The organism is Maribacter sp. 2-571 (genome assembly GCF_050589625.1).
In the GTDB taxonomy this organism is placed as follows: Bacteria; Bacteroidota; Bacteroidia; order Flavobacteriales; family Flavobacteriaceae; genus Pelagihabitans.
In genome coordinates this window covers 115,344-209,073 of record NZ_JBNGOP010000006.1, presented here as the reverse complement: position 1 = coordinate 209,073, position 93,730 = coordinate 115,344, and the positions used below count along the sequence as shown (strand labels likewise).

Sequence of the window (93,730 nt, the reverse complement as noted above, 5' to 3'; positions counted from 1 at the left end):
AATCAAAGAACGGCCGTAACTTGTATATTTTTAAGGTCTTTACAAAGATTACTATTACATTAACCGGACACTATTGACTCACTACTCACTACTCACTACTCACCACCCTACGAACTCATTTCGGTAAAATACTGATAGAAATAGGGAATCGTTTCAATACCTTTTAGGTAGTTCCAAATGCCAAAATGTTCATTGGGGGAATGTATGGCATCACTGTCGAGCCCAAAGCCCATTAAAATGGTCTTGCTTTTTAACTCCTGTTCAAAAAGGGAGACGATGGGTATGCTACCACCGCCACGTTGCGGAACGGGTTTTTTACCAAAAGTGGTCTCATAAGCTTTTTCTGCGGCTTGATATCCTATGGTGTCGATAGGCGTAACATATCCTTGACCACCATGGTGCCGGGTTACGGTTACCTTCACTCCCTTGGGCGCTATCTTTTCAAAGTGGGTCTTAAACAATTCCGTAATGGTTTCCCAGTCTTGATCGGGCACCAAACGCATCGAAATTTTGGCATAGGCCTTACTGGCAATTACCGTTTTTGCCCCTTCACCGGTATACCCGCCCCAAATGCCGTTTACATCCAAGGTCGGTCGAATGGCATTGCGTTCATTAGTGGTATAGCCCGCCTCTCCATATACCGCGTCGATGTCGAGGGCTTTTTTGTAAGCTTCCAGGTCAAAAGGTGCTGCTGCCATCGCCTCCCGTTCCGTTTGGGAAAGTTCGGCCACCCGATCGTAAAATCCGGGAATGGTAATACGGTTGTTTTCATCGTGCAGCGAAGCGATCATTTTACTGAGAATATTGATCGGGTTCGCTACGGCACCTCCATACAGTCCGGAATGCAGATCGCGATTGGGTCCGGTCACTTCGACCTCCACATAGCTTAATCCCCTAAGTCCGGTAGTTACCGAAGGAATATCGTTCGCGATCATTCCGGTGTCCGAGATCAATATGATATCGTTGGCCAATTTTTCCTGGTTGTTCTTCACGAACCCCGCTAGGTTTTTACTGCCGACCTCTTCTTCCCCTTCGATCATAAACTTGACGTTACAGGGCAATTGTCCCGTCGAGATCATATAGGCTACCGCCTTCACGTGCATGTACATTTGGCCTTTGTCGTCACAGGCGCCGCGCGCAAAAATAGCGCCGTCGGGGTGTAGCTCGGTGGTTTTGATTACCGGTTCAAAAGGAGGGGAGCTCCATAGGTCGATAGGGTCGGGCGGTTGCACATCATAATGCCCGTATACCAGTATGGTAGGTAGGGTAGGGTCGATTGTTTTTTCTGCATAAATAATAGGAAACCCTGCTGTTTCACAAATTTCCACCAGGTCGCATCCTGCCGTTTCCAAGCTTTTTTTAATGGCATCGGCCATATGGAAGACGTCTTGCGAAAATGCGGGATCGGCACTTACCGATGGTATTTTCAATATCTCGATCAACTCCTGTATCATCCTTTCCCGATGTTCCGAAATGTACGTTTTTACGTCCTGCATAATCGCTAATGGTGTTATTGTTATGTTCAATATATCTTAAAATGGAATACCGGTTTCCGTTGTCCCTTGGCAACGACGTTCACCTGCCACCAAAACCGTGGTCCAGCCTACTGGTTTTCCAGAATAAATATAGATAAACCAGCAATAAACGAACGGTGAATATCGGTTTAATGTGACTTTTTTATACTAATGGTGTCCAAACAAGTACGGTCGCAAGATAAAAGAGGTTTGTACAACCGATGAAGGGCTTGCGATGGTTAAAGCAAAAATTGAAATTCTTCCCCGAATCTTCTTTTTTGGAACTTACCGATATTGCTGTGAAGTCCTTAGCAATGCTTTGGTTATCAAAATTGAAATAACATTAAATAATCATAATTCTGACTTTTAGTTGAATACGAGCATGGCACGTCAACGATTTCAAGTGATGTTGCCCGGATTTAAAAAAGCAATATCACATACCTTGTTTACCAGAGGTTTGGCAGAGGTGCTACAATGTTTTGAACCGGATTTAAACATACAGCAGTAAGCATACCAAACAAGATTAACCATAAATACCAAACAATTGACAAATACGACCAGTATTGAAACAAAGGAAGGACCGTTACACCATACGCGATCTGCTATTGCGGTGTTGAACAGCAGTTACGTACTTATTGATGCTTCCGATAGTTTATGCCGTTTGATCGGTGTAGAAGCGGAAGCGCTTAGGGGAGTTAATTGGTTTCGAATATTTCCCGGCCTATCCAAAGATTGGAAAATCAAATTAGATCACACCTTACATGGCGTTAAGGACATAGTAATCACCGATCCCATTACCGGGGCAAATGGAGAGATGAAAAATTATGTTTGGCAGCTTAACCCTTGGAACGATGTTTCGGGGAAACAGTATGGCATTGCGATTACGATAGCTCCGGAGTAGCGGAGCAGCGCACATTCATGTGTGTAATCGGTTAGCGAATGCAGCATCATTTGTGATAACTGCTAAGTCGAAAAATAGTTGTGCCGTTTTTGATAATACGGCCTTTATGGGGTTGACCTACTTTTTAACTTTTTTCCCTCGAAATGGTGTCACGGTTCCCCCGCCGTGCATCTTTTGAAAGGGTTTCCATAACCTGCCACTGGCAAATTAAAAATTTTGGTATCCTGTTTTGTCGGGGATTCAATTTTGACTTATATTTGCGGTCCGTTTTGGACGGAACCTGCAGGCGTGGTGGAATTGGTAGACACGCTAGACTTAGGATCTAGTGCCGCAAGGTGTGAGAGTTCGAGTCTCTCCGCCTGTACAACAAGGAAAACCCTGACCGGAACGTCAGGGTTTTTTATTGCTGGGTAACACATAGGTAACACATTTTACAATTTTTTATTATTAATTTTAATCTGACCCTTTTTTCAGCTATTCAGCCCTAAACTAAATAGTAAACAAGAGAAATATACTGCCAACAGAAATATATTGGTGTTATAACTGGTGGTAAATAAACTCCTTTCGATACACCCGACATTTCGTAATTCAGGTTTTCCAGACGGATTAAAACAGTTTAAAAAAAGGTTGTTCTATGGAATTTCCTATAAGTCCTCAAAATCTATTTTAACTCTTTTCACACTTTCCTTAGGTACTTCGGGCAATAATATATCATAAAAATCCTTGAAAACTTTTGAGTTTAGGCTATCCTCAACAATCCAAGTTTTTAAAGTTGCGATAAATTGTTCCTTTCCGATAATGTTAATCAGGTAGTTCATCGCTACGACCCCTTTACCACCCTCAAGATACTCCTGTCCATCGGCATAGATGAGCGGTGGCTCTATGTTCGATTCCTTATTTTTTTCTTTGGCATAGTATTCTTGTTTCTTCTTTAGAAGTTTGTCCACCGCTTCTTTGCCCAATTGTTCTTCCACAACAAACAATCCAAGGGCTTCCGGTAAAGCTATGGTAAGCATTTGTGCACCTTGTACATTTGAAATTTTGATGTTTTCGGTTATCCAATGCCCAATAATTTGGGATATTGCCAAGTGATACACGAACGCTTTGTCTTCTAAAGCTGCTGTATCTGCATACCAACCTTCCTTTTCAGAAATAGCTATCGTATTCGGATAGGAATAGAAACGGTCGTTGTAATAATTGATCTCTGCGATACGCAAGTCGTTATACGGATAGTTGCCAAGATTGTTATTTACAAACTTCAACGCATCCGTTGCCGCTTTTTTGTACAATTTGATATTGAATTGATGTTTGGGACTTGAGAGTATGCCCACCGTTGTGTTATCCGTATCGAACGTTGTTTCCAAGTAATCGGCCGAAGCGATATGCCAGTCGAACAAATAAGAAGGCGCAATACGATAACTTCTAAATACGCGATTGTTCTCGGTCCATTCTTTTTTCAATGTTCCGGGGGCCAACGGTATTTGTCCTTTGGCCGTACTTATCGTTATCGTTCCCGATACCGCCAATGCGTTATCGTCAAAGTAGTTTTCTCGTAACGCCCGGGCATCCGTTGTAGATGCCATTCGGGAGTCGATTTTAGGCAGTTGTTGCTCAACTCGTTTCCGGTTTTTTTGTAGTTGTTTATTTTCGTCGTAACCGATACTCGGTATAAAATCATAAATTCTTCCGAAAGATCCGTTATAGGTCAGATCTGTTTGTGGTTCATCGCCCGATTGTGTGAATCCTTGATACCTTTTTTCCGCCGAAAGGGAAACCACCAACGTATCGTTCGGCGACAAAGGGGGTTGAATACGATATCCCCACAAACGATGCGTATTATCCTCAAAAACGACTTTCACCTTTTTATTGTTCAACAGGATATTCTGAAGGTGTACACTTTCCAATTGATTTAAAAACAAAGTATCAATGACCGAAGTACTGGTGTTTACCATCGAAATTCGGGCCGAATAACGGGCTTTTCGTTCCATGGGAAACAAATCGAACGTGGCATCCAGATTAAAAATCTTTGGTTGAGGTCCGTTTTTCAGGTATCCGTACCGTTTTTCATAGTCCGCACGTTCCGTTTCTTCAATTTCGCCCGGGGTAAAGTTGTTTTTACCAATAGTATTGTCGGCCACAAAAGACTGCATCACGAAGAACCCTCCCAGCAACAGCAGCGCAATAATTTTCCCCGGCCAGGATAACTGCTCATTGCGCAGGGATAACTTTTTGTACCATTTTTTGGGCACACCTCTATCCCAAAACAGAATTCCAAGGAAAACAAATGCGGCGGATAATAATGCCCACATTAAAAAGTACCATTTTGCAGCAGTGATCCAAATGCCATACCCGCTCATTTCGGAATAATCCTCTAAACCGGGGACGGCCCCAAAAGCGAACCGGGTCTGTTCGGCGAGGCCCAGTTCAAAAGCCAGAATGGTACCGAATAAAATGCCTACGCCGAGAATATGCGTTAAAAACCGATTGCCCGTAAGCCCTGCAATAAAAAAGACCAGGGATATCTGGCATACGTAGGTCAACCAGCCCCAATTATACCCTAAAAGGTCATAGGCATAAAGCCAAAGATCAAGATTGTTGGCCCCTCCTTTTAAGACCTGTATGACAATACCGATAACAACAAAACTGAACGCCATTACAAAAGCGACCCCTATCATTGCAATATAGCGGGACAATAAAGTGACCCATACCGGTACCGGCAGTGTGTCCGTTATCTGATGGATATTTACGGTACGGTCCTTAAAAAAAAGCTCTCCTGCCCATACCATTAACAAAATCATGATAAACACCCCGAAAGTAAGCCTGAACAGGGTCATCGTTGAAGTGAGCGGTTGTGTTGCGCCGATGTAATAACTAAAGTTCCATATCAAATTCTGAAGGGTTATCATTAGTAATACCACGCCCAGCACCACCCTAAAGGATACCGGCCTAACGATATTCTTAAATTCCAAACGGGCCAAAGACCAGAGCTTTTTTAAGAATACGATACCACCAAAAGCCAATGATGGTGTTGTACTCCCTAATTTTTGGGTAACCGTTAAATTTGGTGAAGCAGGGTTATTTTGTTTTTTCGATTTTGTACTCGTTTTAACAAAACGCTTGAAACTAAAAGAAAGATATCCAATTAAAAAAGTAATAAGCGTAATGGAAAACCAAAGAATCCTGTTGTACAGCAAACTCCCTCGTAGTTTTAAAAAGCCAAAGTTTTTGTCGTCTACCGAAATGGAATTGGCCATAGCATCTACACCTACGTAACCAAAGGGGTCACCGATAGCCAGCGCGTTGGTAATTCCACTGGTTTCCGCTGCCGTTTGCATGAGCAAAAAAGCGATGACCGTAACCAGTGTAACAAGATAACCCAAAGCCATTTTTTGGGTAAGGGCCACTACCGTAAAAATTAAGGTGGTCAGCAGCAGTAGGTTCGGCATCGTCAAGAAAAAGAATCCGTCCAATAATTGCCAAAAGGGTGTTGGCGCAAAACAATGTGGATCACCGATACCGGAGTAGGGTACCAGAAGCATCCCGGCCAGGTATCCCAAAGCAATTATGATGTTATAAAAATACGCCGAGAGGAAGCGACCGAGGAAGAACTGCTTTTCGTTCACGGGCAATGTATATATCCAGTGTGCGGTATGGTACTGTTTGTCCTTGTATAGCGCCGTACCCGTAATGATGGCGATAATTATGATCATTAAAATACCGCCACCGGCCAGGTTTTTAAAAAATACCGTGGTCGCGTTCATCAATAGACCATCATTGGTGTAGTATTCAAAATTTCCCTTGGTATACCATATTCCTTGAAAGACCAGAATTAGAAAATACAATAAGGTCGTCCATTGGAAAACACGTTTTTTTAGCTCAAAACCTACAATTTTCCAAATCATACCATAGCATTTTTTTGATGGAACAACAGGTTAAAATAGGCATCTTCAAGCGTAGGTTGTTTTGCGTAAAATTCCGCGTCCGGTGCCGTATCCGCTACCACGGTAATCAACATTTTGCCCAAATGAAACCGATTTGAAATAACGGCATACGACTGCCTGTGTTTTTCAAAAGCCGCTTTTTCAATTTGTTTTTCCCATACGTTACCGGCAAGCGACCGTTGGATCTCATGTGGTTTTCCGGTGAGCAATACTTCCCCTTCTCCTATAATGGCCATATCGTTACAGAGTGTGCTTACGTCCTCCACAATATGCGTGGAAAGTAGTACCACGGCGTCCTCACCAAGTTCGGAAAGTAGGTTGTAAAAGCGATTGCGTTCCATAGGGTCAAGGCCGGCCGTCGGCTCATCTACAATGATCAGTTGCGGGCTGGCAAGCAAGGCCTGTGCAATTCCAAAGCGTTGTTTCATCCCTCCCGAATAACTGTCCAGGCGTTTTTTACGTACGTCGTACAAGTTCACTTTTTGTAATAGGGCCGCCACACGTTCCCTCCGCTCGGCTCTTTTTGTAATGCCCCGCATATCGGCAATGTGCAGGAGTAGTTCTTCCGCCGTAACGTTGGGATATACCCCAAACTCTTGCGGCAGATAGCCCAGTACTTTTCGTAGTTCCTGAGGCTGCTTTAGAACATCAATGTCATTAAAATGGATACTTCCGCTATCGGCATCTTGCAATGTGGCGATGGTACGCATCAACGTGGACTTGCCGGCACCGTTTTGACCCAGTAGTCCGAACATTCCTTTGTGAATGGTCAAATTGATATCCTTGGAGGCCCGTACCCCGTTGGCATACGTTTTAGAAAGATTGGAAATTTCGAGTTTCATGGATGTATGGTGTATTAAAACCAGCCTTTTTCTGGTGTGAGTATGATACTTTTGAGAAGGTTGCGGTGTTGCAAAAGCAAAAACAGCACCATTAAGAAAAACAATGCATCAAATGCAATGAAGAGGTTATATTTTGAAAAGAAAACATGTGTCATCAATAAACACAGTAGTAAGGGAACCAACATAATACTCCCCAAAAGATAGGTGCGTTTAAAAACAAGTAGTAGTCCGCAAAGCAATTGAAAAAACCCTACAAAATATAAGTAGCCCGATGCTTCGAGCAATTCATAAAATATAAAAAAGGCTTCTGCCGCTTGGGGAGCATCGGCCCTAAAAACGGAAGGATCATAGGGCAGAAACAACTTTTCTATGCCTGCCCAAACGAATATTAGGGCCAATACGTATCTTATGATATAGATAGCAATGTTCATTCTTAGAATTTTACAGTAATCGCTGCTCCATAGGTTTGTGGTAGTCCAAAAGAGGCCGCATTGAAACCGCCTACACCATAGCCATAACTGAAATAGGCCTCATCGGTGAGGTTTTTGCCCCAAACAAAAAAGTCGAGGTTTTTGGAAGTCAGCCCTAGGCGTCCGTTTAAAAGTTCGTAAGCTTCCTGGAGCAAGTCGTTCGGCACATCAAAAAAACTGTCCGACTGGTATACATAATCCAGACTGGTTTCCAGGTTTATTTTTTTAGAGATCGGAGCGATGTAGCTCGCCGTGAAGTTCCCGTTAAAGTTAGGCGATACCGGTAGTTCTTTTCCCGATAGGTCGATCGGTTGCCCCGTATTAAAGTCCAAAGGGCGGTAATCTAGAACTTCAGTGTTCAAATAACCTAGGTTCAGGCCAAAGCTTAAACTTTTAGTGGCGGCCCATTGGCTTTCCAATTCGATACCGTAGCTACGGGATTCCCCAATATTGTCGGTCCCAAAATCAAAAGTCTCTAAATTCAGGATGGTGAATACCTGTTGGTTATCGTAATTGATAAAGAATCCGGTAAGGTTGAGCTTTAAACGGTTATCGAACAAGTTGGTTTTGACCCCTGCCTCATAATTCAGTGTCGTTTCCGGGTCAAATGCCGCCTGTGTACGATCAAGAACAAAAGTGTTGATACCGCCGGGGCGAAAGCCTTTTGCCGCATTGGCGAACAAGAATACGTTTTCGGTGGCCTGATAGCTTACGGCGATTTTAGGGGAAAACGCGTTAAAGTCCGCGGTTTCCGAAAATTGGTCGGTAGGAAAGACAGGTATTGAAAAGGAACGGCTCACATCGGCGTCCACCGTTTCATGGTCATACCGCAGTCCTGCGGTCAGGGCCAACTTTTCCGTGAGGTCATACGTTGCCTGCCCGAAGACCGCGATTCCTTTCCGTATGGATATGGAACGGTCAAAGCGGTTATAGGGTACGATACCGGCAAAATCCGGAAAAACCAAGGAAAGGTCGGCACCAAAGTTCAGATCATCGTTCTGAACGTTTTCGTTTCTAAATAAAAAGACTCCGGCCGTCCAGTCCAATTTTCTATCACCTATAGAACCCAGGCGCAGTTCTTGGGTTAAATTTTCCAGGTCAAGATCACCTTCTACGGACTGGATATCCAGCGGACTATAATCGAACTCGTCGGTACGGTTTTGTTCGGTGTTTTGGTATGCGGTGACGGAAGTCAGGGCAAAATTGTCAAAATTATATTTTAAGGTCAAAGCGGTGTTTTGGGTCAAGGCCTGCCTAAGAACATCTTCATTAAAATTGACCTGATAGAGGCTGTTCCCCAATATATCCTGCAGGGTATTGTCCGGGGTCGGCAATACAAAGGCATATGCATTTGATTCCCTGCGCTGTAAACTGTATGATAGGCCCATGGAAAGTCTATCGTTCGCATAATACTTTAGTCTAAAATTGGCGTCGACGGACTTACGGTCCTGTAGATCTTTGTCGTTAAAGGAATTGGCAACAAAACCCTCCCTTTCGGATATATTGGTATTTGCCCTGAAAAATAGTTTGTCCTTTACCACCGGCATATTAAAAGCAAGATCTAGATCGACCGCATCCAAATTACCATAGCCCAAGGTGGCGTAACCGTTTATGTCGTTCGTTGGTCGCTTGGAAGTGATTTTTATGACCCCTGCCAAGGCGTTTCGCCCGTACAAAGTACCTTGTGGCCCACGCAAAACCTCAATTTGGTCCACATCGGCCAATTGTAAGGGAAAGGCAAACGTGCTGAAATAAGGTACATCATCGATATAGAGCCCAATAACGGGGTTCGAATCAATGGTAGAAATACCCCTGCTCGCCGCTAAGGTAAAAGCACCTGTCGCACCATCGTCATACAGCCGAAAATTGGGTGCGATGCTATTCATCTCCCCAATTTCGTTGATCTGTAGCTGTTGTATTTCTTTGGAGGTTACGGCAGAAACGGAAGCGGCGGTTTTTTGAATGTTCTCCGACCTTCGGTTGGCCGTAATGATCACTTCCTGCAATTGCCCCGTAGCCTGCTCCAATACGAAATCGAATACCGTATCGCCTTCAATATTAACCTGCTTCGTAATCGTTTGATAGCCCAGGTAAGAGGCTTGGATATAAAATAGCCCTTCCCGTACATTTTCGATGGCATAGTTGCCATCCATATCACTATTGCCCCCCTTGGTAGCGTTCAGCAAAAGAACATTGGCCCCGAAAATAGGTGCACCGGTTTCATCGGTTATCGTTCCTGAAAGGGATTGTGCCAAAAGCGGACTTACTATCGATGGCAGTAGAAGCCAGAATAGGATATAAAAAATGTTTTTTGATCGCATTGTTTTTTTATTTATTGTAGCTATTAGTTTGTTGCATACCATAATCCGGTAAAGGGGTTAGGGTAGGGTCCCGTTTAAAGCAAACAGGGGGTATTTGAAAAGTTATAGAATACCTCGCGAATTCTAAATAGAGGTCAAACAGCGTTGAATGACCGATGCCGATGTTTTTCTGGAGTAAGGGCGAAAATGTTAGTTTAAAACTGAAGCTGCCTGAAAACATTCCTATACTACCCCACCATTATTTTAAAAAATGTTTGGGGGCGGCTTGTTGAAAAAGAAGTCGGTTTGGAGTGTTTGTAGTGGTGGAGTATGGTAATTTTTGATTTCACGTGCACTCCGATGTATGTAAAATGAGGGCTGTACAGAAAAATCTGTAATCGCCGTTCCCAAAAAGAGTAGGGTAATCTTGTTTTCTTCGCCGATAAGGGAACATTGTTCACATGGGTTGGAATCATCGTTCGAGGCTATGTGGGAAACCTCATGTATATTGAAGACCCGAACCAACAGAAATGTTGCCAGAAAAAAAACGGAGATGCTAAGTTTCCCTAAGTTGTTCATTTTGACAACGGCAGATAAAATTGGTAATTATTATTTGGATTAATTATAAATAACTAAATTTATAAGCGTAAAAGTACTACCCGACCCATGAACCGCACCTACGTGAAGCGGAATAAAAACAACGCGAAACGGAATTATGCGAACTACTATTTATCAAAAGGATTTCAACGAAATTTTGATGGAGGCGGAGTACCCGGACTGGTTTAAGGATGATTCCGAGCCACTATTTGAAAGGACTTTTTCGGCCTCTCTATTTTTCGGAAAAGGAGTCTACAAGGAAATTTATTTCGAAGGGGTCCATATCGGTTACGGTAATCTTGAACTTGCCAAGAATACATTGTTCCATTTTGAAACGGAATTTGAGACAGTGGAAATGCACTTTGCGTTGAACGGCATCACTTCAACGGATGCGTCCGAACTTTCGGGTACGGTGGATTTTGTATCCGGGGAGCACAATATATTCTATTCGAAAGGGACCACCGGAATCTCAAAATGGTCCTCGAAGTTGCCACTTCGGATTTTTGAAATCAATTTATCCCCGGCCTTTTTCGAAAAATATATTCCCAGTGGGAGCAAACGCTTTCTCGATTTTAAAAAAGCCATAACCGACCGCAGATCGGCCATCCTTTCATCCACCTATAATTTTCCCATCACTTTGGAAATGGGACAATTGATCAATGACATTATACAGTGCCAACGAAAAGGCTTGTTCAAACGAATTTTTCTTGAATCCAAGATAATCGCCCTGCTGCTGACACAACTTGAACAGATGTATTCTTACGATGTAAAAAACGCTCCGGTAAACTTGAAGAAGAAGGACATCGAAAAAATATATGCGGTAAAGGAGATTTTGGAAAAAGATTATAAAAAAACGACTACGCTGGTGAACCTGGCCAAAGAAGTGGGCACGAACGAGTTTACCCTCAAAAGGGGTTTTAAAGAACTGTTCGGGACATCGGTATACCACTATTGGAAATGTTTACGGCTCGAAACGGCCAAAACAATGTTGATCGAACACCAAATGACCATCAAGGAAGTAGCTAACGAAATCGGTTATAAAAATCCGCAGCATTTTACGGCGGCCTTTAAAAAGGAATTTGGAACGTTGCCAAGTTCGATAAGAAATTAGTTTTTCGGACTAGCAAGTTCCAATAGCTTTTCATTGTTGTAAAGGATATTATACCATTTTTGCTTTGAAATTACCCAAATAAAAAGCCGCCATTTTTTGCTTGGACGAAAAAGAAAAATCAAGCATAGCAGTAGCTACGGTTGTTTTTTATTTTGAAGTATTAGCGGAAAAGGGCAATTTTTAATGGGTAATTTCAAGGTAGAAATGGTATTAATTGCGGCCCGCTTTGGAAAAATGTTCTTTATGGTGTTAAGATTTATCCCTAAAAGCACAACAACTTAGTGGTGGTCCGGTTTCCATGCGCGCTTCTTGGACGTAGGTGGCTAGTGTTTTGGTCGCATTGAAACGGTCGGTATAGGCCCTTTCCTTGTTATAAAGATCCGTTCGTTTTCATGCTCAGGCCTTCAGTTGATGCTTTGGTCCGCTCTTTTTTCAAAACTTTTTCCCGTGACACTATTGGGACCAAGCTAATTGCCGTAATGCCGGTAAAGAACCAAAACAGATCGGTCGAAGCAACTTCCCATAACCCTTTGGAAAGCGCTATCCAAACCCAATCACCGGTTACGATACCGTTCACTACCGGTATCAAAAGCGAGAACGCCCCTCCTATGCCCAGGTAGTTACGGTTCAATTTTCTAAAATTGTTCCAGAACAGCCCTGTCAAGAGTAATAGGGACCACCCCAAAAAGAAAATGGTGTTTACTTGAAATGCACGCCCTACGGCATCCATAGGAATCAATTTATTGGCCAAAAAGATAAGCGCCGTAGCGGGAAAAAGGCCCAAACAGATGGCGAGATAGATTTTTGTGGTCCTATGGTGAAAGCGTTTTTGCCGCTCCGTATATTGCGCAGTGTCCCGGGCTTTTTGCCATATCAGAATACCGCTTACGATTATAACACATGTGATCATGGCGAGGATGAAGTATACGATTTTCATCAACATTCCGCCAAAAGTGGCATAGTGCAATTTGATCAACAGGTTGTATACCGTTTGACTATAGGTCTTTTTATTGGGCGCTATCTGTGTTTCTATTTTTCCCGTTTTCATGCGGTACACAAAAAGCCCGTCACCAACGATACCTTCCCCATCATCAATATAGAAGGTGGCCGTGGCATCTTCCCTACCGTAGTTTTGCATAACAACATTTTTCACCTCAAAATCAGTATATTTTGCTTCAAGGTCTGTAAGGAGCGTATTTAGCGATCGATTCTCCGAAAGGGCTGCATCCGGATCGACGGTAATGCCCCTTTCCGGGCGGATACTTTTAAAAATGGCCGTACTATCCCCATCAAAAAGGATAAGGGCACTGGGCGCCAAAAGAAGCGTCAACAACCCAAAAAGCGCACCGGTTATGGCATATACCACTTGGAACGGTAGACCGATAACCCCTAGAACGGTATGGGCATTGGTCCATATCTGCTTCCATTTTCCCTTGGTGGTGAAGGCATAGAATTTGTTGATAATGTTTTTCCAATGGATCAGAACCCCGGTTATGATGGCGAAAAGGAAAAACAACGAAACCAAACCGGAGAGCCATATGCCCAGTCCTGGAATTTGATCAAAGAAGTGTAAATGATATAGGGTGTCGCCAACGGTGGTCAAGGGCGCTTCCGATTTTATTACCTCCAAGTTTTCGGAGTTGACAAGTGCATGAAATCGCCCTGTGGTACTATCGGTCTCTTTAAGGCTTCCATACACCTGAACAAAGGGCACATGGCGATCGGGAAAGACATAGGTAAGCTGCCCTTCTTCCTTGAAATTTGGATACGCTTTGGCAATGGCTTCGTGTACCCGATCATAATCGACCGTTTTCGGGACCGTAAATCGCGCACCGGGGTTTTCCCATTGGTACATTTCATCTTTGAACAGGGCGAAGGCACCGGCATAAAATATAATGAACAATGCAAAACTGATAACGATCCCCGCTACCGTATGTGTGTGGAACATAATGTTATGGGCACGCTTGCCCAGCGGTCTCAGTTTCATGGTCTATGCTTTAAAAAGTATGATAATGATCGTACAGACCACGATAATAAGAAACATCCCGCCCCATGCTTTCCATCCGTTTTTGGAGAGAAAGGCGAGAATCATTAGTGCTACCCATAGAAAAAAGGAACTATAGGCGGTGGTAAGGATCAAGGCCGACTTGTTTTCCAAAACGACCCCAATGGCATTGTGGATCGCAATCGTAGCAAGGTATCCCCCCAGAATACCGGCGGAAACTTTTAGCCATCGTTGACCGGTACTCGATAGGTATTTTGTGTTGGCGGGCATAAGATCAGAAAAGTAATGTGTTCAAAACGTCACCCAAGGCGATTGCAATGAACAGATAAATGAAATTTTTATGGACCGACAACGCGATAACGAGCGCACTGAAAATCAAAAACAGTATCGTGGCGAACATGATCGGGCCGGTGGCATAACCGTTGACCATACCGAACCGTACCAGGGACAAAAGCAGCAACACGGCCCCCAGGGTCGTACATGCTTTTTTATGCGCCCTGATGAAGCGCTTTGCCAAGGGTAAGCTATCCGGAAAATACTTGGATGCACCATAGCATAAAAAACTTCCGAAAAGTGCCAAGGTAATCCCCATGTTTTATAAAAGATCGATCCAGGATTCAAATATAGAAAAATATTATCATTATTTAGATTAATTAAAAATAGTTATTTAGATTTGGTCCAAATAATAACAAACGTGTCCCATATCAAATTTACCTTCCTTTTATTTTCATTGGGAACGGCCCTTAATGGTTTTTCACAACTGACGCTTTCCGGAACCATAAGCGATGAAAACGGAAATACCGTACCGTTTGCCAACGTGCTTGTTGACGATTCCGAAAAATATGCCATTTCGGACGATAACGGATTTTTTAGTATCACGGGCTTGGAGAATAGGAGCTATCGGATACGTTTTAGTTCCATTGGTTTCAAAACCTTGGTACGGACGATCGATGGAAGCTCCAATTCCGCGCTGGTCCTCTCCGTGGTGATGACCACCCAAACGGAGTCCTTGGACGAAGTGATCGTGCAGGGCAAATCGGAGCTGTCCATCATATCGGCCCAACCCTTGGCGGTCAGTGCGATAGATGCCAAACTCTTCCAAAATGCCAATATCGATGCCGTGAACCTTTTGGATAGGGCCAACGGCGTGCGGGTAAGGCAGTCGGGAGGTTTGGGCAGTGACGTGAATATTTCCATACAGGGAGCTCAGGGAAACGCCATCAGACGTTATTTTGATGGCTTGCCGATCCAATATTTGGCCGCTGGGCTCGACATTAACAACCTTCCCGTAAACCAAATAGAGCGCATCGATATTTACCGCGGGGTAACCCCTTTGGAGGTCGGCACCGATGCCTTGGGAGGCGGTATCAACATCGTTCCAAAACAGATTCAGGGCGATTATGTCGATGTCAGCTATCAGTTCGGCTCTTTCAATACCCACCGGCCCTCGGTGAATTTGTTCCATACCAACACCAAAGACTTCTTTTTTTCCAGTAATTTCTTTTTGAATTATTCCGATAATAATTATAAGATAAATGCACAAAACTTTAATGAGGAAGAGCGGCGTGCCACTGAAATTATAGAAGCGGAACGGCGGCATAGTCTTTTTAGGTCTACCTATGTTGATTTTGCGCTGGGCGTACGCAACAAACCCTGGGCCAAAGAACTAAAGATCAGTTTTGTGAACGACCGTTCCTTTAGGGAAATCAATACCGGTATCGTTTTTAACCCTGTTCGACCGATAGCTGCCGTAACACAGGAAAACGAGGGCATTACCACCCGTTTGGACTACAGCGTTGCGCTTTCGGATAAGCTTTTGCTCAAGACAAAGACCAACATTGGGCGCTACATCCAAAGTGCGCTCGATTCTACCCGTGTAATTTTTGACTGGTCGGGCAACCGACTCGAGAGTGTGGACGGTAACGGGGCCGAACTGTTGAGCGGTCCCGCCGATATTACCATCGATAGGGACGTTTTTTTACAGCGTACCACCTTAAAATATAACATTACCGATGCGCACAAGATTACGGTGAGCAATCTGTTTATCGATCAGCAAAGGGAAGGTCGTAACGTATTTGTCGATCTGAACGACGACCCCTTGCGCTTTCCCGCCCAACTACAACAAAATTACAGCGGAATACAATGGGACGGTATGTGGTTCAACACCCTGCTCGAAACAGTGCTTACCTATAAAAATTACAACTACAAGGCAGATGCCACCAGTTTGGAAAACGTTATAGACGGTGCTTTTGAACGCCAACAACTGAACAACAATTACCATGGGGCGAATGTGGCGGTGAAATACAACATCGATACCAATCTCTTTCTTCGGGGTTCCTATGAGTATGCCTATCGCCTACCCGAGGAAATAGAACTGTTCGGTAACCAAAGTACGATCGGTAGCAATGTAGCGCTAGAACCGGAACAGAGCGATAACTACAATATCGGCGGCCTTTACAAGGCCAAATTGTTCAATACGGTTCCCGTAGCACTAGAGGTAAACGGTTTTTACCGCTATCAGCAAGATCGCATCCTACTTTTGGCCTCCGGTTTTGATTTGGCCAGGCATTTTAACGAAGAGGAAGTAGAGATTAAGGGAGTGGATGGATATCTTGCCGTTCGCCCTTTGAAAAACCTGAAGGCCAATTTGGCGGCAACCTATCAGGATGTGCGCATACAAAGCGCATTGGAAGCTTCCGAGGCAGATGTTATCGGTACCCGGGTGCCCAACATCCCTTCTTTCTTCATGAGTTTCGATGCACATTATACCATTGAAGGGCCCCTTGGCGAAAGGGATCTTTTGCGTTTTTCCTATTACTATGATTACATAACGGAATTCTCCTCCATTAGGGAGGCCAATGCGCTTCGGAACATTGCCAATTTTGTTCCTGACCAACATATCAACTCCCTTGAAGCTACCTATACTACAACTTCGGGCAAGTGGAACGTATCGGCGCGCATCAACAACATTTTCGATGACGACGTTTTCGATAACTTTCGGGTACAACGGCCCGGCAGAAACGTTAATGTTAAACTAAGATATACCATACAATGAGAGCCGGCATACCACATATTGCTTTACGATCCGGGGCGCTATTTTGGTCGATGATGGCACTGCTTTTTTTAGGGTGCGCCACCGATGATCCCATACCGATAAATACGGCCATGGATGATGGTCCCTCTACTCCCACGAATCCCGATCCGGCCGCTGTCGACTATATGCTTTTTACACGAAGTCCATCCTCGGCGAACGGTTTTGTAACGGGCTTCGATCAGTTTCCGGAAGGTGACCTGGATATTCCCTCAATGCCACAAACACTGGCGTTCCCCGCAATTTCGGGAGGGGTCTCCTTTCAAAATTATGTGGTGAACCAACAAAAGCTTTTTGGCGGTGCCGGCTACCAGCGCCTTACTTTAAATGAAAATAAGGTACCGCAGGACGGGGCGATCATCGAAACCCTGGGCGGTGGTTCCGCAGTTGCCTTTTTAAATGACAACAAGGGATACTATGTAGACTTTAACGAGCGGAACATTCAGGTTTTTGACCCGGTCACCTTTATACGCAAAGGCGAGATATCCCTTTCCGAGGCATTCCAGATCCCGGAGAACGCGAGCAACTATTACGGTTCGCTATATGTGGTCGGGGAAAAATTGTATGCATGCCTTTACACCGGTAGGTCGTTCCCGCCCTTTGTATATCAAAGTCCTGTTGGTAGTGTGGTCGCGGTCATCGACACCGATACGGATACTTATATTAAAGATATTTTTGCGGCCGGAACCAAGTTCCCCGGTCAGCCTTTTTTACGATATGACGCCCCGATTATCGATGAGACCGGCACGCTGTACCTTCCCACCCAGGGAGGGCTGGGGCTGGACCTCTCGACCGGGGAAAATACGCCCGCAAAAATTCTGAAAATTCCTGCCGGTGCGGATGATTTTGATCCGGAATATGGGTTCATGCCACAAATGTTGATCCCCGAGTCCAACGCAACGATCATCGTTAATGCGGGATTTTTATACGCAGGTAACGGTATCGCGTACACCAATATCCTAATGGAAGATCCGGAGACCCCGGTCGATCTGGTAAACAAGGCGTTGATGCGTTGGGCCAAGATCGATCTGGTGAACCGGACCGCTGTTTTGGTGGCCGGTGTACCCGCCAATGCAGGTCTTACATCGGGCATGGCCTACAACTATAACGGAAAGGTACAGCTAGTGGTGTACAATCCCGAAGAGGCCATCAGTGCCGTTTACGAGACCGATATTGAGCGTGAGGACGCAACGGAAAAATTTAAGGTTACCGCCGGTGGTATTATTTATGGCCTCTATGAAATAATGGAAAACAATTAAATACGAACATTAAAAGTAATAATGATGAAAAAAATGAAGTTTTGGTTACCTATGAGCGTTTTGGTGCTGTTGGTGGTTTTAACAAACTGTTCTTCCGATGATGGGGGACCGGCAGAGCCCCCGGTAACACAGCAACCAGATCCCGAACCCGAACCTGATGAAAAACCGGATGGTAGTGCGGATGAAGACTCCGACGGCATTACCAATGGCGATGAAGATCTTAACGGTGACGATGATTTTGAAAACGATGATACCGATGGGGACGGCACCCCGGATTATAAGGATAACGATGATGATGGCGACGGTATCCCTACGGCGGACGAGGGACCGGGTACCGATACCGATGGCGATGCCATATTGGATTATTTGGACAACGATGATGACGGGGACGGTGTGCCCACGGCCACCGAAGGAGCTACCGAAGATACCGACGGTGATGCCGTACTTGACTACCTGGACAATGACGATGACGGCGATGGTGTAATTTCCTTGAACGAGGATTTGGATGCCGATGCCGACCCCACCAATGACGATACCGATGGCGATGGCACCCCCAACTATTTGGATGCCGATGACGACGGGGACGGTATCGCAACGCTTGACGAGGATACCGATGGCGATGGCGATGTAACCAATGACGATAGCGATGGTGACGGGGTTCCCGATTATTTGGACGGTGCCGAAGATGTTCTGAGCATTGCCAATCTTGGATTTGAAGATTTTGGCACCCAGGAAGTAGCCGTGTACCGTATTGCCGACGGAGCGTTCAATGGTACCACTTGCAGCATCGATAATGATGAAAAGACCTTCAATAGAAACATAACCAGTTTAAACAGGCCTTTGGGCTTTAGTACTACGGACGATTATTTTGAACAAGATGCGTTCTATGTGACCCAGGCTACCGGAGCCGATGTCAATTCTGGGGATTCCGCGGTCAAGCTAATTTCCGATTCGGGCTTTTTTGCCCCCGTAGCCGGTGTGGTAGGGCTGTTCGAACCGGAGGACTTTTTTCAGGACTTTTCACCGGTTGCCTACCCTTTCACCAAAGTACCTACCGCCATTACCGGTTTCTACAAGCACGTTAGTGGTGATCCGGTATCCTTCCCCGAAGGTAGCTGTACTTCGCAGGGCCAGCTCAGCGAAGAAACGGAATTCAGTGGAGGCTTTAGGGTGTATGCCGTAATGACGAACGATGCAGGTACGATCATTGCCACCGTGGACACCGTTTTTGAGGATGTGGCCGACTATACCGCATTTTCCGCTCCCGTTACCGTTTTGGTGGCCGATGAGGTTCCTACGAACATCATTTTCGTAATGTCCTCTTCGCCTGAATTTGTAGCGCCAAACCCGATACCGATTGCCGGATCGGTCACCTTTATAGATGATGTGTCCTTTACCTTTGATTGAAGCATTTGTAGTACGAAAAATAGCAAAGCCTCCCGGGTTACGGGAGGCTTTTATACTCGGCCAGAACAAGGGAATATGACGAATAACGCTATGTTGATTTAGGAAGGGTTGCCCTGGATACTATGATGTATTATGGCGCGATACGCGGCGGTACCCTTGGTCCGTTTCGTATTCCTTCAAGATGGTAAACTGTTTTTTGCAACAACTTGATAGTTTTTCGTAAACCCGATCAAAAGAGTTGAAAATTGGTTAAAAATAACGTGGACAATGGAGCTATTATATAAAAATGAGTACGGGGCCTCTTATAAGGTCGATTTTGGTACTAACCCGGAATGCGAGGTGCAATTGGTAATCGATACGGTAGGGCTTTTTATGTCAAAGGAAGAATTGGACCATTTGTTGACCGTAGTCAAAAATTCACATGAGCCCTGTGACTGTGGTAATTGTAAAGGGCCTTGTGAAAAAATTTGGTGTACCGGTCCACTGGTAGACATCTGCCTTAAGGTAAGCGACGCAATACTGGACAAAATGGAAGATTTGATTGCGGGCACTCAATTTATGCTCAATATCGATGCTACCTTGGAAGCGTATCGTTTAAAATAATGTTCCCATTCCGCAAGAACGCATGTTCAGGGGCTTATTTGGCCTTTTGTTGCATTTCGATATTGTCTTCCGTAGAATTCGAATCCGATTTTCGGGTACCATAAAAATACAGGGAATGGCTGTCAACGGTAATGTTGAATATTTCTTCAATGGTCTTTTTGATCGTTTCCACCCGCGGATCGCAGAATTCCATAATCTCTCCGGAATCCGTTAAAACGATATGGTCGTGTTTGCTTTGAAAAAACGATTTTTCATATTGGGCCACCTTACTGCCGAACTGGTGCTTTCGTACCAGATGGCACTCCATTAATAGCTCCATGGTATTGTAAAGTGTAGCGCGGCTAACCCTATAGTTTTTATTTTTCATTTGAACATACAGGGAATCGATATCCAAATGTTCGTCCGTATTATAAATTTCTTCTAAAATGGCATATCGTTCCGGTGTTTTCCGGTGTCCCTTTTCTTCAAGAAATGCGGTGAATACTCCTTTGGTAATATTGAAACTACTTTCACAGGCCATAACTGTTCCTTCTTTATTAAATGTACAAATTTGTTTTTGGTTCGGCCCTTTTTAAGGGGTATTGTTTGTTTTGGGCGCTATTCTCCGGTGCTGGCATCGAAGTGGTCCATTTGATATTTTTTGGGTGTTCCCTTACATGGTAAGGATAAACTTTTTTCCATATTTTTTCTTCCTATCGGTAGTATGCCGTTCCAAAAAATGGTTCCGTTGGGCAATTGGTCGTGCTATCCGTACCGGTCGATACATTTATTCTTGCAAGATCAAGAGCTGCTTTAGGCGGCAAATCCCTAATTTAAACAGCTCTGATAATCGATTTCGATCAAGGGAATAGTACTTTCGGGCTTTCGGGTACGCTGAAAGATAAGATCCTTTAACGAAAGCAATTCCCTTCGATTAAAAATCAGGGCCAAGTTCTGTTGCATGGACTGTATGGGAATCTTACGTTTGAACATGACCCTATTGCAGCATGTTTCCCATTGTTCGATATCGATCGTTGTTACAAAACGTTGAAATGCCCGCATTTCTGCTTTTGTAAACTCAAGATAGATGTTGTTGAATATCAGATGATAGATGTTGCAGGCTTCGCAATATAAAAGCGCACCATCATTATTTTTTGAAAGGGTACTTAGTTCATGGCACATAAAGGGCTGTTTAATAGGGTTAGGTTTTGTGTACTTGGGGTGCTCATACCAACGGACGCCGGTGTGGCTATTTGGATTTACGTTTGAAACTGTCGGGGTGTAAGACCAAATTGTTTTTTAAAGGCCGAACTAAAATGCCGTTGGTTCTTATAGCCCAATTTGTCGGAGACTTCACCGATGGATACCGTTTTTTGCAACAACAACTTTTTCGCCATATTCATTTTTAAAGTGTTCCAATACGCGAAAACGGGGGTTCCGTAAAGCCTTTTGAACCCTTTTTTTATGGCATAGTCGTTGGTGCCCGCTATTTTCGAAAGGTCGGCAAGGGTCATGGTTTTATGAAGGTTCTGTTCCATAAAGGCCTTTACACGGGCTATTTTTTTGATGCTTTCCGGTTTTAGCGTTGGTATGGGTGTTTTTTCCAAGGCGACGATCTGCTTTAATTGCAATGCCAGTAATTCCAAAATTTTAGATTCAATATACAAGGGTTTGAACACCTTGGATGCGTCCGCGTTGATGATTTGATCGATGGCGAATTGCATATAGGGTGAAAGTGGCATGCCTTCGGAACATAACTGACAAGACTTTCCGGCCTTGATGTTTTTTTCGAAACGAACGGTATTTTGGCTCTTGTCCCCTAGCGTCAGATATTCCAAGAACAGCTGCGGTACCATATGGATCTGTAACACCGAAACCCGGCCATTGGTCGGGAACCAATCGGTCTCGGCGTTACTTTTTTTGGAGTAGATTACGTTATAGCTGTTGGCAATAAGGTGAACAGGGCTGGCAAGGGTACTTTTCATTTGTAAACAGGCCCCCTCCATACAGCAAATGAGTTCCACTGTTTCTTGGCCGCTTTGGGTATGGGTTTTGGCCTTTTTTCCGAGGCGCATATCGTTATGGCCAAGGTAAAACCCGTTTACATAGATCTCGCGATAGCTCCCCTGTACATTATCGAATAAAACAGCGGAGTTCGTATCCCTAAAACGGTTCGAAGTCGTGATGTCGTTTCCGAAATATTGACGGTCTAGCGTTAAATTCTTACGTACGGTATCCATAAATCCTTCTTTGTGCAAGGGACCGGTATTTTTATCCCTATCGCGGATATTTTACTCCGTTTTGCGGAAAATAGTAAACGAATTCCCCGCTATTTTTGCACTTCTTTATATTTGGTCTAAATAAAAACTAATGTACAAAAACGTTTTTTTATTAGCACTGCCTTTTTTCATAGGTTTCTCGATTTTTGGGCAAACCGCTATCTCCGGTACGGTAGTCGACGAAGCGGGCAATCCTCTTTTGGGTGCGACCGTATTGCTCCAAAATTCCGTCATAGGAGCCGTAACCGGTACGGATGGTAGCTTCAAAATCTCCAGAGCGCCCATTGGGGACCATCTGTTGGAGTGTACCTCTTTGGGGTATACAAAAGAAGTGGTTCCCATTACCGTTCAAGAAGGCAATGAAGTACGGCTATCCATCCGGCTGTTGCGATCGGCGGAAGAGTTGGATGAAATGGTGGTCGTGGGAACCTCCAAGGCCGAACAACTAAAGGAGCAGGGTTTCTCGGTAGCGGTGCTGGAAACGGCCACTGTTAAGAACACAAACTTGGACATTAACCAGTTGCTAAAAACCGTTTCCGGGGTAAACATCCGTGAGTCCGGAGGTCTGGGATCCGGTTTTGATCTTTCCCTGAACGGTCTCTCGGGCAACCAGATCCGCTATTTTATCGATGGTGTGCCCATGGAGCGTTTCGGTTCTTCGCTGACGTTGAATAATTTTCCCCCAAACTTGGTGGAGCGGATAGAGGTTTTTAAAGGTGTGGTACCAACAACGCTCGGTGCCGATGCCTTGGGAGGCGCAATCAACATTACCACCGCTTATCGCGGCAAGTCCTTTCTCGATGTTTCCTATGCCTACGGGTCTTTCAATACGCACATCGCCTCGGTAAATGGCCAATATGCCGATAAAGGGAAAGGGCATTTTTTTAAGGTATCCTCCTTTTACAACCATTCCGATAATGATTATTTGATGCGCGATGTACCGGTATTCGACCTGGAATTGGGCAATAACCTCGGTACCATCGACATTGATCGCTTTCACGACGATTATTCTTCTGCCATGGTGACCCTGGAGGCAGGGGTTTTTGATAAGAAATGGGCCGATGGGGCTTCAATAATGCTGACCGGTGCCCTAAACCGTAAAAATTATCAGCATCCCGACAACAACATCCTTAGGGTGTTTGGCGGTTTCCGTACCGAGGGAGAAAGTTATTTGGGACGGATCAACTACCACAAGACCTTCCATAAGTTGCATATAAAGGCATATGCCCTTTTGGGAAAGGTTCGGGAAAGCGTCATCGACACCAGCGCTTTCAAATACAATTGGGCGGGCGATTTTATAAAAAGGGACGATGACGATCCCAAAGGCGAGCTGTTGGAACGGCGCTCGTTTTTAAAACTGGACGACATCGTAGCAAATTCCCAACTCACCATAGGCTATCGCTTCAACGATTATGGTTCCCTTGGGCTAACGCTGAACCAAAACCGGTTAAAACGGACCGGGGATGATATTGTAGACCCCTTAAATAGGGTGTTCGAGGTACCGAACACCATAAACAAAAATGTTGTCGGGCTTTCATATACCTATAAAAATATAGCAAAGGGGATCGAGATCACCCCGTTTCTAAAAGGGTACCGCTTCAAGGGAAGCATTATCTCCGAGGGCATTGACGGAACGTTTACCAACAGTGCCCCGCGCTTTGGGGATCTTGGATATGGTGCCGCAATTGCCTACGCAAGGTCCCCTAAATTGTCATTTAAGACCTCGTATGAACTGGCCTATCGCATTCCGGAAGCATTCGAAATTTTAGGCGATGGTATCTATATCACGCCCAACCCTGGATTGGGCCCCGAACAGAGCGATAATTTCAATTTTGGTATCCGTTACGATACGGAAAACAATAACATTGGGCTTGATGCGGAGACAAATCTCTTTTATCGAAATTCCAAAAATTTCATCCGCTTCAATCCATTGGGCCCCTTTGGCGAATTCGAAAACCTGAACAACGTCAGGTCCATTGGTGCGGAAGCGGCCCTCCTTCTACGTTACAGGCGTTTTTTACGGCTAAGCACGAACCTTACCTATCAGGAAATTACCGACCAAACCGCTTTTGATGAAGGATTGCCCAATATCAATTTTAACAGTAAAGTACCCAATATTCCTTACTTGTTCGGCAATGCACAGTTGGGAATCGTCCCTTTTAAACCGAACGAGAAGAATGAGCTATCCCTTTTTTGGAACCTACGTTTCGTTCAGGAGTTTTTTCTGATATGGGAAAATTTGGGCGATCCAAATCAAAAAAATGTAATTCCAAAGCAGTTTATCCAAGATTTTCGGGTGCAATATACCATGGAAGAGGGGAAATATAACCTGGCGTTGGCCGTCAATAATGTATTCGACCAATTGGCTTTCGACAACTTTAGTATCCAGCGTCCCGGAAGATCCTTCAATATCAAACTAAGTTATTTTATCAATTAATTTTTTTAACCATTAAATCGAGTATTATGAAAATGAAAATCCCTTTTAGCTTCGGCTTGGCCAGACCTTTGTCGGTACTAATGGCCTGTACGTTACTTTTAGGAAGTTGTTCTAACGACGACAACGCTCCAATGAACCCGGTGTCGCAACCCGATTCTCAGCCACAGCCTGATCCCGATCCGGTGAGTTCGGGAATCACCTTTGCCTTAAAAACTACCGGGGGCGACGAAACCGAGTTTATTATCAATGAACCCAGTCTGGAAACGGGAATGCTCTCCGCCGACGGAAAAGGGATCGAACAGACAGGATGGCGTTTTTACTATCCGGTCGGAAAAACCCTTTTTGCCTCCGGTTATAGCGATGACAACCAATGTGCGGGCTATACGGCCGACGAAAAAGGTGAGATCGTGAAAAAAGGGGAATTCATTTTTGAGAACTCCCTTGAAATGTTCGGGGCCGATGAAGCCGCAGAAACCCTTTTGGCCATGGAGATCCCACGGGTCGGCTTCGCCAACAGAAGACTTCATTTTGTGGATGCCAATACGGTAAACGTGTCCAAAATAGTAGGCACCAGGATTTTTGAGGACCAAAAAGATTCTATTGTTGCATGGCCTACCGCGTTACAGGTGAACGGGGATAAACTGTTCGTGCCCTTTCATAAACTGGACGCCAAAGGCTTTTTTTTTACCGTTAGTCCCGACAGTGCCTTTGTTGCCGTTTATGATTACCCCAATGTCGGTACCGAGCCGATAAAGATCATTTCGGACGCCAGAACAAGTAACATCGGAGTGAACGGCGCTACCACGGGTATGGTCAAAACGGACGGTGGCGATATGTATTCTTTTTCCTGTGGGGCGACCATGGCCGGCTTTGCCCCGGCTTCCACCAAACCATCGGGCATTTTAAAAATCAAGGCCGGGGAAACCGATTTCGATACGGATTACTTTTTTGATATTGAGGCGGCCACCAATGGCGGTAAGCTGTTTTGGTTCGATTATGTAGGGGGCAATAAAGCGATAGCCCGTATTTTAACCGACGACTCCGGTCCGGCCTGGTCGGCATATGGTCGTGATCTGTTCACACAAAAATTGGTCATTATCGATTTGGAAAACCAAACGATTACCGATGTCGCCAACGTACCCTTACATGCCAAAAGGTATTCCTCCCCGATACTTGTTGACGAAGGAAAGGTTTATGTCAGCATAGAAACCGCTACGGCGGCAGATGTATATGTCGTAAATGTCGAAAATGCCACTGCCGCGAAAGGAGCGGGGATTGTCGGTAAAACGGTAAAGGGCTTTTTTAAACTCTAGCACTATGGAATAAGGGCGGAAGTAACCATTTCCGCCCTTTTATCAAAAAACGGATTTTGGGTAAGAACAGAACGTTTCGAAAGGTGATTTTTAAAATACATCGGTACTTGGGCCTGCTAAGTGGGCTCATAGTCTTTATGGTGGCCGTAACGGGATGCGGATGGGTCTTTAAGGAAGAAATTGAGGGTTTATATGATGATTATAGTACGGTATCGCCCCAAGCGGCTCCAATGATAACACCGACAAATGCCCGAAAATTTGCCAAGGCGGTGTTTCCCGAAAAAAGTGTCCACGGAACGCTTTATCAGGAAGATGAAAAGGCCATTGAAGTTATTTTTTATGAGGCGGAACCGGAATTTTACCAAAGTGTTTACCTAGACCCTTACTCCGGGAAAGTACTGCATGTAAAAGATCACCTATCCGGTTTTTTTGCATTTATGCTAGAAGGGCATATGTACCTTTGGTTGCCGAGAGCGATAGGAGGGAAAGTAGTATCCATAGCGGTTTTTTTGTTCCTCTTCGTCCTGCTTTCCGGATTGGTGTTATGGTGGCCAAAAAAACGCAAATATGCCAAACAGCGATTAACGTTCAAATGGAAAGCTACAACTACATGGAGGCGTAAAAATGTGGACCTACACAGGATATTGGGATTCTACGGAGCAGCGCTGGCGTTCGTACTGGCGTTTACCGGATCGGTAATGGCCTTCAATTGGTTTTACTATGCGGTATATAAAACTGCAGGTGGAGAAAAGGCTCCCCAATTTATTATTCCCGAAAACAGTTCGTTTATAGGTACTGTGGAACGGGACACACTACCGATAGACCGACTGATTCCTTTATTGAAAACGGAAACGACCCATGCAAAAAGTTATGAAATTCACTATCCCCATAACGATTCTTCTAGTATTTATGTGGAAGTGGCTCGTTCAAAGGGTCTTTATTACGATTCGGACTATCGGTTTTTTGATCAACATACACTGGAAGAAATTGAAACCCCAAGTATTTACGGAAAATATAAGGATGCACATTTTGCCGATAAGCTGATACGCATGAACTATGACATTCATGTGGGCGCCATTGGAGGATTGGCGGGAAAAATACTGGCTTTTTTGGCAAGCGCACTCATTGCCAGTTTACCGCTGACCGGGTTTTTGAGCTGGTGGGGCAGACGGAAGCGGTCCGGGGCGACAACAAAAAAAATACCGGTACGGGAAGGTACCGGTATTTAATTGGTTCTTAAGTGTCGATGGCAAGCCGTTATTCGGGGCCGCTCTTAAAAATATGGAGCAACGACTTCCACTTTTTTATTAGCTTTTCAAAATAAAAATATTTATGCACTAACGTTTTGTGGTGCCCAAACGGCGCACATCATATGCGGGGCAGCTTTGGTAGGGTTGGCGCAATCGTCTTTTTCAAAACGAAAGCAGGACGTGCAGTCTTTTTTATTGGTCAGTTCCGACTTCATTTCAAAGCTGTCGCAGGTATAGTGACCGTCAACTTGTACGGCGTGTACCTTGCATTGCCCATTGCTCATTAAACTTTCACAGTTCTTGCAGTTGTTTCCTAATCGTATAGCCATTTTTCTTTTTTTAGGTTAATACGGTAAAACTAAGGTGAAACACTATTAGAATGAATTTAAATAGCTGTAAATCAATTATTTAAATTTAGATTGCTTTAAAATAGAATAATCCGGCGACACATTTTTGACCGGGTAGGATATATTTGAATTTCCATCGTTTTAAAATTCTGGTTATCCGCTTCAAAAACTGAATTTCGGATTCCTGGTTCGTTCGGTTCCGTACTCTACTGAAGGAACTTGTTGGCGGGACGTTAGATCAGCCGTACGGAATACCCTTCCCTTCCGAATTTTTTGGCGACCGACATGCCAATTCCCGGACCTGTTCCTGCGTTTGAAATGTGTCTGCTGTTCATGCTTTCAGGAACCAAAATTGCAATTACTTTTTCGACCTGAATTGAACTACCCCCAATACATCCGTTGCAAAGCGTTCCCACCCGTTCCAAGTTGGAAAAATGACCGTGTTTTACATATAAATCGTTTTCGTCTAGGCAAATCCTGAATGGTTCTACCTCAGGTTTTCCGGACATATACCCCTTGGAACGGGTCGGAATAGCTTTTTGCCAACAAATCGCTTTGGGCAGTATAATCCCATATGCATGACGGTTCGTGATGGCAATCGGGATGGAAATGGGCGAAATACCCTCATGGCCCGCCTTGGAATCGTCGGTCTCAGGATTTTTTATCATGGTTTTTTATCAAAAAGAATTGGAGATATAAGCACAAATTTTTCCCTTTAAGAGTATGCGCTCCATTCCCGGGATGTACCCGGACTCCATCTCAAATAGGGAAGCTCGTATTAGAACAACTAAAGACCGGTACCAAAGTGGTCCGCTCTTCCGTTTCGGCACGGGCATTTCCGAGGTGGGTATAGTCCTGAACCGAGGTAACGGTTTTCGTTCGTACGATGCTGCGCGCCATATATTTTCTTTATGTTTATTGTAAGTAAAGCGGTCGCGAATACGACCGTTCCATAAGTCAGGAAAAAGAATGCTGGTGGTTCGCCGTTCCCGAACATATAGGGTAAAACGCAAGTTTTTCGGTAAAACAGGTCCCGCTCATCAAAACGTTAAAAAATGAACGATGCTATCTCCAATTTGTCCTCTAAAGGAAAAAAGCTTGCTAAAAATGCTGCAAGGGTCGATTTTGAGGTGTTCATGGAAGCTTCACAAAATTTGTACGGTCCGGATGAAAACCCGAACGGTGCCTTTCCCTTGAATGTTGCCGAAAACCAATTGATGGCATCGGAAATAAGGGATCGGCTGAACGCCGTTTTGGTGCAGGGCAATATCCCGGATTGGGTACTCAATTACACCCATCTTTTGGGCAACCCGGAGGTGCGGGAAACCATTTCGGGCTTTATGGAAACTGAACTCTGTAAATGTCCTATTTCCCCGGAATCCATAGGCCTTTCTGCCGGGGCCTCGGCCATTATCTAAGTAACGGCTTTTGTGTTGACCGATCCGGGCGATGTGGTGGTGATACCGGCCCCTTCCTACCCCATGTATACGAACGATCTGGGGTTAAAAACGGGCGCGGAGCGCTTCAATTTGCAAACGCATCATCAACTTGAAGAAATGCCTGCCCAAGGTCCGGTGACCACCGCACTGTTGGATACCGTTCATAAAGAACTTACCGCCAAGGGAAAACGGTTTAAAATACTATTGCTCACTACCCCGGACAATCCTACCGGTATCGTATATGAAGCCGAAACGCTACGGGATATTGCGCGTTGGTGCGAGCGACACCACGTGCATATGGTGGTCAACGAGATTTACGGACTTTCAAAAATCGACCTTGAGGACGAGGTGCTTCGCGCCGATTACCCCAATAGTGGAGCATCCGTTTCCTTCGCTAAAATAATGCGTGAAATGGATAGTGCATACCTGCACATGTGGTACGCCTTATCCAAGGATTTTGCCATGTCGGGATTGCGGGTAGGGGTGGTTCACTCCCTAAACCCTGGTTTTATGAAAGCCTTTGAAAATGCCAACGTACCCCATTTGGTCTCCAATCTTACCCAATGGGCCATTGGCGAGCTGTTAAAGGATGTCGATTTTGTTAAGGCCTATATTCCTAAAAACAGAAAGCACCTAACCAAAAGTTATCGGCTGGTGGTCACTCACTTGCGAAAAAATGAAATACCATACGTTGCCGCAAAGGGCAGTTTTTTCGTTTGGGCCGATTTCTCCAAATACCTTAGCGCCCATACCGATGCTGGGCAAGAAAAACTGTGGTTGGAAATCTACCGGAACACGGGTGTGCTATTGACGCCCGGCGAGGGTTTCGGGCATGAAAAGAAAGGAATGTTCCGAATTGTTTTTACGGCAGTACCGTTTTCGTACTTGTCGGTGGCCATGGAACGGTTGACCAGTTACCTTCAAGCGCGTCTTGAAAATACAACTCCACAATAAGTATCGAATATAAACGGGAACCAATGGTTTTGAACAGGCAAACATTTGAATACAGGGATAAGATACTTATCGAAAAAATAAAGATGGGAACCCCCTTTAGGTACGAAGCCCTTTTCGAAAACAGCGGCTGCTTCATTTATTTTAAGGATAGGGCGCCAAAGTTGTTATCGGCAAATCAAAATGTTCAAATAAACAGTCAAGAAGCGGTGCTGTTGAAATGTGGCAACCATTTTTTGGAGTTGCTGAAACAAACGGACGAGGAAGAAGTAGAGGCCATGGTCGTTCATCTGTATCCCGAAGTCCTTAAAAAATTGTACGCGAACGAGTTGCCGGGAGCGATACAAAATAACGAGTGTAAAGATCCGAGCGAGGTAGTGGTGTCCAAAGAGGTAATTTCCCGATTCATCGATTCATTGGAGTTTTATTTTCAAAACCCCGCCCTGATCAACGACGACTTGTTGGAGTTGAAAATAAAGGAACTGATCCTTTTACTGATGCAATCCAAAAATGTGTGCTCCATTCAAGAGTTGATTTCAGATTTATATTCGAGCCGTAGCGTTCAATTAAAGAAGATTATCGAATTGCACCGATATTCGAACCTTGGAACGGAAGACTTGGCAAAGTTGTGCAACCTTAGCCTATCTTCCTTCAAACGGGAGTTCACCAAAACCTTTAACGATACGCCCAACAATTACATAACGCTACAAAAATTGAAAAGGGCCAAGGAGCTGCTCCGTATTACCGAAATGGCCATCAGTGAAATTGCATATGGTGTCGGTTTTAACGATCCACTTTACTTCACACGTATCTTTAAAAAGAAAATCGGCCTTTCCCCTACCGAATATCGCCAACAGGAAACCTCCTGAACCGATTATCCATATCTGCGGACTTTTCTTCCATTTGCAGCCTTTATATCCGTAGTATTTTTGTGGTGTTAATAAAGGTCGGGATAGGTATCACTTGTCCAATACCATTCAATAGCATTTTAAAACAGATCGAATATGGGAAAAACATTGGTCGTAGTGACCCATCCAAAACTGGGAAGTTCAAAAATCAACAAGCGTTGGATCGAAGAACTGCAAAAACATCCGGATGCTATTTTGGTCCATGACCTACATGCCGCTTATCCCAGTTTGGAAATCGATATCCAAAAAGAGCAGAAACTGTTGGAAGCAGCAGATAAAGTGGTACTGCAGTTTCCGTTTTACTGGTTCAATTGTCCACCTTTTTTAAAAAAGTGGATCGATGTGGTGCTGTCCCATGGCTGGGCGTACGGAAAAAATAGCGGCTATAAACTGGCAGGGAAAAAATTTGCGTTGGCCGTTACCGCAGGTATCAAGGAAGAAGACTATCGGGATTCTGGCAGATATGAGTATACCCTTGAAGAGCTGACCCGACCTTTTGAAGTCACGTTCAAGTACATCAAATCGGATTACCGACCGTTATACGCTTTTTACGGGGAAGAACATAACCCTACTAAGGGAGCTATTGACCACAATGCGAAAAAATATATCGATTTCATTAAAGCGTTATAGGCGAAATCACGGTCGATATTATATTAAGGTAAGCATAGAAACATCAAATGATTTTAAATATACCATACATGAAAATTTCAATTTTTACAGTACTACTGGCATGCGTTTCCATTTCGTACGCCCAAGAAAAACAAATTTCAGGAAACGATGGCGTTTCCAATAACACTAAAAATAAAGTAATTATGAATGTTCAAGACGAAAAACAAAGTTTCAACGAAATAAAGGAAGTAGCAAAGGCACTTGAGCCCTATATCACCAGTGCACGTACCGGAGACGGTGAGTTAAGCCGGTCGGCCTTCTTTGATCACGCCCATATCGTAGGGTCTATTGCAGGTACCCATTACAACATGACCGCCGACGAATTTGGAGGTGCCGTTACGCAGGGAGGTCCCTCGGAAAAGGTACAGCATCATATTGCATGGATCGATATTTCCGGGCCTGCCGCTGCGGCAAAAGTGGAGTTTATCGACTGGAGCGGATTGCGTTTCACAGACTTTTTTGTACTGTATAAAAAAGACGGCGAGTGGAAAATTAGCGGTAAGGTTTACGATTCGCATGCCAATAATTGATAAAGCGTTTTATTAGTGCTATTTCAAAGTTAAAATGGTAGTATTCCATTTTTGACCATAAATCAGGTAGCATCGGAGGTTTTGTAGCATGTAAAGTTATAAAGGGAATGGATCGTTTTTTGAAAATCGGAAAACCGATACATTCCCTTATAGCTATAGTTATACCATTTCAAAGTTAAATTGGTATTGCGCACTATTTTAGATAAACATATTGGGTGACGGATGTTTTTGCCAAAGGGCAATGCGAGAGGATAGTTTGAGATGATTTTATCTCAAAAAAGGAAAAACCGACCGTGTTTTCAAGTTCCTGACCGTCCCAAACAACACTATTTTTAAAGATGAAAAAACAAAGTATAATTATAGTCATGGCTATGGGCTTGCTATACGGCGTATCGGCACAAAATGCAGATCGGTTGGTAGAAGACATGGTAAACGAATTGGGCGGCAAAAAGGCGTTCTACGACCTGAATAATGTCAGCTACGACATGGAGTACTCAGATCCCAACTCGGGAATGTCCCTAAAAAGCAGGGAAACCTACGTGTTCGAGAACGAGTTGTCGCACGCAGTATATTCCGAACATTCCGCTTTGGGAGCCAAAGGAAAAGTTTCCGAAGGGTTTAACGGCGCCGATGCCTGGATAAAATTCGATGGAAAAATTGCCGAAGATAAACAGGCAAAGGGAATGGCTCGATTTTTCAGAAAAACAAATTTTTATTGGTTCTCCATGTTGTTCAAGCTTCAGGACCAAGGGGTGAACCTGGAACATATCGGGAGCAAAAAAACCAATGGTAGCACCTACGATCTGGTTAGGGTAACCTTTGACGAGAATATTGGGGATACCCAAGATACCTATGTGCTGTACATAAATAAGGAGACTAAGCTTGTCGACCAATTTTTGTTTACCGTCGTCGCCTTTGGCATTACCGAACCGGAGTTGATGACCTTGCGTTATGAAACCATAAATGGAATTAAAATACCATCGGAGCGTGCGTATATCGCATCCAATTGGGATGCCGAGGTGGTTGGTAAAACATGGGCGAAAACCACTTGGAAAAATATCGAGTTCAACAAAGAGATCGGTACCGCGTTATTCGATCAATAGGGAACTCAATGCCCAGTGTAACCTACGGAACGTTCCTTTTGTTCATCGGGAAGTACAAAAACGGGCGATTCCAGATGGGACTCCTGAAGTAAAGTGCGCAATTCCAGGGCAATTTTAGGGCGGCGTTCGTACAGATCGGTAAGCTCCTCGGCATCGGTAGCAATATCGAAGAGTTCCCAACGGACAATGGTGTCTTGCCGCGACATTTTTTTGACCAGTTTGTAGTTGTCCTTTCTAACGGCCTGCAGTACCTCCTTACTGCCATGAAATTCCCAGTAAAGCGCCGGGTGTTTTTGTGTCTGTTCCTGTGCCAAAAGCGTGGGAACGAACGATATGCCATCCGTTTCATCGTTTTGGGTCAACGGATTTCCGGCAAGTTCCGATAGGGTGGGAAGAATATCCCAAAAGGCCGATGGGTGATCGGAAACGGAGTTCGGTTTTATCTTTCCGGGCCATTTTGCAATGAAGGGCATGCGAATGCCCCCTTCGTAAAGGTCCCGTTTTCCGCCCCGAAAGGGACCGTTGCTGTTAAAGAAAGCGGTGGTCGGCATTTGGCGCATAGGGCCGTTATCACTCGTAAAGATAACAAGGGTATTATCGTCAAGCCCTTGTTTTTTTAAGGTCTCCATAACGGTGCCGATGCCCTGGTCCATACGTGTGATCATTGCGGCATAATCCTTTTGGTTTTTGGTCCACTTCTTATTTTTATAGACCCCTTGTTGCGGTACTTCAAACCGCATGCTGTCCAATTGTTCCCCATTGTCATGCGGTATGGTCAGGGACAAGTATAAAAAAAAGGGTTCCGATCGTTCGGTTTCCAAAAATGCCACGGTCTCTTTCATAAAAAGATCGTGCGAGTATTCTTTTTTTTCTGTGGAATAACTGCCCAGTCCGCCATGCCATGCATCCTTTTCCAAGTACTGTACGGTATTGTCTAACGATTGTTTTTCACCATCTTTCCAAAGGAATTCCGGATAGTAATTATGGGCCAAAATTTGGTCGGTATAGCCATAGTAACTGTCAAATCCCTGCTGTGAAGGGTCACCGGACGAACGGGGGTTTCCGAGACCCCATTTTCCGATAAGCTTGGTGGTATACCCTACCTTTTTTAGGTATTCCGCAATGGTCCTATCCGTGTCCAAAAGTGCCATTTGCCCTCCATAAACGCTATCCTGTCGGTTTCCTCTAATGGCCAAATGACCGGTATGTTTCCCAAGCATTAGGGAGGCCCTGGATGGGGCACAGACCGAGGTGCCCGCGTAAAAATTGGAAAAATGAATGCCCTGGCGCGCCATTTCGTCCAGAAAAGGGGTCGCGATCTTCTCCTGTCCATAGGTGCCGATATCGCCATACCCCAGATCATCGGCCATAATAAAAACAATGTTGGGCGGGGTCGGGGCCGCTTTTTCCGTGGTTTGTTGTTTGCAAGAAATCAGTGTGGTCAGCCCACTTGCCAGTAGGCCATAAAGCATCGTTCTGGTCATCATTTGGTTGTCGATTAAGTTTTGACGGTGCGCTTGGGTGTTGCATGCGAACCGTTAAATCGACACTAAAGATACAAACTGAATCGAATTATTTTAGCAATAGTATTGAAACACCCTGCCGATACCATAGCAGGGCCATACCAGCGTTGCTTTCCATTAAACCCGGATTATGCATTAGAACTTCGTAATGAAGCTTTTAGCTGCGATAAAATATGACATTTTTAAATGTAAGCATAGCCCCGAAACTTCGGGGCTATGCTTACATTTAAAAATGTAGCGCAGCACCATAGTTTGAAGTAGCTGGAAGCTGTAATAGATTTTCTAATGCATAAAGCGGGTTAAAAGTCTACAACAACACCGATACTTGGAATGATCTGGCCGTCCGCCTCCGGAATGGCGGCCAAACTCCTTGGGGTGACGATACCGCCCATTTCGTTTCTGTTGAGTCCGTACTGTGTCGGTTGGGGCGTTTGTTGGGCCAAAATGTTCTGTACTTCTATGAATACATCCAAAGAGAGCTTTTTCAAATTCCATTTTTTGTCTATTCGGAGGTCCAATTGCGAGAAGATATCCAATTTTTCCTCTCCTAATCGAGAGTAGTCCAAAACAACTTCAGGGTAGTTTTGCAAGGTGGCGTCCAAGTCCGTGGGAACAAAAGGGGTATTTCCGGCAAAACGATAACGGGCGCTTACTTCCCAGTTCTTTTTGAGCTTGTATCCTCCCGTAAAGGATACCAAATGGCGGCTATCCCATACCGAAGGAAGAAAAACGGAATCGTCAAAGCCGGTAAACTCGCTGTAGAAAAAAGTATAGGCAAAAATCCCATAAAAGTTATTGTTCAACTTTTGCTGGAACTGAAATTCCAGGCCATAGCTTCTGCCACGACCGACCGTAGCAACATCCTCACTGCCGAGTACTTCAAAACCACCTCCTTTGTTGGCTAGGGAAACACCATCCAAGACCGACACGGGATAATCGTTATAACGTTTGTAAAACCCCTCCAACGAAATACTGGACGATGGGCTCGGGTAGTGTTGTAGGCCTAGTACGTAGTGGTCACTTTGGGTATATGCCGCATCCTGGTTGACCAGAACGTTTTCATTGGACCGGAACCCTAAAATGGTGTAGGGCGGTATTTTAAAATAACGTCCTACCGAACCATTGAGCCTCCAGTTTTCCAAAAATTCATAGGATAGCGAAAAGCGTGGCGAAAAGGTCGATAGTAAGTTGTCTTGATCGGTAAAGCTGTCATCGTCCATTCGGAACCCAAGGGAAACATCCAAGGAGTTATCCAAATAACTTCGCGTAAGGTTTGCGAAGAGGCCGTACTTCATAAAATCGATTTCGGTATCGAAAGTAATGTTGTCGATCAGATCGACAGTGTTGTTTTTATAATCGGACCGTTGTACATTGCCCCCTGCGCTAAGTTTCCAATTCCCGAGAAATTTGGTGATCTGGTATCGTAGTTTGCTTTCCGATTCCCGGGCATCGTTGTTAAAAAAGACACCGCTTTCGTTCTCGGGATCTTCAAAACGGGTAAATTCGTTTACCAAGGTATTGTTACTAATGGTGGTCTGCATAAATCCGGAGCCATCCTTGAAGCGTTTCTTCCAAGTAAGCCCTATGGCATTGGTGCGTTGGTCTATAAAGGGGGCCTGCTCCAGTTGTGCCTGTTGCTCGGCATCAAAATCATCCGGGGTTTCCACGGAGAAGTCATCTATAGATCCCAACCCTAAAAAATTAATGGTGTTATAGGCATCGATCTCATGCGATACCTTGTATTGATAGTCCCAGTAATTGGGGCGAAAGGGCAGTCCAATGGTTTCGAACAAAAATTGGAGGTAGCTGCGTCGAACGGAGGCAAGTATCGTGGTCTTGCTTTCCTCGTTGGCGCCCTTGAACAACGGACCTTCAAGGGTCAATGCCGCTTCACTGGCACTGATACGAAAGTTTCCGTTGAAATTACGGGCATTTCCGTTGCGTTGACTGAATTGTAACACCCCCGACAATGGATTGTCGTATTGGGCGCCGAATGCCGAAGTGGACAGGGTAACGTTATCGATAAATGAAACATTGATAAGGCCCACAGGTCCGCCCGCGCTTCCCTGGGTACTGAAATGATTGATGTTAGGGACCTCCATTCCGTCCAGATAATAGACCGTTTCGTTGGGGGCACCGCCACGGATGATCAGATCGTTACGAAAGCCGCCAATGGAGGGCGACACGCCGGGCAAGGTCTGTGCTACCTGCACCACATCGTTGTTACTTCCAGGATAGGTGGCGATCTCTACCGCCGAAAGCGTCTGCGTGGATAAGGGTGTTTCCCTGGGCCTACTGATTTTGTTCGCATTGGACACCACTACCTCGTCCAATTGCTGGCTGGCCTCTTCCAAAGTGAAATTATAGGCCGGTGTCCCTTTCGATTTCACTACTACGTTAAATACGGTCTGTGTTTTAAAACCAAGGTAGCTAACGACGAGATTATAGGACTTCGGGGGCACGTTGGAAATGCGATAGTTTCCGTCAAAATCGGTTTGTGCGCCCAAGGTGGTTCCTTCCAAAAGTACGCTGGCCCCCAAAATAGGAGTGCCGGTCTCATCAATGACAGTGCCCGTAACCTCGCCAACGATCTGGGCGCTTATGACTAATGGAAAAAGAAGTAATAGCAAGGGAAAGAAACGTTTCATAAAGGGCGGTTTAGGGGTTATTCGTAAGTTTGTTTGAATGCTGATGTGATTTTATTGGCAAATAAAGTATTTTTTAATACTTTATTTTAAATTTTTAGTGTTAAATAATACATAAATAGATGACCATTGAGGTGCTTATCCAACAATTGGTGGACCAAGCGATTACATATCATAAAGCGGAGCAAGGGAAACCTCTCTCGGTAGAGGACTTCGCCGTTTGGCTTATGGCATCTGAAAAAAAAGGGCCCGATAAAACAATTTTGGGCGCTCCCTTTGTGGCGATCGATACCGAACTCTCCGCACAAATAGGGCGTTTGGCCCGCTATGGGAATACCTATTTAAAGCAAGCCTTGGGAACGGGACCTTTTACCACCAATATGGAGTTTATTTTTAGTGCGATGCTCCAGCAGCATGGTCCATTGGGAAAATCGGCGCTCATTAAACTAATGGTCTATGAGAAGTCGTCGGGAATGGAAATCATAAAGAGGCTTTTGAAAAGTGGGTTGATCGTGCAATACCCCAATCCCGATGATGGGCGAAGTAAATTGTTGCGTTTGACCGAAAATGGAATGAACGCATTGATCGTTGCCTATAAAAATGCGGGTTTGGCGGCAAAGGTGGTGACGGCCCCGCTTTCGGTCGATGAAAAGAAAAGTCTGTTGAAGCTCCTTCAAAAGTTGGACGATTATCACGAAGCCATATACCGATCGGGCGAAAACCCTTTGGATGCGCTTTTGAACACCAAAGAAGAATGAAGGGACATCAAAGGGTATTCGGTAATAACGGTAAGGGACAAAGCAATAGTTTAGCTGCAGTCCGGTACTTTTGAACCATTTCTATACCTGCTCTTTTATGGTGGGAATGGTATCGTGTGCTAAAAAATTATGCTTTTTCACCCTTTTTTCGACTTTTTTCCTTCTGTAGCCCAGCTATGCAACTCAAAAAAGGCTTCAAAAAGATAAAAAATCATGTCCCGAAGCGTCGGGATCGCTACAATCCAAAAAGTTTAAATGACTTCTTAAACAAAAAAGGCCCCTCGGTAAAAGGGGCCATGGCATTTGTCAAAATTAAATTGTAAAGATAAATAGGGGCAATAAGATTGTATTCGGGGAACTAAAGTTTCTGGCTAAAAAACGCCAACGGCCCATAGTAAAAGGGCGACTACGACCGATAACAAAATACCGATCAATAACACCACCATTACACTAAGAAAACCGTTAAGTAGTCTTTCACCAGAAGTAATTTCATGTTCCATATGTGTATAATTTCCTGTAAATTAATGAAATTTCCGTCGTAATACCACTTTTAAGGGGATTATTTCGACCAAAGGCGCCCCCTTTAGTGTGTTTGCCCGATGTAAAACCGATTTTTTCGATAAAGTGCTGAAATTCAACGAGTGCTATTTGGTCTTTCCACGCAGTTGTTCCTCCAGTTCCTCCAAGGAAACGCCTTTGGTTTCCGGCATTTTAAATAAGGTCCAAAGGAGTTGAAGCACCATCATACCCATAAAAAACACAAAAATGGGCCAGGGGTTGTCCTTAAAGATTCCCTTGTCGGCATCCAAGAATATTGGGGTGATCAGGGTGATGACCGCGGCAAAAACCCAATGGGTTCCCGTCCCCCACGACTGCCCAAAGGCCCTTACCTTGTTGGGGAAAATTTCTGAAATGAATACCCAAATGACCGCGCCTTGTCCAATAGCATGCGAAGCTATAAACACTAGGATAAACGTCAGCAACAAGGCCGAACCTGCATTGGCGTAAAAACACCAGGCCACCATTCCCAGGCTTACGATATACCCTAACGAACCGATTTTCAAGAGTTGCCTACGGCCCAACCTATCGATAAGCCGAACCCCTATAAACGTAAATACGAGATTGACCACGCCGATAGCGATAGAGCTAAAAAGGGATTCCTTGGCTGCCAAACCGGCCCTTTCCAAAATTTCGGGGGCATAGTACAGCACAAAGTTGATTCCGGACAGTTGGTTGAAAAACGCTATGAAAAACGCAAGCAGTAACGGTTTTTGGTATCGCCCGGAAAACAAGGGTTCCTTTAGGGCCACATCGGGAATATTCGCCTTGATTTCCCGTAGTTTGTCCTTGGCCGCCTCTTCTCCGAAAAGCATCCGTAAGGCCGCCATGGCCCCTGTATCGTCCTTTTTTGTAATGGCTAGCCACCTTGGACTATTGGGGATCGATACCACCATTAGGGTATAGGCGATGGCGGGTATGGCTTCCACACCCAGCATCCAGCGCCAATCATTGGCACCTCCCACCCCTTTTAAAAGATAGTTGGAAATAAAGGCGATGAGTATGCCCAGAACCAGATTGAACTGGTACAATGCGCCCAACTTCCCCCTGTTTTCCGGAGTGGAAATTTCGGATATGTAAATGGGTGCCGCTACCGATGAGGCTCCTACGCCCAAGCCACCGATAAATCTAAAAAACGAAAAAACGTAGGGGTCTGTCGCCAATCCGGAACCAATGGCCGATAGTGCGTAAAGGATTCCGATCCAAAAAAGGGTTTTTTTTCGTCCAAAACGGTTGCAGGGAATACCCCCGAAAAGCGAGCCGATCACGGTTCCCCAAAGTGCCATCGACATAATGAACATACCATGAAACCATGGTGATGTATTCCAAAGCGCTTTAATGGGCAGGTTGGCCCCGGAGATCACTACGGTGTCAAAACCAAAAAGAAAGCCCGATAGTGCGGCGGTAAGGGAAACCTTAAAAAGTCTTGAATTCATGCTGCGCTGCTTTTTTACTTTTTACTAAAACTAGTAAAATTTGCGCTAGCATCGTTTCGGCTAACACCAGAAATGGTATAAGAGGTTTTGCTTCCCTCGGATCGATTCAAAATGGGATTGCTATGGGGTAGTGCCACCAAGCAATACCTAGGCGCTCTGCGGTTTTAGGGTATCCCTTCTTTTTCGTCGCTTTTGGAGCTTGTCGGGTCTTTTAAGGGAATCGTGCTGCTGTCGCAAGTCTTTGAAGTCCATTTTTTGTTCTTCGGTTTCCGGGCTGTGCAGGGGCAGGTGCTTCCCATCTTTCTGGGAGAACCACTGACAAGAACTAGTTAAAAGCAAGGTAAAAATACATAAGATGAGGGGGGAACGTGCCATTTCGTAGTAGGTTATACCAATGGCTGACTTTAAGTGGCAATTGGCATTGAACTATAATAATGTACGTATGTGTGCTACGATTTGGATGCTAGCGCCTTTATTTTTAGCGATATAGCTGGCGTTTATGGCGCCTGTTTTTTTCTGAAAATCGGGATTGTCCAACAATCTTTTCATAAGCTCACCGAAACCCCAACCATCGGTTACGGACAAGATACCTTTTTCGGCCACCAGCTCCTCGGCCTCTTTAAAACCTTTGTATTGTGGACCAATGATGACCGGGATACCAAAAACGGCAGGTTCCATGGTATTATGGAGCCCCGTTGCAAAACCGCCCCCGACATAGGCGATATCCGCATAACTATAAATCTTGGTCAGTAGGCCGATGGTATCGATCAGCAACACCTCATAGTTGCCTATGGTCTCCGGATCCATTTTCGAGTACAGAACGGTTTTTTTGTTGAGGGAGCCGGCCAGTCCCAAAACCCTTTCGGGGGTAATGGTATGTGGGGCGAACACATATTTAAGCGATGACGACGGTGCGTGGTTGATGTAGTCGATCAAAATTGCTTCGTCTTCCGGCCAAGTGCTGCCCGCTACAAAACACTGCCGGTCTTTTTTGAACGCGTCCATAAAATCAAGGCGTTGGTCACGCTCCAAAATTTCGCTTACCCGATCAAGGCGGGTGTCCCCGCTAACCGTAACCCGTTTGATTCCGGCTTTTACCAATAACTCTTGCGAATCCTTGTTCTGGACAAAAATATGGGAGAATTTTTTTAGGGCCGATCGCATGAATCCGCCATAGGGCTTAAAATAGACTTGGTGTTTTTTGAACAATGCGGAAATTAACAAGGCGGGAATTTCACGCCGGTGCAGCTCCCTTAGGTAATTGGGCCATACTTCGTACTTCACAAAAATCGCAAGTTCCGGTCGCACCATGTCCAAAAACCGGGAAACATTGGCTTTGGTGTCCATGGGCAGGTAAACGATTACATCGGCGACCGTACTGTTCTTTTTCACCTCATATCCGGAAGGGGAAAAGAAGGTGACTACAATTTTTTGGGACGGAAAAGCGGTCTTTAGCCGTTCGATTACCGGGAGCCCTTGCTCGTATTCCCCCAGGGATGCGGCATGCATCCATAGGGTGCGATCGTTCCCCGAAAGAAGCTCGTTCAGTTGCCCCCAGGTTTTTTTTCTACCAGCTACAAAAAGGCGGATTTTTGGTTTGAAAAGCGCAACAAACCGAAGCCCGGCCCAAGCCAAATGAACAATGCTATTATAAATGGAAAACACGGAAAATCAATTTGCCAGCTAAATTACATTTCTTTCCAGAGTTCATTGATGCCTGTTTCGTATTTTTGTGTGAAATCTTGAAAAAACAAAGGGCATGAAGAAAATCCAAATGGTAGATCTTGGAGGGCAATACAAGGGCATCAAAGCGCAGGTGAATGCCGCGATCGCCAACATTATGGAAACTTCGGCCTTTATCAACGGTCCGGAGGTACATGCCTTTCAAAAGGATCTGGAAACGTATTTAGGGGTCAAACATGTTATTCCCTGTGCCAACGGAACCGATGCCCTGCAAATTGCCATGATGGGCTTGGGATTGCAGCCCGGCGACGAGGTCATTACGGCCGACTTTACGTTTGCCGCTACGGTGGAGGTCATTGCGCTGTTGCAACTGACCCCCGTACTGGTGGATGTAGATCCCGATACCTTTAATATCGACATTGCGGCAATAGAAAGGGCGATCACCCCAAAAACAAAGGCGATCGTACCGGTTCACCTTTTTGGCCAATGTGCCGACATGGATGCCATTATGGATTTGGCGGAAAAGCACAAGCTTTTTGTAATAGAGGACAATGCACAGGCCATTGGAGCCAACCATACTTCAAAAAATGGAACAAAAAGAAAAGCCGGTACCATCGGGCATGTTGGGGCGACCTCCTTTTTTCCTTCCAAGAATTTAGGGGCCTATGGTGATGGGGGAGCCATTTTCACAAATGACGATGCCTTGGCGCATACGTTGCGGGGAATCGTAAACCACGGAATGTACCAGCGGTACCATCATGATGTGGTCGGGGTAAACTCTCGATTGGATTCCATGCAGGCCGCGGTACTGCGCGCAAAGCTTCCCAAACTCGACATGTATTGCGATAACAGAAGGGCGGCCGCCCGAAAATATAGTGCCGCTTTTTCGGGCCATCCCGATATTGTGGTTCCAAAGACCGTAAACGGTTGCGAGGGCATTTGCGATGTTTGCGACTGTCATGTTTTTCATCAGTATACCTTAAAGATAACCAACGGAAAGCGCGATGCACTGGTAAAGCATTTGGGTGAGAAGGGTATACCTTGTGGGGTCTATTATCCCATACCCTTGCACCGGCAAAAAGCATATGCCGATGCCCGATATAACGAATCTGATTTCGAAATAACCAATCTGCTTTCCGAACAAGTAGTTTCCCTGCCGATGCATACGGAGCTGGACGATGAGCAAATCGACTATATTACCGCTACGGTCATCGGTTTTTTAAATGGATAGCCGGGCAAGTCGTTAGTTTTGGGTGCAAAAACCAACCATTAAAATAAATATATGAAATGAGCATAAACTTTTTTAAGCATACTCTACCGAGATGATTAAAATAAGTTTATGCGAATTACTGAATGTGCGGAAATTTTTAGTTTTTTCATTTTCAGTGAACTACAAAATTTTAAACAGATGAAAATTTTAGTCACGGGCGGTTTGGGTTTTATAGGGTCCCATACTGTCGTTGAGCTGCAAAACGAAGGATATCAGGTCGTTATCGTCGATGATTGTTCCAATGCCGATGAAAAAGTACTAGCGGGAATTACCGCCATTACAGGAAAGGAGCCGGTATTCGAGAAAATCGATTTACGGGAAAAAGAGGCGGTAGGTGCCCTGTTCGAACGCCATTCCGATATCGCCGGGGTCATCCACTTTGCAGCTTCAAAAGCGGTAGGGGAGAGCGTTGAGAAACCTCTGCTGTATTACGAAAACAATATCGGGTCGCTGGTATATGTGTTAAAGGCTTTGGTCAAAAAGGAAAAGGCAAGCTTTATCTTTAGTTCTTCCTGTACCGTTTACGGCCAGGCAGATGCGATGCCGATTACCGAAAATGCCCCGATCAAACCTGCTGAATCGCCTTATGGGAAAACAAAGCAAATGGGCGAAGAGGTCATTTCGGACATCTGTAAGGTAAGCCCTAACCTTCAAGCGATCGCGCTACGTTATTTTAATCCCATGGGAGCGCACCCCAGTGTTGAAATAGGGGAATTGCCGGTAGGGGTGCCACAAAATTTGGTGCCGTTCATTACACAGACCGGTATCGGAATTCGAGAAGGGTTGTCCGTTTTCGGTAACGATTATCCAACAGAGGACGGTACGTGCGTGCGCGACTACATTCATGTGGTAGATTTGGCCAAGGCACATGTGGTAGCGCTCCAACGTTTGCTGCACGGTAAAAACGAAAAGAACTATGAAGTGTTCAATGTGGGTACGGGAAAAGGCAGTTCGGTCATGGAGGTTATCCGCAGTTTTGAACGGGTATCCGGAAAAAACCTGAACTACAAAATAGTGGACCGTAGGCCCGGCGATGTTATAGAGGCTTTTGCCGATACCACCAAGGCCAATGAGGTGTTGGGTTGGAAAGCGCAATCGAGTTTGGACGAAGCCATGCGATCGGCTTGGGAATGGGAACAAAAGGTCAGGAGTTAGTCCGGAGCTTGTTGCAATAGGTGCACCGTATCGCTATTTTAGAAAAGAACATTACAACAACCAATCATAGTGGTAGGAAGCGGTCATCCTTAGTACTGGCGTTCTTGGGCATTTTGCTCTGTACCTCCTGTTATTCCTATAAGCTATATCCTAAAAAGTATCGGCACTATACCAATCAGCGGGTAAGGCAGAACGCTTACGTGCGTAACGATAGCTTGAAGAAAGCGCTTAAAATACTGGAGGCTTCCGAACTATTCGCAATAGTGACGGACAGCAGTTCCGCCGATTTGCACATTACCCTATATCCCTTGGAGCAAAATGTTGCCTGCGCTACTCCGATGCTGCCGACAATGCTCACCTTGGGCCAAATGCCGGTAGTTGTTCCGGAAAAGTATTACTTTCGGTTCGATGAGACCGTTAACGACAGTACGGTAAAACGAAATTTTTCGTTTAATATTTCGCGAAGGGTATGGTTTTGGGACTTGTTTACATTTTCCAAGCGCTTCAACAAAAAGGCAGGGAAAGCGGTCTTGGGAGCATACCGATCCAGTAGCGCAACGCCCTAAGGTTCATTAATGGACCGGTACATATGATAAAATCAAAACACAAATGAAAAATCTTTTTACACTTTTGGTGCTCGGTATTTCCATTGTTTCCAATGCACAGGATAGCTATCTGCAATGTGGTACCCTGTTCGATACCGAAACGGGAACGTCTCTTTCCAAGAAAACGGTCGTAGTATCCGGTAATAGGATAAAAGAGATCAAGGACGGTTTTGTGGCAGGGGGCGCCGAAGATCTGTTGGTCGATTTAAAGGATAAGGTAGTATTGCCCGGATTGATCGATATGCACGTGCATTTGGAGTCGGAGTTCGACCCTAAAACCTACATTAAAAAGTTTACCGGTAATGACGTGGATGTGGCCTTTGAGGCCACGGTATATGCGGAGCGAACATTGATGGCCGGTTTTACTACCGTGCGCGACCTCGGAGGCTCCGGAGTCAACATTGCCCTACGAAATGCGATAAACAAAGGGTTGGTGCGAGGCCCGAGGATCCTTACCGCCGGCAAGGCACTTGCGAGTACCGGTGGGCATGCCGATCCTACCAATGGTATGCGGAAAAGCCTTATGGGAGATCCCGGACCGAAGGAAGGGGTGGTCAACTCACCGGAAGATGCCCGAAAAGCTGTTCGGCAACGTTATAAAAATGGCGCCGATGTGATAAAAATAACCGCTACCGGAGGGGTATTGAGCGTGGCGAAAAGTGGTCAGAACCCACAGTTTACTCTTGAGGAAATAAAGGCCATTACGGATACGGCCAAAGATTATGGATTTTCCGTGGCGGCACATGCCCATGGTGACGAAGGAATGCGCTTGGCCATTTTAGGAGGGGTGAGTACCATAGAGCACGGAACGTTGATGAGCGAAGAGACCATGGAACTCATGATACAGAAAAAGTGTTATCTGATTCCGACGATCAGTGCAGGAAAACAAGTTGCCGAAAAAGCAAAAATACCAGGTTTCTTTCCCGATGTGGTCGCGAAAAAAGCACTAGATATCGGTCCCAAACATCAGGCGGCAATGGCAAGGGCATACAAAAAAGGGGTCCCGATGGGCTTCGGTACGGATGCCGGTGTGTTTCCCCATGGCTTGAACGCGATAGAATTCGGGTATCTCAAAGAAGCGGGAATCCCGGTGGGCGAGTCGTTAAAGGCAGCTACCGTGGTCAATGCCAAACTTTTGGGAATGGAAGACCAGATCGGGCGCTTGGAGCCCGGTTTCTTCGCCGATATCATCGCTGTTGCGGAAGATCCCATTAAAAATGTAAAAACGTTGGAACAAACCGTTTTTGTGATGAAAAACGGGGTGGTGTATAAAGAGTAACATGCTAAATAAAGCAGCCTGTTACCTGTTAATATGGGTTTAGGGATTTTGTTTTTAGAACGAAATTAGCTGGATTGCCGGGGATTGTTCTTAATTTTTCATTTGTCGCGAGAGCAAAGCCTTTTTAGCTTGTCGTTAACAACCAAATAGCGAAGTTGTTCCGTATCTTCTAATATGCAAGCTACTTTTACGAACAGTACCGCATTGTTACAAAATGCCATTTCGGTAGGGTTATACCAACCGTTGATCGCCCAATTGGAGAAGGACTTTTTATTGTCGAACCTTCAGATCGATATCGGTTTGGGCATGTTTCCCGAAGATTTAGGGTCCACCTTACACGAAAAAGTATACCATTTGATTATGGAAAAGTTTTCGGCCTATCTTAATTTACTCTATGTAATCGACGTGCCGGAAAGTGCCTTCAAGGAAATACAGGTTACCGATGTAGTTGCCGTAGCGGAACAGGTTTCGTTCTTGATATTAAAAAGGGAGTTTCAAAAAGTGAAATTAAAGGAACTGTATAGCAATTGAATTTTGTTGCGGCTTGGTACCCGAACTGGATGCTCCTATTTTGACGGGAGCTGCGGACCATAACGGCCAAAGTAAACGATCACTAAAAATAAAAACGGATAAAGGGCGCCCAGGCATTTAGATAGATGCTGTCGTCATTATCAAAAAGGACGTTGTAGCGAATGCCAACGGTGGTAAAACGGTTGGTATAGCCCACACCCAGAAAAAGTGCGGGAGACCAAAAGTTATCGTTTAAATCGCCCAGGCTTTGGTTGACCCGTAACTGTTCCAATTCTGCAGAAAGTTGTAAAAAGTCCACCGGGTTGTAAAGGTTGATGATACTACCGCCATAGGCCGTTAGTTTGCTGTCGTTCACTTTCGAATAGATAATGCTCAACCCGATCCCGGTAGCAAATTTGTCCGATACTTGATAAATGGCACTTGGCGCCAGTGAGCCGTTGAAGCCGGCGTTGTTGAACCCAACGCCCACACCGCCGCCAAAACGTACCCTTTCCCAAAAGGTGTTCACCGGAGGCGCATTTTGGGCCAGGGCAGCGGATGAGACGGTCAGTAAGAAAAATAGGAGCTGGATTTTTTTCAGGTAGGGAGAAGGTCGCATTGGTCAGGTAGCTTTTGCATTACATTAATACCCCTAAGATACCCCGATAAAAGGGAAATATTGTATTTTTGATAAAATAATATAGAGAAGGTTCCGTTCGGGAAAAAGAGGTCAAATGACCTTTATGAACATTTCAACGGTATCAATAACTAGAGCAAGCCTTGCATGGATAAGTACTCCTTTTTAAACGCAGCACACACTTCTTTTTTTGCCGAAACATACGACAAATATTTAGCCAATCCGGATAGCATAGAGCCCAGTTGGCGGGCCTTTTTTCAGGGGTTCGACTTTGGAGCCGAAAGTGCCCTGGACGATTTGGATCTTGTGGATGGTGTTGCCTCGGTCACCACCGCGAACGGAAAAAAAGCGGAGGTGCCCCAATCGTTACAAAAGGAGTTCCAGGTCATACGGCTGATCGATGGGTATCGCAGTAGGGGACACCTTTTCACGGAAACCAATCCCGTTCGGGAGCGTAGAAAGTATGTTCCCACCTTGGATATCGAAAATTTTGGGCTTACGGAGGCCGATTTGGATAGTACCTTCAGTGCCGGTGAGATCATCGGTATCGGAACGTCCAGCCTCCGAAATATCATTGGCCATTTAAAACGGATCTATTGCGATTCCATTGGTGTGGAATATATGTACATCCGTAAGCCAGAACGTTTACAATGGATACAGGAATGGTTGAACGTAAACGACAACCACCCCGACTTTTCCAACGACCGCAAAAAGCATATTCTAAAAAAACTGAACCAGGCCGTTTCGTTCGAAACGTTTTTACACACCAAGTACGTCGGTCAAAAGCGGTTCTCCTTGGAAGGGAACGAATCGTTGATCCCGGCATTGGACGCCATAGTGGAACAGGCCGCGGAAATGGGCGTGAAGCAATTTGTAATGGGCATGGCCCACCGGGGGCGCTTGAACGTGCTCACCAATATTTTTGGCAAAGCGGCAAAAGATATTTTTAGTGAGTTCGATGGCAAGGATTATGAGCAGGAAATATTCGATGGCGATGTAAAGTATCACCTCGGGTGGACCAGCGATCGCATGTCGGACAACGGCAATAAGATAAAAATGAATATCGCCCCCAACCCGTCCCACCTTGAAACGGTCGGTGCCGTAGTAGAGGGGATCACGAGGGCAAAACAAGATGCCCACTTTTCGGACGATTTTTCAAAAGTGCTCCCGATCGTAGTACATGGCGATGCCGCCATTGCCGGACAGGGATTGGTGTACGAGGTGGTGCAAATGGCAAATTTGGACGGATACAAGACCGGGGGTACCATTCATATCGTGGTCAATAATCAGATCGGTTTTACCACCAATTATTTAGATGCCCGTTCGTCTACCTATTGTACCGATGTCGGTAAGGTTACCCTAAGTCCCGTATTGCATGTCAATGCCGACGATCCCGAGGCCGTGGTACATGCGGCACTGTTTGCTTTGGAATATCGCATGCGTTTCAAAAGGGATGTTTTTATCGATTTGTTGGGATATCGGAAATATGGGCATAATGAAGGGGACGAACCCCGGTTCACCCAGCCAAAACTCTACAAGGCCATTGCCAAACATAAGAATCCGCGCGATATTTATGCCGAGAAGTTGCTTTCCCAAGGCATTATCGATGAAGGACATGTGAAAAAATTGGAGGCGGAGTATAAGGCCTCCTTGGAAGAAGAACTGGAAGATTCCCGAAAAGAGGACAAAACCGTAATTACCCCGTTCATGGCCGATGAATGGAAAGGTTTTCAGAACGTAAGGGAATGGGAAATGATGGAAGGTGTGAACACCAAGTACCCCAAAAAGAAGTTGACCCAAGTGGCCAAGGTATTGACGGAACTTCCCGAAAACAAAAAGTTTTTAAGAAAGGTAGAAAAACTGGTGCGCGATCGTAAAAAGATGTTTTTTGAAACGGACAAGCTTGATTGGGCCATGGGCGAACTGCTCGCCTATGGGTCTCTTTTGGAAGAAGGTTTCGGAGTACGCATGTCTGGGCAAGATGTAGAGCGGGGTACCTTTTCACATCGGCATGCAGTCATGAAGGTAGAGGAAAGTGAGGAAGAGGTGCTGCTGCTGAACCATGTCTCGGGAAAACAGGGCGATTTTCAGATATACAATTCCCTGCTCTCCGAGTATGGTGTGGTCGGCTTCGATTATGGCTATGCCATGGCGAGTCCGAATACCCTGACCATTTGGGAGGCGCAGTTCGGTGACTTTAGTAACGGTGCCCAGATCATGATCGATCAGTATATTTCTGCCGCCGAGGACAAATGGAAGCTTCAGAACGGACTCGTAATGTTGTTGCCCCACGGTTACGAAGGCCAGGGTGCCGAACATTCCTCGGCCCGCATGGAGCGCTACCTACAACTTTGCGCGCGGGACAATATGTACATTGCCGACGTTACCACCCCGGCACAAATGTTCCATATTTTGCGCAGGCAAATGAAGGCCGGTTTCAGAAAACCTTTGATTATCTTTACTCCAAAGAGCCTATTGCGGCACCCAAGGGCCGTTTCCTCTTCGGACGATTTGGCCAACGGGGCATTTAAGGAAGTGATCGACGATGATGCGGCTACGGTAAAAGAGGTCAAAAGTTTGGTCTTTTGTACAGGAAAGTTTTACTATGATCTGTTGGCTGCGAAAGAGGCCAATGATCGAAAGGACGTGGCACTGGTACGCGTAGAGCAATTGTTTCCATTGCCATCCGAGCAAATGAACGCATTGATTTCCAAATATAAAAATGCAAAGGACCTGGTCTGGGCGCAGGAGGAACCCCGTAATATGGGAGCCTGGAGCCATATGATGATGCATTTTGAGGGCGCACATCGGTTTAGGGTGGCTTCAAGACGCTTTTATGCCTCTCCGGCGGCGGGAAGTGCGGTGCGATCTAAAAACAGGCACCAACAGGTGATCGAATACGTTTTTGATGCCGAAAAAGACAATTCAAATAGAAAAATAACAAAGCAAACAGTACAAGAATGATTTTAGAAATGAAAGTCCCTTCACCGGGTGAATCGATTACCGAGGTAGAAATTGCGGAATGGTTGGTAGAAGATGGTGACTACGTAGAAAAAGATCAGGCCATAGCCGAAGTAGATTCCGATAAGGCGACCTTGGAGCTGCCTGCGGAAGCTAGCGGTACCATTACCCTTAAGGCCGAGGTGGGCGATGCCGTGGAAGTGGGTGCGATTGTCTGTTTGATCGATACCAGTGCCGAAAAGCCCGGGGGTGCGAGTGCCGGGGCGTCCAGTACCATGGGCGGTGGCGATGAAGGTTCCGGCAGTAATGCCGAGAAGGATCTGCAACAGCAGAAAGATGATACCAAAACCAAGGCAGATAGCGAAAAGGCACCGCAACCCGCACAGGCAAAAGACACCTATGCCTCTGGGACGGCTTCCCCGGCGGCCAAAAAGATATTGGACGAAAAAGGGATTTCCGCCAGTGCCGTAAAAGGTTCCGGTCGTGATGGCCGCATCACCAAGGACGATGCCGTAAAAGCGGTACCTTCCATGGGCACCCCAAGTGGAGGTTCTCGAGGCGAGTCCCGTTCGAAGCTGTCCATGTTGCGTAGGAAAGTGGCCGAACGCCTGGTATCCGTTAAAAATGAAACGGCCATGCTGACGACCTTTAACGAGGTGGATATGTCGCCAATTTTTGAATTGCGAAAACAATATAAGGAAGCGTTCAAGGCAAAACACGGAGTGGGCCTAGGGTTTATGAGCTTTTTTACAAAAGCGGTGGTCCGGGCACTTCAGATGTATCCTTCCGTGAACGCCATGATCGATGGAAAGGAAATGATCAGCTATGACTTTTGCGACATCAGTATTGCCGTATCGGGTCCGAAAGGGCTTATGGTTCCCGTCATCCGAAATGCGGAAAACTTGACCTTTAGGGGCGTGGAGTCCGAGGTGAAGCGTTTGGCGATTCGGGCCAGGGAAGGGGAGATTACCGTTGATGAAATGACCGGAGGTACCTTTACGATTACCAATGGCGGCGTTTTCGGTTCCATGCTGAGTACGCCGATCATTAATCCTCCGCAGAGCGCGATCTTAGGAATGCATAATATTGTGGAGCGTCCGATTGCCAGGGATGGTGCCATCGCCATTGCCCCGATCATGTACGTGGCCCTGTCCTACGATCATCGTATCATTGATGGCAAGGAATCCGTTGGCTTTTTGGTCGCGGTCAAGGAAGCGCTGGAAAATCCGGAGGAGCTGCTTATGGATAACGATGTTAAAAAGGCATTGGAAATGTAGCAGTGTCCTTACAAAAATAAATTCAAAAAAATCCCGACACGCTTTGATTGTTGGGATTTTTTTGTTTGGCCGATCGATGCCGCGATAGTTTTAGGTGGAGACCGAACTTTTTTACGTCTTGAACCAAATAGGTCAACGTTTAAGGTCGCGCTTTTTCTTTTTTAATTTTAAGTAAACGTCTTTGGTATCATAATCGATGACCGCCTTTCCTTTTTTTAGAAGATCGGCGCCTATAATTCCGTCAACGGGCATGGCGTTGTGGGCGGTTAGGGCCTCGTTGACGTGAACGAGATCGAATAGCACGATTTTAAGTTTCTTTTGACGCCAATCGCCCACTGCTATCTTGTTTTTTTTGGAAATCAGGGTTTCCATATCCGTAGCACCGGCACCCGCCGCCTTTATTTCGGAAGCTTGGGAGCTGAGTTGAAAAAAATCCATCTTATCAAAACCGACACAGGTGTTGGATGCTCCGGTGTCCAAAATAAACCGTCCGCGAATTCCATTGATGCTCGCAACCACTTCAAAATGGTTGGTGGCGGTCAATTTCAACGGAATTTTTACGTAGTTCTTTTTCCTTAAAAAACGTTTCAATTTTGTCATAATACCATTTCTCCGAACAGTTTTGTTATCGCAAAGATAACTCTATTTTTGCGTCATGATATTGACCGATACCCATACCCATTTATACGGCGAAGCCTTCGACGAAGACCGCCATGAAGTAGTGGAAAGAGCCCTCAAATGCGGGGTGTCCCGTTTTTTTATACCCGCCATAGACGCTACGTACACCGAAGCCATGTTGGCACTGGAAAAGGCCTATCCAGCGCATATGTTCCTAATGATGGGTTTGCATCCTACACATGTAAAGGAAGGTTATAAGGCCGAATTACGGCATGTGCAGGATATGTTGGCCGAACGAAAGTTTTATGCCGTTGGGGAAATCGGAATCGACCTGTATTGGGACAAAACGACACTGCTGCAACAGCAAGAGGCCTTTCGAACACAGATCGACTGGGCAAAAGCGTATGGCTTGCCCATAGTCATCCATTGTCGCGATGCTTTTGATGAGGTATTCGCCATTCTGGAAGAGAAGAACGACGACGCCCTTTTTGGGATATTCCATTGCTTTACGGGGACCTTGGAGCAGGCAGAACAGGCCATATCCCTTGGACTGAAACTGGGTATCGGTGGCGTAGCGACATTTAAGAACGGCAAGATCGATACTTTTTTGGATACCATCGACCTCCGGCATATAGTATTGGAAACCGACGCCCCTTACCTGGCCCCGGTGCCTTATCGTGGAAAACGGAACGAAAGCTCCTATTTGCTCCAGGTCGCCGAGAAAGTCGCTACCATATATGGGAAGGACATCTCCGAAATCGCGGCGGTGACCACCGCAAATTCAAAACAGGTATTTGGGATATAAAAACCGATAAAAAGGAAAAGCACATATGGCCAAAAGCAATATTCTACTTATATATACCGGCGGTACCATTGGTATGGTAAAAGATTATGCGTCGGATTCCCTAAAAGCGTTTAATTTTAAAAAGTTGCTTCAACGCATTCCCGAGCTGAACCAGTTGGATTGTGCTATCGATTCCGTTTCTTTTAAGGAGCCTATCGACTCCTCCAATATGAATACGGTCCATTGGGTGCAGATCGCCGAAATCATAGCGGAAAATTATGACCGTTATGACGGCTTCGTGGTATTGCATGGTAGCGATACCATGAGCTACACCGCTTCGGCCCTTAGTTTTATGTTGGAAAACCTTTCCAAGCCGGTCATTTTTACCGGGAGCCAGTTGCCGATCGGCGATTTGCGGACCGATGCGAAGGAAAACTTGATAACCAGTGTCCAGATCGCGGCATTAACGGAAAAAGGCAAGGCGGTAGTGCAGGAGGTAGGTTTGTATTTTGAGTATAAGTTGCTTCGTGCCAATCGCACCACAAAGATCAATGCCGAGCATTTCGAGGCCTTTCAGTCCATGAACTACACGCCTCTGGTGTCGTCCGGGGTGCATTTAAAAGTGCACAAGGAGGCATTATTGCCCCGAAAAAGACAAAAGAAACTAAAGGTCCATAAAAGCTTGGATTCCAACGTGGGGATTTTAAAATTGTTCCCGGGACTCGGTCAAAACCTGTTGCAAAGCATCTTAAGTACACCCGGACTCAAGGGCTTGGTGCTGGAAACCTACGGATCGGGAAATGCGCCTACGGAAACCTGGTGGACCGAAATGTTGAAAAAGGCGACGGCCAGCGGGCTGAAGATCGTAAACGTGACGCAATGCGCCGGTGGAGGGGTAATTCCAGGGCAATATGAAACCAGTGTCCACCTTAAAAAAATGAAGATCATCAATGGGGGCGACATCACTACCGAGGCCGCTATAACCAAACTCATGTACCTCCTAGGGGTGGGAACGTCGGATAAAACGTTCAAAAGCGTGTTCGAAACCTCCCTAAGGGGAGAGATGTCATAAAATTTACCTGTTTAATTTCCTCAACTAATATTTTTTTCGTTATTTGGCCAACCTTTAAAATTATAGACTAGAGAGGTGGCCGAGTGGTCGAAGGCGCACGCCTGGAAAGTGTGTATACACCAAAAGTGTATCGAGGGTTCGAATCCCTTCCTCTCTGCAAAGGTTTTGCTTTTATTATTGCGAAATTTTTTTATCTTTAGCATTATTAACTAACTAATTTAAGTTTGAAAAAATGAAAAAATTATTCTCTACTCTGGCCGTTAGCGGCTTGTTTATCATGGGAACGAATACGATGAGTGCCATGACAACGACAGCAGCAATGTTTCAGGAAGGAACGGAAGAAGCTTCAGCAGGATTTACTCAAGTTTTAAAAGAGCAATTTATTCAGGGTGGTGCCGGTTTTATGGGTATCGTTTTGCTTTGTTTGATCTTGGGCCTTGCGGTTGCCATCGAAAGGATCATATACTTAAATATGGCCAGTACCAATACTTCCAAATTGAAACAACAAGTAGAGGATGCATTGGCTTCCGGTGGTGTAGAAGCGGCCAAGGAAGTGTGCAGAAATACAAAAGGCCCTGTTGCCTCTATATACTATCAGGGATTGGACAGAGCTGGTGAGAGCATCGAATCGGCAGAAAAAGCGGTCGTTTCCTATGGTGGTGTACAAATGGGACAGTTGGAGAAAAACGTTTCTTGGTTGTCCTTATTTATCGCTATTGCACCCATGCTAGGATTTATGGGAACGGTAATCGGTATGATCCAGGCCTTCCAGAAAATTGCTGCGGTAGGTAACTTGAGTGCCTCGTTGATCGCAGGAGATATCCAGGTGGCGTTATTGACCACGGTATTCGGTCTGATTACGGCAATTATCCTCCAGATTTTCTACAACTATATCATTGCTAAAATTGATGGTATCGTAAACGACATGGAAGATTCTTCCATCTCCTTGATCGATATGTTGGTAGACCACAAAAAATAAATCGTACACCCTAAACATATAGCAATGAATAAAATTGTAAAAATAGCTTTGATAGCGATAGGGTTGATCGGTGCCATATTATGGTTCATGCTGCCCTCAAGGGCGGAGTCCGAAGCTGATCCTGCAGGGGCTGCGCAAAACGGGGCAATGGCCGCAATGTTCATGATAACGTATTTGTTATTGGCGGTCGCCATCATCTTTAGTCTGGGATTTGCACTCAAGAATATGTTTTCCAATCCTCAGGGGTTGAAGAAAACCTTGTTTGCCGTAGGCGGTTTCGCCTTGATAGCGATAATCTCTTATGTGATTTCAAGTGGTACCGATGTAGGGCCGCAATATATGGAGATGTCGGACGAGGCCACTGTCAAAAAAATTGGAATGGGCTTGAACGTGTTTTTTATTCTCGCTGCGGTAGCTGTCATTTTGATGATAGTGCCTTCCGTTAAAAAACTAGTTGGTAAATAAAAAATAAATTATGGCTAGAAGAGCAGGAGCACCAGAAGTGAACGCAGGTTCCATGGCCGACATCGCCTTCCTACTGCTTATCTTTTTCTTGGTAACTACTACCATTGAAACAGATGCGGGACTGGATCGTATGTTGCCACCGATCGAACCACCGGAAACGGATGTTGTGATCAAACAGAAAAACATCTTTCAGGTCAATATCAACAAAAACGGACAGTTGTTGGCCGATGGGGAGTTGATCAATTTGACGGACCTCAGGGCGAAGGCAATGGGCTTTTTGGAAAATAACGGAGACGGATCTTGTAACTACTGTAGTGGTGGCAAAAAAGATGCGAGCTCTTCGGATAATCCTACCAAGGCCATTATTTCCTTGAAAAACGATAGGGAAACCAAATACGGAACCTATATCACGGTTCAGAACGAATTGGTAGGAGCTTATAACGATTTGCGAAACCGTGAGGCAAAACGACTCTATAAAAGAGCGTTTACCGAAATGGAAGCGGAATATATCAAACAAGAGACCCCTGCAAGTGTTAAGGAGGAGTTGAAAGAGAAGATTACCGCAATCCAGGAAATGTTTCCACAGAAACTTTCCGAAGCGGAGACCTCTACGTCGGGTAGCTAAAAGAACACAAATTTTTAATTCGTATTATGTCTAAATTTGCAAAGAAAAAAAGTGGTGATTTACCTGCGGTATCTACTGCTTCCCTTCCGGATATCGTTTTCATGCTACTGTTCTTTTTCATGACCGTAACGGTAATGAAGGACAATAGCCTAAAGGTCGAGAACGTGCTTCCGAACGCAAGCGAAATTAAAAAGCTTGAAAAGAAGGATAGGGTCATCACCATTTATGTTGGGCCACCGACCCAGGAATATCAAAAGTTGTTCGGTACGGAATCTAAAATACAGCTGAACGACAAGTTCGCAGGACCAACAGAGGTTGGCGATTACATTTTGATGGAACGGGCAAAAAAGCCACAGGAACTTCAAAACGTTTTGACCACTAGTTTAAAGGTGGATAAAAACGCGAACATGGGATTGGTGAGTGATATCAAACAAGAGTTGCGAAAAGTAAATGCCCTAAAGGTCAATTATACGACCTATGATGGCGATGCTTTCAACAACGTCAAATAATAGTTTTCAAACTTAGTTAGAACGCTCCAAATGAAAGTTTGGGGCGTTTTTTGTAATGTGTACCTTTGAGACCATACTAGTGGCCCACATTTGGTTTCGAGGTGTACGGTGGAGTGCAGTACATAGGGCGATAGTATTTCCATGCCATACCATTTTTGTTCGATGAGATCAATTTTCCTGCTTTTGGGTTTTCTTGGTTCCGTTTCGGTTTTTGGGCAGATGGCCACCGACACGGTCAACTTTGATGAGCGGTATTTTGAAGACCAATTCTACCTTGGGGTTACCTATAATTTCATATTTCAACGACCGTCGGAATTAAGTCAACGAAGTCTTTCGTATGGCTTACAAGGGGGCATCATCAAGGATATTCCATTGAACAGGGACCGAACAGTGGGCCTGGGTATAGGGTTGGGCTATGGGGTCAATTCCTATTATTCGGATTTGATCGCGACCAACACCCCTGACGGACCGGTGTACGAAATCGATGGTTCCCGGGAAGGTTTTGATCGTAGCAAGGTAGAGACCCATACGGTAGAAATGCCATTGGAATTTCGGTGGCGTAACTCAACCAAGGACGAATACCGGTTTTATCGCATTTATACCGGGTTAAAATTAGCCTATGTCTTTTCTGCGCGGTCTAAGTTTGTTTCCGATATCGGAAAAGAAGCTTTTTCCAATGACGATATCCAAAGGCTCCAATACGGACTTACCTTAAATGTAGGGTACGACAGCTTTAACATACATGCCTATTACATGCTCAACACGCTTTTTAATGAAGGCGTTCAAGTAAATGACAACGATATAGGCCTTAGACCGCTCCGTATCGGTTTTATCTTCTATATTTTATAACCACCGTTAATTTTTCAAGCTGTTTTACGGTGTTTTTCCTTTCGGTTGGCACGAATTTTGATATTTCTTTAACACCAACATTTTCCATACCGTTACACTCTTTAAGCGGTATTGATAAGGCCGAAGCAACGGCCAGGTTTATAAGTATACTCCCAAAAATAACGACGGTACCGCATGCGTACCGTAAACGTTATACCATTTTAACTTTGAAATGGCGCCTATAGAAATTGAATTATTTTTTAGTTGTTCGAGGCAAAAAATATTAGCATAGCCTCAGCTACGGTTATATTTTTTAACGAAGAACAGCCGAAAAAGGAACGATTTATTAGTGCTATTTCATAGTTAAAATGGTATTACCATTGTCTAATTTAAATTTTTTAAAATGGGAAGACGACTACCTGTGCCCGAAGTAAATGCCGGTTCCATGGCCGACATTGCGTTTTTACTACTTATTTTTTTCCTAGTGACCACTACTATCGAAACCGATTCGGGAATCGATAGAAAACTGCCTCCTCCGGACGATGTAACGGAGGTGACCCGTAAAAAGAAGAACGTTCTTTCCGTGCTGTTGGACGGTAAGGGGCAGCTTTTGGTACAGGACCAGATTACGGCGCTAACCGATTTACGAGAGACTGTAATGGCTTTTTTGGATAATGGCGGCGCTCCAAGCGATAGCCCCGATCATTGTGCGTATTGTTCGGGTAAGGAGCTGTCCTCATCTTCGGACAATCCGCTAATGGCTACGATTACCATGCGTTCGGGAAGGGAAACCGAATACGGTTTTTACATTACCGTGCAGAACGAGGTGGTGGCCGCTTACAATACGCTTCGGAATCGTGAAGGACAACGGCTTTATGGTTTGGATTATACCGATATGGAAATTGCTTACGAAGCTTCGGAAACAACAGAAGCGGAAAAGACACTTTTGCGAAAACAGATTATGCACCTTCGGGAAATGTACCCTTTGAATATTATTGAACCCTTACAATAAAACACGCTGAGATATGTCAAAATTTAATAAACACCTAGAAAAGAAACCACAGATATCCACGGCCTCCTTGCCCGATATCGTATTCATGCTGTTGTTCTTCTTTATGACCGTTACCGTCATGAAAGACGATTCGTTAAAAGTCGAAAACGAATTGCCCAATGCTACCGAAGTAAAGAAACTGGAGAAAAAGGACCGGGTGATTACCATACATGTGGGACGGCCTACAAACGAATACTCCAAAGTACTGGGAACGGAGTCCCGAATACAGTTGGGCGATAAATTCGCCGGGCTGTCCGATGTAGCCCCGTATGTACTGGGAAGGTTGACCCACATACCGGAGCAACTGCATCCCTATGTTACCGTGGCCTTAAAGGTAGACCGTAAGGCCAACATGGGATTGGTAAACGATATCAAACGGGAATTGCGGCAGGTAGGAATGCTAAAAATAAACCATACCACCTATGAGGGCGATGCGTTTACGAATTTGAAATGAATTTATACCATTTCAAAGTTAAAATGGTACTATCCTCAAAATGAACTATAGCATACCGAAGTTGCCTTTTACCGGTGACAACAAAAGCTTGGAGCGGTCAATGTCCCGTACCCCATCATCTCAGCTGCAAAGCTGAAAAAGATAAAAATGGGCGCTAATTTCGCTTTTCGTATGCTGGTCTTTTTGGTTTTTTAAAGTTGTTGGGACTGTCCAATAGTTTGATGACCTCTTTGATGCCAACTTCTAGTTGCATATCAATTCCATTGGCAAGCTTTTGAAAGTCCTCTACCACTTCGATATCGGCATCGACGCCGTGCCCCTCTTTGAACCATTCCCCATTGGGGTCGTACATTCTAAAGGTAGGCATGGTAATGCCCCCGTTATCGATCAATGGTGGTGCTCCGGTAATTCCGATAAGTCCGCCCCATGTTCGTGTACCTATTAACGGCCCGATTTTTTTCTTTTTAAAATAGTCGGGAAAAGCATCGCCTCCGGAGCCGCTAAAGCCGTTGATCAGCATTACTTTTGGTCCAAAGTTACCGGATGGTGGCCATGCCCAATCCTTTCCGTCCCGTACTGCCCAAAACGCCAAAGGATCACGGTCCAATAGCTCGATAAACCTATCCGGTATCTGCCCTCCACTGTTGAAGCGCTCATCGATGATAAGACCCTCCTTGTTCATTTGTCCATAAAACTGTCGTACCAATTCGTTTTGGCCATCCAATCCGGTACTGCGAACATAGATGTAGCCAATCCTCCCATTTGACATTTTTTCGACCCTCTTCCGATTGTTTTCGATCCAGGCCAGATGACGCAACCTGTTTTCCGAGCGCATTGGTTTTACAATCACCTTTTGGCCAGTGTCGGTAGGCTCCTTACCGATCGTAAGTTGCACCGGTGTATCGGCCAAGCCCTGGAAAGAAGCGGATATGGGCTTACTGGTGTCGACCTTTAGGCCATTTACGGCAAGAATATAATCCCCTTCCCTTACTCCTATACCGGCGGCAGATAGGGGCGAACGACTTTTCACGTCCCAAGGGGCTCCGGATATGATTTTTTTGATACGGTACCCACCGTTTTCCAAAACGATGTCCGCACCCAAATAACCTACATCGATGGTTTTGGCGCGTGTGATATCCCCACCACCGGTATAGGTGTGCGATGCGTTCAGTTCGGCGATCAAATCGCCGATAATAATGTTTACGTCGCTTCTTGAATTGGCTTGGTCGATCAGACTTCCATATCGCGATTTCATCAGGTTCCAATCTACGCCATGCATTCCCGGATCATAAAAATAATCGCGTTCAAACCTCCAAACATCATTGAACAGTTGTTTCCACTCTTCAATGGGAATTACCGTCAACATCATTTTTTCGGTAGGAACGGTCTTCTCGATTTTCTGATCGGCGTCGATTTTAATAACGGCCAACTTTTCGTCTTTCCAAACAAGAATTTTTTCTCCTTTCGGAGCAACACTAAAGCTTTCGACATCCTTGATGATCGTTTTCACTTTTCGCTCTTCAATATCGTAATAATCGACCGTAGGGCCGGCTTCTTCCGATGAACCCGAGTTTGGATAGCGCGAGAACAACAGTTTGCCCGTTACGGCGGATAAGTTGCCCAGGTTTCCGGCAGCGACATCCAACATTTCAACGCGATTCTCAAAACCAACGATATCGATCTTCGTTTCTGCTACCTTGGCTTTTTCGGGCTTGTCTTTTCCTTTATTCTTCTTCTTGGATTTGGTATCTGTTTCATCGCCCTCCTCCTCGTTTTTTACCGCATCGTTTTTTACCGACAACAATGATTCCCCGGAAGTGTTTAGGGTGCCGACCGCAATGGATGTGGTGTTGGGGTAGACAAAGGTATTGTCTACATCGGAATACACTGGTAGGAATGTTCTATTGGTTGCAAAGAAAAGGTGTTTTCCGTCCGCACTAAAAGCGGGAGCGCTGTCGGAATAGTAGCCCGAAGTAAGTTGGGAAGCTTTTCTTTTTTCCGTATCGTAAACAAAAATGGCGCTTGTCGCTGGATTGTCGGTGTCCCGGTCATAGGCGAACCATTTGCTGTCGGGGGACCATGAAACACTAAAACCTCGGAGACCGCCCTCGAACATGTATTTGCCCTTATCGGCCTTGATGATTTCGCCGGTGCTAACGTTCACATAGTTGATGTTCATAGCCTGATCTACATAAGCGAGTTTTTTACTGTTCGGCGACCAATAGATGCTATAGTTAAACCCACTCGTAAACGAGGTAATCGTTTTTGGTTTACGTTTGCCGGTCATATCGTGCAATACCAGCTGGTATTCCCCACTGGCATCGCTCCAATATGCCAGGGTTTTGCCATCGGGCGACCAAGCGGGACTGCGTTCGGCCACACCTGCCGTACCCGGTATGTTTGCTACAAACCCTTCCGTTGCGGGCAGATCGAACAATTCTCCTCTTGCCTGAACGACTACTCTATTGCCATTCGGCGATATAGTGGCATTTTGAATATAGGCAGAAACGTTCTTTTGTTGCGGAATGCGCCCGATCTGATCTGAGATCAATTGAACGGCCACTTCATCTGTGGTGCCCGAAGCGATATCATACAGGTATAATTTGCCCCCTGCCTCGAAAACAATATCGGAAGGTCCGCTCTCAGGAAAGGTGATGTCATAATCCTTAAAAGAGGTCAGTTGCGAATTGCGTTTCGTGTCAACATCATATTTCCACAAATTGTTTCGTTTGTTCGGCCCTTGGTCCGACATGTAGTAAACCGCATTCCCGACCCACATGGGCAATTCGTCGTTCGCGTTGTTGTTGGTGATATTCTCGCTGGTGTAGGAGGTGAGGTCAAAAATGGTGATGTCGGGAGCCGTACCGCCGCGATACCTTTTCCAGTTTCTGTTTACCCGTGATCGATCGGTATAGGCCAATTTTAAGCCGTCCGGCGAAAACGAGCCGTACTCGCCATAGGGAACGGGGAGTTTGGTGGGGGCTCCCCCTTTGGCAGGAACCGTGTAAAACTGACTATAACGCTGGCGTCCGCTCTCCCTTGAAGAAGCGAACAGTACCGATGTACCGTCTGGGCTCCATCCCAAGACCCTATCATACATGCCGTGGTAGGTTAATCGCAATGGAATGCCACCGTTTACCGAAACGACATAAACATCGCTATTTCCCTGATAATTGGCCGTAAAAGCGAGCATACTTCCATCCGGCGAAAACCTGGGGTACCCTTCCGCTCCCTCCGGGGAACTCAACCGATTGGCGACGCCCCCCGCCTTTGGGGCGATCCAAATATCATCACCATGCACAAATGCGATCTGCGATTCCGATACATCGGGATGCTGCATCAAATGGGCGCTCAATTGGGCATTTGCCGATAGACAGGTAAGTATAAAGACGAAAAGTAAAGAAGCTTTTTTCACAACGTTCATTTTTGATGATTTTTTATACCATTTTATGTATTTCCTACGGGGGATGATGGGAAAAAATAGTTGTTGGGGGATGCAAAAACGATAACATATCGATTCCGAATACAAGCACGGACCGTGCAATCGGTTTCACGCGGGAAGATACTAAATGAATTTTAAAATAGCTCAAAGTAAAACCCACTTTCACGGCAATAAAACCGGATTTAAAAACTATAATTTCTTAGGGAATGGTTGCGTTAGTCGAGCGAACGGAAAACAGCGAAAAAAAAGAACTATTGAGGAACATGGGGTGTTACTGGCACGTGGGTATTATACCATTTTTGCTTTGAAATGGTATTAAAGCCAGAACTTTACGGTGAGCAACTGGGAAAGCACACCAATACCAAAACCGATAACCACTTCGGCCCTGCTGTGTCGCTCAAGGTATAACCTGGCCGTGGCGACCAGTCCCGTGGCCAAAATAAAAAAGCCCAATGCCAGTGTGATGTTGATCTCAAAATGTACGCTCAAGCTAAGAAGGTACATGCAAAGGCTGGCCATGCCGGTCACATGAAGGCTACTTTTAAAATTTAAGTATAACAACAGCAACGAAGCTGCGGCCGCACTAATGAGGCCTATAAAAAAGTAATACAGCTCCGGGGTATAATTGTTCGGTATAACCTTGTAAAGCACCATTAACAGAAGGGCGATGACCACGTATAACGGGTAGCGCCGTTCTTTAGTGGTCGGAAACCATATCGAGCGCACTATTCCCACATTGGCCAGGATTAAAAAGGAAATGATGGGTATGACGACGGTAAGGATAAAAATAGGGAGGACATTCCCACTTTGTACCGCCAAAGGGCTGTATTTCGGGGTAATCATAAAATAGGCGATGGTGCCGCCTACCGGTATAAGAATGGGATGTAAAATGTAAGAGATCGTTTTGGAAAACAAGGTCATTATATCTGCTTTCGTAAACGGGCTACCGGTATTCCAAGCTGTTCCCGGTATTTGGCAACGGTTCTTCTGGCGATCGGATATCCCTTTTCTTTTAGTATGGCCGCCAAACGATCGTCCGTCAGGGGTTTTTTCTTGACTTCTTCCGAAATAACGGTTTCCAATATCTTTTTGATTTCCCTTGTGGAAACATCCTCGCCCTGTTCGTTTTTCATGGATTCGGAAAAGTACTCCTTGATCAATTTGGTGCCGTAGGGAGTGTCTACATATTTACTGTTCGCCACCCGAGATACGGTGGAAACGTCCATGTCGATCTCATCGGCGATATCTTTCAATATCATGGGGCGCAGGTTGCGTTCGTCCCCCGTCATGAAATATTCTTTTTGATAGTTCATGATGGCGTTCATGGTGATGAAAAGGGTCTGCTGTCGTTGCCGTATGGCATCGATAAACCATTTTGCGGCATCCAATTTTTGTTTTATGAACAGTACCGCATCTTTTTGGGACTTGGATTTGTCTTTGGCATCCTTATACCCTTTTAGCATATTGTTGTATTCCCGAGATACATGCAGTTCGGGGGCGTTCCTTCCGTTTAGGGAAAGTTCGAGTTCGCCCTCTACGATCCGTATGGAAAAATCGGGTACCACATGCTCGATCATTTTGTTGTTTCCGGCATAGGAGCCTCCCGGTTTTGGATTCAGTTTTTCAATTTCCGAAATGGCGGCCTTTAACTCCTCCTCGGAGATATGATGTTTTTGGAGCAGCTTTTTGTAGTGCTTTTTGGTAAACTGATCAAATGACTTTTCTAAAATGGCTATCGCCATGGTCACACTAGGTGTTGGTTCTTTACGTCCAAGTTGCAGTAACAGGCACTCTTCCAATGATCGTGCCGCTACCCCTGGTGGATCGAGCGATTGCACAATTTTTAATACCTGCAGTATGGTCGCCTCTTCGGTATAAATATTTTGGGTAAAGGCCAAATCGTCCAGAATATCGCCCAAAGGCCTTCGAATGTAACCGCTCTCGTCAACGCTGCCCACAAGGAACTCCGCAATGCTCCACTCCTCATCGCTCAGGTATACCGTATTGAGTTGATTTAGCAGAAATTGATTAAAAGAAATGCCTGCCGCATAGGGAACGCTTTTTTCGTCATCATCGGCACTGTAATTGTTGGCCTTGGTACGGTAATCCGGAATTTCATCGTCGCTCAGGTAATCGTCGATGTTGATGTCGTCGGTGTTGATGCTTTCATTGTCCGCCCCATCTTCGTAGGTGTCCCCAAAATCTTCATCCAAGCGTTCGTTGTCCTCTTTTCCGGTTTCCAGAGCGGGATTTTCTTCCAGCTCTTGTTTCAGCCGTTGCTCAAAGGCTTGCGTCGGCAGCTGGATCAACTTCATCAGCTGTATCTGCTGCGGCGATAGCTTTTGGGATAACTTAAACTGTAGATGTTGTTTTAGCATTGGGGTTTGTTGTTCCTACTCTTTTGGTGCCTTAAGTTTTTTGTAAATAACAAATGTTGGACACTTCTTTATAAAGTTACCAAATTCGATTTAAAACTCCGCATTCTGAGGGCTTCTAGGGAACGGTATAACATCTCGGATGTTGCCCATGCCCGTGGCAAAAAGGACCAATCTTTCAAATCCGAGTCCGAAACCGCTATGTACGGCGGTGCCGAATTTGCGCAGGTCCAGGTACCACCAAAGCTCTTCCTCTGGAATGTCCAGTGCCGCCATCTTTTCCTTGAGCACGTCCAAACGCTCCTCTCTTTGCGATCCACCGACGATTTCCCCGATTCCGGGAAAAAGAATGTCCATGGCCCGAACGGTTTTTCCGTCCTCGTTCAAACGCATATAGAACGCCTTTATTTTTGCGGGATAGTCAAACAGGATGACCGGGCATTTGAAATGCTTTTCCACCAAAAAACGCTCGTGTTCGCTTTGAAGGTCGGCACCCCATTCGTTAATAGGATACTTGAATTTTTTCTTTTTGTTCGGTTTACTGTTCCTTAGAATATCGATGGCCTCGGTATAGGTAACTCGTTTAAACCCATTGTCCACCACAAAACGAAGTTTTTCGATCAAGGGCATTTCACTGCGCTCGGCCTGTGGTTTGGTTTTTTCCTCATCGAGCAGTCGTTTTTGCAAAAATTCCAAATCCTCCATGCAGTGTTCCAAGATATAACGGAGCACACTTTTGATGAAATCCTCGGCAAGGTCCATATTGGCGTCCAAGTCATAAAACGCCATTTCGGGCTCGATCATCCAAAACTCGGCCAAGTGTCGCGAGGTGTTGGAGTTTTCGGCCCTAAAGGTAGGTCCGAACGTATATACTTTTCCAAGCCCCATGGCATAGGATTCCGCTTCCAATTGACCGGATACGGTCAAATTGGTCTCCTTTCCAAAAAAGTCCTGACTATGGTCGATGGCCCCGTCTTCGGTAAGTGGCGGTCGTTTTTGATCCAAGGTGGTCACCCGAAACATTTCGCCCGCACCTTCGGCGTCCGACCCCGTAATAATAGGGGCATGAAAATAATAAAAGCCGTTCTGGTTAAAATACTGATGTACGGCAAAGGCCAATGACGATCGCAACCGCATTACCGCGGAAAAGGTATTGGTGCGTACCCGAAGGTGTGCCTGCTCCCGCAAAAACTCCATAGAGTGTTTTTTGGGTTGGATAGGGTAGGTTTCCGGGTCGGAAGCACCATGAACGAAAATCGAGTTTACCTGAACTTCTACTTTTTGGCCACGCCCTTGACTCTCAACAAGTACCCCGGTAATGCGCAGCGCGGCGCCCGTGGTTATCTGTTTTAACAGGGCTTCATCAAAATTTTCAAAATCGACGACGCATTGGATGCTCCCTAGGGAAGACCCGTCATTCAGGGCGATAAACCGGTTGCTCCTAAACGTTTTTACCCATCCGTTGAGCTGTACTTCTTGGGATAATGGTTCGGTAACTAGCAAGTCTTTAATACGGGTCGATTGCATGATAAATGGCTTCAAAATTAAAAGGGCAAAGATAGATCATTGCACCTATTTATGATTTGTATCTTGATAATTTTAGTATAATCCGTATTACCGGTCTTCGGAATTTTGGCGTATTTCCTCTTTGGGTAGAATATCGATCTGGGGCTTTTTCAAGGTTTCCTTGTTGGCGATGTTGCGTTCCAACGAAAGCAGGAGGGAAGGAAGCAGAATAAGATTGGCCAACATGGCAAACAGCAGTGTTGCCGATACCAATGCCCCTAAGGCTACCGTACCACCAAAATTGGATATGATAAATACCGAAAAACCAAAAAAGAGCACTATCGATGTATAGAACATGCTCACACCGGTCTCCCGCAACGCGGCATATACCGAAGTTTTGATACGCCATTTGTTCGCGGTAAGCTCTTGACGGTATTTTGCCAAAAAATGAATGGTGTCGTCCACCGATATACCAAAGGCGATACTGAATACCAAAATGGTGGAGGGTTTTATGGGAACCCCGGCAAAACCCATGACCCCTGCGGTAACCACCAATGGCAGCAAATTGGGAATCAGGGAAATGATGATCATTCGGAACGAGCGGAACAAATAAGCCATAAAAAGGGCGATAAGGCCGATGGCCAATGCCAACGACAAAATCAAGTTCTTTACCAAATACTTGGTTCCCTTTAAAAAGATCAGGGCGCCCCCGGTCATGTACACCCGATAGCGTTCCGATGGAAAGATTTTTTGGATATTATCTTTGAGTTCGGCCTCTATGGCCTCCATACGTTCCGTTTCCACATCGCGCATAAACGTGGTAATGCGCGCGGTTTGGCCGGTACTGTCGACAAACGATTGCAGCATGTTGCCATTCTCGGAAGATTTACGGGCGACATCCATAATAAAGGTATTCTCCTGGGAAGTGGGCAATTGGTAGTATTTGGGAATGCCGTTGTAAAAGGCCTGCTTGGAATATTTTACCAAGTTCACCACGGAAACGGGTTTGGAAAGTTCCGGGATCTCTTCGATTACGGTACCCAGCCGATCCATTCGTTTTAAGTTGGCGGAGCGCAGTACACCCTTTGGTTTTTTGGTGTCGACCACGATCTCTACGGGCATGATGCCGTCGAATTCTTTTTCGAAAAAACGGATGTCCTTAAAAAAAGCGGCCTTTTTGGGCATGTCCTCGATGATACTCCCCGAAATGCGGATCTGATAAATTCCGATGATACTGGTGATCAATAAGATCAGGGAGACCACATATACGGAAATACGTCTTTCCCGAACAATACGTTCCATCCAGTTGACAAAGGTGTCGATCCACCGTTTGTTCAAATGTTTTAGGTGTTTGGTCTTCGGCAGCGACATAAAACTATAAACGATGGGTATGATCAGCAACGAAAGCACAAATATTCCGATGATATTAATGGAAGCGACGATACCGAATTCCTTTAGCAATTTGCTATCGGTAATGATAAAAGTGGCGAACCCGGAAGCCGTGGTGACATTGGTCATTAGCGTGGCGTTCCCGATTTTGGTGATCACCCGTTGCAGGGATAGCGCCTGATTGCCATGTTTTTTAACCTCCTGTTGGTATTTGTTGATCAAAAAGATACAGTTTGGAATCCCGATTACGATAATCAAAGGTGGGATCAAGGCCGTCAATACCGTAATCTCATATTGCAATAGGCCTAAAATACCAAAGGCCCACATCACTCCTACGATGACCACGCACATGGAGATAAAGGTGGCCCTGAAACTCCTGAAAAAGAAGAAAAAAATCAAGGAGGTAACGCCAAGGGCGGCCAGAATGAACGTTCCGATCTCGTCGATAATGTTCTGTGAATTCATCGTCCGGATGTACGGCATGCCCGAAACATGCACCTCCATGCCCGTTTCCTCTTCAAAACGTAGTACGGCGTTCTGGAGTTCCTTAAGGATAAAATCTTTCCGTACCGAAGTGTTTACAATATCCTTGTCCAAATTGGCAACGGTACGAATGGTTCCGCTTTCCTTGTTGAACAGTAGGTTATCATAGAATGGAAGCTCGTTGAACAAATGGTTTTTGATGCTGTCCACCTCGCTTTTGGTCCGAACCGCGGAGGTGATCAAAGGGCGTAGTACAAACTCCTGCCGTTCCTGGTCCTTGACCAGTTCCTTTAAATTGTCGGTCGAAATGACAAAATCGATTTCCGGGAAGGCCAATAACTGTTTGCTGAACTTGTTCCAACGGTTGAAATTATCAGGGGTGAACAAAGCGCTGTCCCGGATGCCAAAAACGATGGCGTTCCCTTCTTCGCCAAATTGTTTTAAAAACGATTGGTATTCGACGTTTATGGGGTGGTCATCGGGCAATAGGTTTGCCTGGGAGTTGGAAAAGCGCATGTTCTCCCATTGAAAACCAAGAAATACCGTAAATGCAATGACCAATAACAAGATCAGTATTCTGTTGCGAAGGATGATCCTTGCCGTTTTTGCCCAAAAGCCTTTTGTGATTTTCGCTACCATGTTAACGTGACTTCCTGATTACAACTATTTGGATAGCTGTTGAAAAGAGACGGGTGATAGTATCGCTTCACCGCGTTCCGCTTCATTACTTTCAAAATGCGGCAAAGGTAGAAAATGATGGGTTGTGTTCCTAAGGGGAACTCATAAATAAATGCGTTTTTAAGTCGATTTCAAACGCTTTAATTCTAAAGTTACCGGGTCCTGTTATCATGGTTTTGTCATCAGATCGATCCCACGACCAAAAGCGTAATGGCTCACGAATCATTTACCGTGAAAATAATATGTCCATCGGCGTTTACGAGAGTTCTAATCTCACGGGTCCAAGCCTTAAAACAGGGCGATTTGACTGTACTGGCCTGATATGTCCGGCATGGTAAAAGCCTTTCGATTTGATATCTTTCAAAACGGACATTCCAGATTTTAGGCCTTGTTAGGACGAAATAATTTGCTCAAAGTTCGGTGGTCTAAGCTGTCGTTCCCAAAAAAGTCTGTGGCGTAATACATTCAAACAAACTAAAAAAGTACTGAAACCTATGTTAATCAAAAGAATGATACTATGAAATATATTTTACCTACCATCGCCATATTTTACTTGATGCTCCCATCGATATATGGGCAAACGGTAACACCGGGCCAAAATTTGGAGTCGACAATTAAGAGTGCTTCCGGTGGAGACGTGATACTGGTCGAATCTGGCACATATAGCCCTTTGGAATTGAATGGTCTTCTGTTTTCTGAGACAAGACCATTGGTCATTAAGGCGAAACCTGGGGCCAACGTGGTTGTGGATGGCACCAATGCGAACCGAGCGCTCTACCTGACCAACAGCAAGTACGTGGTTTTTGAGGGAATCCATTTTAGAAAATCACGATATGAAGGGGTCTTGATCGAGCGAAGCGAACACGTTATAGTTCGTAATTGCGAGGTCTCGCAATCCGGGCAGGCCGGCATAAAAGTGGCATTAGGATCTAGTTATGTCGATATACTTAAAACCAAGATTCATGATACCGGTTCCAACGGACCCGGTAATCGGCGTTATGGGGAAGGGATTTATATTGGGCGAGGAGGGAGCCATACGAATGCCAATTGGCCCGATCTGACGAAAAATGTTTGGATAGAAGGCTGTGAGATATACCGTTGCGGTGCCGCAGAAGGAATAGACGTGAAAGGTGGGGCATTTGCGAATACCATACGAAACAATACAGTGCACGATATTACACTGGGCGATCCCAATTTTGGACAAACAAACGAGGCTGCCGTATCGCTTGGTCATTACGCGGTCTATAACGGAAATATCTATCAAAAAAATAAACGCCGCGAGAATTGGGTGGAAAACAATACTATTTATAAGGTGAGGGCAGGTGCAAATAATAGAATTTCAGGAATTTACAGCGCTGGGTTGGGCAATAACATCAAGAACAACTCGGTACGGGACGTAAAAACTACTTCGATAAATAGGAATCAGAATGTTTATGGACTGCAGTTGAACAACTGGGGCGAAGCCTTTCTCCCAGTGTACGTGCACAATAATACCATTTCAAACGTTGGTAAAAATACCAATTATAGGGGGCTGGCCATAACGCAAAACCCGGGTGGCAATCCCAATAAAAAACAAGATTGGTATCCCAATGGTCAAAATACATTTGATGATGATATTATTGCCGTATCCGCCCCAAATCAGGTGCGTCAAGGACAAGAGGTTTCCGTGCGGATAGATTATAGCGCATCAGGGGACAGGGATGTTATAGTAACCTTTCAAAAAGATAGTGGCGATTACAAATATTATACGGGTGCAGTGCGCAAAGTAGTTAAGGGAAGCGGTACCTTATGGGTAAAATTGACCATACCCAACAATGTGCCGGTGGCCGATAACGCATATCAATTTCAAACATACATTACCGATCGAAACGGGGATTGGAGGGGAGCCAAGGACAATATTGAAAAACAGAACAGGGATGTGCTGCCCAAAAGTACCGACAATGATCGCATTGATCGTATCAGCGCGGCCAGTTCGGTTCGCGCCGGCACCAGTTTTGCCGTTACCATTGGCTACCAAACGTCTGCCAATCGAGATCTGCACCTCAGTTTCAAAAAAGGGAGTACCGTTTATGACACTCAAAAGGTACGCTTGACCAAAGGATCCGGGAGTCATACGTTTACTATAAATGTTCCCTCCAATGCCAGCCCTCAAAATGGCTATTACTTGTTTTCCTATTTGGTAAAACCCAATGAAGGATGGTCGAAAGATCGATACGACGCCAAGACGAAGAACAATATATCCGTTCAAAACAACCCCAATAGCTGTAAGATTACCATTAGGGCCAAGGGAAGTGTGGGAAGCGAAGAGATGGTTTTGGCAATCAATTATGATTGGGTCAAACGCTGGACAGGTATTGGTACCTCCTGGAATAATTTTTCATTTGAAGTAAATCCAAACATCGACTTGAACAATATCAAAGTCAGATTTGTTAATGCTAAATCTCAAGAAGCGCTTTCGGTCGACAAAATTGTTTTAGGGGGGAATACCCTCAATACGGAAGTGAAAGCTACCCGGTCAGGAAATGGGTCTGGCGAAAGGCTCGTAGGTGGTGGGTACTTTGATTTTGGGTCCGGAACTTGTAGTTCAAGTGCACGATTAATGGCAGGTTTGACCGAAGAAATGGTTTCAGTGGATTCCAAGGTCTTTTCGGTATTGCATAACCCGTTACGTTCAAAACAATTGCATCTTTTGGGTCCGGATAGCTATCGTGTTGTCATATTCGATTTTTCGGGCAGGCAAGTTTTTATGGCTCGTTCACTGCAGGGAGAGCACAAGCTAAATCTAAAATCCTTGAACAGCGGAATTTACATTGTGCAGATGACAGATGTAGATACCGGCCGTTCGAAAATCCAAAAAGTGATTGTTCCTTAATAAGAGAGCGTGAGCGGTATCCGTAGTGCTTTGTCGCATGAAGTGGTGTGTTCAAAACGAGCGGTGTCCCAGAAGCAATGAGAAACTGTTCGTTTCGGTCATTTATGCTAAAAGTTCGAAGCCAATTTTCCTTGGGGAAATTTAGAGGAAAGCGATTGGCACATCAGCGTTTTGCGAAAGATGGGATAGCAACTTTTTAGGGTTCTTATTGTCCAGAAAAATCCCGTTATTCCGACTACGCCAATCCTCGATACCGCAGGTTTTCACAACAGACCTGTTGCCTCATTATAATCAGGGAAAACAATCTGCCGGGAAGGCGGAAGTCAAGCGAAACTAGGTGTGTAACCTCCCCTAATATACGGTCCGGGAATGGAATGAATGGGGAGAATTATAAAATGTTGGTCGTAAAGCATGCTACGGGATTTCCGATTTTTAAGACGGTGTACACCCGTTTCCTCAAACTTATACCTTCATGATCTCGGCCTCTTTGGCAACCAAGAAATCGTCTATTTTTTTGCTATACGTATCGGTGAGTGCCTGAACGTCGGTTTCCGTATTTTTTTTAAGGTCTTCCGAAGCATCTTCGAGGTTGCGAACCTCCTTATTGGCTTCTTGACGGGCGTTGCGCACCCCTACTTTGGCATGCTCGGCCTCGGCCTTGGCCTGTTTGGCCAGATCGCGCCTGCGTTCTTCCGTTAAAGGGGGCACGTTTATAATTATCGTTTCACCGTTGTTCATGGGGTTAAAACCGAGATTCGCGTTCATTATCGCTTTTTCTATTTCGGTCAACATGCTTTTTTCCCAAGGCTGTACGGTAATGGTCCGTCCGTCCGGAGTATTGACATTGGCCACCTGTGATAGCGGTGTTTGCGATCCGTAGTATTCTACCAGAACGGAAGACAACATGGCCGGGCTAGCCTTGCCGGCACGAATTTTCATGAATTCCTTTTCCAAATGTACGATTGCGGCATCCATTGCTTCCTTGGTCGAATCAAGTATAAAATCAATTTCTTCGTTCATTTTACATAAGTGTTTTAAAAGGTATTGGTGTGTTCTTGCTGCTGTTTCTTTTAGGTGATGCGAACATCAGGTGTTCACAACGGTACCGATGTTCTGCCCGTCTACGATCTTGAGCAGGTTTCCCTTTTTGTTCATATCGAACACCACGATCGGCAAGTCGTTTTCTTGGCTCAGGGTAAAGGCGGTGGTATCCATTACTTTCAACCCCTTGTTGAGCACATCTTGAAAGGAAATGGAATCGAATTTTGTGGCGGTCTTGTCTTTTTCGGGATCGGAGGTATAAATTCCGTCGACCCGGGTTCCTTTTAAGATAACATCGGCCTCTATTTCGATGGCCCGCAATACGGCGGCCGAATCAGTGGTGAAATAGGGGTTTCCCGTTCCGCCCCCGAATATAACTACCCTGCCTTTTTCCAAATGGCGCATGGCCCTGCGTCGTATAAATGGTTCCGCAACTTCGTTTATTTTAATGGCCGATTGTAAACGGGTCTGTATTCCTTTCAATTCCAGGGCACTTTGCAAGGCCAGTCCGTTGATCACGGTGGCCAGCATGCCCATATGGTCTCCTTGAACGCGATCCATGCCCGTAGCGGCACCGGTAAGGCCGCGAAAGATGTTTCCTCCACCTATAACGATGGCTACTTCAATTCCCTTCTCGACGACCTGTTGGATTTCCTCCGCATACTCCGAAAGCCTATTGGAGTCTATTCCATATTGTTTTTCACCCATTAGGGCTTCGCCGCTAAGTTTAAGAAGTATTCGTTTATAGTGCATGTATCGTTTTTAATTCCAACAAAAATAATCAAAAAAAGTTATGCCAAAACGGGCGATTTTTTTGTGCGTTCTTTCTTAATTTATTGTAAAATAATGGTGTTCAAACGATTAATTTTAGCCATCTTGCGGCCTATTAAATTGATTTTTAGCCTCATGAGAAAAGTATGTAAAGCATTCCTTTGTATTTTAATGGTGGGATGTACCGCGAGCAAAACGGCGATTCCCGCCAGTAAATCCCCCGTAGTCGCAACCTTGGACTTGGTGAACGTGACCGATGATAAAGTGATGGTCAGTGTCGATCCGGGAGCATTTTTAAAGGACGAAGTGTCCTTTTTTATACCCAAAACAGTGCCGGGCACGTATAGCTCGGACAACTACGGAAAATACATTGAGGGCTTCAAGGCCATCGATTATGACGGGAAAGAACTGTCCGTCGCAAAAAAGGACGATAATACCTGGACCATTACTGAAGCCAAAAAATTGGATAAGGTATCTTATTGGGTAAACGATACTTACGATACTGAAAAAGAGGTTAAAGATGCCGTGTTTTCCCCTTCCGGAACAAACATTGATAAGGGCAATAATTATATGCTGAACCTCCACGGGTTTGTAGGTTATTTTGATGACCTGCAAGAAGTACCCTATGAAATAAAGATAACAAGACCCGAAAACTTGGTCGCCACCACTTCGCTCAGCGAAAAGGCGGTGGCCGATGCCAAAGCTTCCGAGCAGGTGTTTTTGGCCAGCCGGTACTTTGAGGTGATCGATAGTCCGATCATGTATGCGGAACCCAATATCGAAACATTTCAGATAAACGATATTACGGTGACGTTAAGTGTGTACTCGCCAAATGGAACGTACACGGCCGCAAGTATAAAAGAATCTATGGAAAAGATGATGACCGCGCAAAAAGCCTTTTTGGGCGACATCAATAGTACAAAGGAATATAACATTTTGTTGTACCTCTCTACCCTTGAAAACGATGCCGGAGGTTTCGGTGCCTTGGAACACCATACCTCTACGGTGGTGGTGCTCCCCGAAGTAATGCAAAAAGAGGCATTGGAGCAGGCCATGATTGATGTAGTGTCGCACGAGTTTTTCCATATTGTGACACCCCTGAGCGTGCATTCCGAGGAAATCCAGTATTTCGATTTTAACGACCCCAAAATGTCGCAACACCTTTGGATGTACGAAGGCACCACCGAGTATTTTGCCAACTTGTTCCAAATACAACAGGGATTGATCGATGAAACGGAATTTTATAAAAGGATCATGACCAAAATTTCAAATTCGAAGTCGTACGACGACGCCATGTCCTTTACCGAAATGAGCAAGAATATTTTGGACGACCCCTATAAGGACAATTATGCCAATGTATATGAAAAGGGCACGTTGATCAATATGGGACTCGACATTATGTTGCGGGAATGGAGCAATGGGGAGAAAGGGGTATTATGGCTTATGAAAGAACTTTCCGGTAAATATGGCGACATGACCCCTTTTAAAGACGATGTGCTGATTGATGAAATCGTAGCGATGACCTTTCCTGAAGTACGTACTTTTTTCGATACGCACGTCATCGGGAATACGCCTATCGATTATGACGCGATTTTCGCAAAGGTAGGTTTGGAGAAAAGCACAAACCAAGAACAGTCGGGGTATTTTTTGAAGGGGGATATTCCTTTTATCGATGTTGACCAAGAGAACGAAAACGCGATCTTCATCCGAAAAGGCATCGAATTGAACAGCTTTTTACAGACGCTCGGAACACAAGGGGGCGACGTTATCAAAAAAATAAACGGTACACCGATAAACCTTGATGCCATACGTCCGATAATCGGGCAGAGTTTTGGTTGGACACCCGAAACCGAGATAGAAATGGTGGTCGAACGTGATGGGGAAGAATTGACGCTGACCGGTCCGGTAGGGACCCCTACCGTAAACGTGGTTTCGTTGCTTCCAACGCCCACGGCTAGCGAAGCGCAGCAAGAGCTGCGTCAAGCTTGGTTGAAAAACTAAAATGGCGAAAAAGGGGGTTCAGGGTGTCGTTGTGATACCGATCTGGCCTTACGACCTTTTCGGATCAGATACAAAAAAGCGGTGCATGTTATGGCCGCTTTTTTGTTGGATTTTTCTCAAATGTTGATAAGAGTGTCCCCTATCATTGCAGTTCCAAAATGCATACAAGGGATAAAAAATTTGGACTTGGTGCAACCTTTTGCATGACCATAGTGTCTTTAAGGGTAACCTATCCGTTGAAAACCCAGTAGGTGCCCGGTAGCATTCGATAGCATTTTTATAATTTGATCAAAAAAATAAAATGGTATAACTTCAATCAAAAAATGAACATGTCGGGAACAACGTATTCGCTTTTTATCTTTTTCGTTTTTTGCTTTGCGCTGTGTCAAGCCCAAACCCTTACCCAAACGGTCAAGGGCACCGTGCTGGATTCGGAAACGGGGGCACCTTTGTTGGGTGCGAATGTGATACTCCTAAATGCGGAACCCGCCAAAGGGGCGATTACCGACGAAGCGGGTTATTTCAGATTGGAGGGCGTTCCCGTTGGTAGGGCCTCGTTCCAGTTTACTTATCTCGGGTACGAGGATTTTGTAGTCTCCGAAATTTTGATTGGCTCCGCAAAGGAAGTAGCTTTAAAAGTTTCCCTTACCGAAGCCTTAAACGCGCTTGATGAAGTGGTATTGGTCGCACCTACCGGCACGGGCAAACCCAACAACAAACTGGCAACGGTAAGCGCACGATCCTTTAGCGTTGAGGAAACCAAACGTTTTCCTGCCAGCGTTAGCGATCCCGGCCGTATGGCGCTTTCCTTTGCTGGGGTCACCAATGGTGACGATACCAGTAATGAAATCATTATAAGGGGAAATGCACCGAATCAGTTGTTATGGAGGGTGGAAGGTATTGAAGTGCCCGAACCAAATCATTTTTCCGAGGAAGGATACGCTCCGGGTAACGTGAGTTTGATCAGTAGCAACCTCTTGGGAAAATCCGATTTTTTTACCGGGGCCTTTCCGGCCACCTATGGAAATGCGCTTTCAGGGGTATTCGATATCAATTTAAGAAACGGGAATAACGAGAAAGGGGAGTACGCATTTCAATTTGGCGTATTGGGAACAGACCTTACCGCAGAAGGACCGTTTAAAAAAGGGTACAAGGGCTCCTATTTGATCAACTATCGGTATTCTACGATCGCCATTTTAAACCAGATCGTAGATGTTACCCCAGGGAGTACCCCTACCTATCAGGATGTGTCGATAAAATTGCACCTCCCATTGGGTGATCGGACCAAATTGTCCCTATGGGGAATCGGGGGCATTAGTGATGAAGACGAGGACCCGGAGGTAAACGGTAATTTCAGCAGCGAGGAGGTATTCGAATCCAAAACCTATTTGAGCGGACTGACACTATCACATTTTTTTGAAGGTGGAAGCAAGCTAGAAGGCCGGATATCGTATTCGGGAAACGCCAGCGATTATATTTTTGAGGGCCGCAACACCGCATCGAACGATGTTTTTGGAGATAGCGATATTTTAAGAAATAGCGCTTTTAGGGTCAGTACCGATTATACCAAAAAAATAAGTGCGAGAACGACCATCAATGCCGGCGGAGTACTCAGTTTGTTGAACTATAACGTACGTACCGCCACCTTCGAAAACGACCGGTCGCGAGAGGTGGTCAATGAAAAGGGCAATGGCACCATGGGACAGGCCTATGTGCAGGGCAAGTACCGTTTTAACAGCGATTTTTCCACCACCTTAGGGGTGCACGGCACCTATTTTTCAGTGAATGATGATTTCGTAGTGGAACCGCGCTTTGGTATGGAGTGGAAGGTAAACGCGAACCACACGCTTTCTGCGGGTTTTGGCGTACATTCCCGTCGAATGCCCTTGAACCAGTACTTTATTAAAATTCCCGATGGCACAGGTTTTACCACACCGAATACGGAGGTGGACCTGATGCAGGCAGTACACTACATCATCGGGCACGATTGGCGCATTATTAGGGATGGACACATAAAGGTAGAGGCGTATTATCAAGATCTGAACAAGGTTGCGGTAACAAGCAACCCCGATTTTACGGCTTCTTATTTAAATGGACGTTTTATTCCCGCAGCATTTACCGATACCGGGGTAGGGCGCAACTATGGTCTGGAGTTTACGTTTGAAAAGTTCTTTTCACGGCAGTATTACTTTTTGGCAACGGCATCCTTATATGATACGCAATACCGCGCTGCCGATGGGAACTGGTACGATAGTGCTTATAACTATAGTTATACCTTTAACCTTGTTGGGGGCAAAGAGTTTACCGTGGGGAAGACCCAGAACAATATTATTGGTGTAAATGCCAAAACCTTATTTAACGGTGGTAAACGTGCCAGTCCGCTAGATCAGGAATTTTTTGATGCGACCGGGGAAACACGTATCGATGAACAGTTGCGCAATACCATTGAACTCGATTCCTATTTTAGATTGGATGCCAGTGTGTACTACCGCCTGAACCGGCCAAAGGCGTCGCATCGTATTTCTTTGGATATTCAGAACCTTACCAATAGGGAGAATATCGATGAGGTGTTTTTTAATGACGAGGGGGAAATACGGACCAGCCTACAGTTGGAGTTGATTCCTTTTTTAAACTATCGCATCGAGTTTTAGAAGCCTTTTACAAATTCGGGCAAAGTGTTGATGCTACCTTATACCACTTCAAAGCTAATACCGGAAATGGTATAAAATAGTATTCGCCTCTGGTATAGGTGTTTTGTAGGATTCGGAAAGGTGTACAGGTCGCATAAAAAAACCGCCAAGATGGAACATCAAGGCGGTTTAAAATGAGTTTATTATATAAGTTTACCCTACGGTAACCCTTTTGAAGCCGGTTACTTCTACCGCTCCGTGGGACTCAACATATGTGGCAACGTTGATTTTTTCATTTTTGATGAAATTTTGGTCCAACAGACACTGTTCTTGATCCAAAGTTGTATTATCGGAAATAAAACGCTCCATTTTACCAGGAAGAATTTTATCCCAGATTTTCTCGGGCTTTCCTTCAGCGGCCAATTCCGCTTTCGCATCGGCTTCTGCCTTTTCCAAAACAGCATCGCTCAATTGGCCCATTGAAATATACTGTGGTACGTTTTTAAGTGTTTTTCCCAAACGGCCCAATTCTTCATTGTCCTTTTCAATCGCGGCAATACGGGCTTCGGTTTCCGAAGTTACATAAGCTGGATCGAAATCTTTATAGGATAACGTAGTGGCTCCCATGGAAGCTACTTGCATAGCAACATCTTTACCAAGTTCCTCTGCAGTGTCTACCTTCGCCGAAAAACCGACCAATGCAGCAATCTTATTGATGTGTACATAGGAACTAACGTAAGGGGCCTCCACTTTTTCAAAAGCGTTGATTTCCAACTTTTCCCCGATGACACCGGTTTGCTCGATCAACTTCTCAGCAACGGTAATCCCACCGAAATCGGCGGCCAATAAGGCGTCTTTACTGTCTACTGTCAATGCGATGTCCGCGATGCTATTGGCCAAGGCCACAAAGTTCTCGTTTTTACCGACAAAATCGGTTTCACAACCTAAAACGATTGCGACACCGGAAGTGTTATCGGCATTTACCTTGGCGATTGCGGCACCTTCCGAAGAATCTCGATCGGCCCTTTTTGCTGCTACCTTTTGTCCTTTTTTACGAAGAACAGCAATGGCCTTGTCAAAATCGCCTTCGGCTTCTACCAAAGCATTTTTACAATCCATCATCCCGGCCCCAGTGGCCTTTCTCAATTTATTTACTTCTGCGGCTGATATTTTTGCCATATCCTTTATTATTTGTGATTTCCCGTTTTCATGGGAAACCGGTATGTATTTAATTGTTGTGTTCCAGTACTTTATTCTACGCCTCCTTTAACGCTGTCCTGCCATTCTTTAAGCTCGTCCCATTTGCCTTCAGCGGCCATTTTGGACTGTTTTGCCCAAGAAGTAGGATCTAAATGCGCCATTCTAGAGCTGGCTTCGGTAAGGATTTCTTTGATTTTCTCTGCATCGGCTTCCGCAAGTTTTGCAAAAGTGTCAAGGCCCGCGTTTACCAAAGCTTCGGCAGCTTTTGGTCCAACACCTTCTACCTTGGTCAGATCATCGGCTTTCGCCTTTTCCTCTTTGGCCGGCGCCGCTTCTTTTACTTCTTCCTTTACTTCGGCAACCGCTGGAGCTTCTTCTTTCTTTTCTTCTACCGGTGCCGGGGCAGGAGCCTTTTCAGCTGCGGGAGCGGGGGCTTTTTCTTTCTTAGGGGCGGCATCCGCACCTTCTTTCTCAGCTTGCTTTTCCGATTTTCTTTCGGCAAGACCTTCCGCTACCGCGTTGGTTACTTGTTGCATGATGATTTCAATGGATTTGGAAGCATCATCGTTCGAAGGTATCAGATAATCGATATCCCTAGGGTCGGAATTGGTATCTACCATAGCAAAAATTGGAATGTTCAATTTTTGGGCCTCTTTAACTGCAATGTGCTCGCGCATGGTATCTACGATGAATATTGCACCTGGCAGACGGGTCATTTCAGAAATGGAACCAAGGTTTTTTTCCAACTTCGCCCGAAGACGGTCTACCTGTAAGCGTTCTTTTTTAGATAGGGTAAGAAAGGTTCCGTCCTTTTTCATACGGTCGATAGAGGCCATTTTCTTTACCGCTTTACGGATGGTAACAAAGTTGGTCAACATACCGCCCGGCCATCGTTCCGTGATATAGGGCATGTTTACGTTGGCCACCTTTTCGGCAACGATATCCTTTGCCTGTTTTTTGGTAGCTACGAAAAGAATTTTTCTTCCGGATGCCGCAATTTTTTTCAAGGCCTCGTTGGCCTCGTCCATTTTTGCAACAGTTTTGTAAAGGTTGATAACGTGGATTCCGTTGCGCTCCATGTAGATGTAGGGCGCCATGTTGGGGTTCCACTTTCTTGTAAGGTGTCCGAAATGCACACCTGCTTCCAATAAATCTTTTACTTCGACTTTTTGAGCCATTTTTAAATGTAGTTTACGTTCTTTTGAAATAGCAATGGTAAAGTGGTACCGTTATGCAACGGAGCCTTCACCATTTAGATGCTAAACTAATTTACCCGAACTATTTTGAACCGGAGGACCCAAAACGTATGTTGCTCTTTTGGAAAAGCAAAACGGGATTTGTAAGTGTTCTCGACAATGCGAAAACTTTCAATGAACTAATTAATGAATATAAAACGAAGGTGCCTCTTTCGAAGCACCTGAAAATTCTTTTAACGTTTGGAGAACTGGAATTTCTTCCGAGCTTTTTTCTGTCCAAATTTCTTTCTCTCGACCATTCTCGGGTCTCTGGTCAACAAACCTTCCGGTTTAAGCGCCAATCGGTTTTCCGCATCGATCTCGCACATTACCCTTGAAAGGGCCAAACGGATGGCTTCTGCCTGTCCTGTAATCCCACCACCGTAAACATTTACCTTTACGTCGTAGTTGTCGGTACTTTCGGTCAATGCAAAAGGTTGCTTTACCTTGTACTGAAGGGTAGCCGTTGGAAAATAATCGTTTAAATCTCTCTGGTTGATCGTAATGTTTCCTTTTCCTTCGGAAACGTAAACACGTGCTACAGCCGTTTTTCTTCTACCGATTTTGTGTATGACCTCCATTACTTAAATTCTTTTAAATTGAATACAACTGGCTTTTGCGCTTCTTGCTGGTGTTCCGATCCCTCGTACACCTTAACGTTCCTGAAAAGTTCCGCTCCCAACTTGTTTTTGGGAAGCATTCCTTTTATGGCACGCTCTACAACGCTTGTCGGTCTTTTTTCCAAAACCTCTTTAGCGGTAGCGGCGCGTTGTCCTCCGGGAAAACCCGTGTAACGCAAATAGGTTTTGTCCTCCCATTTGTTACCGCTCAAATGTATTTTTTCGGCATTGATTACAACAACGTTGTCTCCACAGTCCACATGTGGCGTAAAGTCAGGTTTGTGTTTTCCCCTTAACAACTTGGCAACTTTTGAGGCAAGACGGCCTAATGTTTCTCCTTCGGCATCCACCAATAACCACTGTTTGGTCACTGTTTTGCGATTTGCCGAAATAGTCTTGTAGCTTAATGTATCCACTACTATAATTTTATTGATTAAACACTTCAATCCCTCAAAGAGGGCTGCAAATGTACAACTATTAAGTTGAAATACAAATGCATATTTCCGATTATTTTCCGAAAAAACAAAGCTACCGCTTTAAGTCCGAAAAAGAAGGGTGAATTTGATAAAGGATGCGCGCTTAAATGTTAAAATCCAAAGAAAGTCGGACGGAAGTGTAACAGTTTTAGAAAGGGGATGTCTTTACCACATCAATCAAATCACAATCAAGAAACGAACAGTATGAAAACCATCTTTATTGGGGTGTGTGCACTTTTATTACTACCGATACTCGGTAATGCACAGGATTCTACAACAACGGTCCCGAAAAGAATTTATGAAACCAAACCATTACTTGCCCAAAAACCACCCAGTATCGACGGCATGTTGGACGATACCGCATGGAACACTGTAGCTTGGTCCGGAGATTACATCGAAAATCAGCCCGATGAAAATACCGCGCCAAGCGTTCAAACAAAGTTTAAACTGGTCTATGACAAAAAGTTTCTCTATATAGGGGTGCGCTGCTACGACCCCGAACCGGATAAAATAGAAAAGCGGCTTTCGCGTCGCGATGGGTTTTCCGGCGACTGGGTAGAATTCAATATTGACAGTTACCACGATTATCGGACGGCTTTCTCTTTTACGGTGACAGCGGCGGGTGTAAAGGGCGATGAGTTCGTTTCCAACAATGGGAACGATTGGGACAGTAGCTGGAATCCCATTTGGTATACCAAAACCAATATTGATGGTGAGGGATGGACCGCCGAACTGAAAATTCCGTTGAGCCAGTTGAAATTCAGAAGGGACAAAAATCAGGTTTGGGGGTTACAGTCCACACGAAGGTTCTTTAGGGCAGAGGAACGCTCGTTATGGCAGCGCAAACCCTTGGACACCCCGGGTTGGGTAAGCGAGTTCGGCGAAATTCATGGGCTGGTCGATCTAGAACCGCAACACCAGTTGGAAATACAGCCCTACACCGTAGCCAAGTTGGAGACCTATGAAGCGGAAGAAGGCAACCCTTTTCGAGAGGGTAGGGACAGCGATCTGACCGGTGGCCTGGATGCCAAAATCGGAATTACCAACGATCTTACCTTGGATTTGACCATTAATCCCGATTTCGGACAGGTAGAGGCCGATCCATCTGCCATTGCATTGGACGGTTTTCAGATTTTCTTCCGGGAACAACGCCCTTTCTTTGTGGAGAACAAAAACATTTTCGATTACGGCGTTTCCAGATCGGAAGCGGGGAATACCTTTGGATTTGATAACGTTTTTTACTCCCGTAGGATCGGAAGAAGTCCGCAGGGTTTTCCGTCGACCGCCGATGGTGAGTTTGTAGATCAACCCGAGAATACCACTATTTTGGGTGCTGCAAAATTCAGCGGTAAAACTAAGGATGGTTGGTCTATTGGGGCGTTGGAAAGTGTTACGGCAAAAAAGTATGCCATCATCGATAACAACGGAAATCGCCGCGAGGAAGTGGTGGAGCCGTTGACCAACTATTTCGTCGGACGGCTCCAAAAGGATTTTAATGACGGGAACACCTTTGTAGGGGGTATATTGACAGCGGTAAACCGGGACGCCCTTACCCCAGAGCTGGATTTTTTGCATCGATCGGCATATTCAGGGGGTTTCGATTTTAAACATCAGTGGAACGATCGGGATTGGTATTTTGGGGGCAACATGATCTGGAGCCATGTGGAGGGCGATACGAGCGCCATTCAAAACACACAGGAAACCATAACCCACTTGTTCCAAAGGGTGGATGCCGACCACGTATCGGTAGACCCCGATGCTACTTCCCTAACCGGAACGGGGGGCAATGTGCAACTGGGGAAGATCGGAAACGGAAATTGGAAATTTGAAACCGGTGGTACCTGGCGTTCCCCGGAGTTGGAACTGAACGATATCGGTTTTCAACGCCAGGCCGATGATATACGCCACTATACCTGGATAGGGTACCAGACCATAAAGCCCGATAGTACCTTCAGAAGGGTCGGTATCAATTACAACCATTGGAGTGTTTGGGATTTTGGGGGCAACCACAATAGCCTCCGTTTTAATACCAACAGCTGGCAAAATTGGAAAGGAAATTGGTTTACGAACCTGGGGTTGAACTATGAACCCATCCAATATTCCAATTTTGCCTTGCGTGGCGGTCCCAGGTTGCGCTTATCACCGGAAATCGGTTTTTGGAACAGCATCAATACCGACAACCGAAAGAAGGTGCGTTTCAATGTGTTCCATAATGGAAGAAAAGGTGTGGACAATTCCTACCGGACCTATAGTCTAGGTTTTGGAGTCACCTATCAACCACTGAACGCCCTCAGTATTTCGGCGAGGCCGAATTATAGTATCAACAAGGACCAACTTCAATTTATCGACAATATAGCGGTAGACGGGGATACGCGCTACCTTAACGGGACCATCGATCAAGAGACCCTAAGCATGTCGCTTCGCTTGAATTATACCATAAACCCAAACTTTACCATTCAATATTGGGGGCAACCTTTTATTTCCAGAGGGCGTTATTCCAATTTCAAACACGTAACCTCGGCTACTGCCAAAAGTTTTGAAAATCGTTTTACGTTGTACGATACCGACCAAATCAGTTTGGAAGAAGAGGAATACCGGGTGGACGAAGACCTTGATGGCGTTACCGATTTTACGTTCGACGATCCCGATTTTTCCTTTGTGCAGTTTCGGTCCAACCTGGTCGTCCGTTGGGAGTACATTCCGGGATCGGAGATTTTCTTGGTATGGTCACAGGACATTTCACGATCGGGAAATCCGCAAGAACAATTGTTCCAAAGTTTGGGAGACAATATTTTTGGACAGGAAGCGCAAAACATTTTTCTGATAAAGGCTACCTACCGTTTTGTATTGTAATACCATTTCAAAGTTAAAATGATATGGCCTGCTTAGAAGTTGATTTTTGATCAGGAATGGTGAAAGGGGCCTACATTTAAAATATTGCCATGCTTTTTACGTTCTAAAGGATAACTAAAAATATTCGAATTATGAAACGCATAGCTTATATGTTCGGCATGCTATCGCTACTAGCGGTATCCTGCTCCGATGATGATGGAAATGATGGGGAAGAAACACCGCAGGAAGCCTCTTTGGTCGGTACCTGGGATTTTGTGGCCTTGGACGCCACAGGTGTCGATGAACAACAAATTTTATTGGCCGAGGATGTCATTGAAGTGTTGATTCAGCAAAATTGCGACATTCTGACGTTTACCTTTGCCGATGACCAAACGGTTACGGCCGATTATAGGGACTTTACAGAGACCGGTAGGGACGTTAATCCTGATGGAAGCGGTTTGCTTATCGAATGCCCTGAAGAAGTGATATCATCTACCTCTGTTTGGTCTTTGGAAGGTGATCAGTTGACCTTTGTTAACGGAGATCTTACCGAAGAAACGGTCACTATCGAATTAACGGCGACCCAGATGATCGTACCTGCCGAAATTGTGGATGAGGATAACCTTGCAGGTGCTAAAGCGATTTTTGAAAGACAATAACGAAACCTACATATAGCACGAAACTCGAAAATCCCTTTGATGCGTCAAGGGGATTTTTTGTTTGCGCTATTGTTTGTAAAACCGGGTTTGGAGCTGTTGTTCTTTTGAGCGGATAGCAATAGTATAAATTCCCGGGTTTAAATCGGAAACCGGAATGTTGACGGCCTTGTTCGTTATCGACCATTGGTATTGCAGCAATACATTGCCGTAACTGTCCGAAATGGAAATGGCGGCGCTTGCGCTATTTTTGAGCCCCAACACCGTGATTACGCTGGTAGCGGGATTCGGGAATACCCTTACCTTAACGGTTTCCCTTCCAGTAGGTTCCTGCTGCCCTTGTCCCAGTGCGTTACCGGAGAAAGCCAGGCAGGCAAAAACGATAAACAGTGTTTTTTTCATCTGTTTATATTTATTGTTTTTAATGGTCAGATGTAACTCGCCAATAATCATTTCGGTTGGTGTCAATAATTGTTATGGCTCATTTCATAACAAGCAAGACTGCAATAAGTATGCTAAACTAGTCGGTAGCTGTTCCAAATTCAAAAAAATGTTGTGAAACCGCAATTCCTGTGGGTCAATGCGCTTCCAGCCAATCACTTCCCAGGCCGATTTCTACATCCAGTGGCACGGAAAGGGTATAGGCGTTTTCCATTTCAGATTTCACCATGTTCTTTAAGGCCTCCAGTTCGGGTTTATATGTATCGAAAACCAATTCATCATGAACCTGTAATAACATTTTACTCTTAAAATTGCCCTCGCTAAGCTTTCGATGGATATTGATCATGGCGAGTTTTATAATATCGGCGGCACTTCCCTGAATGGGTGCGTTTACGGCATTACGCTCCGCGGCGCCCCGCACTATGGCATTACTGCCGTTAATGGCCTTTAAATACCTGCGCCTTCCCAATACGGTCTGTACATATCCGTTGTCCCGGGCAAAATCGACCTGTTCGCCCATATAGTTCCTGAGTTTCGGATACGTGGCATAATATGTTTCGATCAGTTCCTTGGCTTCCGATCGGGATAGATCGGTCTGATTGCTCAGCCCAAAGGCAGATACGCCGTAAATAATTCCAAAATTGACCGTTTTGGCATTGCTTCGTTGTTCCCGGGTCACTTCCGATAGGGGAACGTCAAATACCTTTGCAGCGGTAGATGCATGAATGTCCTCACCATTTTTGAAGGCTTCGATCATGGTGGTCTCCTCGCTCAATGCCGCAATGATCCGGAGTTCGATCTGTGAGTAATCCGCGGCAAGCAGGGTGTAGTCCTCGTTTTTTGGAACAAAGGCCTTACGTACTTGCCGGCCTCGCTCCGTTCGTATGGGAATGTTCTGAAGGTTGGGATTGTTACTGCTTAGTCTTCCCGTAGCGGCCACCGTTTGCATATAATCGGTGTGTACCCGTCCCGTGCTGGCCTCTACCTGCAGCGGTAGGGCGTCCACATAGGTGCTCTTTAACTTGGAGAGCCCGCGGTAATCCAACACGTTTTGAATAATTTCATGGTCCTTTGCCAAATAGGAAAGCACGTCCTCCGCAGTGGAATATTGACCGGTCTTGGTCTTTTTAGGTTTGTCCACCAATTTCATTTTATCAAAAAGGATTTCTCCCAGTTGCTTGGGCGATCCAATATTGAACGTTGTTTCCGCGGCCTCGTATATTTTTTGTTCCAACGTGGCAATGTCCTTGTTGAGGTCCTCCGAAAGGGATTTTAAAAATGCCTCGTCCAGGTTGATGCCCTCCAATTCCATATCGGCCAAAACGTGCAAGAGCGGAATCTCGATATCGTTGAACAGGGCCTGGGTATTGGCCGCTTTGAGTTCCGGTCTAAAATGTGCGGCAAGCTGAAGGGTGATGTCGGCATCTTCTACGGCATACTCCGTTTGTTTGTCCAAAGGAACATCGCGCATGCTCAGTTGGTTCTTGCCTTTTTTTCCGATCAGTTGTGTTATGGAGACCGGGGTGTAGTTCAAATAGGTTTCCGCCAATACATCCATATTATGGCGCATGTCGGGGTTGATCAGGTAATGCGCGAGCATGGTATCGAAAAATTTACCCTTTACCTTGAGCCCGTATTTGTGAAGTACCTTAATATCGTACTTTAAGTTCTGACCGATTTTTTCAATGTTTTCCGATTCAAAAAATGGGCGTAATGCTTCAATAAGTTCCTGTGCCCCGGCTTTGTCCTCTGGAAAGGGAATATAATAACCTTTGGTCGCTTCCCAAGAAAAGGCGATGCCCACCAATTCGGCGGTCAACGGGTTTAGCCCGGTAGTTTCGGTATCAAAACATACGGAGGACTGTTTCATCAGGTTTTGTAAAAACAACTTCATGGCCATACCTGGTGCGATACTCTGGTATACGTGAGGTACATCTGCAATGGTCTTACGGCTGTTGTGGTCTTTGAGCGTACCCGGACTTTCCGTTGCGGCACCGCCGAACAATGAAAATTGTCCACTGCCCGCTTCTTCGGATGCTTTTGCCTTAGGGGATGCTTTTCCTGCCGGAACGGTGGGCGTTTCTTCGGTATCCGAAAAAATCTTAATGAACTGTTCCTTGAGCCGCCGGAACTCCAGCTCTTCAAAAATGACCTGTACTTTTTCGTTATCGGGTTCGCACATTTCATAGTCTTTCGCATCAAAGGTGACATCAACATCCAAACTAATGGTGGCCAACTTTTTTGAAAGCAGCCCCAACTCACCGTTTGCCTCCACCTTCTCCTTCATTTTGCCCTTCAACTTATCCGTGTTGGCCAAAAGATTTTCTAGGGAACCGAATTCTTCCAGAAACTTTTTTGCCGTTTTGTCCCCTACGCCCGGAAGACCGGGAATATTGTCACTGGCATCTCCCATCATTCCCAAATAGTCGATCACTTGTTCCGGTTTTTCTACGCCAAATCGTTTTTGGATTTCCGGGATGCCCCAAATTTCGATTCCATTGCCCATGCGCGCCGGGCGGTACATAAAAATGTTTTCGGAAACCAACTGTCCAAAATCCTTGTCGGGGGTTACCATAAACACTTTATAGTCTTCCTTTTCGGCCTGTTTGGCCAAGGTGCCGATAATATCGTCGGCTTCCCAGCCTTCTTTTACCACAACGGGTATGTGCATTGCGTTCAGTATATTTTGAATATAGGGTATCGCAATTCTTATGGCATCCGGGGTCTCGTTTCTATTTGCTTTGTATTCCGGAAAAAGTTCGGTACGTTCGGTACTTCCGCCTTTATCGAAACAGACTGCCAAATGGTCCGGTCGCTCCCTTTTGATGACGTCAAAAAGGGAATTCATAAAACCCATGATCGCGGAGGTGTCCATTCCTTTGGAGTTGATTCTAGGGTTTTTGATCAGTGCATAATACCCGCGAAAAATAAGGGCATAGGCGTCTAGTAAAAAAAGTCGTTTTTGGTCTGCCATTTTCATAAATTCTTGAAGGGTTCCAAAACTACAAAGATTATCTACTACTGCTAAATTTTTAGACTTTAATATAGGAATCCGAAGGGGTATTTCGATGTCCTTCCTTGGTGTACGAACGGTACGAAAACCCTGGATGGATGCAATAGCTGCCAGTCTCCCCTTTTTTGTTGATTGCGATAAAGCCTATTTGGAAGTCGGCTTTATCGTCATTTTTTTTCAAAATACGGCGCACCCCTTCTTCGCAGGCTTCTTGGGGCGATTTGCCTTGGCGCATCAGCTCAACGATCAAAAAACTACCTACCGTACGCACCACTTCCTCTCCTACGCCGGTGGCCGTGGCAGCACCTACTTCGTTATCTACAAAGAGTCCTGCCCCGATAATGGGGGAGTCCCCCACACGGCCGGCCATTTTATAGGCCATTCCACTGGTGGTACATGCTCCGGAAATATCACCCTTTGCGTCTATGGCGAGCATGCCGATAGTGTCATGATTTTCAATATTGATAAGGGGTTTATATTGGGCCGTTTTTTGCCATTCCACCCACTCTGTTTTTGATTTTTCGGTCAGCAGATCGGTTTTTTTAAAGCCTTGTTCATATCCGAAGCGTTCCGCTCCCTTTCCGGACAACATCACATGTGGCGTTCGTTCCATTACGGCTCTAGCCACCGAAATGGGATGAACGATATTTTCCATGGCCAATACGGCACCGCAGTTGCCCTTGGCATCCATTATGCAGGCGTCTAGGCTTACCCTTCCGTCCCTGTCGGGCCTGCCGCCCATGCCTACGGTCTGGTTGTTCTCATCGGCCTCTTCGATCATAACACCTTGTTCCACGGCATCCAATGCGTTCCCGTCATTGGCCAAAACTTCCCAGGCCTTGGCCGTGGCATTTCCAAAATCCCAAGTGCATATGACAATGGGGCGTACCGGATCGTCACCACTGGGCAAGGAGTTCGGTAGGCTTTGCGATGAAAGCGGCATGGCGGCCAAAGGTACTGTTGCCAAACCGGTGGTTAGGGCACCGGATCTTTTAAGGAACTTTCTTCGTTTCATGACACGGGGATGTTTATTTTTAGTGCTTTAAAGATATGTAAATGTTGGTTGAAGTATGTGCCAATTCATTGGAATCCGCGCTGATCGCCGAAAGGGCGGGCGCCGATCGTCTTGAACTTTGTGTTGCCTTGGAACTTGGGGGGCTTACCCCCTCGTATGGGCTTTTGCAGGCGGTAAAAAAACAGGTTTCCATTCCCGTTCGGGTATTGATCCGGCCACGGGCGGGCGATTTTACGTATTCCCATCAGGAGTTCGAAATAATGAAACAAAATATTGCGCGCTGCGCCGAGCTCCATTTTGATGGGGTGGTCGCCGGGGTATTACAAAAGGATCTTACCCTGGATGAAGGGCGATTGATTTCCTTGTTGTCGGTCGCCGGTCCCTTGGCGTTTACCTTTCACCGTGCATTTGATTGGGTTTCCGACCCTTTGGGCACTTTTGATCGTTTGGGCGCACTTGGGGTCGATACCGTATTGACTTCCGGGCAGGCGCGCACCGCAGAAGAAGGGATGCCACTCTTGAAAACTTTGGAGAGCAGATCGGGTAGTTGTACGGTAATGCCGGGATGCGGAATCCGATCTTCGAATGCCGTGTTGTTCAAACAAAATGGTTTTGAGGCCCTACATCTTTCCGGGACCGCTATTGTAGATACCTTGGCCGAAGTGCCTCAAGTGCCCATGCGTTCGGATGTTACACTTTCTGATGGACAACTCCTGCGAACCGACGGGGACATTATCCGTAAAGTGGTCGCCAGCGTTAAATAATCCAAAAAAGCACCGGCCGGCATCGGCAAAAAAATACCTTTGCAAAAAAATGACCATGCGTTGGATCTTCTTTATTTTATTGTACCTGTTTTTGGGTTTCTATGCCTTGCAGGCCATTAAAACGGCAACCAAGGCCAGTTGGGCGTATTACCTTTTTATTGCCTTGTCATTTTTGGTTTTGGCCAATTTTATATATCAATTTACAACGGGTGACGAACAGTCTCGGGTTTTGGGAAGGGCAAAAAGTTATGCTTTCGGTTTTTTATTGACCGTAATCGCTTTTAATCTGGTAACCATACTGTTTTTGTTGTCAGAAGATATCTTTCGTTTGGTGGAAGGGGCATATCGAAAATTCTCCGGAGACCAGGGGACGTTTACCATCCCCCAAAGACGACGTTTTTTGAGTTTATTGGCGACCGGGGTTGCGGCAATTCCTTTTGGCGCCTTGCTGTACGGGATGTATAAAGGCAAATACAACTACAAAGTATTGACCTACGAAATGGGGTTCGACGACCTTCCCGAAGCATTCGATGGGTACCGGATAACCCAGCTTTCCGATATTCATAGCGGTAGTTTTGACAATAGAAAAGCGGTGGAGTACGCAGTGGATCTGGTGAACAAACAAGGGAGCGATGCCATCTTGTTTACCGGGGATATGGTGAACAACAAAGCATCGGAAATGCACCCTTGGAAGGATCTTTTTGCTACGCTAACGGCCAAGGACGGTGTCTTTTCGGTGTTGGGCAACCATGACTACGGGGATTATGTGGATTGGGAAAACGCAGCGGCCAAAAAAGAAAACCTGTCCGAGCTAAAACGCTTACAACAGGACATGGGTTTTGATCTGTTGTTGAACGAAAGTCGGTTTTTAAAAAGGGGTGACGACCGTATTGCTTTGGTAGGTGTCGAAAACTGGGGTAAAGGCGGCTTTAAAAAGGCGGGAGATCTGAACAGGGCATCCGCAAATGTTTCGAAAGACGATTTTAAAATATTGATGAGCCATGACCCTTCGCACTGGGAGGAAGAAGTACTGCCGCATCCATATCATTACCATTTGACCCTTAGCGGTCATACGCACGGAATGCAGTTCGGGATCGAAATACCGGGATGGTTCAAGTGGAGCCCCGTAAAATGGCGTTATAAGCAATGGGCGGGTATTTATGAGCAGATGGGACATTACATCAACGTAAACCGTGGTTTTGGTTTTTTGGGATACCCGGGCCGTGTTGGAATATGGCCGGAAATAACCGTGATTACCCTTCGAAAAAAATCCTTAACATGATTTTAACTCGCTTGTAATCCCGTAAAACAGTGGGTATAACTATAAATTTAACATTTTTTACTACTTTTGAGGGGTAACCCAATGTTAGTCATATGTCAAAGTTTGGTGAGCTTATAGATGCCAAAGTACCGGTACTTTTGGATTTTTATGCAGAATGGAACGAGCAGTCTACGGCAATGCACCCCGTATTGAGAGATGTTGCGGCGGCCTTGGGCGACAAGGGCAAGATTATTAAGATCGATGTCGATAAAAATAAAGAGCTTTCCCAGGCGCTCCGCGTAAAAGGCCTGCCTACCCTTATGATCTACAAAAAAGGGGAGATGGTATGGCGCCAGAGCGGAGAGCAAGATGCCAACACCTTGATCGGTATTTTGAACGAGTACCTGTAAAGGCTCTCACAATTCCTTGAAAACTTCCTTGACGTAATTCCGATAAAACGTATCTCATTTTCAATATACCTGGAAATAAGAGAATCCTGTTTTCGAATAGGTGCGCTCGCTGGTTATCTATACGGGAATACCAAAAATCTTTTTATCCCAATTACGATTTTAAATAGAATAATTTTAGCAAGACAAAAAGGGGTATAGCGCAATTTGGATGTTGATAGCATACCGTAGCTATGGTCCCAATCGTATAGCCATAGCGCTTCACATAAACAAAAAGAGCTCCTTAATCGGAATTCCCCGTTTTCACTTTGGGGTTAGGCCTTAATGATGTTTACCAGCTTCTTGGTAATTCAATTCCGTTTCAATTGCTTGCGGAATCCAAAATAGCAGATTCCACTTCGTTTATATCCGTTTCCACGCCATCCGTGGTAGCACTGTCCGAAACGGGTACGGTATCCTTTAAATCAGGATTGCGACCACGCAAAGGTGGTTCTTCCTCGATGAGGTCGTCTTTGTAAAAATGGCTGAACTTATCAATGTATTCGTTAAAGATCAAGGTCTCTTTTTCGGCCAGATCGCGATCGTTATTATTGATGAGAATATCGATATTTCTCCGATAGGCCTCCATGTCGGCAATGATCTCGTCTATTTTGGCATACTGGGCATCCAGGCTATTGCCGGCGTGGTAGGCAAGCCGTTGTTGATAGACCGTTTTTAACTTATTAAAAAGTGCCTTGGCCTTTTCGGTTTCCCCTACTTTATAATAGCCGTCTACAAAGGGCTCTACAAAAGTATAATAGCCAAAATATTCCACGGGCATTTTGGCCATGGCAAGATCGATGATTTCCTTGGCCTTGTCCGTTTTGTTTTCGCTGAGCAATTGCTCCATAAGACGGGCAAGGTTGCCTCGATACGAGAGTCCCTGGATACGGGTTTGGGGATCGTGATAAATATCCGGACTTCCAGAGTTGCCCCAATCCCATTTGGTAACGATATCGTACATGAGTTCCGAATCGATACGTCCCATTTCAAAACCGTTTTTGCGTTCGGTCTTAATAGGGACCAACTTATAGGTCATGCCATCCAATTGCAGGTAATCTTTCATCCAAATGAACTCGGCATCGTCAAAACTTCCACCGGAAAAATAGATGGGCCGCTTCCAATCGTTGTTGGCGATAATGTCCAACATCATCATGCTTTTCTTGGTAATGGCACTTTTCGGTAGTTCGATGTCGATGTAATCTACAATAAGGTCGGCATCCTCCTGCTTCACAATGTTATAATCCAGTACATTCTTCTTATTTACAGGTATGCGAATTAGGTTCGTAGGATAATAAACAATATTTTGAGTGCTTTCCGAATAGGCATCCGTATCGGAATTTTGTTTTTGAAAAATGTACTTTAATTTGGTTTGTAGGTTATCACTATCGACCCAATTGATAAAATCGTTGATCATCCAACGACTTTTGGACAGCTCTTTATTGAAGAGGGGGTCTACATTTTGGTAGTACAGTACGTCCCTAGATCCCCAGCGGTATTTGTCATGTGCTATTTGCGAGGGAATGGGGTCGCTCTCATAGGCCTGCCTTTTCATTTGGTCGATATACCAATCCGTTTCAAATAGGCTGGTACATACGATACGCACGTCGGTGCGGTGGCCTTCGATTTCCTGGGCATACCATAGGGGAAAGGTG

General features: G+C 45.3%; 77 protein-coding genes and 2 tRNA genes (1 of these 79 running past the window's edge). 42 read left to right on the top strand and 37 right to left on the bottom strand.

Annotation, left to right across the window (positions count from 1 at the left end; genetic code table 11):
* Positions 1 to 107 precede the first annotated feature (107 nt).
* A complete protein-coding gene (locus tag ACRD7P_RS06835) occupies positions 108 to 1,496 on the bottom strand; it encodes a dipeptidase (protein WP_430906794.1) in 1,389 nt (462 codons plus the stop codon).
* 562 nt (positions 1,497 to 2,058) lie between these two features.
* Between ACRD7P_RS06835 and ACRD7P_RS06830 the strand changes: the two genes are divergently transcribed.
* Positions 2,059 to 2,415 carry a PAS domain-containing protein gene (locus ACRD7P_RS06830; protein WP_430906793.1) on the top strand — a complete coding sequence of 119 codons (357 nt, stop codon included), beginning with the start codon at positions 2,059 to 2,061 and terminating at the stop codon, positions 2,413 to 2,415.
* Positions 2,416 to 2,697: 282 nt separating this feature from the next.
* Positions 2,698 to 2,779 (top strand) — tRNA-Leu (locus ACRD7P_RS06825).
* A gap of 280 nt (positions 2,780 to 3,059) precedes the next feature.
* Here ACRD7P_RS06825 and ACRD7P_RS06820 read toward each other — a convergent pair.
* The 4 genes from ACRD7P_RS06820 to ACRD7P_RS06805 are packed head-to-tail and all read right to left on the bottom strand — an operon-like array spanning position 3,060 to position 9,989.
* Complete coding sequence (locus ACRD7P_RS06820) at positions 3,060 to 6,317, bottom strand: ABC transporter permease (RefSeq protein ID WP_430906792.1); 3,258 nt, start codon at positions 6,315 to 6,317, stop codon at positions 3,060 to 3,062.
* Positions 6,314 to 7,198 (bottom strand): ABC transporter ATP-binding protein, encoded by an 885-nt coding sequence (locus tag ACRD7P_RS06815; RefSeq protein WP_430906791.1) that lies wholly within the window; start codon positions 7,196 to 7,198, stop codon positions 6,314 to 6,316. Before ACRD7P_RS06815 ends, ACRD7P_RS06820 begins: the two co-directional genes overlap by 4 nt.
* Positions 7,199 to 7,212: 14 nt before the next feature.
* On the bottom strand, positions 7,213 to 7,629 hold the full coding sequence (locus ACRD7P_RS06810) for a MauE/DoxX family redox-associated membrane protein (RefSeq protein ID WP_430906790.1): 417 nt from the start codon (positions 7,627 to 7,629) through the stop codon (positions 7,213 to 7,215).
* Positions 7,630 to 7,631: 2 nt separating this feature from the next.
* A complete protein-coding gene (locus tag ACRD7P_RS06805; protein WP_430906789.1) occupies positions 7,632 to 9,989 on the bottom strand; it encodes a TonB-dependent receptor in 2,358 nt (785 codons plus the stop codon).
* 694 nt (positions 9,990 to 10,683) lie between these two features.
* On the opposite strand from ACRD7P_RS06805, the gene ACRD7P_RS06800 reads away from it, so the two are divergent.
* Positions 10,684 to 11,676 carry a helix-turn-helix domain-containing protein gene (locus ACRD7P_RS06800; protein ID WP_430906788.1) on the top strand — a complete coding sequence of 331 codons (993 nt, stop codon included), beginning with the start codon at positions 10,684 to 10,686 and terminating at the stop codon, positions 11,674 to 11,676.
* Positions 11,677 to 12,046: 370 nt separating this feature from the next.
* Here ACRD7P_RS06800 and ACRD7P_RS06795 read toward each other — a convergent pair whose 3' ends face one another.
* From ACRD7P_RS06795 to ACRD7P_RS06785, 3 genes are read right to left on the bottom strand one after another with little or no spacing between them, the layout of a single operon-like run.
* Positions 12,047 to 13,663, bottom strand: coding sequence for a PepSY-associated TM helix domain-containing protein (locus ACRD7P_RS06795; RefSeq protein ID WP_430906787.1), 1,617 nt, complete (start codon positions 13,661 to 13,663; stop codon positions 12,047 to 12,049).
* Positions 13,664 to 13,666: 3 nt separating this feature from the next.
* On the bottom strand, positions 13,667 to 13,951 hold the full coding sequence (locus ACRD7P_RS06790) for a hypothetical protein (protein WP_430906786.1): 285 nt from the start codon (positions 13,949 to 13,951) through the stop codon (positions 13,667 to 13,669).
* Positions 13,952 to 13,955: 4 nt separating this feature from the next.
* Positions 13,956 to 14,273 carry a hypothetical protein gene (locus ACRD7P_RS06785; RefSeq protein ID WP_430906785.1) on the bottom strand — a complete coding sequence of 106 codons (318 nt, stop codon included), beginning with the start codon at positions 14,271 to 14,273 and terminating at the stop codon, positions 13,956 to 13,958.
* 102 nt (positions 14,274 to 14,375) lie between these two features.
* Here ACRD7P_RS06785 and ACRD7P_RS06780 point away from each other — a divergent pair, with 102 nt between their 5' ends.
* The 4 genes from ACRD7P_RS06780 to ACRD7P_RS06765 all read left to right on the top strand — a co-directional run bounded on the left by ACRD7P_RS06780 (position 14,376) and on the right by ACRD7P_RS06765 (position 20,041).
* The gene (locus ACRD7P_RS06780; RefSeq protein ID WP_430906784.1) at positions 14,376 to 16,736 is read left to right on the top strand and encodes a TonB-dependent receptor; all 2,361 of its coding nucleotides are present in this window, start codon (positions 14,376 to 14,378) and stop codon (positions 16,734 to 16,736) included.
* Positions 16,733 to 18,031, top strand: a complete 1,299-nt coding sequence (locus ACRD7P_RS06775) for a hypothetical protein (RefSeq protein ID WP_430906783.1) — start codon at positions 16,733 to 16,735, stop codon at positions 18,029 to 18,031. Before ACRD7P_RS06780 ends, ACRD7P_RS06775 begins: the two co-directional genes overlap by 4 nt.
* Positions 18,032 to 18,064: 33 nt before the next feature.
* Entirely contained in the window at positions 18,065 to 19,438 is a 1,374-nt protein-coding gene (locus tag ACRD7P_RS06770; protein WP_430906782.1) for a hypothetical protein, read from the top strand.
* 267 nt (positions 19,439 to 19,705) lie between these two features.
* The gene (locus tag ACRD7P_RS06765; protein ID WP_430906781.1) at positions 19,706 to 20,041 is read left to right on the top strand and encodes a hypothetical protein; all 336 of its coding nucleotides are present in this window, start codon (positions 19,706 to 19,708) and stop codon (positions 20,039 to 20,041) included.
* Between the two features lie 34 nt (positions 20,042 to 20,075).
* Here the strand turns inward: ACRD7P_RS06765 and ACRD7P_RS06760 are convergent, their stop codons facing one another.
* The 3 genes from ACRD7P_RS06760 to ACRD7P_RS06750 all read right to left on the bottom strand — a co-directional run bounded on the left by ACRD7P_RS06760 (position 20,076) and on the right by ACRD7P_RS06750 (position 22,260).
* Positions 20,076 to 20,561, bottom strand: a complete 486-nt coding sequence (locus tag ACRD7P_RS06760; RefSeq protein WP_430906780.1) for a Fur family transcriptional regulator — start codon at positions 20,559 to 20,561, stop codon at positions 20,076 to 20,078.
* Positions 20,562 to 20,848: 287 nt separating this feature from the next.
* Positions 20,849 to 21,202 (bottom strand): DUF6686 family protein, encoded by a 354-nt coding sequence (locus ACRD7P_RS06755; protein ID WP_430906779.1) that lies wholly within the window; start codon positions 21,200 to 21,202, stop codon positions 20,849 to 20,851.
* 77 nt (positions 21,203 to 21,279) lie between these two features.
* Positions 21,280 to 22,260 carry a helix-turn-helix domain-containing protein gene (locus tag ACRD7P_RS06750; protein WP_430906778.1) on the bottom strand — a complete coding sequence of 327 codons (981 nt, stop codon included), beginning with the start codon at positions 22,258 to 22,260 and terminating at the stop codon, positions 21,280 to 21,282.
* Between the two features lie 130 nt (positions 22,261 to 22,390).
* On the opposite strand from ACRD7P_RS06750, the gene ACRD7P_RS06745 reads away from it, so the two are divergent.
* Genes ACRD7P_RS06745 through ACRD7P_RS06735 form a run of 3 tightly spaced genes read left to right on the top strand, consistent with a single transcriptional unit; the run spans position 22,391 to position 27,278 of the window.
* Positions 22,391 to 24,736, top strand: a complete 2,346-nt coding sequence (locus ACRD7P_RS06745; RefSeq protein WP_430906777.1) for a TonB-dependent receptor — start codon at positions 22,391 to 22,393, stop codon at positions 24,734 to 24,736.
* A 26-nt stretch (positions 24,737 to 24,762) separates the two neighbouring features.
* Complete coding sequence (locus tag ACRD7P_RS06740; RefSeq protein ID WP_430906776.1) at positions 24,763 to 26,049, top strand: DUF4374 domain-containing protein; 1,287 nt, start codon at positions 24,763 to 24,765, stop codon at positions 26,047 to 26,049.
* Positions 26,050 to 26,105: 56 nt separating this feature from the next.
* Positions 26,106 to 27,278 carry a PepSY-associated TM helix domain-containing protein gene (locus ACRD7P_RS06735; protein ID WP_430906775.1) on the top strand — a complete coding sequence of 391 codons (1,173 nt, stop codon included), beginning with the start codon at positions 26,106 to 26,108 and terminating at the stop codon, positions 27,276 to 27,278.
* A 101-nt stretch (positions 27,279 to 27,379) separates the two neighbouring features.
* Here ACRD7P_RS06735 and ACRD7P_RS06730 read toward each other — a convergent pair whose 3' ends face one another.
* The 3 genes from ACRD7P_RS06730 to ACRD7P_RS06720 form a co-directional block, all read right to left on the bottom strand.
* On the bottom strand, positions 27,380 to 27,628 hold the full coding sequence (locus ACRD7P_RS06730; RefSeq protein WP_430906774.1) for a hypothetical protein: 249 nt from the start codon (positions 27,626 to 27,628) through the stop codon (positions 27,380 to 27,382).
* Between the two features lie 251 nt (positions 27,629 to 27,879).
* The gene (locus ACRD7P_RS06725) at positions 27,880 to 28,314 is read right to left on the bottom strand and encodes a hypothetical protein (RefSeq protein ID WP_430906773.1); all 435 of its coding nucleotides are present in this window, start codon (positions 28,312 to 28,314) and stop codon (positions 27,880 to 27,882) included.
* A gap of 91 nt (positions 28,315 to 28,405) precedes the next feature.
* On the bottom strand, positions 28,406 to 28,546 hold the full coding sequence (locus ACRD7P_RS06720) for a hypothetical protein (protein WP_430906772.1): 141 nt from the start codon (positions 28,544 to 28,546) through the stop codon (positions 28,406 to 28,408).
* 155 nt (positions 28,547 to 28,701) lie between these two features.
* On the opposite strand from ACRD7P_RS06720, the gene ACRD7P_RS06715 reads away from it, so the two are divergent.
* The 6 genes from ACRD7P_RS06715 to ACRD7P_RS06690 all read left to right on the top strand — a co-directional run bounded on the left by ACRD7P_RS06715 (position 28,702) and on the right by ACRD7P_RS06690 (position 33,246).
* On the top strand, positions 28,702 to 29,064 hold the full coding sequence (locus ACRD7P_RS06715) for a hypothetical protein (protein WP_430906771.1): 363 nt from the start codon (positions 28,702 to 28,704) through the stop codon (positions 29,062 to 29,064).
* 12 nt (positions 29,065 to 29,076) lie between these two features.
* The gene (locus tag ACRD7P_RS06710; RefSeq protein ID WP_430906770.1) at positions 29,077 to 30,039 is read left to right on the top strand and encodes an aminotransferase class I/II-fold pyridoxal phosphate-dependent enzyme; all 963 of its coding nucleotides are present in this window, start codon (positions 29,077 to 29,079) and stop codon (positions 30,037 to 30,039) included.
* Positions 30,040 to 30,062: 23 nt separating this feature from the next.
* Entirely contained in the window at positions 30,063 to 30,905 is an 843-nt protein-coding gene (locus ACRD7P_RS06705) for a helix-turn-helix domain-containing protein (RefSeq protein WP_430906769.1), read from the top strand.
* Between the two features lie 135 nt (positions 30,906 to 31,040).
* On the top strand, positions 31,041 to 31,574 hold the full coding sequence (locus ACRD7P_RS06700; RefSeq protein WP_430906768.1) for an NAD(P)H-dependent oxidoreductase: 534 nt from the start codon (positions 31,041 to 31,043) through the stop codon (positions 31,572 to 31,574).
* Between the two features lie 68 nt (positions 31,575 to 31,642).
* Positions 31,643 to 32,143, top strand: coding sequence for a nuclear transport factor 2 family protein (locus ACRD7P_RS06695; protein ID WP_430906767.1), 501 nt, complete (start codon positions 31,643 to 31,645; stop codon positions 32,141 to 32,143).
* 338 nt (positions 32,144 to 32,481) lie between these two features.
* Positions 32,482 to 33,246: a DUF6503 family protein gene (locus tag ACRD7P_RS06690; RefSeq protein WP_430906766.1), complete on the top strand. Its 765-nt coding sequence runs from the start codon at positions 32,482 to 32,484 to the stop codon at positions 33,244 to 33,246.
* 5 nt (positions 33,247 to 33,251) lie between these two features.
* Here the strand turns inward: ACRD7P_RS06690 and ACRD7P_RS06685 are convergent, their stop codons facing one another.
* A complete protein-coding gene (locus ACRD7P_RS06685; protein WP_430906765.1) occupies positions 33,252 to 34,733 on the bottom strand; it encodes an arylsulfatase in 1,482 nt (493 codons plus the stop codon).
* A gap of 335 nt (positions 34,734 to 35,068) precedes the next feature.
* Positions 35,069 to 37,417 (bottom strand): TonB-dependent receptor, encoded by a 2,349-nt coding sequence (locus ACRD7P_RS06680; RefSeq protein ID WP_430906764.1) that lies wholly within the window; start codon positions 37,415 to 37,417, stop codon positions 35,069 to 35,071.
* 119 nt (positions 37,418 to 37,536) lie between these two features.
* Between ACRD7P_RS06680 and ACRD7P_RS06675 the strand changes: the two genes are divergently transcribed.
* On the top strand, positions 37,537 to 38,172 hold the full coding sequence (locus ACRD7P_RS06675) for a MarR family winged helix-turn-helix transcriptional regulator (RefSeq protein WP_430906763.1): 636 nt from the start codon (positions 37,537 to 37,539) through the stop codon (positions 38,170 to 38,172).
* A 371-nt stretch (positions 38,173 to 38,543) separates the two neighbouring features.
* On the opposite strand, the gene ACRD7P_RS06670 is transcribed toward ACRD7P_RS06675, so the two are convergent.
* The 4 genes from ACRD7P_RS06670 to ACRD7P_RS06655 form a co-directional block, all read right to left on the bottom strand.
* Complete coding sequence (locus ACRD7P_RS06670) at positions 38,544 to 38,672, bottom strand: hypothetical protein (protein WP_430906762.1); 129 nt, start codon at positions 38,670 to 38,672, stop codon at positions 38,544 to 38,546.
* A gap of 144 nt (positions 38,673 to 38,816) precedes the next feature.
* Entirely contained in the window at positions 38,817 to 40,166 is a 1,350-nt protein-coding gene (locus ACRD7P_RS06665; RefSeq protein WP_430906761.1) for a sugar porter family MFS transporter, read from the bottom strand.
* A 147-nt stretch (positions 40,167 to 40,313) separates the two neighbouring features.
* Positions 40,314 to 40,541, bottom strand: a complete 228-nt coding sequence (locus tag ACRD7P_RS06660) for a hypothetical protein (protein WP_430906760.1) — start codon at positions 40,539 to 40,541, stop codon at positions 40,314 to 40,316.
* A gap of 51 nt (positions 40,542 to 40,592) precedes the next feature.
* The gene (locus tag ACRD7P_RS06655; protein WP_430906759.1) at positions 40,593 to 41,831 is read right to left on the bottom strand and encodes a 3-deoxy-D-manno-octulosonic acid transferase; all 1,239 of its coding nucleotides are present in this window, start codon (positions 41,829 to 41,831) and stop codon (positions 40,593 to 40,595) included.
* Between the two features lie 94 nt (positions 41,832 to 41,925).
* Here ACRD7P_RS06655 and ACRD7P_RS06650 point away from each other — a divergent pair, with 94 nt between their 5' ends.
* The 5 genes from ACRD7P_RS06650 to ACRD7P_RS06630 all read left to right on the top strand — a co-directional run bounded on the left by ACRD7P_RS06650 (position 41,926) and on the right by ACRD7P_RS06630 (position 46,689).
* Complete coding sequence (locus tag ACRD7P_RS06650) at positions 41,926 to 43,080, top strand: DegT/DnrJ/EryC1/StrS family aminotransferase (RefSeq protein ID WP_430906758.1); 1,155 nt, start codon at positions 41,926 to 41,928, stop codon at positions 43,078 to 43,080.
* 177 nt (positions 43,081 to 43,257) lie between these two features.
* Entirely contained in the window at positions 43,258 to 44,274 is a 1,017-nt protein-coding gene (gene galE, locus ACRD7P_RS06645) for a UDP-glucose 4-epimerase GalE (protein ID WP_430906757.1), read from the top strand.
* 20 nt (positions 44,275 to 44,294) lie between these two features.
* Positions 44,295 to 44,840, top strand: a complete 546-nt coding sequence (locus tag ACRD7P_RS06640; RefSeq protein ID WP_430906756.1) for a hypothetical protein — start codon at positions 44,295 to 44,297, stop codon at positions 44,838 to 44,840.
* 43 nt (positions 44,841 to 44,883) lie between these two features.
* Positions 44,884 to 46,158, top strand: a complete 1,275-nt coding sequence (locus ACRD7P_RS06635; protein WP_430906755.1) for an amidohydrolase family protein — start codon at positions 44,884 to 44,886, stop codon at positions 46,156 to 46,158.
* A 174-nt stretch (positions 46,159 to 46,332) separates the two neighbouring features.
* Complete coding sequence (locus tag ACRD7P_RS06630) at positions 46,333 to 46,689, top strand: hypothetical protein (protein WP_430906754.1); 357 nt, start codon at positions 46,333 to 46,335, stop codon at positions 46,687 to 46,689.
* A gap of 82 nt (positions 46,690 to 46,771) precedes the next feature.
* On the opposite strand, the gene ACRD7P_RS06625 is transcribed toward ACRD7P_RS06630, so the two are convergent.
* Positions 46,772 to 47,287, bottom strand: a complete 516-nt coding sequence (locus ACRD7P_RS06625; RefSeq protein ID WP_430906753.1) for an alpha-ketoglutarate decarboxylase — start codon at positions 47,285 to 47,287, stop codon at positions 46,772 to 46,774.
* 165 nt (positions 47,288 to 47,452) lie between these two features.
* Between ACRD7P_RS06625 and ACRD7P_RS06620 the strand changes: the two genes are divergently transcribed.
* On the top strand, positions 47,453 to 50,269 hold the full coding sequence (locus tag ACRD7P_RS06620) for a 2-oxoglutarate dehydrogenase E1 component (protein ID WP_430906752.1): 2,817 nt from the start codon (positions 47,453 to 47,455) through the stop codon (positions 50,267 to 50,269).
* Positions 50,266 to 51,543, top strand: coding sequence for a 2-oxoglutarate dehydrogenase complex dihydrolipoyllysine-residue succinyltransferase (odhB, locus tag ACRD7P_RS06615; RefSeq protein ID WP_430906751.1), 1,278 nt, complete (start codon positions 50,266 to 50,268; stop codon positions 51,541 to 51,543). The genes ACRD7P_RS06620 and odhB overlap by 4 nt, the downstream gene beginning before the upstream one ends.
* A gap of 132 nt (positions 51,544 to 51,675) precedes the next feature.
* Here odhB and ACRD7P_RS06610 read toward each other — a convergent pair whose 3' ends face one another.
* Positions 51,676 to 52,143 (bottom strand): retropepsin-like aspartic protease family protein, encoded by a 468-nt coding sequence (locus ACRD7P_RS06610; RefSeq protein ID WP_430906750.1) that lies wholly within the window; start codon positions 52,141 to 52,143, stop codon positions 51,676 to 51,678.
* A 55-nt stretch (positions 52,144 to 52,198) separates the two neighbouring features.
* Here ACRD7P_RS06610 and ACRD7P_RS06605 point away from each other — a divergent pair, with 55 nt between their 5' ends.
* From ACRD7P_RS06605 to ACRD7P_RS06560, 10 genes are all read left to right on the top strand, one after another.
* A complete protein-coding gene (locus ACRD7P_RS06605; protein WP_430906749.1) occupies positions 52,199 to 52,966 on the top strand; it encodes a TatD family hydrolase in 768 nt (255 codons plus the stop codon).
* A 25-nt stretch (positions 52,967 to 52,991) separates the two neighbouring features.
* A complete protein-coding gene (locus tag ACRD7P_RS06600) occupies positions 52,992 to 54,017 on the top strand; it encodes an asparaginase (RefSeq protein WP_430906748.1) in 1,026 nt (341 codons plus the stop codon).
* Positions 54,018 to 54,086: 69 nt separating this feature from the next.
* Positions 54,087 to 54,174, top strand: a tRNA-Ser gene (locus tag ACRD7P_RS06595).
* Positions 54,175 to 54,249: 75 nt separating this feature from the next.
* Positions 54,250 to 54,996 carry a MotA/TolQ/ExbB proton channel family protein gene (locus tag ACRD7P_RS06590; protein WP_430906747.1) on the top strand — a complete coding sequence of 249 codons (747 nt, stop codon included), beginning with the start codon at positions 54,250 to 54,252 and terminating at the stop codon, positions 54,994 to 54,996.
* 24 nt (positions 54,997 to 55,020) lie between these two features.
* Positions 55,021 to 55,461, top strand: coding sequence for a hypothetical protein (locus tag ACRD7P_RS06585; RefSeq protein ID WP_430906746.1), 441 nt, complete (start codon positions 55,021 to 55,023; stop codon positions 55,459 to 55,461).
* A 10-nt stretch (positions 55,462 to 55,471) separates the two neighbouring features.
* Positions 55,472 to 56,086, top strand: a complete 615-nt coding sequence (locus ACRD7P_RS06580) for an ExbD/TolR family protein (protein WP_430906745.1) — start codon at positions 55,472 to 55,474, stop codon at positions 56,084 to 56,086.
* Between the two features lie 26 nt (positions 56,087 to 56,112).
* Positions 56,113 to 56,595 carry an ExbD/TolR family protein gene (locus ACRD7P_RS06575; RefSeq protein WP_430906744.1) on the top strand — a complete coding sequence of 161 codons (483 nt, stop codon included), beginning with the start codon at positions 56,113 to 56,115 and terminating at the stop codon, positions 56,593 to 56,595.
* 162 nt (positions 56,596 to 56,757) lie between these two features.
* Positions 56,758 to 57,444, top strand: coding sequence for a porin family protein (locus ACRD7P_RS06570; RefSeq protein WP_430906743.1), 687 nt, complete (start codon positions 56,758 to 56,760; stop codon positions 57,442 to 57,444).
* 382 nt (positions 57,445 to 57,826) lie between these two features.
* A complete protein-coding gene (locus ACRD7P_RS06565) occupies positions 57,827 to 58,435 on the top strand; it encodes an ExbD/TolR family protein (RefSeq protein ID WP_430906742.1) in 609 nt (202 codons plus the stop codon).
* A 13-nt stretch (positions 58,436 to 58,448) separates the two neighbouring features.
* Positions 58,449 to 58,928 (top strand): ExbD/TolR family protein, encoded by a 480-nt coding sequence (locus ACRD7P_RS06560; protein ID WP_430906741.1) that lies wholly within the window; start codon positions 58,449 to 58,451, stop codon positions 58,926 to 58,928.
* 154 nt (positions 58,929 to 59,082) lie between these two features.
* Here ACRD7P_RS06560 and ACRD7P_RS06555 read toward each other — a convergent pair whose 3' ends face one another.
* The 5 genes from ACRD7P_RS06555 to ACRD7P_RS06535 form a co-directional block, all read right to left on the bottom strand.
* Positions 59,083 to 62,352, bottom strand: a complete 3,270-nt coding sequence (locus tag ACRD7P_RS06555; RefSeq protein WP_430906739.1) for a S41 family peptidase — start codon at positions 62,350 to 62,352, stop codon at positions 59,083 to 59,085.
* 333 nt (positions 62,353 to 62,685) lie between these two features.
* The gene (locus tag ACRD7P_RS06550) at positions 62,686 to 63,291 is read right to left on the bottom strand and encodes a hypothetical protein (protein WP_430906738.1); all 606 of its coding nucleotides are present in this window, start codon (positions 63,289 to 63,291) and stop codon (positions 62,686 to 62,688) included.
* On the bottom strand, positions 63,291 to 64,748 hold the full coding sequence (gene rpoN / locus ACRD7P_RS06545; RefSeq protein ID WP_430906737.1) for an RNA polymerase factor sigma-54: 1,458 nt from the start codon (positions 64,746 to 64,748) through the stop codon (positions 63,291 to 63,293). Before rpoN ends, ACRD7P_RS06550 begins: the two co-directional genes overlap by 1 nt.
* A 90-nt stretch (positions 64,749 to 64,838) precedes the next feature.
* Positions 64,839 to 66,272 (bottom strand): asparagine--tRNA ligase, encoded by a 1,434-nt coding sequence (asnS, locus tag ACRD7P_RS06540; RefSeq protein WP_430906736.1) that lies wholly within the window; start codon positions 66,270 to 66,272, stop codon positions 64,839 to 64,841.
* An 87-nt stretch (positions 66,273 to 66,359) separates the two neighbouring features.
* A complete protein-coding gene (locus ACRD7P_RS06535) occupies positions 66,360 to 68,762 on the bottom strand; it encodes an efflux RND transporter permease subunit (protein WP_430906735.1) in 2,403 nt (800 codons plus the stop codon).
* 556 nt (positions 68,763 to 69,318) lie between these two features.
* Here ACRD7P_RS06535 and ACRD7P_RS06530 point away from each other — a divergent pair.
* Positions 69,319 to 71,673: a right-handed parallel beta-helix repeat-containing protein gene (locus tag ACRD7P_RS06530; RefSeq protein ID WP_430906734.1), complete on the top strand. Its 2,355-nt coding sequence runs from the start codon at positions 69,319 to 69,321 to the stop codon at positions 71,671 to 71,673.
* 462 nt (positions 71,674 to 72,135) lie between these two features.
* Here the strand turns inward: ACRD7P_RS06530 and frr are convergent, their stop codons facing one another.
* The gene (gene frr / locus ACRD7P_RS06525; protein ID WP_430906732.1) at positions 72,136 to 72,693 is read right to left on the bottom strand and encodes a ribosome recycling factor; all 558 of its coding nucleotides are present in this window, start codon (positions 72,691 to 72,693) and stop codon (positions 72,136 to 72,138) included.
* Between the two features lie 66 nt (positions 72,694 to 72,759).
* Positions 72,760 to 73,467: a UMP kinase gene (pyrH, locus tag ACRD7P_RS06520; RefSeq protein ID WP_430906730.1), complete on the bottom strand. Its 708-nt coding sequence runs from the start codon at positions 73,465 to 73,467 to the stop codon at positions 72,760 to 72,762.
* A 153-nt stretch (positions 73,468 to 73,620) separates the two neighbouring features.
* Here pyrH and ACRD7P_RS06515 point away from each other — a divergent pair, with 153 nt between their 5' ends.
* Positions 73,621 to 75,486 carry a peptidase M61 gene (locus ACRD7P_RS06515; protein ID WP_430906728.1) on the top strand — a complete coding sequence of 622 codons (1,866 nt, stop codon included), beginning with the start codon at positions 73,621 to 73,623 and terminating at the stop codon, positions 75,484 to 75,486.
* A 329-nt stretch (positions 75,487 to 75,815) separates the two neighbouring features.
* Positions 75,816 to 78,137: a TonB-dependent receptor gene (locus tag ACRD7P_RS06510; RefSeq protein ID WP_430906727.1), complete on the top strand. Its 2,322-nt coding sequence runs from the start codon at positions 75,816 to 75,818 to the stop codon at positions 78,135 to 78,137.
* Between the two features lie 192 nt (positions 78,138 to 78,329).
* On the opposite strand, the gene tsf is transcribed toward ACRD7P_RS06510, so the two are convergent.
* The 4 genes from tsf to rplM form a co-directional block, all read right to left on the bottom strand.
* Positions 78,330 to 79,295, bottom strand: coding sequence for a translation elongation factor Ts (gene tsf, locus ACRD7P_RS06505; RefSeq protein WP_430906726.1), 966 nt, complete (start codon positions 79,293 to 79,295; stop codon positions 78,330 to 78,332).
* Positions 79,296 to 79,366: 71 nt separating this feature from the next.
* Complete coding sequence (gene rpsB, locus ACRD7P_RS06500) at positions 79,367 to 80,494, bottom strand: 30S ribosomal protein S2 (protein ID WP_430906725.1); 1,128 nt, start codon at positions 80,492 to 80,494, stop codon at positions 79,367 to 79,369.
* 251 nt (positions 80,495 to 80,745) lie between these two features.
* Positions 80,746 to 81,132, bottom strand: coding sequence for a 30S ribosomal protein S9 (gene rpsI / locus ACRD7P_RS06495; protein WP_430906723.1), 387 nt, complete (start codon positions 81,130 to 81,132; stop codon positions 80,746 to 80,748).
* Complete coding sequence (gene rplM / locus ACRD7P_RS06490) at positions 81,132 to 81,587, bottom strand: 50S ribosomal protein L13 (RefSeq protein WP_430906722.1); 456 nt, start codon at positions 81,585 to 81,587, stop codon at positions 81,132 to 81,134. The genes rpsI and rplM overlap by 1 nt, the downstream gene beginning before the upstream one ends.
* Positions 81,588 to 81,851: 264 nt before the next feature.
* Here rplM and ACRD7P_RS06485 point away from each other — a divergent pair, with 264 nt between their 5' ends.
* Entirely contained in the window at positions 81,852 to 84,500 is a 2,649-nt protein-coding gene (locus tag ACRD7P_RS06485) for a DUF5916 domain-containing protein (RefSeq protein ID WP_430906721.1), read from the top strand.
* Positions 84,501 to 84,631: 131 nt separating this feature from the next.
* Positions 84,632 to 85,138, top strand: a complete 507-nt coding sequence (locus ACRD7P_RS06480; protein ID WP_430906719.1) for a lipocalin family protein — start codon at positions 84,632 to 84,634, stop codon at positions 85,136 to 85,138.
* A gap of 66 nt (positions 85,139 to 85,204) precedes the next feature.
* Here the strand turns inward: ACRD7P_RS06480 and ACRD7P_RS06475 are convergent, their stop codons facing one another.
* The 3 genes from ACRD7P_RS06475 to ACRD7P_RS06465 form a co-directional block, all read right to left on the bottom strand.
* Positions 85,205 to 85,537, bottom strand: a complete 333-nt coding sequence (locus ACRD7P_RS06475) for a T9SS type A sorting domain-containing protein (RefSeq protein WP_430906717.1) — start codon at positions 85,535 to 85,537, stop codon at positions 85,205 to 85,207.
* 175 nt (positions 85,538 to 85,712) lie between these two features.
* On the bottom strand, positions 85,713 to 88,550 hold the full coding sequence (gene polA / locus ACRD7P_RS06470; RefSeq protein ID WP_430906715.1) for a DNA polymerase I: 2,838 nt from the start codon (positions 88,548 to 88,550) through the stop codon (positions 85,713 to 85,715).
* A gap of 58 nt (positions 88,551 to 88,608) precedes the next feature.
* Positions 88,609 to 89,604, bottom strand: coding sequence for an isoaspartyl peptidase/L-asparaginase family protein (locus ACRD7P_RS06465; RefSeq protein ID WP_430906714.1), 996 nt, complete (start codon positions 89,602 to 89,604; stop codon positions 88,609 to 88,611).
* Between the two features lie 41 nt (positions 89,605 to 89,645).
* On the opposite strand from ACRD7P_RS06465, the gene ACRD7P_RS06460 reads away from it, so the two are divergent.
* From ACRD7P_RS06460 to ACRD7P_RS06450, 3 genes are all read left to right on the top strand, one after another.
* Complete coding sequence (locus ACRD7P_RS06460) at positions 89,646 to 90,368, top strand: copper homeostasis protein CutC (RefSeq protein WP_430906713.1); 723 nt, start codon at positions 89,646 to 89,648, stop codon at positions 90,366 to 90,368.
* Positions 90,369 to 90,423: 55 nt separating this feature from the next.
* Entirely contained in the window at positions 90,424 to 91,650 is a 1,227-nt protein-coding gene (locus tag ACRD7P_RS06455) for a metallophosphoesterase (RefSeq protein WP_430906712.1), read from the top strand.
* A gap of 92 nt (positions 91,651 to 91,742) precedes the next feature.
* Positions 91,743 to 92,039, top strand: coding sequence for a thioredoxin family protein (locus ACRD7P_RS06450; protein WP_430906711.1), 297 nt, complete (start codon positions 91,743 to 91,745; stop codon positions 92,037 to 92,039).
* A 358-nt stretch (positions 92,040 to 92,397) separates the two neighbouring features.
* On the opposite strand, the gene ACRD7P_RS06445 is transcribed toward ACRD7P_RS06450, so the two are convergent.
* Positions 92,398 to 93,730: the end of a DUF2723 domain-containing protein gene (locus ACRD7P_RS06445; RefSeq protein ID WP_430906710.1), read on the bottom strand. Its footprint extends 2,054 nt past the window's final position; only the last 1,333 of its 3,387 coding nucleotides appear in the window; its start codon lies beyond the right edge, outside the window — the gene reads right to left on this strand; the stop codon is at positions 92,398 to 92,400.

What these genes read in the sequence shown, in the direction of transcription:
- ACRD7P_RS06835 (WP_430906794.1), bottom strand. Translation starts at nt 1,496, where the DNA reads ATGCAGGACGTAAAAACGTACATTTCGGAACATCGGGAAAGGATGATA.
- ACRD7P_RS06820 (WP_430906792.1), bottom strand. Translation starts at nt 6,317, where the DNA reads ATGATTTGGAAAATTGTAGGTTTTGAGCTAAAAAAACGTGTTTTCCAA.
- ACRD7P_RS06815 (WP_430906791.1), bottom strand. Translation starts at nt 7,198, where the DNA reads ATGAAACTCGAAATTTCCAATCTTTCTAAAACGTATGCCAACGGGGTA.
- ACRD7P_RS06810 (WP_430906790.1), bottom strand. Translation starts at nt 7,629, where the DNA reads ATGAACATTGCTATCTATATCATAAGATACGTATTGGCCCTAATATTC.
- ACRD7P_RS06805 (WP_430906789.1), bottom strand. Translation starts at nt 9,989, where the DNA reads ATGCGATCAAAAAACATTTTTTATATCCTATTCTGGCTTCTACTGCCA.
- ACRD7P_RS06800 (WP_430906788.1), top strand. Translation starts at nt 10,684, where the DNA reads ATGCGAACTACTATTTATCAAAAGGATTTCAACGAAATTTTGATGGAG.
- ACRD7P_RS06795 (WP_430906787.1), bottom strand. Translation starts at nt 13,663, where the DNA reads ATGAAACTGAGACCGCTGGGCAAGCGTGCCCATAACATTATGTTCCAC.
- ACRD7P_RS06790 (WP_430906786.1), bottom strand. Translation starts at nt 13,951, where the DNA reads ATGCCCGCCAACACAAAATACCTATCGAGTACCGGTCAACGATGGCTA.
- ACRD7P_RS06785 (WP_430906785.1), bottom strand. Translation starts at nt 14,273, where the DNA reads ATGGGGATTACCTTGGCACTTTTCGGAAGTTTTTTATGCTATGGTGCA.
- ACRD7P_RS06775 (WP_430906783.1), top strand. Translation starts at nt 16,733, where the DNA reads ATGAGAGCCGGCATACCACATATTGCTTTACGATCCGGGGCGCTATTT.
- ACRD7P_RS06770 (WP_430906782.1), top strand. Translation starts at nt 18,065, where the DNA reads ATGAAGTTTTGGTTACCTATGAGCGTTTTGGTGCTGTTGGTGGTTTTA.
- ACRD7P_RS06765 (WP_430906781.1), top strand. Translation starts at nt 19,706, where the DNA reads ATGGAGCTATTATATAAAAATGAGTACGGGGCCTCTTATAAGGTCGAT.
- ACRD7P_RS06760 (WP_430906780.1), bottom strand. Translation starts at nt 20,561, where the DNA reads ATGGCCTGTGAAAGTAGTTTCAATATTACCAAAGGAGTATTCACCGCA.
- ACRD7P_RS06755 (WP_430906779.1), bottom strand. Translation starts at nt 21,202, where the DNA reads ATGTGCCATGAACTAAGTACCCTTTCAAAAAATAATGATGGTGCGCTT.
- ACRD7P_RS06750 (WP_430906778.1), bottom strand. Translation starts at nt 22,260, where the DNA reads ATGGATACCGTACGTAAGAATTTAACGCTAGACCGTCAATATTTCGGA.
- ACRD7P_RS06745 (WP_430906777.1), top strand. Translation starts at nt 22,391, where the DNA reads ATGTACAAAAACGTTTTTTTATTAGCACTGCCTTTTTTCATAGGTTTC.
- ACRD7P_RS06740 (WP_430906776.1), top strand. Translation starts at nt 24,763, where the DNA reads ATGAAAATGAAAATCCCTTTTAGCTTCGGCTTGGCCAGACCTTTGTCG.
- ACRD7P_RS06730 (WP_430906774.1), bottom strand. Translation starts at nt 27,628, where the DNA reads ATGGCTATACGATTAGGAAACAACTGCAAGAACTGTGAAAGTTTAATG.
- ACRD7P_RS06725 (WP_430906773.1), bottom strand. Translation starts at nt 28,314, where the DNA reads ATGATAAAAAATCCTGAGACCGACGATTCCAAGGCGGGCCATGAGGGT.
- ACRD7P_RS06720 (WP_430906772.1), bottom strand. Translation starts at nt 28,546, where the DNA reads ATGGCGCGCAGCATCGTACGAACGAAAACCGTTACCTCGGTTCAGGAC.
- ACRD7P_RS06715 (WP_430906771.1), top strand. Translation starts at nt 28,702, where the DNA reads ATGAACGATGCTATCTCCAATTTGTCCTCTAAAGGAAAAAAGCTTGCT.
- ACRD7P_RS06705 (WP_430906769.1), top strand. Translation starts at nt 30,063, where the DNA reads ATGGTTTTGAACAGGCAAACATTTGAATACAGGGATAAGATACTTATC.
- ACRD7P_RS06700 (WP_430906768.1), top strand. Translation starts at nt 31,041, where the DNA reads ATGGGAAAAACATTGGTCGTAGTGACCCATCCAAAACTGGGAAGTTCA.
- ACRD7P_RS06695 (WP_430906767.1), top strand. Translation starts at nt 31,643, where the DNA reads ATGAAAATTTCAATTTTTACAGTACTACTGGCATGCGTTTCCATTTCG.
- ACRD7P_RS06690 (WP_430906766.1), top strand. Translation starts at nt 32,482, where the DNA reads ATGAAAAAACAAAGTATAATTATAGTCATGGCTATGGGCTTGCTATAC.
- ACRD7P_RS06685 (WP_430906765.1), bottom strand. Translation starts at nt 34,733, where the DNA reads ATGATGACCAGAACGATGCTTTATGGCCTACTGGCAAGTGGGCTGACC.
- ACRD7P_RS06680 (WP_430906764.1), bottom strand. Translation starts at nt 37,417, where the DNA reads ATGAAACGTTTCTTTCCCTTGCTATTACTTCTTTTTCCATTAGTCATA.
- ACRD7P_RS06675 (WP_430906763.1), top strand. Translation starts at nt 37,537, where the DNA reads ATGACCATTGAGGTGCTTATCCAACAATTGGTGGACCAAGCGATTACA.
- ACRD7P_RS06670 (WP_430906762.1), bottom strand. Translation starts at nt 38,672, where the DNA reads ATGGAACATGAAATTACTTCTGGTGAAAGACTACTTAACGGTTTTCTT.
- ACRD7P_RS06665 (WP_430906761.1), bottom strand. Translation starts at nt 40,166, where the DNA reads ATGAATTCAAGACTTTTTAAGGTTTCCCTTACCGCCGCACTATCGGGC.
- ACRD7P_RS06660 (WP_430906760.1), bottom strand. Translation starts at nt 40,541, where the DNA reads ATGGCACGTTCCCCCCTCATCTTATGTATTTTTACCTTGCTTTTAACT.
- ACRD7P_RS06650 (WP_430906758.1), top strand. Translation starts at nt 41,926, where the DNA reads ATGAAGAAAATCCAAATGGTAGATCTTGGAGGGCAATACAAGGGCATC.
- galE (WP_430906757.1), top strand. Translation starts at nt 43,258, where the DNA reads ATGAAAATTTTAGTCACGGGCGGTTTGGGTTTTATAGGGTCCCATACT.
- ACRD7P_RS06635 (WP_430906755.1), top strand. Translation starts at nt 44,884, where the DNA reads ATGAAAAATCTTTTTACACTTTTGGTGCTCGGTATTTCCATTGTTTCC.
- ACRD7P_RS06630 (WP_430906754.1), top strand. Translation starts at nt 46,333, where the DNA reads ATGCAAGCTACTTTTACGAACAGTACCGCATTGTTACAAAATGCCATT.
- ACRD7P_RS06625 (WP_430906753.1), bottom strand. Translation starts at nt 47,287, where the DNA reads ATGCGACCTTCTCCCTACCTGAAAAAAATCCAGCTCCTATTTTTCTTA.
- ACRD7P_RS06620 (WP_430906752.1), top strand. Translation starts at nt 47,453, where the DNA reads ATGGATAAGTACTCCTTTTTAAACGCAGCACACACTTCTTTTTTTGCC.
- odhB (WP_430906751.1), top strand. Translation starts at nt 50,266, where the DNA reads ATGATTTTAGAAATGAAAGTCCCTTCACCGGGTGAATCGATTACCGAG.
- ACRD7P_RS06610 (WP_430906750.1), bottom strand. Translation starts at nt 52,143, where the DNA reads ATGACAAAATTGAAACGTTTTTTAAGGAAAAAGAACTACGTAAAAATT.
- ACRD7P_RS06605 (WP_430906749.1), top strand. Translation starts at nt 52,199, where the DNA reads ATGATATTGACCGATACCCATACCCATTTATACGGCGAAGCCTTCGAC.
- ACRD7P_RS06600 (WP_430906748.1), top strand. Translation starts at nt 52,992, where the DNA reads ATGGCCAAAAGCAATATTCTACTTATATATACCGGCGGTACCATTGGT.
- ACRD7P_RS06590 (WP_430906747.1), top strand. Translation starts at nt 54,250, where the DNA reads ATGAAAAAATTATTCTCTACTCTGGCCGTTAGCGGCTTGTTTATCATG.
- ACRD7P_RS06585 (WP_430906746.1), top strand. Translation starts at nt 55,021, where the DNA reads ATGAATAAAATTGTAAAAATAGCTTTGATAGCGATAGGGTTGATCGGT.
- ACRD7P_RS06580 (WP_430906745.1), top strand. Translation starts at nt 55,472, where the DNA reads ATGGCTAGAAGAGCAGGAGCACCAGAAGTGAACGCAGGTTCCATGGCC.
- ACRD7P_RS06575 (WP_430906744.1), top strand. Translation starts at nt 56,113, where the DNA reads ATGTCTAAATTTGCAAAGAAAAAAAGTGGTGATTTACCTGCGGTATCT.
- ACRD7P_RS06570 (WP_430906743.1), top strand. Translation starts at nt 56,758, where the DNA reads ATGAGATCAATTTTCCTGCTTTTGGGTTTTCTTGGTTCCGTTTCGGTT.
- ACRD7P_RS06565 (WP_430906742.1), top strand. Translation starts at nt 57,827, where the DNA reads ATGGGAAGACGACTACCTGTGCCCGAAGTAAATGCCGGTTCCATGGCC.
- ACRD7P_RS06560 (WP_430906741.1), top strand. Translation starts at nt 58,449, where the DNA reads ATGTCAAAATTTAATAAACACCTAGAAAAGAAACCACAGATATCCACG.
- ACRD7P_RS06555 (WP_430906739.1), bottom strand. Translation starts at nt 62,352, where the DNA reads ATGAACGTTGTGAAAAAAGCTTCTTTACTTTTCGTCTTTATACTTACC.
- ACRD7P_RS06550 (WP_430906738.1), bottom strand. Translation starts at nt 63,291, where the DNA reads ATGACCTTGTTTTCCAAAACGATCTCTTACATTTTACATCCCATTCTT.
- rpoN (WP_430906737.1), bottom strand. Translation starts at nt 64,748, where the DNA reads ATGCTAAAACAACATCTACAGTTTAAGTTATCCCAAAAGCTATCGCCG.
- asnS (WP_430906736.1), bottom strand. Translation starts at nt 66,272, where the DNA reads ATGCAATCGACCCGTATTAAAGACTTGCTAGTTACCGAACCATTATCC.
- ACRD7P_RS06535 (WP_430906735.1), bottom strand. Translation starts at nt 68,762, where the DNA reads ATGGTAGCGAAAATCACAAAAGGCTTTTGGGCAAAAACGGCAAGGATC.
- ACRD7P_RS06530 (WP_430906734.1), top strand. Translation starts at nt 69,319, where the DNA reads ATGAAATATATTTTACCTACCATCGCCATATTTTACTTGATGCTCCCA.
- frr (WP_430906732.1), bottom strand. Translation starts at nt 72,693, where the DNA reads ATGAACGAAGAAATTGATTTTATACTTGATTCGACCAAGGAAGCAATG.
- pyrH (WP_430906730.1), bottom strand. Translation starts at nt 73,467, where the DNA reads ATGCACTATAAACGAATACTTCTTAAACTTAGCGGCGAAGCCCTAATG.
- ACRD7P_RS06515 (WP_430906728.1), top strand. Translation starts at nt 73,621, where the DNA reads ATGAGAAAAGTATGTAAAGCATTCCTTTGTATTTTAATGGTGGGATGT.
- ACRD7P_RS06510 (WP_430906727.1), top strand. Translation starts at nt 75,816, where the DNA reads ATGTCGGGAACAACGTATTCGCTTTTTATCTTTTTCGTTTTTTGCTTT.
- tsf (WP_430906726.1), bottom strand. Translation starts at nt 79,295, where the DNA reads ATGGCAAAAATATCAGCCGCAGAAGTAAATAAATTGAGAAAGGCCACT.
- rpsB (WP_430906725.1), bottom strand. Translation starts at nt 80,494, where the DNA reads ATGGCTCAAAAAGTCGAAGTAAAAGATTTATTGGAAGCAGGTGTGCAT.
- rpsI (WP_430906723.1), bottom strand. Translation starts at nt 81,132, where the DNA reads ATGGAGGTCATACACAAAATCGGTAGAAGAAAAACGGCTGTAGCACGT.
- ACRD7P_RS06485 (WP_430906721.1), top strand. Translation starts at nt 81,852, where the DNA reads ATGAAAACCATCTTTATTGGGGTGTGTGCACTTTTATTACTACCGATA.
- ACRD7P_RS06480 (WP_430906719.1), top strand. Translation starts at nt 84,632, where the DNA reads ATGAAACGCATAGCTTATATGTTCGGCATGCTATCGCTACTAGCGGTA.
- ACRD7P_RS06475 (WP_430906717.1), bottom strand. Translation starts at nt 85,537, where the DNA reads ATGAAAAAAACACTGTTTATCGTTTTTGCCTGCCTGGCTTTCTCCGGT.
- polA (WP_430906715.1), bottom strand. Translation starts at nt 88,550, where the DNA reads ATGGCAGACCAAAAACGACTTTTTTTACTAGACGCCTATGCCCTTATT.
- ACRD7P_RS06465 (WP_430906714.1), bottom strand. Translation starts at nt 89,604, where the DNA reads ATGAAACGAAGAAAGTTCCTTAAAAGATCCGGTGCCCTAACCACCGGT.
- ACRD7P_RS06460 (WP_430906713.1), top strand. Translation starts at nt 89,646, where the DNA reads ATGTTGGTTGAAGTATGTGCCAATTCATTGGAATCCGCGCTGATCGCC.
- ACRD7P_RS06455 (WP_430906712.1), top strand. Translation starts at nt 90,424, where the DNA reads ATGCGTTGGATCTTCTTTATTTTATTGTACCTGTTTTTGGGTTTCTAT.
- ACRD7P_RS06450 (WP_430906711.1), top strand. Translation starts at nt 91,743, where the DNA reads ATGTCAAAGTTTGGTGAGCTTATAGATGCCAAAGTACCGGTACTTTTG.